The organism is Streptomyces sp. NBC_01257 (assembly GCF_035917255.1).
Lineage (GTDB): Bacteria > Actinomycetota > Actinomycetes > Streptomycetales > Streptomycetaceae > Streptomyces.
Genome location: NZ_CP108472.1, coordinates 57,457 through 170,924 on the forward strand (window position 1 = coordinate 57,457; position 113,468 = coordinate 170,924).

Sequence of the window (113,468 nt, forward strand, 5' to 3'; positions counted from 1 at the left end):
CATCTGGTGGCGCTCGGACACCGGGACATCGCCCTCGTCGCGGCCCCCGGCACCAGAGCCAATCAGTGGAAGCGCACACCGGAGGTCGTCCTCGCGGGCGGCTACCGCTCGGCCATGGAACGGCACGGACTCACCGAGCACGTGCGGGTTCACCACGCCGCGTACTCCGACGAGGGCGGGTTCAAGGCCGGCATGACCCTGCTGACCATGGAGCGGCCGCCGACCGCCATCATGACCGGCGCCGACGTCGCCGCCCTGGGCATCTACCGGGCGGCCCACGAACTCGGAATGCGCATCCCCGAGGACCTCTCGCTCGTCGGCTACAACAACACCGCTCTCGCTGCCCTGGCCACCGTCCAGCTCAGCAGCGTCGATCAGGCGGGACACACCATGGGCTCCACCGCCGCCCGCATGCTCATCGAGCGCGTGGAAGGCAGGCGGGACCGGTCCATGCAGACGACTATGACCCCACGCCTCGTGCAACGCAGCACCACCGCAGCCCCAGTGAGCCCTTGAGTGATGGCCCACCAACTGCCCACGACCATTCCTTTCGTGAACAGGACACCGGCACACGGGCTGGAGACAAGGACGGCTCGCGGCGGCAGGGCGCGTCGAAAGGTGGGCGTCAAGGACGTTGCGCGCGAGGCCGGTGTGTCGCTCGGCACCGTCTCGAACGTCCTCAACCACCCGGAGGTCGTCGCCGAGGCCACCCGCAAGCGCGTCCTCGACGTGATCGGCTCGATCGGATACGTACGCGCCCAAGGCGCACAGCAGGTGGACGGTCTGGCCTCCCGTGTCATCGCCGTCCTGGGGCTGAACGGGGCGGATCCGTATTTCACGGCGCTGGCCACCGGCGTCGAGCAGGCCGCACGCGAGGCCGGCCTCGGCGTCATGGTGTGCACCGGCACCCGCGAGGCGGCGGAGGACGGTCGGCATCTCGCCCTGATCGCCGCGCACCGGATCCGCGGAGCCGTGCTGGTTTCGGGCGAGGGAGCAGTCCGAGCCGCGGCTGCGTTGCGTCGGCATGCACTGCCTTTCGTCATGGCCGACCAGTACGTGCTCGAACCGGCTGCGTGCTCCGTGGGAATCGATGATGTCGCCGGGGGATACGCGGCAGTCCGTCACCTGCTCGCGCAAGGGCACCGGTCTGTTGTGCACGTCGGCGGTCCCTACGAGTTCGCGCCGATACGGGACCGGCGCACAGGAGCACGTCGTGCCATCAGCCGGGCCGGGCTCGCCTCGGACTCCCTGCATGAGCTCTCGTGCCCAGGCCTGACGGTGGGCGCAGGCAAGGACGCGGGTCAGCGCATCCTCGGCCTGGCGGACCGGCCGACCGCCGTGTTCTGCGCCGACGATCTGCTCGCTCTCGGAGTGATGCAGGCCCTGTACGAGGCCGGACTGAGAGTGCCCGACGACATCGCGTTGGTCGGCTACGGCGACCTCGACTTCGCAGCGTCCGCCGTCGTGCCGCTGACCACGGTGCGGCGGCCGGTCGTCGCCATGGGGCGGCAGGCCGGCCGCCTGCTCATCGAGGACACGGCGCACAACGCCGTTCACGGACATGTCCACGTCGTACTGCAGCCGGAACTGGTCGTGCGCCGGTCCACCTTGGCAGCGCCGGCGCGGTGACCCCGGTGGTCAGGGCTGTTCGTGAACATGGTGCAGCGGGGCAGCGGCCGGCGTCCGGTGGGCGAGGAGAAGTGGCGCACCCGCGAGAAGCAGGGTGGCCAGGCCGAGCGCTCCGACGGCCGAGCTCAGGTCTCCGAGAGCTTCCTTGCCTCCGAGGAGGATCAGTGGGCAGGCAAACTCACCCAGGAAGAACGCCTAGGTCCAGAACCCGGTGCCGCGTCCCCGGTCGGCGAAATCGAGTCGGGACATGGCCAGCGTCAGGAGGGACGGCAGCAGCAGGCCGGTGCCCACGCAGTTCACCACGGCACCGACGATCAGCAGGGGAAGGCTGTCGCTCATCGCCATCAGGAGGAACCCAGCGGCACACAGCAGGAAGACAATGGGCAAATGGTGCCGTGGTCGGCCGGTGAGGCGGGTGAAGAGCACCGAACCGAGGACGGTGGCCGCACTCGCGACCGCGGTGACGGCACCGATGCCGCCGGTGGAGTCGACGCCCAGGCCATCGAGGAGAAAGGACATCTCCACAGGCACGGTGTAGAAGACGACAGCACCGAACGCGGTCAGTAGGCAAAGGCCGGCCATACGGCGTATCGGAAAGGGCCGGTTGTCCGCCGTGGAGGCGTTCGGCTCGATCTCCATCGCTGATGAAGCCAGTGGTGCCGGCAGTACGCGCGCCATGGCGGGAGCGAGCAGCAGTCCGATTCCGTACATCCAGAACGGCGCCTGCCAGCCGGCCCCTCCAAGGGCCCCTCCGAGGACGAAGAAGACGGTGGCGGATGCTGAGGCGCACATGGTCTGCAGCGCGAGGTAGCGGTCGCGGACGCGCCCCGTGTAGTAGTCACCGATCAGCGTCGTGCAAGCGGTCATGATCGCCGCCTCGGCCACACCCACCAGCACGCGGCTGGCGAGAATGCCGTACAGCGAGTCCACCCACAACGGAACTGTGCCCAACAACGCGTACAGGACCGTCGCCACGATCAGCAGGCGCTTGCGGCCGAGACGGTCGACGACGACACCGGCAAAGGGAGCCAGCAGGGCCAGCGACAGCGCGGGAACGGTCAGCACCAGGGGCACCAGGGCCTCGCTGCCGGCGACGCCCTCGAAGTGCTCCTGCATGCGAGGCAGAACCGGTGCGAGCAGCACAGCGCCCAGAACAGGCAGGCAGCTGCCGGCCATGAGGAGAGCAGCGGGTAGTTTCCCCTGCGTATCCGGGACGTCGTGGGCGTCGGAGGGCGGGATGACGGGAGCGGGCATGGCGGCACTCCAGAGCGGGAGGCGGGAAGGGAGATGCGCGTGGCAAAAGATCCGTCGGTCGAAGACGTCGGCGCACGGCATGGGGATGTGCCACGACTATGCGGCCCCCCCGGGTGGCCTGCCCAGCCCTGCCGCGATCCGATTTTCGGATGCCTCGGATCCACTGGGCGGATACCGCCGGTCCAGATCGTCCGCTCCCGCCACCTGTCAGGACGGCTCCGGTGTGTCGTGCCCGTCGGCCATGCGTCGGCCGACCCGGGCCGCCGTTTCGCGTAGCCAGATGTGTGCGGCGTCGTGCGTGTGGACGGGGTGCCACCACATTGCCTCTCGCAGCGGCACCGCTTCGTAGGGTGGTTCCAGTACCCGCACGGCAGCGAGGGGCGTCATCAGGTGGGCGAGGCGGGCCTGGATCAGCGCGATGCGCCGGGTGCCGGCAACCAGCAGCGGCAGCAGTTGGAAGCTGTCGACGGAGACCTCCACGCGCGGTTCGACGCCGAGCATGCCGAGTTGCCGTACGGCCGGGGCGTCGTAGGTGCGCTGATAGGTGACCCACGGCAGCCGGGCCAGGTCCTGGCGGGTGAGCCGGTCCTCCACACTCGGGTGATCGTTGGCGACGAGGAAGACCCACCTGTCCTGGTAGAGGTCGGTGGCGGGGAAGTCGCTGACCACTCCGTGCGGCATGAGCAGTCCGTCGGTAGTGCTCAGTAGCGTGGCCGTGTCATCGACGATGGTGGTCGGGGGCTGGGTGAAGCGCAGGCGGATGCCGGGAGCCTCCTCATGCACGACCCGGGCAAGCTCGGTACCGAACACGGCGACGGCGTAGTCGGAGGCGATCAGCTTGAATTCGCGGCTCTCACTCACTGGGTCGAAGTCGGCCTGACTGGCGAACAGGCGCTCCAGTACGTCATAGGCGGTCGCGGTGCGGTCGAGGAGAACCTGCCCGAGCGCTGTGAGTTCGTAGTGGCCGCCGACCCGGGCGAGCAAGTCGTCGTCGAAGTGGCGGCGCAGTCGGGCCAGGGCGGCACTCATGGCCGGTTGGCTGAGCCCGACGCGCTGTCCGGCGCGCGTGACATTGCGCTCCTCCAGCAGAGAACGCAGCGCGACGACGAGGTTGAGGTCCAGACGGGACAGGTTCACAGGCGTTCCCTTTGCGATAAGGCGCCGACCAGCGCGAATAAACACAATGGATGACTGTGATCCATAGAATCGATTTCCATGATTGCCGGTGGCAGGTTCAGATTAGTCACATCGCAATCAGGAGGACATGTCTGTGAAACCTGCACCCGCGTCCGCGCTCTTCGCCGGACCGTTCGCCCTCGCCACGCTCTCGGCCCCGAACGGACCCGCGTTCCCCGCACTCGTCACACCCGACGCCCAGGTGATCGAACTGCGAGCCGCATTCGACGACGATCGGTTGTCCATCCGGAGCCTTCTTGAGAACTGGGAGGCCGCCCTCCCCCGGCTGGAAGCCCTGGCCGAGGACGGCGGACAACAGCGAAAGCCGCTGGCGGACTACCAGGTGCACGCCCCCGTCGAGCCCCGCCAGATCTTCCAGTCGGGTGCGAACTACCGACAGCACGTCATCGACCTCCACGTCGCGCACCGCGCCCCGAACGACGCCCGTTCCGAGGAGGAGCGGCGCGCGGAGGCGGCGGAGATCATGGACCGCCGGGCGGCCGAGGACCTGCCGTACGTGTTCATCGGGCTGCCGAGCGCGATCACCGGTCCGTATGACGACGTCGTGCTCCCCTCGTGGGCCGAGAAGCCGGACTGGGAGCTGGAGTTGGCCGCCGTCATCGGCCGGCCCGCCTACCAGGTGTCCGCCGAGGAGGCACTGGACCACGTCGCCGGCTACACCATCGCCAACGACCTCACCGATCGCACCACGGTCTTCCGCCGGGACATGCCGCAGATCGGCACGGACTGGCTGCGCAGCAAGAACGCCCCCGGTTTCACCCCGCTCGGCCCCTGGATCGTGCCTGCCGCGTCGGTCGCCGACCCGGACGACCTGCAGGTAACGCTGAAGCTGAACGGCGAGACCATGCAGGACGAGTCCACCAAGGACATGATCTTCAACGTCGCGCGGGTGGTGGCCTACGTCTCGCAGACTGCACAACTCCTTCCCGGTGACGTGGTGCTGACGGGCAGTCCGGCCGGAAACGGCATGCACTGGGGTCGGCTGCTGCGTGACGGTGACGTCATGGAGGGCACGGTCACCGGGCTCGGCGTCCAGCGCACCCGCTGCGTCGCGGAGGGGACGTCATGAGCCTCGACCGCACTGACCCCGAGGGTTCGATCGCCGTGGCCGCCAAGGCGTACAGCAACTGGGGCCGCTGGGGCGAGGACGACGTGCTCGGCACCCTGAACTTCCTCGACGAGGCCAAGCGCCGCGAGGGGGCCGCCCTGATCCGGCGAGGTGTCAGCTTCTCCCTCTCCCAGCGCTTCGACATGGACGGCCCGCAGAAGGGCTGGCGCCGCCGCACCAACCCCGTGCACACGATGCTCGACACCGGAACCGACGCCGTCCTCACCGGGCAGGGCTTCCCGCACGGCATCGGTGGCGCCGACGACGTCATCGCGATGCCGTTGCAGTGCTCCACCCAGTGGGACGGGCTCGGCCACATCTTCGATCACGGCAAGGCGTGGAACGGGCGCCCGGCGGAGAAGGTCGTCACCTCCGAAGGCGACCTGGTCACCGGCATCGAGCACATGGCACCGCACGTGGCGGGACGCGGGGTGCTCCTGGACGTCGGCCGGGTTATCGGTGAGAACGGCGAACTGCCCGACGGGTTCGCGATCACCGCAGAGCACCTGACGGCCACGGCGGACGCCCAGGGCGTGAGCGTAAGCCGCGGCGACATCGTCCTGGTGCGTACCGGACAGCTGGCCCGGGTCCGCCGCGACGGCTGGGGCGAGTACGCCGGCGGACCGGCTCCCGGCCTCTCCTTCACCGCGGCCGGCTGGCTGCACAACACGGAGATCGCCGCGATCGCCACCGACACCTGGGGCTTCGAGGTCCGGCCCAACGAGTTCGAGAACGCCTTCCAGCCGCTGCACCAGGTCGCCATCCCCAACATGGGCCTGCTCATCGGGGAGATGTGGGACCCGGACGCGCTCGCCGAGGACTGCGCCGCGGACGGGGTGTACGACTTCTGGCTCACCGCCGCCCCCCTGCCGATCACCGGCGCGGTCGGCAGCCCGGTCAACCCGATCGCCGTCAAGTAATCATCGGAACAAGGGAGTTCCCCATGAGAAACGACCGTACGGTCCTGGTGATCGGCGGCGGTGCGGCCGGCAACGCCCTCACCATCCTGCTGCGCCGCGCCGGCCTCGACGTGGAGCTGATCGAAGCGAAGGACGATTGGAACGCCACCGCGGGTTCCGGCATCACCCTCCAGGGCAACGCCCTGCGCGTACTGCGCGAACTGGGCGTGTGGGAGCAGGTGCAGGCATCGGGCTACGGTTTCGGCTCGGTGGGCATCACCGCCCCCGACGGCACCGTCCTGCACGCCCAGGACGACATCCGCAGCGGAGGCGACGACCTGCCGGCCACCGTCGGCATGCAGCGCCCCCAGCTGCAGCAGATCCTTATCGACGCGGTGCGCGCGAGCGGAGCCCACGTGCGCCTGGGCGCCGAGGCCACCGCCTTCGACCAGGACGACGACGGCGTCACCGTGCGCTTCAGCGACGGCTCCGAGGGCCGCTACGGCCTGGTGGTCGCCGCCGACGGCCTCGGCTCCGCCACTCGCGCCGCGATCGGCATCACGGCGAAGCCGGAGCCGACCGGCATGGCCATCTGGCGCATCGCCGCCCCCCGCCCAGCTGGTCTCACCCGCACCGACCTCGCCTACGGCGGCCCGGCCTACATCGCCGGCTACTGCCCCACCAGCGACACCACGCTCTACGCATACGTCGTCGAGGCCAACCGCGACAGGGCATCCATCCCGCCGGAGACCTACGCCGACGAGATGCGCCGACTGACCTCCGCGTACGGCGGATTCTGGCCGGCGATCACCGCGACCATCACGGATCCCGGGCAGGTCAACTACACCTGGTTCGACCGGATGCTCGTCGAGGGGTCCTGGCACCGCGGCCGCATCGTGCTCATCGGCGACGCCGCTCACTGCTGCCCGCCCACCCTCGCTCAGGGCGCCGCCCTGTCCCTGGAGGACGCCTGGGTCCTCGCCCAGATGCTGACCGAGGCCGGCACCTGGGGCGACGCACTGTTCCAGGCGTACTACGAGCGCCGCATCACCCGCGTCCGGCCGGTCGTGGAGGCGTCCGTCCAGATCGGACAGTGGCAGCTCGACGGAGTCCGCGACGCCGACGTGCCCGGCCTGATGGGCCGCACCATGACGATGCTCCGGGAGCTGCCGTGACATCCCCGACCGTGGACGTCCACGCCCACGTCCTGCTCCCCGAGATCGAGGCGCTCGTCGCCGGTATGCCCGCGCACGCCGAGGCCAAGGAGCTGGACGCCCGACGCAACGGCCCCGACGCCCTTGCCGTCAGCGGCCCCATGGTCCGTGCGCGCATCCCGAAGATGACCGATGTCACCGCACGCCTCACGGCGATGGACGCCCAGGGTGTCGACGTCCAACTGGTGAGCCCTTCCCCCTCTCACTACCACTACTGGGCGGACCGCGACACGGCCGAGAAGGTCTACCGGCTCGCCAACGAGGCCACCACCGCACACTGCGCCCAAGCTCCGGACCGGCTGCGCGGGCTGGGACTCGTACCTCTCCAGCACCCTGATCTCATGGTGCGCGCCCTCGATCACGCCCTCGGCCAGGGGCTGGCCGGTGTGGAGATCTCCAGCCACGCACCGGGGCGCGAGCTGTCCGACCCGGCGTACGAGCCGTTCTGGTCACGGGCCCAGGAGACGGGTGCGATTCTCTTCCTGCATCCCTTCGGGTGCACGCTCGACGAGCGTCTGGACCGGTGGTACCTGTCCAACACCGTCGGCCAGCCCGCCGAGAACGCCGTGGCCCTCTCGCACCTGATCTTCTCCGGGGTCCTGGACAGGCACCCCAGCCTGAAACTGATCGCCGCCCACGGCGGTGGTTACCTGCCCACCCACATCGGCCGGTCCGACCACGCCTGGTCGGCACGCTCCGACGCCGGCGCGGGGTGCGCGCACCTGCCCAGCAGCTACCTCAGGCGGATCTACTTCGACTCCCTCGTCCACGACCCGCGGGTGCTGTGCTCACTGATCGAGGTCGCGGGTGCGGACCGGGTCCTGCTCGGCTCGGACTTCCCCTTCGACATGGGATCCGAGGATCCGGTCGGCGCGCTGCGCGCCGCACGACTGCCCGAGACCGATTTCGACGCGGTACGCGGCGGCAACGCCGCCGCCCTGCTGCGACTCGCCTGACCTCAACGAGGAGGAACACCATGAACGCACGCCTGCTCACCCACCTGCGGCACGTCGACCTCGCCGTACCCGACTACGACAAGCAGCTCGACTTCTACGCCGGAGTGTGGGGCCTGACCAAGGTCGCCGAGGACTCCGGGATCTCGTTCCTCGCCGCCGAGGGCTCACCCGAGCGTTACGTCGTACGGCTGCGCAGGGCCGAGGAGAAGCGCCTCGACCTCGTCTCCTACGGTGCCGCGAACCCGGCCGACGTGGACACCCTCGCCGAGCGGCTGCTGGCCGGGGGCGTGGAACTCATCACCCGTCCCGGGAAGGTGGACACCCCGGGCGGCGGGTACGGCTTCCGCTTCTTCGACGTGGACGGACGCACCATCGAGGTCTCCGCCGACGTCGAGGTCCGGCAGCACAGGAAGATCGAGGAGAAGGAGGCGATCCCCGTCAAGCTGTCCCACGTCGTCCTCAACTCCCCCGACCTGAACCGCACGCGCGAGTGGTACGAGCGCCACCTCGGCTTCGCCCTCTCCGACACCCTCAGCTCACCGCACATGGGCGAGGTCATGCACTTCATGCGGATCAGCAACCAGCACCACTCGATGGCCATCGCCCAGGGCCCGCACACCGCCCTGCACCACGTCTCCTTCGAGATGCGCGGCATCGACGAGTACATGCGCGGCTCCGGCCGGGTCATGCGAGCCGGCTTCAAGAAGATCTGGGGCCCCGGCCGCCACATGGCGGGCGACAACACCTTCACGTACTTCCTCGACCCGCACGGCAACACCGTCGAATACACCACCGAGCTGGAGAACCTCGACGAGGACACCTGGCACCCGCACGTCTACGACTTCTCCCGGCCCGAGGTCACCGACCAGTGGGGCACCGCCAACGCGATGAACGAGATCGTCGCCAAGGAGTCGTTCAACGACCCCGACCGCGGCGTGTTCGTCGCCCCGCCCGTCTGATCGGACGAAACCCGGGGCGCGGCGGCACAGCCCCTGCCCGACGCACCCCGCCGTGCCCCGGGAACACCCCTCCCCCCGCCCCCTCTCCCCTGACCCCACTTCGCTGGAGCCGCACCATGCGCTTCGCCGCTTACGACAGTCCGCACGGCCACCGGGTGGCCGTCGTGGAAGAGGACGGCACACTCTTCCCCCTGCCCGGCGTCACGTCTCTGACCGCGCTGCTCGCGGAGACCGACGGGCTGCCCGGCCTGCTCGCCGCAGGCGCGGCGGCACTCGATGTGCCTGCCGGGCCCCATGTGTCCCAGGTGCGGCTGCTGTCCCCTCTCCAGCCCTCCTCGGTACGCGACTTCGTCACCTTCGAGGAGCACGTCGAAGGCGTGCGCCGATCGATCGACGGCGTCACCGGGGTGCCCGACGAGTGGTATGCGGCACCGACCTTCTACTTCACCAATCCGCACGCGGTCTACGGACCCCGGGACGGGATCCCGGTGCCGCCCGGCTCCGCGGTGCTCGACTTCGAACTCGAAGTGGGCGCCGTCATCGGCCGCGAAGGCCGTGACCTCACACCGGAACGGGCCCGCGACCACATCGTGGGCTACACCGTCTTCAACGACTGGTCCGCACGCGATCTCCAGTCCGCCGAGATGAAGGTCGGCCTCGGCCCGTGCAAGGGCAAGGACACCGCCACCACCCTCGGCCCCTACCTCGTGACGGCCGACGAGCTGGAGCCCCACCGCGACGCCGAAGGCTTCCTGCGGCTCGCCCTCACCGCCAGGGTCAACGGGGAGACCGTCGGCGAGGACCTGCTCTCCAACATGAGCTGGACCTTCGAGGAGATGACCGCCTACGCCTCACGCGGCACCCGCGTCGTACCGGGCGACGTCCTCGGCTCGGGCACCTGCGGCAACGGCGGCTGCCTCGCCGAACTCTGGGGCCTGCGCGGCAAGCAGACCCCACCCCCGTTGCGGCCCGGTGACACCGTCAGTCTGACCGTCGAAGGTATCGGCACGCTCACCAACACCGTGGTCCCCGGTGTTGAGCCCCTCCCCCTGCCTGCCGGCCGGCTCCGCAACCGGGAACGTCCGTGACCGACCAGCCCTCCATGAGACTGCTCGGCAAGGTGATCGTCGTCACCGGCGCGGCCCGTGGTCAGGGCGCCGCCGAGGCAGCCGCCCTCGCCCGCGAGGGCGCCCACGTCATCGCCACAGATATTGAACCCGTGCACGGATGCCGTGGTCTCGACGTTGCCAGCGAGAAGGACTGGGCCGGCCTCGCCGCCGAACTGCGGGAGACCCACGGGCAGGTGCACGGCCTGGTCAACAACGCCGGCATCACGTGGCGCGCACGCGTCGGCGATGTACGCCCCGACGACGTGGCACGCGTCCACGCGGTCAACGTCACCGGCCCTCTCCTGGGCATCCAGCACCTCACGCCCCTGATGCCCCCGGGCTCCTCCATCGTGAACGTCGGCTCGTCCGCGGCCCTCACCGCCCACTACCCGGTCGCGTACACGACCAGCAAGTGGGCCCTGCGGGGCCTCTCCAAGGCCGCAGCGCTGGAGCTCGGCCCCCGCGGCATCCGGGTCAACATGATCCATCCCGGTTACATCGAGACCGAGATGACCGCCTCCACCGCCCCAGCATTCCGCGAGGCCAACATCCGCGAGACCCCGCTGGGACGCACCGGAAGCGTCGACGAGGTGGCTCCCCTGGTGGTCTTCCTGATGTCCGACCAGTCGTCGTTCATCAGCGGAGCCGAGATACCCGTCGACGGCGGCCTCACGGCACACGGCGGCGTCAAGTCCATATCTGACGCCCTTCGCCCCGAAGCCGTGGTACGAAGCGGCTCGAAAGCAAGGTGACTCCGATTTCCGGCACCGCGCGAACCGCAGGGCCGGTCAGCGGCCCTGCGGTTCGTCGCTGAAGGCGTGGAGGCCGTCGAAGGCGACCCGATCCACGAGTAGGCCGTCGTGGGCCCAGCAGCTCGTCGCCCCGACGGGCGGCACTGCTCTCGCCCCAGCCCTTTGGACTTTACCGACGAGACTCAGCCCGCGCCTGGACCGAAGAGACCGCGGACGCGTTCGGCGAGATCGACATCGTCTACACCAACGCCGGCGCCGTCCGCGCCATTCTCGTCGTCGACGGCCGCCGGTCCACCGTCCTGCCCGGCGCCATCACAGACAAGGAATCACACACGTGAACAAAGCCAGCGGCAGCGCCGCCGAGGCGGTCACAGACATCCCGTCAGGTGCCTCACTGGCCGTCGGCGGTTTCGGGCTTTCCGGCATTCCCGATGTGCTCATCGACGCCCTGCACAAGCAAGGGGCCAGCGGCCTGAATGTCGTTTCCAATAATTGTGGAGTGGACGGCCGCGGCCTCGGCATCCTGCTTGCCGCAGGACGCATCTCCCGTGTAACCGGCTCCTACGTGGGCGAGAACAAGGAGTTCGCCCGGCAGTACCTCAGCGGAGAGCTGGAGGTGGAGCTGACCCCGCAGGGCACGCTCGCCGAACGCCTGCGGGCCGGTGGCGCCGGGATACCCGCCTTTTACACGCCTGCCGGCGTCGGTACCCAGGTGGCGGAGGGCGGCCTGCCCTGGCGCTACGCGCACGACGGCACGGTTGCCGTCGCCTCGCCGCCCAAGGAAACCCGGGACTTCTCCGGGCGCACGTACCTTCTGGAGCACGGCATCGCCACCGACTTCGCCCTCGTCCGAGCATGGCGGGGCGACCGCCACGGCAACCTCGTATTCCGCCGGGCTGCGGCCAACTTCAACCCCCTCGCGGCCATGGCCGGCCGCGTCACCATTGCTGAGGTCGAGGAACTCGTCGAACCCGGCGAGCTGGCCCCCGACGAGGTCCACCTGCCTGGCATCTACGTGCAGAGGGTTGTGGAGCTCACCCCCGAGCAGGCCGCCGACAAGCACATCGAGAAGAGGACGGTGGGCAACTGATGCCCTGGACCCGCGAACAGATGGCCTCCCGCGCAGCCGGGGAACTCGCTGACGGCTCCTACGTCAACCTGGGCATCGGCCTCCCCACTCTCATCCCCGGCTGTCTCCCGCCCGGGGTGCACGTCGTGCTCCACTCCGAGAACGGCATCCTCGGCACCGGTCCTTATCCCACCGAGGACCAGGTGGACGCGGACCTCATCAACGCCGGGAAGGAAACTGTCACCGTCCTGCCCGGTGCCTCCTTCTTCGACTCCGCGCTCTCCTTCGGCATGATCCGCGGGGGTCACATCGACACCGCCGTTCTCGGCGCCATGCAGGTGTCGGCCCGAGGCGACCTCGCCAACTGGATGATCCCCGGCAAGATGGTCAAAGGCATGGGCGGCGCCATGGACCTCGTCCACGGCGCCCGGCGCGTCATCGTCCTCATGGAGCACACTGCCAAGGACGGCAGCCCAAAAATCATGGAGGAGTGCGCCTTGCCCCTCACCGGTCGGCAGTGTGTGCACCGCATCATCACCGACCTCGGCGTCCTGGACGTCACCGACCGCGGCTTCGCCCTCGTCGAAACAGCCCCGGGCGTAACGTTCGCGGACATCACCACGCGCACCGACGCTCCCGTTTACGCGGACAGTCACACAGCCGCATGCTGATCGGACGGACCTGACGTCCCGTCTTCCCCGCCGGCCTTTCCCCCTGAACCGTTGACACCGGGGTAACACCCTCACAATATAGCCAGTACACCAATGATTGATGTACTGATCATTTGCGCGCGCCTCGCGCTTCCCCTCGGTGTCCTCCACTTCCCTGACCAAGGAGGCCATATGTCCGTGACCCCTGTTGCACTCCGCATCGCCGTGGTCGGCGGTGGTATCGGCGGCCTGGCCGCCGCACTGTCGGTCGCCCGCGCCGGTCACCACGTGACTCTCCTCGAACGAGCTGCCCAGTTCGGGGAGATCGGAGCCGGTCTGCAGCTCGCACCGAACGCCTCACAGGCACTCGAAGAACTGGGGGTGCTCAACGCAGTCCAGCGCACTGCGGTCGCACCGCCCCGGCTCGTGATGATGGACGCCCTGAGCGGCGAGCAGGTCACCTCTCTCGATCTGCGCAGCTCTGCGTACACCGAACGCTTCACACATCCCTACCTCGTCACCCACCGCACGGACCTGCACGCAGCCCTCCTTGCCGCCTGCCGGGAACACCCAGCCGTCACGCTGCGCACCGGACACACCGTCACGCACGCCGAACAGGATGAATCCGCCGTGCACCTCCATTTCGCCGGGACGGCGCCGAGGCTCACGGCCGACGCCGTCATGGCGGCGGACGGTCTGCACTCGCGGCTGCGTCAGGCCCTGGTCGGCGACGAAGAGCCGGTCTGCTCCCGCTACGTGGCCTTCCGCGGGGCCCTTCCCGCCGACAGGATGACCGGCCGGATGTCGCAGCACGCCGCCTCTGATGCCGTCATGGTCTGGGCAGGGCCTCGCATGCACCTGGTGCAGTACCCGGTACGGCGTGGCGAGCTCTACAACCAGGTCGCCGTGTTCGAGAGCGACCACTACACACCGGACTCGGACGACTGGGGCACTGAGGCCGAGCTCGAAGAACGCTTCGCCGGAACATGCCAGACCGTCCGCGACGCCCTGCCTCTGATAGCACGCGACCGGCGCTGGCCCCTGTACGACCGCCCGCCCATCGACAACTGGGTCCACGGCAGGATCGCCCTGCTCGGTGACGCCGCACACCCGATGCTGCAGTACCTGGCCCAGGGAGCCTGCCAGGCGCTGGAAGACGCCGTCGCACTCGGGCAGTCCTTCGGCCGGTTCACAGACCCTGCGGACGCCTTCGCCGCGTACGCCGACCAGCGCCGGGAGCGCGCCGCACGGATCCAGACCAACGCCCGCCGCTTCGGCGAGATCTGCCACCTGGAGGGCATGGGCGCCACCCTGCGCAATCAGCTCTTCGCGTCACGAGCGTCCGACGACTTCAACGACGTCTCCTGGGTGTGGACACCTGCCCCTTCCGCCGTCCCCACCCCGTGATCCCGCACTCGCAGGAGGACACCTTGACGACCGATGAACTTGCTTACAAGGCACTGGAGGGACTCGGAGCGGCTCCGCTCTGGCGCTTCTACGGCAACCTGTTCCCCGCAGCGCCGAAGAGCCGCGCCGTGCCCTACCGATGGAGCTGGCAGGAGCTGCGGCCTCACCTGCTGCACTTCTCCAGGACCCTGTCCCTGGAGGAGGCCGAACGCCGGGTCCTCATGCTCGTCAACCCCGGCCTGAGCGACCCCCCGGCCACGGTCAACACGCTCTATGCGGGCCTGCAGATCATCCTGCCGGGCGAGACTGCCCAGGCCCACAGGCACACCTCCAACGCCTTCCGCTTCATCCTCGAAGGAAGTGGCGCGTGGACGACGGTCAACGGCGAGCGTGTCTTCATGGCCCCGGGTGATCTGCTGCTGACTCCGGGATGGCACTGGCACGATCACACCCATGAGGGTGACGCGCCGATGATCTGGCTCGACGCTCTCGACTACCCGCTGGTCAACGCTCTGGAGGCCGGCTTCTACGAGAAGTTCCACCAGCGACTCCAACCGGTCACCCGAGCCGATGACGCCGGCAGCAGGCAGTTCCTCCACGGCCGGCTCAACCCCGTCTGGCTCTCCCAGGACGGGCCCAACTCCCCCGTGACCCGCTACACCTGGCAGGAGACCGAGCGGTCGCTGGAAGGCATCGCTGACACCGCCGAAGGGAGCGGCGTCGACGGCATCGTCCTGGAGTACACCAACCCGTGGACGGGCGGCCCGGTCATGCCCACCATCGGCTGCCGCATCCAACGCCTGCGCCCCGGCTTCCAGGGAGCCGGCCGCCGGCACACCGCGTCCACCATCTTCAACGTCGTACGCGGCGAGGGCGCCACGATCGTGGACGGCGTGCGTCTGGACTGGTCCGAGCACGACACCTTCGCGGTTCCCGGCTGGGCCTCCTACCGCCACCTGAACGCCTCCACCTCGGACGATGCCGTCCTGTTCTCGTACAGCGACGAGCCCGTCATGCGCTCGCTCGGCCTCTACCGCACCGAGAGCGCCGATCCCGGCGCCTGATCCACCACACCCGACACTTCACAAGGAGGCCACGATGCGCCTGGCCCTGTTCAACCAAGGACGCCTCGGAATCGTCGACGGCGACCACCTCGTCGACGTGACCGAACAACTCGCCCAAGGCAGCACCCCCGGTGCGGCCGGACCACTGCTCCAGCACATCGAAGCCCTCGCCCGCGGCGGCGCGGTGGATGTCGACGTATCCAACTGTGCACGCGTCCCGCTCAGCGATGCGGTCCTGGAATCCCCGCTGCCCCGCCCCGGAAAGGTCGTCGGCGCTCCGGTCAACTACCTCGACCACAAGGCGGAGATGGAGTACACCACCTCGGTCGCCGACCTCGGTGTCTTCCTGAAAGCCAACTCCTCGGTCATCGGACCGGGCCAGGACATCGTCCTGCCCTACACGGACAAGCGCACCGACCAGGAGGGCGAACTGGGCGTCGTCATCGGGCGCACCGCCACTCACGTCGACGCAGCCGACGCACTCGACTACGTCTTCGGGTACACCTGCGTACTGGACATCACCGTCCGCTCCGGCGAAGACCGCTCCACACGCAAGTCGTTCGACACGTTCACACCGATCGGACCCTGGATCGTCACCGCCGACGAGATACCCGACCCCGACTCCCTCGATCTACGCTGCGATGTCGGCGGCACCACCCGGCAGCGCACCAACACAGCCGACCTGATCTTCGGGGTGGCAGACCTGATCGCCTACACCTCGTCCGTGATGACGCTCCACCCCGGCGACATCATCGCGACCGGCACACCGGCAGGCGTGGGACCACTCAGCCACGGGGACCGTGTCGTGCTGGAGATCGAGCAGGTCGGCCGCCTGGAAGTGGGGGTCGACGGCTCACGGGCCACCCCCTACGACCAGCGCCCCGGGCGTCGGCCCCGCTGACGGACAAGTCGCACCCAAGGTGGTGTCGCGCACTCTCTAGACTCCATCAGACCGGCTGCCTCCCTGCCGGCACCACCTCGACGACGGACGGAGCGCCGTGGCACGCGCACTGGAGCTGCCCAACTACATCGGCCATCTGATCCGGCGTGCCGAACAGGTGCACACAGCCCTCTGGGCCCAGCACGTGTCCAGGGAGATCACTTCCCAGAAGTTCGCCATCCTCAACGCCCTCAGCCGGGACCCGGGCATCGACCAGCGGACTCTCGCACACCTCACCTCACTGGACCGTTCTACCGTCAACCATATGATCCGCCGCCTGACCGACCAGCACTACGTGGGCCAGGTGCGCGACGAGGGAGACCTCAGGCGAACCCTGCTGAGCCTCACCGACGAGGGTGCCGAACTGCTCGACTCCCTGATCGCTCCAGCAGAACGGATCAACGAACTGCTCCTCGGATCACTCCCCGCGGGTGAACGGGCACTGGCCGTCGACATCCTCAGCAGACTCGCCTCGCTGGACGAGGAGTCGCTCCGCGACAAAGCATGAGACCTGGATACCTGGCTGGCCCACAGATCGTCGCCGGAAAGGTACTGCGCCGAGCTGTAGGCGGCGGAACCGGCCGGAGTCACCTTGGACTTGTAGATCCTTCCACTGTCCAGGCTGCACCCGGTCACGGCGTCAGTGCCGTCGATGGAAACGGTCACCACACCCGTGGTTCCCGCAGTGCCATGCTCTGAGCTCGGCAGGCCCTACGCTCGTCGCGAGGGCCTGAAACTTCGAGGGATCCTGACAGGGCCTACCGGCTGCCGTCCGAGCACCAGTAGATATTTGACATAGCTATATCTGAGTACCTATTACGAGGCCGTGCCCGATCACCATGCGTCCGAGCAGGACATCGACCTCGTAGCCTCCGGGCTCGTGTCATGCCTGCCCGCGCTGGCCAGGGCCATCGAGCGGCAGGTCGGCGTACGGTATCCGCACCCGAAGCCGCCCGAGGCGCAGCTTGCGCTGCTGCGTCATGCAGAAGCCAACGACGGGGTCACCGTCCGTCGGGCCGCGGACGCTCTGCTGATGAAGCCCAACAACGTGAGCGCTCTGGTCACCACAATGACCGAGCAAGGCATGTTGGAGCGACGGCAGGATCCGGCGGACAAGCGCATCGCCCACCTGCACGTCACCGGGTCCTCCCGGCATCAGCTGAACGAGGTCCAGCACCTCATGTGCGATCTGGTCGCCCAGGCGCTGCGCACGATGACCGACGGGGAACTCGACGCCCTCGGCTCGGCGCTGACCGCGCTGGACGAGCGTCTTCGTCCCGCCGCTGACTGATGGCGTGTGCCGCCTCGGCCGGCACACGGCGACGACAGACATTCCCCCTCTGATCTCGGGCTCTTTCATATCCGGTCGCTGTGCCGCTGGCTGCCTGCTGCCTTCTTCCGCTCGGGCTCGCGCTGTCGCGCGCCCGTAGCGCCATTCCAGTCCCATGCCTCACGAAGGAAAGGCACCTTCATGCCTTCCGACGTCTTGAACCCATCGCTGCCTCATGCCCGTTCGGCGCTCGAGGCACCACCCCGGGGCCGGCGCGCCAATCCGTGGCTCACACTGATCGCTGTGGCGTTCGGCCTCTTCATGGGCGGTCTGACGGCTCGGTGGTCTCGATCGCCAACCCGGAGATCGGCCGCGATCTGAACGCCTCCACCGCGGACATGCAGTGGGTCACCAACTCCTATCTGCTCGCACTGGCTGCGGCTCTGATCCCCGGCGTCATCCTGCTGGCCCTCGGCCTCCTCGCCGTCGTCTTCGGTGTCGTCAAGGCCGAGACATGGGGCTGGATTTCGGGCAGCACCCTGGGCGCCATCGGTGCGGGCGTGCTGATACTCGCGGTCCTCTGCTGGTTCGAGACCCGGACAGCGCACCCTCTGCTGCCGATGCGCCTCTTCTCCAACCGGGCGCTGACCATCGGCGCCGTCATCACCGCGCTGAACTTCTTCGTTCTGCTCGGCGTGATCTTCTTCGTGATGCTGTACCTGCAGAACGTGCGCGGCTTCACGCCGGTCGAGGCCGGAGTGCGCACCCTGCCGCTCAGCCTCGCCTCGGTCGTGGCCTTTCCGCTGGGCGCCGCGCTCACCGAGAAGTTCGGCCCACGGCTGACGATGCCCCTGGGCATGATGCTCCAGGCGGCCGCCTGCTTCGCGATGCTCGGCCGGGGCGCCGACTCCTCCTACACCGCCATGTGGCCCCCGTTCATCGCGCTCGGACTCGGCGTCGGCATGGTGATGTCCTCGTCCTCCGACGCCATCGTCGGCAACGCGCCCGTCAAGGACGGCGGTGTCGCGGGAGGCCTTCAGGCGACGGCACTCCGTGGGCGGCGCGCTCGGAACCTCCGTCCTGATCTCCCTCATCAGCAGCCGTGTCGGCTCCACCCTGGTCGGCGAACCGGCGTGCCTGCCAAGGCGGCCGAAGGCATGTCCGAAGCGAAGGACGCAGTGTCCATGGGCGTCGCCCCCGTCTCCGGCGAACTGCCCGTCCAACTCAAGTCGGCCGTCATCGAAGGCAGCCACCAGGCGTTCATGAACGGCGTGCACACGGCGGTGCTGGTCTCCGGCGTGCTCTGCGTCCTCGGCGCGCTGCTTGCGGTGACCGGCGTGCGACGGACGGCCGAGGCGGCCCGTCACTGACGGACCTGCCGGCCGTAGCAGCGGCGGGCACTCCTCGCCTTCGGGCCGCATACCAAACGGCGCTCGGGCCCGGAACCACCTCAGTGGTTCCGGGCCCGAGCGCCTTCGGTCGTCAATCCCCCGGGGCTGGGGGGATCAGAGGGCCAGGCCGTGGCCGGCGGGGAAGACCGGGTGCTCGGTGTCGTTGGGGACGTCCTCGCGGGAGGCGGAGATGGCGGCCATGGATCGGGGAAGCTCGAACGGAAGCCGGCCCTGGGGCGTGGCGTGTCCGAACGCGATGTCGAGGAGAGCCGAGTCGGAGGCACCGAAGTCGGCGAGCAGCGCTGCGGCGTGGTCAGCGATCTCGGGGAGTACGGCCGCGCGCTCCAGGTTGACGCAGACGAGCGTGGGGACGGTCTTCATCAGGTCGAGCAGCGGGGCGAGTTCGGCCGGGGAGAAGGCGAGGTCGCCGGAGTGGAAGAAGGACTCGAACTTGTTGGGGCGCTCCTCGTAGGGGGTGGCGAGACGGACGACGGCGAGGTCCGCCTCGGCAGGGTCGGTGACGATCTGCCCGTACGGTACGGCTGCTTCCTGGCGCACGCCTTGGAGGTAGAGCTTGGGAGTGCCGGTGAGCGGGAGGAGCGCGTCGTGGTTGGTCAGCACGGTGATGGCGCGGCGCTGGGCGTCTTCGCCGGCGGCGGTGAACTCGGCGTTGCCGACGACGCGTTCGGCGGCGTCGACGTCGACGTAGGGGTTGTCGAAGAGGCCGAGGACGAACTTCTCCCGCAGCAGGCGGCGTACGGAGGTGTCGATGCGTGCTTCGGTGATGCGGCCGGAGCGGACGAGTTCGACGATGAGTTCTGGGCACTGTTCGCCGCCGAACTGGTCGGCGCCCGCGTCCAGGGACTTGGCGGCCCGTTCGGCGGGGGTGAGGTGCTCGACGCCCCAGGCTCGGGCGACGTGGGTCTCGCCGAAGATCTCGGCGTCGGTGAGCAGGCCCCAGTCGGTGCAGACGATGCCGGTGAAGCCGAGTTCGTCGCGGAGCAGGCCGGTGAGGACGTCCTTGTTGAAGCCGAAGGCGACTTCTTCCCAGTCGGTGCCGATGGGCTGGCCGTAGTAGGGCATCATCTGCGAGGCGCCGGCGGCTATGGCGGCCTTGAACGGGGCGAGGTGGTAGTCGCGCATGCCGCCCGGGTAGACCTGTTCCTTGCCGTGGGGGAAGTGCGGGTCCTCGCCGTCCTTCTGCGGGCCACCGCCTGGAAAGTGCTTGACCATGGTGGCCACGGACTGGGTGCCGAGTGCGTCGCCCTGGAGCCCGCGGATGTAGGCGGCGGCGAGTTCGCCGGTGAGGCGGGCGTCATTGCCGAAGGTGCCGTTCTGCCGCGACCATCGTGGGTCGGTGGCGAGGTCGATCTGCGGGTGCAGCGCGACCCGGAAACCGACGGCCAGGTACTCACGGCGGATCGTGTCGGCGAAGCGGTGGACGAGTTCGGCGTCTCCGATCGCGCCGAGGCCGATGGGCTCGGGCCACTGGGAGAACGCGCCGGCGTTCAGCGCGGCGCCGGGGTTGTCGGTGAAGGCATTGCGGGGGTCGGTGGAGAGCGTGACGGGAATACCCAGACGGGTGGCGGCCGCCCGCTCCTGAAGAGCGTTCTGCCACAGAGCCGTCTCGCGGACGCCATAGCTGCCGAGCAGGTTGAAGTGGCTGAGGTTCTTCTCCTCGAGCAGGTCCGTGGTGCTCATGGGGACCATGGCAGGGTCCCCGGCCTCGACGGGAGTGCCATCCGCGTTCATGGTGAGCATGGTGTGGAAGAGCTGGCCCGCCTTCTCCTCCAGCGTCATCCGGGCGAGCAGGTCCTCGGTGCGCTCGTCGGGGGTGCGGGCGGGGTCCTGGTACGGGTGGCCTTCGTTGCGGGGTACGCGGGTGGTCATGGTGGTGCTCCTGTGGTGCGGAGCGGGCTTTGCGGCCCGCGGGGCGGGGGTGGGGGTAGTCAGCGGACGGTGCGCACGCACTGGATCGCGGTGGCGCCCAGAGCGGCGCAGATCCCGCCGAGGAGGAAGAGCGCGGTGTAGTTCTCGCCGCCCGCACCGATCGCGAGGACAGCCGGGGCGATGACGGGGACGAGGGACTGCGGAAGGGCGTTGGCGACGTTGAGGACGCCCATGTCCTTGGCCGAGGTCGCCGGGTCGGGCAGCACCGCGGCGGCGAGCGCCAGGTCGACGGCCATGTAGAGGCCCTGGCCGGCGCCGAAGACGAGCAGTGCGACGAGGAACAGGCTGTAGCTGTGGGCGAAGGCGAGAAGTGCCAGCCCGACGCCGACGAGGAGGGCCGCGAAGAGCACGAAGGGCTTGCGGCGGCCGATGCGGTCGGAGAGGAAGCCACCAGCCACCGACGCGGCGACGCTCATCAGGACCATGACGATGGTGCCGAGGAACATCTTCCCGGTGACGTCGTCCTCGCTGTACCCGAGGCGGTCCTCGAGGAAGTAGACCTGGTACGTGGTCACCGCCGACATGGCGATGAAGACCAGGAAGCGGCTGGCGAAGTTCCAGCCGAAGTCGGGGTGCTTGCGCGGGTTCACCCAGAAGCTCCGCCCGAATTCCCTGATCCCGTAAGCAGGGAAGCTTCCCTTCACGGCGGGCCGGTCCGGCATCACCGTACAGAGGTAGCCGACACCCGCCAGGCCGAGCACGGCGGGGACGATGAAGGCGAAGGCGAGCGTGTCCTTGAAGACGTTGGCGAGCATGGACCCGAGGATCATCGACAGGGCGCTGCTCATGCCGACGAGGCCGGAGACGCGGGCGCGCTGATCCTCAGGTATCAGGTCGGGAATGGTCGCGGTCAGTGCGGCCAGTGCGGCGTTGCACCCGAGCTGCGCCAGGGACCAGCCCAGGGTGAGGAGCAGGACGCTGTCGCCGAAGGCGATGACCGACAGGCCGGCGAGACCTACGCTCATGCCGCCCAGCAGCCACGGCTGGCGGCGGCCGAAGCGGCCGGTGGTGCGGTCGGAGAGGGCACCGAAGAGCGGGTTGGCGATCAGTGCGAGGACGGCGCCGACCGCCATGACGGTGCCGAGCTTCGCGCCCCGCTCCCCCTTGGGGACGATCTCGTCGACCCTGAGCGCAAGGGTCACGATCACCGGCGTCAGGGTCGCCAGGAAGATGCCCAGCTGTGCCAGCACAATGCCGGCGACCAGGGGTCCGGGTGCCTTCGGCGGCGCGGAGGAGGCCGGAGTCGAAGCATCCTGCCCCGCCGGGGTGGACGAGGCACCGGGCGGTACCGGGTCCCCCTCCCGGTCCGTACCTGCTGGGGCGGCCATTGCCGGGGGTCGGCTGTCGAAGGCCATGAGGGCTCCTTGCGGCTCTCGACCGGCTCCGTCGCCGGTTCGTTTCGCAAGACTAAGCGAAACCCGAGTGGGCACTAGGTTTTCATTGCGTGGCGTGGATCACACCCAAATCAGACGCGGGGCTCATAGGAAAGGGCGTTCCGCCGGCCCGTAGGCTGGGGCGCATGCCTCCCCGAAACCCCCGCGGCAGCTACGCCGTGGGCGACGAACGCCGCCAGCGCATCCTGGACGCAGCAGTCGAGCACTTCGCCCGCAACGGCTACCACGCCAGTTCACTCGCACGGATCGCCCACGACGTGGGCATCACCCAGGGCGGCCTGCTTCACCACTTCCGCAGCAAGGAAGACCTGCTGCTCTCGGTCCTGGGCGAGAGCGAAGAACGTGACCGCGTCTGGGCCTTCGGCGCGAAGGTCATGACCGCCACCCAGCACGCGACCGCCCTTCTGGAACTTGCCACCCTCAACGCCACCCGCCCGGGCCTGGTGCGCATGTTCACCGTCCTGTCCGCCGAAGCCGCGGAACCGGGGCATCCCGCCCACGCCTACTTCACCGAGCGGTACGCACGGCTGGTGGAGCACATCTCCGCCGTCTACCGGCGCGGAATCGAAACGGGCGAGATCCGGCCCGGCGTCGACCCCCTCGCCGTTGCCGAAGAAGGCCTTGCCGTCATGGACGGACTGCAGATCCAGTGGTCACTGAAACCCGCCACGTTCGACATGGTCGGCCGGCTGCGCGCCTACCACGACCGCCTCCTGCGCGACATCACCGCGGCGGGAACGGGCCTGCCCGCGGCCTGAAACGGTCCACTGCGCGGGCTCACCCGGCCCCTGTGGCAGTACACGGTCAGTGCGTGGCCAGTGTCGTCGCCAGCCGGAGGGCGCCCAGGAGTTCGGCCCGCGCGCCGAGGCCGGCCGGCAGGATGTCGAGGCCGGCGGCGATGGCAGGCTGGGCATGCCGGGTGACCGTCGTGGTGATGCCTTGGACGAGCGCCCCGGTAGAGGCACCCAGTTCACCGCCCACGATCAGCGCCTGGGGGTTGAGTAGGTTGCAGAAGGCGGCGAGAACGCGGCCGAGCGTCCGGCCGGCGTCGTCCAGGATGCGGTCGGTGACGGGGTCGTTCTCCTGGAGCGGGAATCGAAGACCGCTCTCCCCGGGGCGGGTGTGGGCGATCTGCGCCGCGATGGCCGACACGGAAACGACAGTCTCCAGGCAGCCCCGGTTGCCGCAGCGGCACATCTCGGTGTGCCCCGGCAACGGGGTGTGGCCGATCTCCCCGGCGAAGCCCCGCGAGCCCCGGTAGGGCAGGCCCCCGACGACGAGCCCCGCCCCGATGCCGTGCGAGACCTTGACGTAGAGGAAGTCCGAGTAGCGGCTACCCGCGCCGAGGTGCAGTTCGCCGTACGCGCCGAGCAGGGCGTCGTTCTCGGCGTGCACGGGGACACCGAGGCGGCGTTCGAGCTGCTTCCGCGGATCGAGCCCCACCCAGCTCGACAGGATCGTCGGGGAGCGCACGAGCCCCGAGTCGGTGTCGAGCGGCCCGGGGACACCTGCCACGACAGCGGCGACGCTGTCGATGCCCGCCGATGCGCGCAGTCCGTCCAGCAGCCCAGCAGCATGGTCCATGGCGTCGGTGGCCCGCAGATCGACGTCGAGTTCCACCCGCTCCTCGGCGATGGGGCAGCCAAGCGGGTCGCCGAGGGCGACGTTGATGTGGTTGTGGCCGAAGTCGATCGCCGCCACGGGAGCGTCCCGTGGAACCACCCGGAGTATCGCAGCGGGCCGCCCGCTGCCGGAGCCCGGGCCCCCTCCCTCGGCCTGCGTCTCGGTCACCCGTTCGTCCGCCAGGAGCCGGGACACAGCGTGGTTCACAGTGCTGCGGGACAGCCCGCTGAGTTCGACGATCCGGGCCCGGGTCGTCCGGCCGGTGGACTGAATGTGCCGGAAGACGTCCTCGCGCGTCCGGTCCCGGGGCGAAGAGTCTCCTGGCGTCTGGGGCATGCACAGATCCTAAGGGCTTACCGGCCACTGGCGTCCGGAGCACGACAGGCCCGTCACGGCGGACGCATCACCGTCCCCGGCCTGACGAAGGCAGCCCGGGGACGGTACGGGCCGAGTGACGACGAGGGAGCGCCGTCACTCCGCGGTCAGCGACCCTGGTGATGCCCGTCGTGACCATGGCCGTGACCCGAGTCATGCTGGTCCCTCGGCGCCTTCGACACCCTCCCCAGGGTTGTGGAGACCGCGGGCTCCAGGTTCTTGAACTGAGCGGTGTACGGGCCGACCTTGATGCCCTTCACTCCCTTGAGACCGGCGAGCTCCTGGAACGACGAGCTCTGCGACGCGGTGGTGAGGACGCGGATCGCGCTGCGCTGGAGATCGCCCAGTCGGAGAGGGTAGCCCTGGGTGGGGTAGTCGCCCTTCAGCGCGACGGTGTAGGCAACCACCGGGCTGCTGTCGTCGCCGGCCGTGGCGTGCTGGAGACCGGTGATGTCGATGGCGGCCTTCTGGGCCGCGCTCAGTGCCGTGCTGCTGGGGTCCAGCAGGGCGGTCACCGTGCGATAGGCGTCGTCGACCGAGGTGAACTTGGCGTTCGGCGTGAATACTTGGTTGTTGATCGCGTCCGTGACGGTCTCACCGGACTGCGGCGCCCGGGACAGGTCCGTGTTCTTGTCGACGGTCGTGCTCACGACTGTGCCACCGGCGGCCGACGGGGTGAAGCCGCCGAACTGCCAGGTGTAGCTGACCCGCCCGTTGGAGCGGGTCGCCTTGTTGTAGGCGGGCAGGCCCGAGATGTCGATGGCCGGCGCCACCTGCTTGATGGCGTTGATGATCTCGGCCGGGTTGCCGCCGGGCTCGATGAGGTCGTTGCCGGCGTACATGGAGGTGAGTGCGCCGTGACTGCCTCCCCAGTCCGACATGACTGTGCCCTTGTAGCCCCACTCGCCGCGCAGCAGATCGGTGAGCAGGTCGTAGTTGCTGGCGGCCCAGGTGCCGTTGATCTTGTTGTACGAGCTCATGACGGACATCGGCTGCGCGGCCTTGACCGCGATCTCGAATCCCTTGAGCTCGATCTCGCGCAGGGCGCGCTCGCCGACCACCGAGTTGCTGGTGTTGCGGCTGGTCTCCTGTGAGTTGGCGGCGAAGTGCTTGATAGTGACGCCGACCCCGGGGATGCTCTGGACGCCCTCGGTGGTGGCCGCGGCGGTCAGGCCGGAGACCAGCGGGTCCTCGGAGTAGTACTCGAAGTTGCGTCCGTTGAGCGGGTCGCGGTGGATGTTCATGCCCGGGGCGAGCCAGAGCTGGACGCCGTACTCCTGCATCTCCTCACCGACGGCCTCGCCGACCCGCGAGACCAGGCCACGGTCCCAGCTCTGGGCGAGCATCGTGCCGATGGGCCAGGCGGTGCCCCACTGGTACGTGGGCTCGGTCGTGCCGATCTGCTGCGTGAGACGCAGCCCGGCCGGGCCGTCCGCCAGTGCCATGCCGGGGATGCCGAGCTTCTCGTAGTTCGGTGTGGTGTAGCCGGCGGCACCCTTGGCGGTGAGCGTACTGCCCGCGGCGCTGGAGCCTTCGACGATGTCGGCAAGTTGCGAGACGTTCAGGCCTGCGACGAACTGCTCGATGGACGCCTTGCCCTTGGCGACGTCGTACAGGGTGGTCGACGAGTTCGTCGACACGTGCTTGACCTTCTCACCGGTCTTCGGACGGTAGGCCGCGCCGGTGCCCTCCCAGTCTTTCTGCTCCGGATCGAGGTACGCCGTGGTCGACGAGATCTTGTCGCCGTCGAGCGCGTAGTACGGGGAGGACGAGTCGACCGCGGTGTCCTGCTGGTACGGCGACGCCTTCTTCTCGGTACGGAAGGAGCGGGCATCGAGACCGATCCGGCGAGCCCGGGCGATCTCGGTCTGCTCGCCCGGGTAGGTGTAGAAGCCCTTCGGGGAGCTGGTGAGTTCCGAGTCGGGGGCCTGGTCGTCGAGTTCGGTGTGGTCCTGCTCGGTGACGACGGTCTTCGCGAGGTTGAGACGGGCCGCGACGTGGGTGTCACGGGACGAGTTGCCGACCCGCACGACGTAGTCGCCCGCATCCAGCACATAGGCCGCGCGGGACTCGTCGTAGGCGGCGAGCGACGTGGTGTCGAAGCTGATGGTCACCGTCTGGGACTGGCCCGGCGCGAGGTTGTCGGTCTTCGCGTAGCCGGTGAGCTGCTGGTACGCCTTGTCCAGGCCGGTCTGCGGAGCCGACACGTAGACCTGCACGACCTCCTTGCCACTGTGGCTGCGGCCGGTGTTGGTCACCTTCGCGGTCACCTTCACCGTGCGGGCGTCGGCCTTGACCTGCTGCGCCTTGATGTCGAAGGAGGTGTACGACTGGCCGTAACCGAAGGGGTAGTTCACCACACCGGCCGGGTCGGCGGGGTCGATCTTCCCGTAGAGCGAGTCGAAGTAGCGGTAGCCGACGTAGATGCCTTCGGTGTACTGCTCCAGCAGGGAGTCACCGTCGTTCTTGGCGAACGTCGAGGCGGCCGGGTAGTACGAGTAGGCGGACGCCCAAGTGTCGGTGAGCTTGCCCGAAGGGGTGACGGTCCCGTTCAGCACGTCGGCGAGCGCGCTGCCGCTCTCCTGGCCGGCCTGGCTCATCAGCAACAGCGCGTCGAGCGCCTGGCCGCCCGGGGCGTTCTTGACCTCGTCGTTGATCTGCGGAAAGAACGACGTGTCCACGACACTGCCCGTGTTCAGGACCACGACGACACGCTTGTACGTCTGGCCGAGCAGCTTCAGGTTGGCGCGCTCGGTCGGGGTGAGCTGGTAGTCGCCCGGGCCGGAGGAACGGTCCGCGCCCTCACCGGAGTTCCTGGCCAGGACGAAGACCGCGGTGTCCGTGGGGGCCGCGGGCGCGGCGCTGGCGGCTGTCAGCGGCTGCTCGACGGAGGCGTAGTCGACGCTCGGGCCGAAGATGCCGCCGGTGGTGTTCGGGTACTTGGTGTCGTAAGCCTGCGTCATCGCGGACCAGTAGGCGTCGCTCGTAGTGACTCTGTACCCGGCGTCGGTGAGCCCCTGGCGGGCCGAGATCGTGTACCGGTTGTTGACCGCACCCGAACCCGTGCCTCCCTTGACGGTCTTGTAGGCACCGACACCGAAGAGCGCCACGTTGCCCTTGCGGGAGATCGGCAGCGCTTGATCGTGATTCTCGAGAAGCACCATCCCCTGGGTTGCCGCTTCACGCGAGAGTGCCGCGTTCTTCAGCTCCAGTGCGGCTGGGTTGGGGTCGGAGGTCGCCGCGGTCGCCGCAGGGGCTCCGGTGAGGACGAACGTCGCGACGACCGCGGTGGCCGCCGCGAGCGCCATCGCCCGGCCTCGACGGGTCCCTCTGACCGATCTCGTGGAGTACATATCAGTAAGTCCTCTCGCAACCACATTGTCCGCAAAGGATGTTCACGCCGAGCGGGCATACCTCCGGCCCCCGAGGTTCATGAAGGGGCTCCCGCTCGGCGGGAATGAAGCCGACCCTAAGAGCCGTCTTTTCTAGGGTCAATGGTCAAAACAAGGTGGACTTGGCGAATGTTTCCGCCCATCACTGACTAAATCAGCGATTGACTCCTCACGCGCACCAGACTGGCGACAGCCGGGACCCAATCTGATATACGGGCACACAGATGGGGCAGTTACATGTGATTCGCTGCCGGAACCGGTTCCGGAGCCCCCTTTTAGAAGGGCCCTGGCGGCACGTCGGGGGGCGCTCGCGAACCGTTGGACCGTTTAAAGGTTGGAGGTGGGGTACGTGTACGTACTCCCTCTCCCCGACCTCTGACGGCCCTCACCCAAGCCGCTCCCGGCGAACTCACTGGTCTGTCCCCCCGCCGCCCGGCCGCCGGCCCGCGCCAGGTTGCCGGCCCGGGTCCCGCCGACTTCTGAGCGGTCAGGCGCACGTGGGCGAAGAGGTGATGCGCGAACTCGCCGAAGAGGTCCTGTCTTGTTCCCGCACCGGACGCCACCTCGGCGCCCGCACCCCACTGGTCCGGTGCCCCTCCGGGCCGTCCCACCCTGGCGCCCCCATCGGGACGCGCCCCCACCCGCCATGGAAAGGGTGGCAGCCGGCCGACGCTTCCAGCATCGCCGTCTGAGATTTCCGCCGTTCTCCAGGGCAGTTGACAGCCGGACTGCATATCGGTGGACCGCCAGCGTGCTTCCGGTTCCGGCCAGGAGGAGAGCAGTGGGCGCGCCGGGGCCGGTGGCCAGACGGCACAGGTAATCCAGGCCAGGCAGGAACAGGCGCTGGGCGTCGTCGCACACCAGCACATGCGGGCTTTGCAGCACCGCGGCTAGGACCGGCCAGTGGTGCTGCGCCTGGGCGTCGTCGCACACCACCACATGCCGCCCTTGCCGCGCTGCGGCCAGGGCCTGGCCAGTGGTGCTGCGCCGGCTGGCACAGCGCACCCTTCAGCGCGAACGCGTCGGCGATCGTGCAGCACAGCCGGGCGACGGCCGCGCCCACGGGCACCGTGACCCGGCGTAACTCCGGGCCGGGGCCAGCAACCCCGTACTCGCGGCCCGGCCCGGTCTGCGGCCCGGCCCGATTGCCGCCGAACCCCGGCACCGCCCGCATCATCAGCCGGCTCGACCACCCCGATCACACCCTTGCCCCGCCGCCCGTGAACAAGGCGCCGCACCGTTCCGGGAAGCTCCCGACCGGATCGTTGCCCACCCCGCCTGAAACGCTGCCCTTCCCACCCATGCCGTGCAGACGCACCACACCCCGCCCGCATGTCCCGCTCTCCACCACCACCTCCCCCGACAGCTGTCTCGACACCCACCCCGGACAGGACCGGCTGCTGCTGCCCAACCCGCAGGACCTCGGCCACGTCGACCTGGCCGTTGGCAGCAAAGCCGCCACGAGGGCAGGCAAAACACTCGGGCCCCTCGCCACCATTCAGGGTGTCCCGCACGATGCAACATGGCAGGTCGCGCTCGATGTCCTGGCCAACCTGCACGGGGTACGGCGGCCGATGGCCGAACGCGACCACACCACCCACACCCAGCTCCTCGAACAGCATCTCGCCGACACACTCCACCTCGTCATCACCCCCGCTCCTGGCCGGACAGAGCGACGCCATACGGATACTCGGCCCGGCCCACCACACGGGCAGGCCCTGCACCCGCTCCCGCTCCGGCTGCTGGAAACCCGGCAGACCGGCGACGCGGCACTCCCGCGGTACGCACCCAAAGACATCACCACGGAGCCCCGATGACCGATCACCCCTGCCCCACCGGCTGTGACAGGCCCGGCCCCGGACCCGAGGCCACCACCACCGACCCGGCCCGGCTCACCGTCGCCTGTGAACTCGCCACCCAATGCCCACCCTCCGACACCGCGTTCAGCATCTGCGCGACCATCGTCACCGAAAACGGAACCGAGCTGGCCCGCGGCTACTCCCGTAAGAACGACCCCCACGACCACACCGAAAAAGGCGCCCTCACCAGACTCGGCCACGATGAGCGGCGCCAGAACGGGGCGAAACCCCACAACTCGCCGGAAACCTGTGCGAAACGCACCTCACAACCCGCCCGTCCGCCCAGCTCATCCAGGAAGCCGGGATCCGCCAGGCCGTCACCGCATGGCGGGAACCCAACACCTTCGTCTCCGGAGCACAGGGCACCTAACTCCTCCACAACGCCGGCGTCACCGTCATCGAACTGCCCGAATACACCGACGCAGCCAACGCACCGAACCAGCACCTGCTGCAGCCACCCGCAGCCGGAGCCACCGGCGAACCCGATGCGCCCGACGCGTGGGCATCGAACACCAAATCCAGACGCGACAACCTCACCCAGGCCCAGCTGGACCCGCTGCGGAAGCTGAGCATGTAATAGGCGGCATGAATCCCGGAGAGGAAGAACACGAGGCGCAGCTCGCGGCTCCTGAGGTCAGTATTGAGACCGACGGGCGACTGACCGTACCCGCCGACCACGTCACCGCGCTCCTGCGCTCCATCGCCCATAGCTGGGCAGCCGGCACACGCGACGGCATCCCCGTACGTGTCGCAGAAGAAGGCGCCGCCGTCAGTCTGGAGCCCGTCACCGTCCGGGCCCTCGCCGACACCCTCACCACCATCGCCGACGAACTCGACGTCCAATACATCCACATCACCACCCACAAAATCACCGGCTGAACCAGGGCCTGGTATGAAATTCCTGGCCGCGTGGGGTCTGCGTACTGCCCGGATCTCTCACCAGAGCCTGCCACTCCCCCGCACCCCATGTGCTGGACCCGCCATCGACAAGCTGCGGCCCAGTTCGCTTGTGCGAAATCCAACAGGGCGCAGACCGCACAGGCCACAGCCGCCGGGCCACCGCACGAACTCGGCCGTCAGGGCGACGCCGTACTCGACATCCCCCGCCCACCCGCCCGTGACGCCGAGCAGCAGCCCGCCCAACGATCCACCGGTCCACCGGTCCACCGACCAAAACTGCGGACATCCGATACGGAAGCAGAAGCAGGAGCGGGGCTGGGAGCAGAAGCAGGAACGGGGCCGGCGTCATGGTTGCGGCGGCTCAGCACCCATTCACCACCGGAGTTCACCCGGACAGCCTTCCAGCCGCCACCAACCATCACACCAGCCCCGGCACCAGCACCGCCCTCAGCTGCCACCAAGCTGCCACCAAAGCCCCTCCCCTACGGCCACCGCGTGAGAAAGAGGTGTCATCGCCGCAAAGAGGCTTGCCCACAGGGGCTGACCTGGGCCAACAGCCGGTTTCCGAATTACCGCGGTCCCACCTCCGCTCACGCCTCCGCTCCCCCGCCGGGCGCAACCATCCAGCCAGCCCTTCAGCCACTTCCGGTACAACCCACTCCGTAGCCGTCACAGACCCGGGCAGGCACCACCCTGGGCCAGGCAGCCCTCCACCGCCAGGCCACCCACCGATCCGCCTCCGCGACGATCCCAGAAGGTTCGGCGAGCATCACCAGACCCTCACCACGGGCACCACCGACGGCCCAGCACCCGGCGCCCCAGACACTCCCGAGCCGTAACAAAAGCCCCTGCGTGCCCCGCCACGCACCATCGCACCTCAGGCAAACGCCCCCCACCTGCTCACACGGCTTTTGCCAGGGCCACCGGCCAGCGCTCGGAGAGCCTCCAGCCAAAAGGGCAATCCGGCGCGCTTCATGTCCCGGTCGAAGCCCGCCAGACGGTCCGCGTCGACGCGCAGTTCCCCCTTCGACTGCCAGGCCGGCCCCATCCCGACAGAGGGGGCCGACCCGGCACACCGCGCAAGGGATGATGGGGATGGAACGACAAAACGCGAGGTCAGGAGAATTCCATGGCGAAGCGGGTACACCGCCCCCGTGAGGATGCCGAGTTCAATTTCATCCTCAAGATGAGCACACTTCCGGTCCTCGCATACTTCACCGGGACGTGGCCCAAGGCGATCGAACCCTGCCGCGAGATGGACCTCATCGTGGGTGGCATCGCCGACCACTACACAGACCGCCTGACGGCCGTCCGCGCCGACATCACACGTTGTCCGGCCGCAATCAAGCAATACGAAATCACCGAAGCCCCGTCCTGCATCCTGCTGAAGGAGGGAAAGACAGTCGCGCACGCCACCGGGCCCATGACCACCTCCGAGATACGGAAACTCCTCGACAGCCACCTGTGAACGGCCACTGCAACACGTAACCACAACACCCCGTCACATCCCGTCACATCTGGTTTCATCTACGGGAGCTACGCCGCCCGAGAGGCTGCTGCCCCTCCGACTCTGATAACTGCGCTTTCACGGTCAGGGGGCAGGGGGCAGGGACAGGGGTGGGCGCCGGTTTCGCGGCACGGATGAGGTACGACACCAGCTTCACCGCTTGGCTCAGTCGGCCTGTGGGTGACACGGGCAGCTGCACAGCGCCCCAGTGAATTTGTGGTTGAGCCTGCACCTGGCGTGCATGCGGTCCCGCACCCCTGGGAGGTCGTCGCGGTCGGGGTTGCGGGCGATGGCCTTCGTCAGGAGCAGCGCGGTTTCGCAGGCGGTCGACAGGTAGGTGCGGGGGCCCAGGAGGGCGAGGATGCCGTCGGGGAGCTGCTCGCTGGTTGAGCCGGGCGGGTTGGTCACTTCTTCCTCCATGCTGCTGATCGCCGCAAGGCCCGGTTGGCCCGCGGTGAGGGTGCGTAGTCGGGAACGATGTGCTCGCCGGCGGGGCGGAGTTCGCTCTCCCACGGAGTCCCTTGGTGGCCCGCCTGTTCGCCGCCCGGCTTCTGCCGGGCCCGGTCACAGGTACCGCCCGGTGGGCACGGTTCGAACGCGGCGGCGGCGGCGCTTCCTGGGGATGTCGAAGCGGGTCGGTCCGCGGGTGGCGGGTCGGCTGTAGTCGACGGGTATGCGTCGCATGCGGGGGACGGTGGTGGCATCCCGCTGGGCAGATGCTTTCGTCGCTTCCATACAATCCCGCCGATGAAGAGACAGGTGCGGTTCACAGAGCAGGTTGCCCGGTTTCGGGACCACTACATGCCGGCCACAGATCGGGAGACGTTCATGCGCCTCGTTGACAGGATTGCCGCCGATCCTGAGGGGGGCGGCAGCTATCTTGCCTTCACGACTGACACTGTGACACGCGAAGTCTGGGACAACCACATAATGATCAACTACGTGGTGACGAGCTTCTTCCTGGTCATCATCGATGCGGACATCTACGACGCGTCGCGTGGCTTCAACGAGGTGTAGCAGACCACTTGCGGGCGGGCACCTCGGAGATCAGAACCGTTGAAGTCACGCACCCCGCCGCTCCCCCACCGGGTCTGCTGCGGGGTGCGTGAACCGACTGGCCTGCCCAGCCCCCAGCCGTAGGCGATCGCAGCCCAGGCGCAGCCCCGAAGCAGTCCCCGACGAAAGCGCCTGAGTTCGCGACTTCTGAGGCGCCGGCCTCACGAACTTGGCCCCCGCCACCCGGGATCCTCGTGGGCCGGTACCTTCCCTTCATGTCACTCACTCCCGGCAGCGAGGCCAGAAGCCGCGAGGAGCTGGTCGCCTTCGTCCGAGAACTGCATCAGGACTACCTCCGCCGGGGAAACGAATGGGAGAACCAGAGCCTCGATCACTTCCTTGGAGCCCTGGCTGCGTGGATGGATGACTCGCCGGGCTGGTACCGGACTCCGGGAAAGAGCTTCCAGAACAAGGGGATTGGGCCTTCCTGGCCAGGGCTCTTCAAGCCGCCACCGTATGAGTGAATCCACCCCCGGAGCGGCCAGGCCGGGGTGAGCCAGTCTCGGTATGCGCCATCGATGTCGTCGTCGCGGTGCGCCGACGCGTACGGGGTATCTGGCTGTCGACCGCACGCTGTTCGGGGTGAGCTCATACCGGATCTCCCCGCAGACCTCCACCAGCTCACAGTCGATGCCCTGGACCAGGTGGTCGCCGGGCTGTCTGAACTCGCCCAGATGTCGGGCCAAGCCCGCAGACGGCCCAAATGGCTCCGGGACGTCACCGCCTCCGCGACGTCCTCGACCACAGCGCATTACCGAATCAGAACCCGTCCCTCGCCGCGAAGCCGATACTCCGAAGGCCCACCCTTCTACGTGCAACCCCTCCGGCACCGTCGGCCGCTGACTTCGGAGTTCTTAAGAAGATGGCACTCGATGAACGTCGTTTCAACGCCGGCTGCTGGACCGGCGGCATCCACACGGTTTCCGGGAGTACCCCGGATCTGCCCCAGGCTGTTGTCGCGGCCTGCACTTCTGACAGGAGCGGCCGCGAGTGGCCGAACTCATCGCCCAGTGGCCCCGGACCTCAGGCATCGTGGAAGGGAACGTCAACCGCATCAAAATGATCAAGCGCCAGATGTACGGACGCGCGCGCTTCAAGCTCCTGCGCAAGCGGGTTCTGCTTGCCTCCTGACCGCACTGTCGGTGGTCAATGCGACGATCCCCGGACAGCCACACGAGGAGAGACATGGGCACCTGGGACATCGGCCCCTTCGACAACGACACCGCCGCCGACTTCAGCAGTGCCCTGGACGACGCAGCATCGGAAGCACGTGAATCCATGATCCGCAGCGCAATCAAACGCGCCGCCGACTCTGCGGACCACCTGGATGCCTCCGACGGCGAGCAAGCAGTGGCCGCGGCTGCCCTGGTCGTCGCCCAGCACCCTGACGGCGAGCCGACTTGCTCGGACTACGGCCCATCAAAGCCGCTACCGGAGCTGCCCGCAGACCTTAGACCGCTCGCCGTCGACGCTCTGGACCAAGCCGTCTCCGATCTGTCGGAACTTGCCGAGCTGTGGGCACAAGCTCCAGACGGCTCGAAGTGGCGCCAGCACATCGCCCGCCTTCGGGACGTCCTTGCCCCTCCGATCCCGCCACAAGACGAAACCCTCTTCGCGATCTAACCGGTGCCCCACAGTCAAGGACCACCGAACCTGTGCCAGAACCCGAGTCGGCTCTCGTCCACTTCGTGTGATCGCGTACACAGAATGGCTGTTGATCTTCGTCCAACAGTGGTTCTACTGGTCGTAGGCGGTCAGTGCCCATGGCTGACATGGCTGACTGGCCGCGAATGAGCCCGGCCTCCCTCATCGGGCCCCTCCGAATCGATCATCTAGGCTGGCGCAGTGGCTAATGAGCAGGAGCAGGAGCAGGTGCAGCCGTCGGGAGTGTGGGCCACGGCGGTGGGGGTGGCCAGGGTGCGGGCGCTGGAGACCGGGCGGGAGAACGCACTGTTCCGCGACCCCCTGGCACAGGCCTTCGCCGCAGCCGGCGGCCTGTGGCCCTCCTCGCCGCCGCTGCCCGATGACGAGGCCGCGCGACGCCGTCGGCTGGCCGTGTCACTCTCCATCGTCATCAGGACGAAGTTCCTCGACGACCTGTTGCAGCAAGCCTCCGCTTCCGGGGTCCGGCAGGTCGTGCTGCTCGGCGCCGGCATGGACAGCCGGGCCTTCCGGATGGACTGGCCCGAGGGCACCCGGCTGTTCGAGGTCGACACCGCTGCACCACTGGACTTCAAGGCTTCGGTGCTGCGCCAGGAGCGGGCCGTCGCACGCTGCGAGCGGATCACCGTCGCGGTGGATCTGCGTGAGGACTGGCCGGCCGCACTGGCCGCCGCAGGGCACGACCCGGCCGAGCCAACAGCGTGGATCGCCGAAGGACTACTGATCTATCTGCCCGAGGACGCGGTGGAACTACTGCTGGCCCGGATCAGCACACAGTCGGCCTCAGGAAGTCGGATGGGACTGACCTTGGGCTCGCGCGGCGTGCTCGAGCGCTTCGGCACGGACGCCGCGCCGGGATCGGCAGCATCCATGTGGGTCTCGGAGATGCCCGACGACCCGGTGGCCTGGCTGGCCGGGCACGGCTGGGAGGCCGACAGCCACACCCTGCGCGAGCGCGCTGCCGCCTACAACCGTCCGATCACCACCCCACCGCAGCGCGACGAACAGCCCGGCGGCCTGATCTCCGCGGTCCGTCAGTAGCACCTCCCGGTGGCCGGGCAGCAGCTCTTCGCGCCCGGCGGCCCGCCCGGCCGGAACCGGATCGGTTCCGGTTCACCGGCTGGAAACCCGGTCTTCGCGTGCAGCATCCTGAGCCCTCTGCGAACGCGGGCATGTGTCCGTTTGTGTGGCCCAGACGGCTCCCAGGGCCGCCGGCGGTCCATGGCCAGTGGTCGCGTCAGGCGAGGCTGGGCATGGGCGGCGATCACCAGCCAAGTCCACCGATCGGCCGTCTCCGAGTTGTAGTCCGGGGCTTGGTCCAGCCCATTGTCCGCTTGAACAGGCGAGGCGTGTGCTCGAAGTCGCAGCGCCGCGAGAGGGACTGCCAGCAGCGGTCGCCCGTCCCTTCGGTGGCGCTAATGCCCGACCACCACGGCCATACCGGCTTGGCACCGGCCCCGCGGCACACACATACAGCCTTGTTGACCATCTCAGTGAGGGGGGCGAACCTGCGGGCCAGCGCTCTCATACATGGCGGGCGCCTGTACCGAGCCGCGATCAGTTGGCACCTGTTCCCCGCTGGTTGGCCCCGCCTCCGCTCATCCATGCCAAGATTCGCGGATGGAGATGACCGACATCGCGCGTGCGATCGCGGCTGCGACTTCGGTCGCTTCATCACTCGGCCTGCCGGCCGACGACGCGATCGTTCTCCACAACTCGAACAAGCTGGCACTGCGGCTGACGCCATGCGGCGTCTTTGCCCGAGTCGCCCCTGTGGGACAAGAGGTCGCACAGTTCGAAGTCGAACTCGCTCAGCGGCTCGCCGAGGTCGGATGCCCTGTATGTCCCTTGGAACCTCGGGTGGACCCGCGTGTGTACATGCGCGATGGCTTCGTAGTTACCTTGTGGACCTACTACGAGCCTGTGACGCCGCACCTCTCACCAGTCGACTACGCCATGGCTCTGGAGCAGCTGCATGCCGGCATGCGCGAGGTCGATGTGCCAAGCCTGAGGTTCACGGACCGGATCACGGAGGCGGAAGAAGTTGTCGCCGACCCGGATCGCTCGCCGGAGCTCGCCGGCCCGGACCGCGCTTTCCTCGGAGGCAAGCTGGCAAGCCTGCGACGGGCGATCGACGAGCGCGGTGCCGTGGAGCAACTCATCCACGGCGAGCCACATCCAGGCAATGTGCTCAGCACGAAGAACGGCCCGTTGTTCATCGACCTTGAGACGTGCTGCCGCGGCCCCGTCGAATTCGACCTCGCCCATGTTCCCGAGGCAGTCTGCGCGCACTACCCGAGCATCGACCAAGAGCTGCTGGACGAGTGCCGACAGCTCGTCCTCGCAATGGTCGCCGCGTGGCGTTGGGAGCTTGGCGACCAGTTTCCGAACGGGAGGCGCTTCGGAGAAGAGTTCCTGCACGCATTGCACGACGGTCCTCCTTGGCCGACGCTCGACACGATGAACAAGCGACTGGGCGAGCTGTAGGAGCCGCCGAAAGCCACGTGATAGCGGCAAGGGACCGCGGACGAGACTGCCGCCCGCCTGCTTGAGCAGCCCGATCCGGCACCCGACTTTTTACCTGCGCTTGCAGAGCTCGCGGTCAAAGCCGGGCGGGCGACCACCTGCCGTGCCTGGCGGAGCCGGTGGCCGGCCCAGTTGCGGTTTCCCGGGATCGTGTGCGGGATCTGGAGGCGGCGCAGGCAGGCCCGGATCACCCGGGAGGAGCACGCAGGGTCGGCGATCACGCGCGAGGGCCGGGTGTGCGTGCGTCCGCCGCTGGTCCGGGCGACGCGGATTCGATCCACAAGCCGGGTGAACTGCGGGGCGCCTCCGCGCTGTCCGCCGGTGACCGTGACAGCCAGGACGTGCCCGGAGCCGGCCACCGCCAAGTGGAGCTTGGTACTCAGGCCTCCGCGCGAGCGGCCCAGCGCACGATCGTACGGCTCCGCCGCCAGATAGTTCGCACACGTCCAGCCCGGATCGTGATCCCCTTTCTGCGGGCACCGGCGGCATGCTGATGCGCCCGGCAAACCGTCGGGTCGAGCAGAACCTCCCACGATCACGCCGTCTGCGTCAGCCTCGACCCGGAGTTCGCCCAGGACGCAGGCCCAGGTCCCGTTGATCTGACAGCGCCGGAAGACCGAGTAAGCGGCCTCCCACGGCTCGTACCGGGCCGGAGACATCCCGCCACGGCGAACCGGTTCTGGCCCACCACCAAATCCCGCCGAAGACCTGCCCTCGGTCCCTCGGCGGCCGACCCATCTTCGGCAACAGCGGCAACAGCAACTCCACCCGCTCCCACTGCTCGTCCGTCAGATCACCACGCGTCACACCAAGATCATTTCATCGGCTCGACCGACGCCTCGATCCCGCGTCAGGACGCCGCCTCCCCCGTCCCTGCTTCCTCATCCGAGCCGTACATCTCGACCAGCAGGCGCTCACGCGCCGCCTTCAAACGCTCGTCATAGTCCGGCATGAAGACCTCAGCGAGCGTCGTCTCCAGCGCCCCGGACATTGTGTAGATCGGAGACCAGACTGCACGGTCCGTCTTCAGCAGGTCATCCAGCACGTCGGACTGGTTCATCGCACGGTAGAGCCAGTCCGACAGCACAAGAGCCTGATCGCGCGTGAACTTGATGGTTATCGGTTCGTCTGCCACGGAGGAACCGTAACCGGCACACTCGATGAACGCCCGCGTGGGACGGGTGCAGCCGAGCCGGTTCCCAATCAGCCTCTACGAGTACAGCGCAAATACCTCCTAGGTCCTGTCTGGAATCGTGATCAATGCGGTCTGTTTCGGACCCGAGCGCCACGCCGAGCTGGTACAACCCTCCGGTGACGCGACGTGAACCGAGCGATGCCGAGTGGGAACTGATAGAGCCATTCCTGCCGATCGGACGGTACGGCCCTTGCCCGCAGCGCTTGCACGAAGAGTTCCAGGGCGCTATCTCTCGGATCCGCGCTGGTAGCCAATGGCGCGAAAAGCCTGAGGAGTTCAGGGCCCGGCAGACGATCTACAGCCACTTCGCCCAGCGGCGCGACGTCGGCATGCTCGCCGGGCCGATGGAGGGGGTGGTCGTCGAGACCGCGCGGCGCGGCCAGGCAGGCATGTCCCTGATCAGCCTGGGCTCCGCGGTGGCCCGCGCACATCGCGAAGCGGCTGGGATGGTGGTGGAACCGGAGGTCCTGGCGGTGCAGGAAGAGGCCGCGGCGCAGAAGAAGCAGAAGAAGGGGCCACGAAAACCGGGCTAATCATCCCGGAGACCGTCGACTCGCCGATCTGTGAGTAGGAGCGGGCCGAGCGCCGACGGCTGCGTCGGCGCCGCCGGGTCCGGCGCAAGGCAGCGGCGCTGGGTCTCTCACGCGGTGGTCTGACCAGCAAGGTCCACCGGACCACGACCGGTCCAGCCCGCCTCGCCCTGCGGTTCGCCCCGACGTTCTCGGAGCACTGCTCTTTTCCCTGATCGCAGGTGCCGTCATCGCTAGCCTGCGTGTATCGCTTGGGCTTGACCGGGTCGCGATCCTGCGGACAACGACATGGATCGCGCCTTCTGCTAAGGCGGTTGGCTTCTCGTGCGCGAGGCGGCCGAGGGCGGCTGTAGTGCCTGGGGCGAGCTCGTGCGACGACGAACTTGTCCGCAGCGGTCCCGGTCGCCACACTTTCTGTACTCAGGTGCGGGTGAGTAGGTCTGCAACCCGAGCGATCATTTGGCTCTCCTCACCGTTGCGGGCGGTCGTCGGGTTGCAGGAAAGCACGAAGCGCCGTTGTTGGTCACGAGTGGAGAACGCGGCGTTCTTATAGCCATACGTCTCGCCGGTTTTGCCCCAGAGAGTTACACCATTGACGGTGACCTGCTGAAGCCCGGCGCTGTAGCGAGCCGGAGAGCCGTCCAGCATGCGCACGTCGTCCGGTGGCAGGGTGAACATCAGCTGAAGTAGCTCCGGCGGGAGCAGTTCGCCGGAGAACAGGGCAACGAGCATCCGGTCGAGGTCACCCGTGGTGGAGATCATGTCGCCCTCGCCCCGAGCGGACGATTGGTCGTACGCGGTGATGTCCCGCAGGCCACCGTCGGCCATCGCCAGGTATCCACGCACGTGGCGACCCCGAATACGCAGATCGTTGCCGGGCACGACAGTGTGGGCCAGGTCCAGCGGGCGCAGGATGCGGGCCTTGACCGCCTCTCCGTACGGACGGCCGGTCACCTTGTCGATGATCAGTGCGGCCAGAGCATAGTTAATGCCGCGGTACTCCTGTCCCGTACCCGGGGCGAACTTCAGCGGCCCGTTTGTCACCGTCGCCACCCACTCCTGCGGCGACCAGTGGTCGAAACGGTGGCGGAAGACGTCCTCTGCGGATACCGGTTCGGGGATGCCGACGTGATCCGGCAATCCGCTGGTGTGGTTCAGCAGATGTGCCACGGTGACGGGCGAGAACCGGGCCGGCAGCAGCCCCGGCAGGACGCGCTGTACCGGTGCGTCCAGGCCGACCCGTCCTTCACCTACGAGTTGCAACACCACCGTGGCGACGAAGGCCTTGGTGATGCTGCCGATGCGGACCTTGTCGTACACCGTGACCGGCCGTCGCGTCTCGACGTCAGCCACACCCTCGGCACCACGCCAGTAGCCGGCCGTACCGCCGACTCGCAATTGGGCTGCGGTCGAGGGCGGACGCTCCAGGTCGTCGATCGCCGCGCGCAGCACGGCGGCATTCAGTGGTGGGAGAGGAGCGGAAGGCACTGGAGATGCGATGGCCCGGCGCGTGGGTAGAACAGTAGTGGCGGCCAGCGCCGCCGCTCCTGACAGGGCGGCGCCCGCAAAGGCCCTTCGTGACATACGCGTTGGTCTCATGCTCCTCACGCTGCCAGCGCGTCCAGGACCGAGCATCGGGGCCGTCCCCGAGTGATCCCTGACTGCCCCCTGATCCGTTCCGGACACCAGTGACTCACTGACGCATGGCACATTCGAGGCACCCAGGGCGCTTGGCCAGGTTCCCGACGAAACAGTGGACAAGGTCGTCCGGCGTGAACATCCGGCTGAACAAGCGCTCCCGGAGCTTCTCCTCCAGGCCCTGCTGCCCGTACTCGTGGCGGTACTTGCGGTAGGACTCGCGGATGCGCTGCCCTGTGGTGCTCTGCCTGCCTGGCGTCCCGCTCGCCCAGACGTCAGGCGAAGGGCCCTTCAGCGTGTCTGCGTCAGTGCCCGGCTCGACATCTCCTGGTGTGGCCCCCGCGGTGTCTCTCAGCGCGGGACGTGAGCCGACAACTGTGCACGCTTGCCGGGGCGAGCCGGGGTCGAGGTGCCGACCAAAGGGCAGCAACACAAGCAAGCTCGTTGCGAGCGGGGGCAGGCACCAGCACGATCCGGGGGCGTCCACCCGTGCGTCGGAGTTCGTGACGCGTGAGGCTTAAGGCGTACGCATCGAGCCGCACTTGGGAGAACTGATGGTCATCCTCACCTCGACATCCTCGCGCAAAAGGTCCCCGTACGGCGGCCGCCGCCGGGCGCAGATGACAGCCGTCTGCTGCTGCCTGTTGCTGAGCGCACCGGCCGTCGCCACTGCCGCCACTCCCCCCGTCGCCCATGCCCAGGAGCAGCACAAGGAGCATGGCCGAGGCACGCTGGTGTCCTTCGAAAAGCTGTACACGCTCGCGAGCCCGCAGGCCGTGGCGGGTGACCTGGGCGCGGCCGGATTTGAGAACGACACTGTCCGGTATGGCGTGGTCGCGTACCGGCTGGTCTACCGGACCATTGATGTGTACGGACGGCCGACCACAGCCAGCGGGCTGTTCGCGATACCGCTCAACAGCGAGAGACGGCTGCAGGCGGTCTCCTTCGCACACGGCACCGGAAGCCACAAGGACGATTCGCCGTCCATGCAGCGTGCGAAGTTCGTGTCCGCTCCAGTGATCGCGCATGCGGCTGCCGGCGCCGCAGGTGTCGCGCCCGATTACCTGGGGATGGGCAAGGGGCCCGGCTTGCACCCCTGGATGGATGTCGGCTCCGAGACCACGGCCTCCCTGGACATGCTTAGGGCGGCCCGCGCCTTCGCGCCCCGGACCGGGCACACGCTGGAGCGCGACGTCATGGTCACCGGCTTCTCGCAGGGCGCCTCGGCAGCTCTGGGACTCGGCCGGGCTCTGGAGCGCGGCGCGGACCGCTGGTTCAGGCTGGGCGCGCTGGCACCGGTCAGCGGCGCCTACGACTTCGGTGGCACGGAATTGCCCGCGATGCTCGAGGGGAAGCTGGAACCCAAGTCCAGCGTGCTGTACGCGGCATACACACTGGTCGCGTTCAACCGACTCCACCACCTCTACGACAGCCCTGGCGAGGTCTTTCGAGCCCCTTATGACAGCACTGTCGAGGCCCTCTTCGACGGCGCCCACACGGGAGAGCAACTGATGCGCGGCACCCCCGGCGCCGTGGATGACCTGCTGACCGAGCACGGCCGCCACCTGCTCGCACAGCGGACAGGGCCGCTGGCAGAGGCACTACGCACAACGGACGCCGTATGCACCGACTGGACACCTCACGCCCCGGTGCGTCTCTACATGGCGACCGGGGACGAGCAGGCCGCGACCGGGAACACCGACGCCTGCAAGGCCGCGCTGCTCAAGAGAGGCGTAGACGCACCGGTCATCGATTTGGGAGCCGTCGATCACCAAGGATCCCGTCACCTGGGGTCCAACGTGGCAGCCACATCGTCGATCGTGCGTTGGTTCGGCGAGTTGCGACAGCGGTGACTGGAACGCCCCGGCTCCATGCCTCTCCTTCACGGGGGCCGGGGTGTTCGAGCACAGGAGCAGCTGACAACAAGGTCGGCCTGAACGCCCGCGAGGCTGAGCAACCAGGCCGTGTCTGATGGATCAGATGGTCGCCTTTGCGTGGCGTGGGTGTTCGTGGGCGCCTGAGTGATGGCCAGTGGAGACTGATCGAGCCACTACTACCGGACCGGACACCTCGTCGGGGCCGGCGGTAGACGGATCACCGCGGGTGATCGACGCGGTGGCGTTCAAATACCGCAACAACCTCGCCTGGCGTGACTTGCCTGACGAATGTTTCCTGGCAGACGGTGTTGACCGGTTCACCCATTGGGCCCGCGATGGCACCTGATACCGCGCCTTCGTCGCTTTGCAGGCCCGCGCGGACGCGGATGGCGATCTGGACTGGCTTGCGGGCGTCGATTCCACGGTCGTCCGCACCCACCAGGTCCGCGTCCACCAGTACGCCGCCGATGCCGCGAAGAAGGGGGCTCCGGCCGGGGAGCCGGACGACCACGCTCCCGGCCGATCTCGCGGCGGACTGAGCACGAATCTCCACCTGGTCACCGACGCCCGATGCCGCCCAATCACCTTTGTAGTCGCCGCTGGACAAGCAGGTGACGCACCGCAGTTCGAGCGTGTCATGGCCGCTATCTGTGTCCCGCGCCCGGTCGGTCGGCCTCGTGTCCGTCCCGACACCGTGCTCGCCGACCGCGCCTACTCAGCTCGAGCGATCCGCGCCACCTGCGCAGGCGCGGAATCCGCCCGGTCATTCCCGAACCTGGTGACCAGCAAGCCAACCGGAAGCGCCGCGGCCGGCGCAGCGGCCGCCCGGTCGCCCTCGACCGTAGTGCTTACCGCCTCCGCAACTCTGGCGAACGCTGCATCAACCGGCTCAAACATTGGCGCGGCATTGCCATGCGCACCGACAAACTCGCCACGAACTATCAGGCCGCACTCCACGTCGCAGCCATCTTCCTCCGGCTCGAAACATGATGCGTCAGTCACCAGCACCGAGGCCGCCGACGATGACCAGTTCACGACTGGTGAACTCGCCGGTGAGCATGGGCATGGCAGCAGCGATCGCTTGCTTGGCCTCGGGCAACCGCAGGGATGCGTCGTGGTGGTCCTTCGAATCCCAGACCTCCGTGACCACGATCGTGTCCAGGTCATCGTCGGCCAGACCCACCACGTAGCTTCTGCAGCCAAGCTCGCGGAGACTATCGGCTCCCGAGAGCAGGATCGCAACCACGTCGTCGCGCTTGCCCGGCTGAGTCTTCATCGAACCGATGTAGCCATAAGCCATGTCATGCCGCCTTCGTCGCAGTTGCTGTTACTCGGCACCATCATGACCGACCCTTCAGACGACGCGACCGACCCCCTGCCACAACCCCGGAGTGCACGAATCACTGAGCTATCAAGAGCCGGGAACGATCCATCGGACACCGCCCAGGCGTCCGACGCGAGACGTCCTGAAATGGAGGCGTTGGCGCGGACCAGGTGCTCACTCAGAGGCAGGCCCTCCAGGAACGCCACCCGGGTCACCGCGACGGGTGGTCCAGCACCAGCCGGAGCGCCACGGCAGCCCCCGCGGTCGTGACCGACGAACCCGAAGCGCTGGTGTCCAAGCGCCGCATGACTGCGGCCATGGCTTCGGCCAGGGCGCGCTTGGAGTGCGGGACATGAGCAGGGGCGGGCGCCGGACCGCGGGAGCGGCCGTAACCGCGCAGATAGGGGCAGACGATGGTGAAGCCGGGTCGCACCAGGAGGCGCTGCTGTCGCTGACCGTCCGGGCCCTGCAGCGGGCTCAGCGCACCGACCAAGGGGCTGGCCGACCCGGTCCGCGGATTGCGGCCCGGCTGCTGGGAATGCCGGTGTGCAGCACGAACAGGATCCCGCACAGAGCCCGCCGGTCGGGCACTCGCGGCCTGCCTGCCACCAGGTTCGGCACCGGGACCGGCAACAACAGCTCGATGAGCACCCACAGTTCATCCGAGACGATTCACGGCCGGGAGTTTCTTTTTGCCACGGATGACCCAACAAGCATCCAAGCCGACAGTCACATGATCAACGGCTTCTGTTAGGACCTCTTAGCGGGCTATTGGACCCGAGGCCAATGGAAACGGAACTACGTCGCTCACGCGGCTTACACCCGTGATGGCGGCCACCAGGCGATTAACGTGCAGGCCAAATCCCGACAGCGGCGGGCAGCCGAGCTTCAGCGCTTCGAGCAATGAACCGTCGTAGCTCCAAGAGTCACCCTGCGGATCACGGCCCTCCCTCATCGTGGTCCTCTGACACTCGAATACGGCGCGTTGCTCCTCTGCATCCACTTGCTCTTGAACGACCTCGCAGATCCTGAATCCAGAGAAGAACATAAATCCTCTCATTGCATCGCCCGACGTCGATTCATCCCGTTTAGCCAACGGAGATAGAGCTGCAGGAAACTCACCAATAAACACCGGCGATCTGAATCCGCTGGAAATGGGACCGCACAGCTCGCCATACGCGCGCTTGACTGCGGCTTTCTCCCGCGTGACCACGCCCGTGATCGAAGAGAAGCTCTCATGGCGCCATGGCATGGCCAGGGCCTCAACCTGACTATCCGGCACCGCTGTGAAGCCTCGAACGCTCAGTACGGCGTCCTGCACAATCTTTTCCACGATTTCGATCAGCTCATGATGAGAGAATCGGGACGTCATCCCCTCAACCATAAGAAACTCGTGAAGCTCTGCCGACTCGTTACGGAACGATGGCCCCATGCAGTACACATTTTCAAACCCGGCCACCATGAGCTGTTTCAGATGGCTCTCGAGCGAGCCACGCAGATAGAGATCAACTGAACCGAGATCGGCAGAATCCAACCTGAAGAGGTTGGCGGTGCCAGCGAATGGTGCAGTAACGATCACCGGGACATCAACCTCATCAAACCCGAAAGTCAGCAACGACTCACGGATCGACCTCATGACGCGGATCCGAACTGCAAGGCGCGCGCGCAACTCCGAATCGACGAGCAGCTCCCTAGCACGGTCCCGCCTTACAGAGCGTCCCGTCCTACGAAGCGCTCCTGCACGGAAGTCCATAGTCAGCGACTCTTGCTCGAATGGCTTGGCTAAACAGGTCAATGTGGCAACCTCAACGACCGCGTCACCGGTGCCAGACCTGCCAAGCTTCCCTTCTATTTCAACAACATCTCCAACACCTATGCCAAATCGATCATATTCTGCAGTGCCTGCGAGACATTGACGGTCCTGCAGCGCGTCACGCACGTCGAAGAACGTGCTCTGCTTCATTCGGCGAACTGCGACGACCCGCCCCATCAAGTGCGTAGTCAGGGCCGCCTGACCGACATCCGACCTGACAGGTCTTGAATCGCTCATATTCTTCCCTTCTTGTGCCAACAGTCTCGTGGTGGCGATACGATATGGACCCAGCCGATCTGAGAGACCAAGGAATCCAACATGTATAGCATTCTGTGGTTCGGTACCGGTAGGTTTGGTTCGCCGATGGTGTCCCGGTTGATGGAGAAGGGCTTCACTGTTCACCTTCCACAGTCCGGACACGGCACGGACACCGCAGCTGCGCTCGTAGAAGCCGGGGCACGTTGGTGGAGCGGCGGCAAAGTCGATCTCCACGGCTTTTGCTTGCCTCGGTCCACGGACGTGGCTCAAGCGATGGACGACTTCCCGTTGAGGACTGGGGTCGAGGTGCTGGATTTCTCTACTGGCGATCCCGAACAAGCGTCGCGACTTCTGGCCTCCGCGAAGGCGCGTGGCGCCGACTACATTGACTGCCCTGTTTCCGGGTCGACCGCCCACGGCAGGAACGGAAATCTCACGATGTGGATCGGAGGCGAAAGATCGTCTATCAGCGAGCCGTGCAAACAGGCGATCCTTTCCCTTTCCCAGAAGCAGTTCTGGATGGGTCGGGTGGGAGCCGGCTTCTCCGCCAAATTAGTGAATCAGGTAATTCATGTATTAAATGTCGCAGCCATAGGCGAGGGCCTCAAGCTGGCCCAGGCCCTCGACCTTCCCCGAGACCGCATAGTCGAAAGCCTACGCCACGCGAGTTCGGCCTCTGCGATGCTGGATCGCTTTGGCACCGCGATCGCCTCACACGACCATACGGCACACTTCCGCCTCGAACTCGCCGCAAAGGACATCGAGTACGCCTTCAATATTCTGAAGTCATCCTCCGGCATACAGGCCTCGCACCTAGACCTCTTGCACGAGGACCTCAATTCAGCATTGGCCCGCGGCCAGGGGGACGAAAACTTCACCAGATTCATCGACAACTGAGCCCATCGGGGACCGGAGATTCAGTCGAAAGCAAAACGCAGGAATCTCCGGACTCCTGCTCCGCCTCAAGGAATATCGTCTGTGCCATCATGTTTATCCTCTTGACCTGCTCACGGAAGAGTTCAATCGACTCCTCGGGGTGCACGGTGTCTATGACCGCATTCTTGCCGATTGCATTGAATTGATGTGACGTCCCTCGCGGAATTTGCATGTCTACCCAAGCGCAGGGTGGCACCACCGCATTGAATCTTACCCTCGCCCTCCCTTCCTCGTCTGTAATCTCATCGACGAAAGTGGCGAGCACAACCTTCTCTCCGGTAGCCTTCGTCAATATCTTCGGTTCGGTCAATGTAGATATGCGCACCCGCGTACACTTCCCCGTCATGATCCTTACGTAGCGCATTCCGGTGTGCAAGTGCATCCTTGAGCACAGGTCTTTCGTGCCGACGTCGTAGAAATCCATCAAATACCGGTCGGCTGCAAAACCGTCATTCGGCGGAGTCAACATGAGGACGTCACCCTCCTCAAAATGCTGAGCTCGTACTATTCCGTCTACATCCGGGGTGCTGTTGGCTGCTTTTCTGTGCCCATCCTGAACGAGATTCGACAGGGCCTCAACCACTCCCTGTGCCGTCTCCTCATCAAGACTGATCACAGGAGTAATAACGCACTGGCCGTCGTCCTCAAATGACGTCAATCCGTGGACTTCGTTCTCGGCATCCGGGCTGTTCTTCAGTCGGTCGTTCATCCTGCCCCCCGACGGATTGAATCTCGAATTCTCTGCGCCACGACTAGAGGAGTACCCTCAAGCCACCGTGCACCCCCAGGCGATTATCGCACTGGCCGAAGCGATTATGTGAGAGAACCGTGAAACCCAGGGTCTCGCAGTAAAAATCGTCAACCGTCCAGTTGTGCGCCGATGGCGAGGTTGGCGCACGCGGCCGTGGGTTCTGTGATCCTGGCTGTCCGTAGGCCAGGGGGCGTCCTCGGTGAGCACGCTGCCCGCGTGATGCAAGGGCCAAAGAACCAGGGACCCGGCCCAGCCGAACCGGCGGTACCCTCCATGCTGGCCATGCGGCGCAATACGCCGTACCCGCAGCCAGTGTGCGGAGCGCACCACGGGGATACGCTGCGCGCGATTGCACGCGTCGCCGATCCCGTCCTTCGACACGTACGGCCAGAGGAACCAGCAAGTCAGATCTCAGATTTCCGGGCGCGCCGCTTCATCCAACTGGTGACCCGACGGGTGCCTGGACGCGCCGACCACCCCCTCTCGCCGCCAGCCGTCGGACACCCCCGCGTCGGCGGGGAAGACCTCCGCAACGGCATGGTCGGCAGGGCGGCCTGACCCGCCTCTAGCACTCCAGCCGGACTTCGGTGTATGTCCTGGTCAACGGCTTGAGCGTGGGGATTTTAGCTGGATGGTGCCTGGTGAGGGGCGGGGGCGCCCGGCCCTGTCCCGCGAACGAATGACCACGCCGTGTGTAGTGACAGCGACGGGGACAGCCATCGCACGTGATCGATGACGTACCTGCCTCCGAGTGGGAACAAGACCTGGAAGAACTCTTCTTGCGGATCGGACACCGCTTCTCCCGCGTCGAGCCCAGACGCCGGATGCGGGACTACGTACGAGGACTGCTCGGGCCCGTGGGGCGCAAGAACTCCTGGCAACTGGCCGAGTTCGCTGGGCACCCCACGCCCGACGGGCTGCAGCATCTCTTTGCGAAGAGCCGCTGGGAGGCCGACGGGATACGCGACGACCTGCAGGGATACGTCGCCGATCACCTCGGCACCGACGACGGCATCCTGATCGTTGATGACATCGGCTTCGTCAAGAAGGGCCCCACCTCCGCCGGGGTGCAACGGCAGTACTCCGGAACCGCCGGCCGCACCGAGAACTGCCAGATCGGCGTATTCGCCGCCTACGCCACCACCCGCGGCCACGCTCTCGTCGATCGCGAGCTCTATCTCCCCAAGTCCTGGACCGACGACCCGGAACGCTGCCGCACGGCCCGCATCCCCGATAACCGCCCGTTCGCGACCAAGAACGAGCTAGCCCGCACCATGGTCCTGCGCGCGCAGGCCGGCCCGCTGCCCGTCGCCTGGGTAGCGGCCGATGCCGCCTACGACAGGACTCCCGCTTCCGACGCTTCCTGGAAGACGCCGGCCTCTCCTACGTCGTGGCCGTGCCCAAGTCCCAGCAGGTGCACGGCCCCCGCATCGAATACCTCATTGGCCAAGCTCCCGCCGAGGCGTGGCAGCGGCTCTCCTGCAGCGACGGCGCCAAAGGACCGCGATTCTACGACTGGGCTGCCGCCCGTCTGCCGGCGGTCTGGGAGTTCGACGGTGACGAGCCCACCCGGCAACGTTGGATGCTTGCCCGCCGCAGCATCACCAAGCCCGACGAGCTCGCCCACTTCCTCGCATCCGCACCCTTGGACGCCACCGTCGCCGATCTCGTTCAGGTTGCCGGTGCCGCTGGAAGATCGAGAAGTGCTTCCAGCGGGCGAAGAACGAATGCGGCCTGGACCAGTACGAAGTCCGCCGCTACGTCGGCCGGCCCCTCTTGGGGGGCACCGAACCGTGGGCAGGTACCGCGGCGGACGCCGGCCGTCCAGCCGGTGCTCCACCGCCGCGCCCAGGGACAGCAGGTCGGTGTCCTGGCCGTTGCCCGGTCGAGGAGGCCGGCGGAGCCGGCGTGACGCGCTGTGTGGGGACCGGTCGTTGGTCCGTCCCGCTGCTCCGGGCGCTCAGCTGCCTCGTACGATCACGGCTATGCCGCCAACCGGCCGCTCATTGCGGTACTGGGCGATCTGGAAGGGTGCGAAGGCCTCGCTGCCCACCTCGTCGGTGACGACGAGCAGCAGTTCCATGTCGCGCTGCTCCATCGGGCTCAGCGTGAGTGTGTGGGTCAGTTCGTTCTGCCCCTGAGCCTCTCCCCCGGTGGTGGTGTCCTTCAGGGACAGCCAGGCCGAGGCCTCGACCGGGCGCAGGCGCTCGTCGTTGGGGATGTTGCCCCACAGTTCCCGGGGCATCGGGCGGACCCCGATCTGGTACGTGACTTCGTCGTCCGTCGGGTTCGTCGCGAGGAACGCGAAGGGCTCCGGCGCGGCGGGGGCGGCCGGCAGGACGGCCAGGTTGTGCTGGGCCCAGTGCCTGTCGTTGACGGGGTCCGCGAGGCCTCCGGCGGCCACGTTGTCCAGTGGGTGCCAGACCTTGGCCAGGAGGCAGATGTGGTTGCCCGAGCTCGCCGGGATCCGCGCGGTGAGGGGTGTGGTCTCGGCCCGGCCGCCGTGCGGGGGCACCGCGACCGGCGAGAATCCCATGAACTTCGACGGGTCGGGGATGACGGGTCCGCTCACCGGCTTGGACCACCACAGGCCGACGTACGCCATCGAGGGACTGTTTCCGCCCTGCCAGTTGCCGATGGCCACCTGCGCGGTCAGGTCCTGTCCGGGCTGGAACGCCGTCAGCGGCTGGATTCCCGAGCAGAGATACCAGCAGACGCTGTTGGGTACGGGGCGGTCGCCGTGGTCCTCCCCCACGTCGGGCAGGTCGGGCGGCGGGTAGCTGTGGATGTAGAGGTAGGGCCGGTCGTTGCCCCCCTCGTGCGGCTGTTGCTTCCGGCCTCGATCGGTGTCCATGGCTGGGTCCTCACAGGTCCTGGTAGGCGAGGATGTCGACGCCCACCGGGTCGTCGTCGATCGAGCCGCGGGTGGACCAGCACGGGTGGGCCGTGCCCCGGTCCGCGTCGAGGTCGAGGTTCCTGTCGCCGGGTGTGCCCAGGGCGACGTCCTCCCACCTGCGTACGCAGTCGGGGCCGGTGGCCGTGAGGACGATGCCCGGGTCGGCTCCCACGGGAACGGTCTTGGTGTAGTCGACCGGGTTCTCCATCTCGGTCCGCGGATACCGGTAGAACGTGCGGACGTCGTCCGTCTCGGGTCGGTGCGGCTGCATGGTGTCGTTCGGTACGGCGAGGAACTGGCGGTGGAGCGGGAAGCCCAGCCGCCCGTCCGGGTAGATAAGGCCGCAGCCGGACAGGAAGGCGCCCGCCTTGCCCAGGGCCTCCCACAGGCGTACGTGCAGGTCGAACAACTGGGATACCAGCTGGTCGAGTTGGGGGACTCGGGCGGCCGCCGCGAAGCCGCTGCCGGTGAGGGGCTGGCTCTGCGAGGCCAGCGCGTCCTTCTCGGCCTGGCTGAGGTCGACGGTGAACGCGTTCCGCCAGTTCTCCGCCACGTGCTTGTCCCAGAACGTGCAGCTCTTCTCTTCGCCCCACTCCTCCCAGCACGGGCCTCCGAGCAGCACGGCGAAGCAGAGGAACGCCAGCACGGCCAGGCAGAAGCTGCCGCAGGCGCTCTCGCTGTCGGCGGTGCTGTCCGTCGCCGTCGGCGGCCCCACCTGCCCGCCGCCGTACCCGTGGTAGCTGGTCGGTTTCACTCCGGGCCCGTGGGCGTACGGAGGTGTGGCCGTTTCCGGGGTGACGGCCGCCTGCGGCGGGTGCGCGGGATCAGCGAAGAACTTCGTGACGAACGAGGCGGGTGGCAGGGCCGGTGCGGGCGGCTGGACGAAGGTGTCGAGGAGTTCCAGCTGCCTGATCAGGCGCCCGTAGCCCAGGGCCGGATCCGGCACCGGGCTCAGCTTCGACAAGTCGTACGTCTCCTCCAGCATCCTCGTGAGGAAGTCGGCCGTCTCGCCCGGCAGGGTCGCCTCCGGTGCGTTGTCGAAGCGCAGGGAGTCCGCGATCCCGCGGCAGCTCCGTACGTCCGGATACCGTTCGCCGCACCACGATCCGACGGCGTTACGGGCTATGCGGTCCCGGAGCCGGTGGGAGCGACGCGGTCCGCCGACGACCTGGGTGAGGTAGACCGAGCCGACGGCGTTCGCCGAGTAGCCGGACAGGATGCCGAAGGCCAGGGCGCGTGTCTCCGCCGTACCGGCTTCACCGAACGCGGTACGTACGAGCGCGTCGGTCCTGCGTGCGAGGAAGACGTCTCCCCATCCCCACTGGGACACGGGTTCGTTCTGCTGGCGCGGGTGGCGCGGGATGTGGGCCATGGTCCGCAGGCGTTTGCCGAGACCGTCCATCCGGAGGAACGTGTCCTTCGCGTCGCTCGTGGCGCGGCGGAGGCTCAGGGTGGCCTCGCAGAACCTCGACGCGGCTCCCGGGCTCGACGGGTCGGACAGGGCCGTCTCGATCTCGCCGCGGATTCTGCCGATCTCGGCGTAGAGGGCGAGGCCGTCCGTCCACATCTTCGCCGCTTCCTCAAGCAGGCCGGCCTCCGTGCCGTCGGATGCGGCGTGAGCGAGGACGTGGTCGAGCAGGGCACCGAGTCTCGCGTGTGCGGGGTGGTCGGCGCAGTCGTCCACGAGCTGGTTGCGGGCCGCGTCGAGTGCGGGGTCGACGGGGGCGGTCGCGAGGGCGTCGAGCTGCTGCGACAGGGCGACGACATGGGTTCGGGCGTCGATCATGGCGCACACCCCTTTTTGGGTGTCGGTGATGACCCACCGGAAGAGATCCGCAACGGGTGCGGTCGGGTCGCCGGCGCGGTGCGCAGTCCCTGCGACGGACCGGGCCTTCGATCGCGCATTGCGAGATTCTCGAAATGGCCTGTGCCACCAGCATCGCGCCGTTCCGTGCACCCGGCAACTCAGTCGCGGGACGGCCGCCGGCCAGGCCGACGCGGGTCCGGTCCGCGTCGGCCTGACGCACAACTTCGCTGCTGGAAAAGGCTGATCGCGGCCGCAGGACTTGAGGATGGTGGACGCCGGACACGAACGAATCCTGCGTGCACGAATGCGCCTCGCCGAACCGGACGTACTGGACCGGTCGCATCGCCCACGCCGAGCCGGACCGCCGCGTCCATGATGCAGATGGACTGCTGGTTCTCCACCGTCACCCCGGTCGGTGCGTCCCCGGTCCGGCACAGGCCGACCTCCATCGCCTCCCGTGCCTCATCGTCGGCCCGCTGCGTCTGATCGCGGTACGGCCTGCCCGGGAAGTTCGGCATGCGGTGGACCGTGCTCCGGGGTATCTCAGAGTCGTCAGCCTGTCCCACGTCTGCTCGTACGTGGCCGTCTCTCCGTTCCCGAGAATGCCTTGCTGCCCCGGAGCCGGTACGTCTGGGCGACGCGTCAACTCGGCATGCTGAAGTACATCGAGGACGCCCATGCCTGGCCGGCGTCACACGGGTCCTCCTCCTCGGAGGGGTCGACATCGGCGTAGGCAAAGGCGGACCCGTAGTAGGCCGGCCAGCTGACCACACAGATCCCGGCGTCGTTGATCGTCGCGCTCCTCGTGGAGGTGCCGGGACTACGGTCGCGATCTGGCCCTTCTTGTAGGAGTTGGTCGTATGGCCAATGCCAAAGAGGTCGACTCCTGCGCCGTTCCAGATGCATTCCTCGTGGCGAGAGGTGTTGTAGTTCCTGTCGGTTCCTGGCAGCTGGAGGTTGAAGTCCCTCACGCTGGCTTTGCTCGGCAGGTCACACGGCTCGGGGAAGTCCACGTCCGCCGCAACCTTCACCGGTGCGTCAGATGCCTTTGTGGTGTCAAGATCACCTTCGGCGTCGGCCCGAGCGAGCAGAGCGGTGAAGACCTTCTCCCAGGTCCCATCAGGGGCCCACTCTCGTAGCCGGTTATGGGCGCCCTTCCACGAGCCGAAGCGCTCGGACAGGCCCATCCACGGCGTCCCGGTGCGGTACTCGAACGCGATCGCGTCGATCACCTGCCGGTGATCCCGCCACCGTCCACCCCGCTTCGGCGTCCTGTCCGGCAGCAACGGCTCAATGCGTGCCCACTGGGCGTCAGTCAACGACACAGCTCAGCCAACGATCAGATGATCCGAAGGAACGGCCCAGCCCCACCGTCCGGTGTGCCGGCGCCTCCACCTGGGCAGTGGTCGTAGTCGGCCCGGCTCCCGCCTCGGATACCGTGTTCCACTACGGGGTGCCATAACGGAAGTGTCATCCCCCACCGGAGGTAGTCAGCGTATGAGTTCAAAGCGCAGCAAGAATCCAGCCCTGCCCGTACTTGACGACGCGTTTCGACTCGCGTCGGTCAAGGACGCCGAAGAGTCCACCCGTGACTTGGCCGCGCGGCTGGCCACCACCGAGCTGCGCCGCGTCTCCCACCCGGGCCGGGTCACCTGGGAGCCCACCGATCAGGCCGAGCCCGTACCGGTCCCGCCGACGGTGGTCGACGGTGACGGGGACCTGTGGCTGCGGGACCGGGGCACTGGCACCTGGACCATGCCCGAGTTCAACCCGAAGGAGTTCCCGGCCCGCTGTGGCGAGGTTCTCACGTGGAACCAGCTTGCCCGCGAGTTCGGCCCGCTCACCGGATTGGCCGACGACCGCCGCATCGGCGGCGGCCGGCGCTGACCGCGCAGCCTTCTGGGATGACCGCACCCCTGAAGCGCCCGCACGGGGTAGCTGGGAGCTCCAGCTACCCGCACAGCTCGACGACGGCGGCTAGCAGGTGGCAGAAGGTCAGCGAGGCAGGTGGTTACGGCTCGTCCCCGCCACTTACCAGCGCACCGAGCTGCGTATCGCCGGCGCCTCCACACCGTCACATGCCTCTGCCGGGGTGTGGGAGCCGGCGCCCTCCTGCGCAGTTACGTCACTGTCGGCGCCGCGTCGCCGCCTGACCCGAACCCAGGATTTCGGCCCCGTCTGAAAGTCGTGGGGCTGGGTAGGCGGGAGGGGTTCCAGTGCGGCGAGCGGGCCGCGATGAGTGCTGACGGGGGATTTGGTCCATGGAGCAATTGACGATGACCGGGCTGCCACAACGAGAGGCGGCTGCACCAGGCACCGTGCGGGACAGTACCGGCTACGAGATGACATCCGGCGAGATCGCCCACGCCCGTGCCTTCGTCAGAAGGTTTCTGGACGTCGCCCAGTCACAGCACGGAATGACCGTCTCTGCTCGCGCGGTGGAGATCGCGCAGCTGGTCGTGAGTGAGCTGGCCACGAACGTCTGCAGGTACGCCCCCGGCCCTTGCCTGCTCGACCTCGAATCCGACGGTGCGCTGCTGGACATCGTCATATGGGACTCCGGCCCCGTCCTGCCCGCCGCCTCTCCCGCCGACCCCACCCGGGTCGGCCAGCACGGGCTCGAACTGGTCCTCATGCTCTGCACGAGCTTCGCCATCCACCGCGAACCAGTCGGCAAACGCATCCGTGTCCAGATCCCCCTGCACGATGACTCGCTCGTTCCATCCGCCTGGTAGCAAGACCGCCCGCCCGCGAGGACGGCGCAGCGGTGATCGACCGTGCCGGCGCACAGCTGCCGCGCTGGGCACTGGCGATGGTTGGCGGAGCAGCCAGCGCGTGGTGAGTGCCCGGTGCTCAATTCGGTGCGGCGGGTAGCCTGACCTGCCGTCATGAAGGAAGGGCCCCGGCCGGCTGATATCGGCGGGCGGGCTGTCAGCGGTGGTGTTGGAGGCCAGCGGGTTCAGTGATTAGTGGTGCGGTGGTGTTCGGCGTTGATGCGCTGGGCTTCTTCGAGCTGGTCTTCCGCCCTGGTGAGGTTCGGCATGACCAAGCAGTCCGCCGTGCCGACAGGTGCGTCGCCGGCGTCGGCAGCCGGAACCGTGCGTCGACGTTGCCGCGAGATCTCCTCCCACACGGCCTGTGGGATCTCCTGGGCCAACGGGGCATCGTCCGGTTTCAGTTCCCTGTACAGGGCCAGCAGCGCAGGCAGTCCGTCTCTGCCGCCGTCCGCACAGTGATCTTCATGCGCCGAGCCTACGGCCCGGTCAGCGACCGGGGTCCCTCCGGCCCGTAACTCTCAGGTGAGCCGCGAGCCCTACGCTCGCCTCCCGCCTTCGCACATCAGTCGCTAAAGTTCCGCCCATCGGACGGGGGGTCCAGCTCCTGTTCGCGCCATCGTGTGGCATGCGTCGTACGCATCCGCGGGCCGGCCCGCACAGCACTTAAGGAACAACGATGTCCCAGTCCCACGCCAGTCGCAGGACCATCCTCGCCACCCTCGTGGCCGCAGCTGCGGGCGGCCCGCTCCTGACCGGCCTTGCCGCGACTTCGGCCGCCGCTGCCGGCGGTGACACGTACACCTCGAACTCGGACCTGTACACGAAGGCGGTCGAGGGCCAGGACTTCGCCCGCCGGTTCAAGCGGCACGAGGCCTTCGACAACGACAAGGCCACCACCCCGCTTCCCCGTCTGACCAGTGTGCTGGCCATCCACGGCGGCGGAATCGAAATGGGCACGTCCGAACTCTGCCTGGGCATAGCGGGTTACCGGCCCGACACCCTCGCCCCCGTCACGGCGGGCGCCCCGGTGCACGACTACTGGATGCTCGAGGGCATGCGCACTTCCAACAACGGCGAGCTGCACGTCACCGCGTCGCACTGTGACGACCCGGTCGCCCGGTCCATGGCCGCGGGCAGCGCCAACGTCCTCAGCCTGCACGGCTGCACGGCGACTCAGGCCGGCGCGCCCACGGGCCGGCCCGAAGCGGTCGTGGTCGGCGGTGTCAACACCCGTTTCCGCCAGTTGCTGTCCGCGAAACTGAGCGGTGCGGGCTTCCAGGTACTCAAGGGCGACCCGGACGACATCAACGGCGACCTGCCGGAGAACATCTGCAACCGCACTCTGACGGGCGAAGGCGGCGGCCAGCTGGAGATCACCACCGAACTCCGTCAAAGCCTGTTCGGGAACTTCTCCGGTGCGACCAATCGTGCGGCCACCACCAACGCGGACTTCTGGAAGTTCACCAATGCCTGCCGTGACGCGATCGCGGCGATGGAGACCGAGCAGCGGGCGCGCAAGAGCCTCTTCGCCTACTGAGAGAAAGCCATGGGGTGAACCGTCCTGATCCTTCCCGCGGCCGGGGAAGGATCAGAACCCGCAGCAACTGACCCACAACGCTGCGCCGGCCATCGCGACTGCGGAGGGCTGATGGCCCCGGCCCCGCGAGGAAGCGGCCTTCCCGCGCAGGCGTCAGCCGACTCGGCCGGTCCGCTCGGCCTCGGGGCTCATCCGAGTGTCGAACCCGGTGGCGGGGTCGATAATCCGGCCCTGCACCCACCAGCTCTCCGCAGCGGATTCCAGAACAGTCCGCCAGGCGGCAGCCGCGGGACACACGAGGGCAGCCACCTTCGCGACCAGACCCGGCAACACCCCGGACGTCACGGAGTACGCCCTCGACCTGCGGGACAGCGCGCGCCTTGGCTTCGTTGATTTCCAGGGGTTCTGGCTCACTTTCCGTGGAGGGCTGACTGAACGTAATGTCGACCTCGTATGACCAGCGGTGAGAGGCTGACGTGAGCCAGTACTACGACTTGGGCGACCGAACCCTGTGGACCCCATCCAACGGGACGTCGCGGCTGTTCATGAGCCAGGTCACCGTCTATCAAGCCGAAGTGGGGCTGTCATCCGGCATCGGCCCCATGGAAGCTGACGAGTGTCAGATTGACCCCGTCGCATTCGCAGCGTTCGTCGATGCCCTGCTCGCCTGGCATAGCAAAACCAGGCACGCCGTCATGGCCACCATGTCCGAAGGGTTCGTTGCCACGGTGCTGGCCTTGGCTGAGATAGCGAGCATCGAGGTGAGCTGGCAGGGGGCCAAGCGCGCCGAGAGCCACTATCTCAAGACGGCTTCGGACCCCCATGCAAAGCAGTGGACAGCCGAACTGCAGCAGAAGTCGCGGGAGCTTGTCCGACACATGGCGCCCTGAGCCTCGTCTGCCATCACCTCTGGCGACTCGGGACGTGGCCCTATGTGTAGAGCAGGACACGCTTGCGGAGGAGATCGAAGCCGGCCCGGCCGAACATCTGGCGCTTGAGCATCTTGATTCGGTTGACGTGTCCTTCAACAACACCGGAACTCCAGGGCAGGGTGAGGCCGGCGATGACAGCGGCGCGGTCTCGGTCGATGCCGGCGGCGAGGCTATGGAGACTGGGCAGGTCGTCCTGGCGGACGGCGTCGAGCCACTGCGGGAGCCGTTCGCCTTGGCGCTCGGTGAGCATCCGGGCGAAAAACCGCACGTGACCGACGAGTGCATTGAGCTCGGGGCACTCGGCCAATACGGCCTTGAGCTGGTTAGTTGTTCCGTCATGTCTGACTTCGGGGGTACGCCACGTCCATCCACATCGAACGAGTCTGGTCGCTGCCTTGGACCGCCGCTGATCCCAGCCGGAACATTTTCGACTGGGACGATGATGAGGCGGCACGGCTGACGGCGCTTGTCGTCCCGATGGTTCCCTCCGAAGCCGACCGGGCGGCTGATCCCGACCGAGTGGCGGGCTATCGGTTCATGGACAACGCACCGTGCTCCTGGTGTCCCGTTACGGCCGGTGGGCCTGCGGTTGGGACCGCTCGGTCCACAACGGTGGACCCGTCGAAGCCTGGTGCTGCGAGAGTCACACTCGGTCACAGACGCACATGAGACCGCCGAACGCGTCGTGGCCTGCCTCCTGGAGTGGCGTGACTGGCTGGAGGACATGGCCGAGCGGTTCGAGCAGCTTGCACCGCATCCCGACGCGGACGCCGAGGACCGAAGCTGGCATCTGGAACGCGCGGTGACCCGCCTGGTCACCGCGGTCGTCAACAGCACCCACGCCGAATCGTCCTGGTGCGGGCTCTGCGAGACGACGCTGACCTGGTTCCTCACCTCCACCGGCGTCCCCTGGTGCGTACCGCCTTTGGTCGGCCCTTTGGCATGTCCCAGAAGGTCTTGGCAGGGGTGTGGAGGGGGGCTCATCATGAAGCGCGCAATTGTCATGGACACGGCTTGCGCTTGAGCGCCCCACTTCTCTCCCCAAGGGAGCCTCTCATGGATCAGCCCAGCCCCCACGCCCCCAGACCCTCGCGCCGACGCCTGCTGCAGGGCGCCGCCGTCACCGCCGCTGCTGCCGCGCTGGGGCCCCTGGCCGTCGGACGTGCCGCCGCCGCAGCTCCGTATCCCGTGACGCACTGGATACCGGCGAGCACCTCCAACTACACGGTCTCCAGCCGCCCGAGCAGCTACCCCCTGAACTACGTGGTCATCCATGTCACCCAGGAGACCTTCCAGGACGCGATGCGGATCTTCGAGGATCCGACCCGCCAGGTGTCCGCGCACTACATGGTCGCCTCCGGGGACGGCTACATCGGGCAGTTCGTACGGGAGAAGGACATCGCCTGGCACGCCGGCAACTGGGACTACAACACGCGCTCCATCGGCATCGAGCACGAAGGCTGGGTCGACCAGCCGCAGTGGTTCACCGACGTGATGTACCGGCAGTCGGCGAAGCTGACCGCGGCCGTCTGCGACCGCTACAGCATCCCGAAGACCCGTACGCACATCATCGGCCACGTCGAGGTTCCGGGCACGGACCACACGGATCCGGGTCCGAACTGGGACTGGACGAAGTACATGAAGCTGGTCAACGCGGCCTGACCCCTCCGTGCTGCCCGGCCGAATCTCGTTGATCGGCCCGGCGGGGTTGCCCGCGTTCGGGGTGTCCTCCTGGCGGTACAGGCGGACCTGCTCAGCCTCCGCCGTCCCCAGGCGCACGGCAGTGGCGTACTGATGACAGTTCGGCGTCGTGGGTGACCGGGCGGCCCACCCATGGCGCGAGCGTCGTCGGATTCGCCTTCGCCGGCCAGGACCGGGTCGAGCGGTCGGCTACTCCCGGCACGGAGCTGGACTGGAGCAGGTGTAGCGCGAGCACCGACGTGTCGGCTTGCTGCCGTTGACCATCTTGGTCACGCCTTCACCCGCACGCCGGCGGCCGGGCTGCGCCCGCTGAGTGACCCGAGCACCGACGAGAAAGCGGCCGACGGCAGGAACAGCTGACCGCTTCCCAGCGGTCAGGTCGTTCTGGTGGCTACTCGGCCTGCAGGACGAAGAACAGGAAGCAAAGGAAGCGCGGCTCGGCCGCGATGGCCTCGGGGAACATCTCGCGGGCGGCGGGATCAGGATCCGGCTCGCTGATGACCGTTATCCGGAAACCGGCCCCGATGAAAGCCTCGATCATCGCGTGCAGCGGCCTGTTCCATCTGCTCACCAGGGCGGTCTGGCCGCCCACGGTCCACTCTACGGTCCATTTGGTGGTGTCGAAGTAGTTGCACTCGGCCTCGCGGCCGGCCTCGCGGTGTACGAGGTTGATGGCAAAGGGATGGTCGACAGACGCGATCAACCGACCGCCGGGCCTGAGTATGCGTCGCATCTCGGCCAGCGCCGGCCCCCAGTCCTCCAGGTAGTGCAGCACCAGGGACGCCGCTACATCGTCGAACGTGTCATCAGCGTAAGGAAGCGGGCTGCCCAGGTCCGCCACCTGCAGGTCCGCACCGTCGCCGAGCCGCTGCCGAGCAAGCTCCAGCATCCCGGCACTCGTGTCGAAGCCACTGACGATGGCGCCACGGTCGCGCAGCGCGGCAAACAAGGCCCCCGAGCCGCAGCCGGCGTCGAGAATCCGCCGGCCGGCCACGTCTCCAGCGAGGGTCAGCATCGCGGGCCGCTCGTAGTAGGCATTGACCAGGTTGGTTTCGTTTGCGGCCGTGTACGCCTCGGCGAAGCTGTTGTAGTCGTTGGTCTTCGACGGATCCACACTCACTGCCGACGGCGAGACAAGCCTGGTGGAAATCGCGTGCTCTTGGCGCTCGCTTGAGATCATGGTCCGGGAGACGTGCGCCTGCAGCAGTTCGGTTCCTGGCTGCGGCCAACTGCTGCGCTGCCTCAACGCCGTTGTAGAGGAACAGGATGCACTGCAGACAGAGCCGGTCCGACACCGGCCGCGGCCCCTGTGACCACTCCGGCCACGGAGGCAGCAGCGGCTCGATCAGTGCCCGCAAGTCGTCGTCCACGATCCCTGGCTGCAACAGGTGCCAGGCACTGACCAGATCCAGGGCGGGTCGGCCGGACCGAAGCCGCCGGTGTCGAGCACGCCGCTGAGTCGGTCTCCCGCGACCAGAACATTGCCGGGAATCAAGTCACCATGGCTCATCACGTCGGCAGCCGTGCGCGGTAACTCCCGAAAATGGCGCCACAACTGGCGCAGCCGGGGCCCGTCAAGCAGCCCCTTGCTCTCCTCGAAGCACTTGGCCATCCAATCGTCGTGCTGCGCGAGAACGCCGCCACGACCCTCGCCGTTGAAAAGCCGCCCCCGTGTCTCGGCGTCCCGCAGGGCTGCGATGAAGGTCGCAAGGTCCTCGGTGAAAGCGTCCGACCCGCTCGGGTCGGCGTCGAAGGCAACGGTTCCGGACAGCCATGTCTGGACCGACCACGGCATGGGGTAACCCGCTCCAAGCTTTCCCAAGGCGACGGGTTCCGGGCGGAGAACCGAGACGCCTGTGCCAGTTCCGCGCTCGCCTGGGCCTCCCCTTCCAGAACCGCCAGCGCCTCGGCAGCATCGGCCAGACGCAGTGGGAAACGTGCAGAGAGATCGTTCCCGATGCGGAAGATGGCGTGGACCGTCCCGGTCGACGACACGGGTCGGATCGCCTTGCCGCTCCCCTGAGGGAACTGTTCTCGGATCAAGGTCGCAACGATTTCGGCGGTCACGAAACGTTCGGGCCGCCGCAGGCCACAGCCGCAACTTCGGACCAGATCGCTCAAGACGGGACGCACACCGCGTAGACCCGAACAGGCGTCCGAAGCATCATCGACGTCGAGGCTGGAGCAGCTCCGGTTTCTGGAGCGGGTGCGCAAGCAGGATCTGGACCGTGCTCGTGGTTGGCGGGAGGCCGAGGAGCGGCGTCTGGCCGATGGGGCCGCACGGCTCCCTCCGCCTCCGCCGCCGGACTGGGTGGTGGAGCAGGGAATCGGTCAGGGGCGCCGCATCGTCGTCCATTCATCAGGGGTACTGCCGGCCCGCTGGTCCCCGGGTGAAGCCGGTGGGGGCAGGTGAGGTGCGGCCGCTCCTTGATGCGGATTCCGGGCCGGCGTGCAAGCTGTGCCGACCAGACACCGAGCTCGGCCTTCCGTGACCAGCCGTTGCGGGCGGTGGCGTCAGTGGTTCTCGCCTGGCCAGGACTGGATTACCTGCCCGTCCTCCGCTTCGTCGATCAGGGTGATCCGGGTCGCGGCGATGCCGCCGCGCCACCGACTGGCCGCAAGTCCTCGCGCTGTACGACGTCCTGGTGCGTCTCGCCCGCGAGCCGACGGCCGAACTGGGCCGGGCCGTCGCCGTCGCCGTCGCCGTCGCGATGGTGCACGGGCCGCGGGCCGGGCTATCCGAGGTCGACGCGCTCGCGGACCGGCTGCCGGGACACCACCGGCTGGAACGGACCGCCGGCTGCCGCATACCACGCGGCAGCCGCCGGCACCCTGAGCACCCCCCGAGGCCCGCTGCCTCCAGAGGCGTGCGGACCGTCTGGGTGGATAGGGTCTTCGTTTGCGTGCCCTGGTGCCGGTGCCCAAGGCCCGCCCACCGTGCAGGCCCAGGTCCGGATGTCACACTCGCGCCCCGGCAGCAGTCTCAGGGTGCATCCGCGACAGGAGGCACCTGATGTCCGACCCCGGCACCGAACCTGGCCCCAGCCCCGGAACGGGCTCCGGCACCGCCACCGAGGTGTTCGTCGACCACCGCGAGCTGCTGTTCTCGCTCGTCTACAACATGCTCGGCAGCGTCGCCGACACCGAGGACATCCTCCAGGAGACCTGGCTCTCCTGGACGGCCCGGAACGAGGCGCCCGGCGCGGAGCCGATCGAGAGCCCGCGCGCCTACCTCGTACGGATCGCCGTGAACAAGGCCCTCTCCCGGCAGGCGGCCATCAACCGCCGCCGTGAGACGTACGTCGGTACGTGGCTGCCCGAGCCGCTCGTCTCGACCACCGACAGCCCGCCGCCCACCGAGGACGAGACCGCCGACCGGGCGGAGCGCTCCGAGTCCGTGTCGATGGCGATGCTCGTCGTCCTGGAGACGCTGACCCCGCTGGAGCGTGCCGTCTTCGTCCTGCACGAGGTCTTCGGCTACGCACACACGGAGACGGCGGAGATCCTGGGCCGCAGCCCTGCCGCGGTGCGCCAGCTGGCCCACCGCGCCCGCGACCACGTGCAGGCCCGCCGGCCCCGCTACCGCCCCGATCCGCTGCTGCACCGGCAGGCCACCGAGCACTTCCTGGACGCCGTGTTCGGCGGGGACATGGCCGCCCTCATGCAGCTGCTCGCCCCCGACGTCACCCTCTGGGCCGACGGCGGCGGCAAGTCCGGGATCGCGGGCCCGCGCCCGGTGCACGGCCGCGACAACGTCGCCCGGCTGCTGATCTCCCGCGCGTCCCACCGCGACGGCCTGGAGATCGCCTACCGACAGGTCAACGGGGACCCCGCCGCGGTCTTGTTCAGCGGCGACGCCCCCTTCGCCGTGATGGTCCTCGACCTGACCCCGGACGGCGAACAGGTCAGCGACATCTACAACATCGCCAACCCCGACAAGCTGCCGCCCGCCGGCCTCGGCTGAGCACCCCGAGGCCCTGCCGCACCACCCGACACCGCACCGGCAACCCGAGAACGAGAACGGGAACTCATCATGCTGTTCATCTCCTACGTCGTGGTCACCGCCCTGGCCGCCGCTCTCAACACCGTGTCCGCGGTGCTCGACTTCCGCCGCTACGAACCGATCCTCGTCAACATGGAGAAGGCCGGTGTGCCCACCTCCTCGCTGTTCCGGCTCGGCGTGCTCAAGGCGGCGGGGGCCGCCGGGCTCCTCGTCGGCTTCGCCGTCCCGTTGATCGGCACAGCCGCTGCCGTAGGGCTGACGCTGTTCTTCCTCGGTGCCATAGGTGTCCATCTGCGCGCCCGTGACCACGGCTACGGCCTGGCCGGCTTCTTCCTGGCACTGGCCGTCGCCTCCCTCGTCCTGGGGGTCGCCCACCACGGAGCCTGGTGAGCGGATGTGCGGGGACTGCGGTCCACGGTCCGCCCGGGACCGGGTCGGGCCACCAGCCAGCCATGATCCGATGTGGTCCGATCATCAGGGTCAGGCGGTAGCGGTCCACGACGCCAGTCCTCGTCGGTGACGCACTGGGAAGCTACCGGCTATGAAAGGAAGGTCGAGAGCGGGTCTTCGCAGGGTGAGAGGGGCCAGTTTCGGTGACGTCCCAAGTCCTGTCAGGAGGCTGGCCTTGGGCACGGGCTTGTCCGCCTCGCGGCGCCCTAGAACCTCAGCTCTTGCGGCATCCACAGTCGTTTGCTCCCCACAGCTTCTGCGCCGTGGCCAGGACCAGGCCGACCGCTCCGGCCAAGGCGCACCCCTGAAGAAGCTTGGCAGCCTCCTCCTTCCGCCTTCTTGTCTTCGCCCTGGTTGCCGTCCTAGGGGGCGGCCGGGTGTTGGGAGCGAGGAAGCGGGCGCAGCCGCGGTCGGCGCGTGCGATCAGCGCGGGAGAAGACCGTCCGGAGGCGGCGGCTGAAGGCCAGGGGCTTGGGGTCGGGGTCCGGCGGGTGTCGAAGCTGGAGGCCGGGGCGATGGCAGGGGCCCACACCTGGATATCCGAGAGCAGTGTCCCGCACGGGTTTGCGCGGTCGCTATCGACCTGCTGCGCATGGCCGACCCCACCACTCAGTGCGGGCGCGCCGCCTCCAGCGCGGCTTCTTCTTGTCCGGAAGGGGCGGTGTCAGGGCGTGGTTCCGCCTCTATAGCACTGCGGGGCGGTTTCGGTGGCCTGACGTTCCTTCGTTGGGGTGGTCCTGCCCGGGACTGCCCATGACCGGGGCCTGTGCGCGGTGATCGTGGGTGAAGGCAGCCGCCTGGCTTCCTTCACCGTCATGGGGCGGTGATCGTCAAGAACGGTGGGAGGGGCTCAGTGGCGGTGGATGTGGTGCGCGAGTCCGCGGTGGCGGGGCGGGTGGTGCTTTGGGAGGAATCCGCCCGGGACGGCGCCCAGGCCAAGACCCTGATGTCGGCCGGGGCTCGGGTGCGGCTGGCGGTCGAGACCGGCCGGGTCTTCGGCGGGGAGGGGGTGCGGCATGTGGTGTTCGCCGCCGGGTTCCCCGCGGTGTGCGCGGAGGAGTACGAGGCCGTGCGCCGGGTCGCGGCTGAGGCGGAGGGCGCGGTGAGTGTGGCGGCGGTGTGCCGGGGGGCGGTTCGTGATGTGGAGCAGGCGATGGCGTCGGTGCGGGGCAGCCGTCACGCACGAGTGATGGTGGTGGTGCCGGCCTCGGAGGCGATGGCACGGGTGATGGTCCACCGCCCGGCTGCCGAAGCCCTTCAGGCCGGGGTTGATCTGGTCAAGCGGGCCCGCGACCTGGATGAGGAGGTGGCGGTGGATGTGTGCCTGGCCGATGCCTCCCGCGCCGACCACGCGCTGATGGGCACCTTTGCCGGGGAGCTGACCGCTGTCGGCGCCGGGCTGGTGGTCCTGGCGGACACTGTCGGCGCCCAGCTTCCCGACGCCTGCCGGCAGATGTTCACCGCGGTCGGGGCCGCGGCGGGCGGGGAGACTGTGCTTGCCTCGCACCTGCACAACGATCTCGGTCTGGGTCTTGCCAACAGTCTGCAAGCCCTGGCCGCCGGGGTTCGGGTGCTCTCCTCCTCCTGGCTGGGCATCGCGGAGCGCGCCGGACTGGTCGCCACCGAGCAGTTGCTGTTCCTCCTCGCCCGGCACGCACCCGAACTTCTCGACGGTGCACCGTGGTGGACCGATCCGGACCTGACCCGTCTGCCGGCCATCGCACGGATGGTGGCGGACGAGACCGGGGTGCCGCTGTCGGTGACCACCCCGATCGTCGGCACCGGCGTGGGCACCATCTCCACCGGTACGCCTTTCGTCCACCCGGAACTGTTCCAGCCCTACGACCCGCAGCAGCTGCTGGGCATCGAGCCGCGCGCGGTGCTGACCCAACTGGCGAGCGTGCGGGTCGTCATCGCGGTCGCCGCCCGCCTCGGCCACACGCTCGACAAGGACCAGGCGCGCGCGGCGATGGCCTGGGTCAAGAGACGGGCCTTCGCGACCGGACGGTCCGTCACCGACGACGCCGCGTTCGCCGACTACCTTGAGGGCCTCTCCTACACCACCACCGCCGGGAGCATGCCGTGACCTCCCACGCGCACACCCCATCCCGGACCCCGGCCGGCCCCGCCCACGTGCGCGACACCCTCGCCGCGGGCGAGGCGGTCGTCCTGCCCAACCCGGCGCCGCTGACCTATGTCGTCACCGCCACCCGTTCCCGGGCCGTCAATGAGGCCAAGGGCCGGGACGCCAACCAACCGGTCGCCCTGTGGGCCCACCATCCCGACACCCTGGAGACGCTCGACCGGCTGTGGGACCTCACACCGCAGGACAGGACACTGGCACGGCGGCTGCTGGGCGAAGAACACCTCACGGTCCTCCTGCCGCTGCGGCCCGGCGAGAAGCGCCCGGCCTGGCTCACTCCGGGCGAGAAGGACGGCTGGGTGCTGCTGTTCGGCGCCCGCTGGAAGCCCCTGCGGTCCCTGCTGGACGAACACCCGGTGCTGTACGTCTCCAGCGCCAACCGCACCGGGCACCCACCCGCCGCCACCGTCGAGGAAGCACTGGCCATGTTCCCCGCCACCATCCCCGTTCTGCAGATACCGGCCTCCACCGACACCGCAGCGGTGGCGGCGACGGCGCGGCAGGCGACCACCACCGTCCGCCTGCACCCCGACAGCCGGCTAGAACTCCACCGCAATGGAGCGCAGGACCAGGACTACGGCGACGCTGACACCTTCCTGGCCCACCTGCGGGCCCGGTACAAGGTCACCGCCGGGTAAGCAGTCCCCCACCCAGGGTTGGTGCGATGTGGCGTCTTCGTGACAGCGAGCGCCTTGGGTCCGCTGTCCTTGGGCAGCTGGTCACCTGCGACGCGGAAACGCTCCGCCCTGCCCCCGACGGGCCAGGGCATAGGAGCGTGCGGTGTAAACCATGCCGACAAGAAGAGTGGCCCCAGCGAAGGCCGCACAGGCCGCGTGCGATGAGACCGAGCAGAGTGTCCCGCTCTCGCGCCGCCTGTTCCTGGGTCGTGATCGGGTGGGGTGAAAGGTGCGCGGGTGCTTCCTGGGCTATGCGTCGGGGCTCGTGAGGGCGGCGACGGCGTCGCCGGGCGGCGGGTGATGCCCCCGGCGAGGCTGCGCACGCCCTCGCCCTCAGAGGGAAGGGCTGCGCCCCGGGCGATCGGGTGGCGGCGGGATGTCGCGGTACGCCATCCGTACTGCTCGTCCCAGACCAGGGCGGGGGCCGGGGCCTGGTCGCCTACTAGCACGAGCGCGGCAACTACCCCGTCATCGCCAGGGAACTGGATGTCAGGCATGGCCGGGGTGGTGGTCCAGCCAGCGCGGTGCAGAGCGGTGGTGACGTCGGCCAGGTATAGGCCGACGTGGCGGGCGGGCAGGACGGCGTCCGCCCGTGCGTTGGCGCGACGGACCTGTCCGGCCGGGTAGCCGAGCGCGGCGGCGGCCTGGGCCGGCGTCAGGGCCGGGTCGTCGCTCATGCGGTCGGGATGCGGTCGACGCGCAGCCGGGTCAGGACGTCCTGCGCCCCTATCGTCACTCGGTGCCCTGGCTGCCGCCTTCCGCTTCCTTTCGCCAGTGGACGGCGGCGCGCCTGGCCTGGCCGGTGTAGATGTAGTCGGATCCGTGCACCCGCTCCATGTCGAGCGCCAGCCGTTCGAACGCCTCGGCGGCACCGGCGCCGTCCCCCGCTCTACCGCGCAGGGTGGCCAGGTTGTACCGAGTGACGAGGCCATGAGGGTCGTCCTCGCCCAGCGCCCGCACCCGCTCGGCGAGCATCCGTTCGGAGACTTCCACGGCGCCGGCCAGGTCTCCGGTCTCGCTCAGGTAGTGGGCCTGGTGCCGGAGCGCCACGGTATCGGGGTGTTCCTCGCGCAGCGTCCGATCCCGCTTGTCCAGTTCCTTCTCCACCGCCCCGAAGGGGTTGCCCAGCACTCTCTTCGCCCGCACGGCACCTAGCGCGGCCCCCACCGCCACGACTGCACCCGTGATCATCCATCTCCACGACACGTCAGGCACGCCTCCTTCGCTCGACACCGTCCGGCCGGCGCCCATCACACGGTCTCAGCCGTGTTGGACCCGCCACCTCCACGGACGCCCCAACAGCCCGCGTCAGTTGCGCCGGGCCCACTGCGGAGGCCGGAACGCCTCGCCTGCAGCGTGGGTCACGCACTACGCCCGCGTCCCGGCTGACGTACCGCTTCGTGTCACCGTAGGGTCTCAGCCCAGCCACCGCAGCTGTCGCAGATCTTGAGTGATGGATTCCGGGGCAAAGCAGTGGCCGCCAGCTCTTCCGCGGCCTGTGCCTCGCCTCGGGAACGGCTCTCGCCGGCGCCACCAGCCTGTAGCTCCAGAACCGCCACTAGTCGTTGCGGGTCAGGACGTTGGTGACGGCGCATAGTGGTGGGCGAGGTCGGTGGCGAGGTCGCCCAGGCGAGCTCTGGCTTCGGCGGGGCCGTGCACAGTGATGGTGCTCCCGAACGGCAATAGTGCTCGCACGTCCTCCAGGTGCGGGAACCGGATCCTCACCCTGTGGCCGGTGGTGGATTCCTCATGGTCGTCTTGGACGAGTCGTTGGCCGAGGATCCGTCGCGCTCGCTCGATCTGGGTCTGGTCGATGGTGGCGCTGACCTCTATCGCATGGTTGTGTTCCCACTGGTCAACGAGCGCTGCAGCGACGGTGGCCAGGGTCTGGTTCTCGCGGATCCGTCGCGGCTGGTCGACTTCCTTCCACGTGGTGATCCGTTCAAGTCGGTACATCCGTGGCACTCGGGCACAGTCGGCGACGAGGTACCAGATGCCGGCCTTGGCGAACAGCCCGTAGGGATCCACGACCAGGTCGCGTGGGCTCGACTCGCGTGTGCTGTCGTACTCGATCCGTAGCCGACGGCCTCGCCGCACCGCTCCGATCAGCGAAGCCGGAGTCGTGCCGGAGGTTCGTGCCTGGAGCCAGGGGCGGCTGTCCACGTGCACTACGTCGGTGAGCGGCAGGCGCTCATCCACTCGACGTGACTCTGCGGCGGCGATCTTGGAGAGCGCGCGCCGGCTTTCGACCGATGCGTCGAGCTCCGCACGTTGCTTCTCGTCCAGCCCGGCGAGCGAGAGATGATCACGCTCCCCCGGCGTGAGTCGCGTGACGTCGAGCCCGGACCCGGGCAGCATGGTCACACCTCCGAGGCGGCCCCGTTGCGCGGTCACCGGCAGACCGGCGTCGCGGAGCCAGTTCAGATCCCGGGTGATGGTTCGAAGGGACACTCCGAGAGCCGAGGCAAGTTCCTGTGTGGTCACGGCATCCCTCGATGCCAGGAGCAGCACCAGGGAGAAGAAGCGGTCTGGGGTCACGCACCAATTTTCTCAGAAATTGCGACAGAGGACGGCGCATATCCCGGTGAGGCTGGTGGGTGCGTACCTACGACCTCTGAGAAGGAACAGCCATGACCACGTCCGTCGTGTCCATCGTCTATGTGAACGACGCTCCCGCCGCGGCGCGCTTCTACGGCGACCTCCTCGGCATGAGCCCTTCGTTCGAGACTCGGAGATACATCACCTTCGACCTCGGGCCAGGCGCTGACCTCGCTTTGTGGTCTGGCCGGTTCGACGATCTGTCAGCGGACGTCCCGCGCACCAGTGAGGTCTGTCTGGCCAGCAACGATGGGCCCGACGAGATCAATGCGATCTTCAAGCAGTGGCAGTCCAAAGGCGTCACGATCCTGCAGGAGCCACATGATGCGGGGTTCGGGCTGACCTTCCTCGCAGCCGATCCTGACGGGAACCGTATCCGTGTCGCACCGCGGGGGTGAAAGGCCACAATCAGGCATCCGCGAACCAGGAGCGGCCCTGGGCCCAGCGGGTCACCCAGCCCGCGAATCCGGGCGTGCCCGGCATCAGGCAGGTGCCCGGCCGGGTGCCGAAGGGTATGGCGCCGTTCTCGTCGATCAGCCAGACGTGACCGCGCTGCGGACCGGTGACGATCAGGTGCCAGTACATGCCGCAGCCATCGGTGCCCAACAGCAGTGAGCCGTGGTCGTACACGGGGTCTGTCCGGTCTTCGAGCTCCTGCTCAGACAGAGCCGCCTCGTCGCCCTCCGCCTCCCACAGCCATGCCTCCGTGAGAGGAAAAGGCTCGGCGAGCAGGCGCTCGGGGCGGCCTGAGCCCCAGTCGTTGGGCGTTTGCGCGAGGGACAGCAGACCGTAGTAGGGCGGCCCCGCGCGCAGACCGTCGCAGACCTCCGCCACGAATGTGCGGTACGGCTCCGGAAGCAGAATGCCGTGCTCCGCTTCGAAGGACCGCACCGCATCCGAGCCGATGGGCGGCAGAGCCTCCGGACGGGATGCGAAGATCTCGCGGAGGGCAGCCAACTCGGCTGGGTCACCGGTTTCCGTGTTCATGCCGGTCATCATGCAAGATCCCGAATGAGACGGCCTAGTGGCCCGTTCAGGACACTTGGCCGGGGATCCCAGTAGGCTGCCGACTTGCCGCGATCACCGTGCGACTTGCTGCTGCGGGGAGGGACTGTCGGGTGGCGGAGGGGGCCGTGCGCAACTCGGTGTCGCTGGCCGTGTTTCTGGCTGTGGCCGCTGATCCTGGGGTGCCGTTCAGGGTCGTCGAGCTGGCGGGCCGCGGCATCACCGCGGATGCGGCCGCAAGTCGTTGGCTGCTTGAGGTCGGGAAGTCTTCCCTGGACGGCTTCGCACTCGCCGACAAGCTGATCGACCTCGGCGAGCGGGAGGATCAGCTCGTCGGGCTGTGGCAGGAATACGGAGCCGGCGAGGTCGGTGTGGTGGCCTTCGAGTCCCGGCTGGCGGAGATCGTGACGGTCATGGAGACGTGGATGCCGGTTCAGATGAACGCCGCCCAGACCGGGTAGGACTGGAGCTGCTTGGCGTTCGCGAGCCTTCTGCGGCCTGACCTCAGATGACAGGCGGGCGGCCCGGCCGGGTCATCCGCCACACCGTGGCCGGGGCGATGTGTGGGCGGGGCCGCCCACGCGGAAGGGGCACGGGGCCGGTCGTACGGGAGCTCCATGCGGATGGGCCGCTCGGCCCGCCGCCACGTCCCCGTCAGGCTGTCCGTCATCACCACCCAGTGGTGGTGATGACGGACAGCCCCCGAGTACTGATTCCTCGACTGACGCGCTGCGGGCGGGTGGGCGGGCAGAAGCCCTCTTGACTTTTGGAGGCTGTGGTGGCGTGTGATCGGCTTGGACTGGCTGAAGTGCTGGCTGCGGCAGAGGATGCCGCACCGGTGGACTCGCTTGATGTCGTGGCCCGCAATCTGCGTGCCCGGTTCGGCGCGCGGTACGTATCGTTCCTGTTCGTCGACGTGGTCGGCAGACGTCTGTTGCGGGTGAACGACACGGCAGGCGCCTCACAGGGGCACCGAGCTGAGAGAGTCCCCCTCGCCGGCAGTGGCATATACGACGTGCCAGCAGTTGGATTCGCTCGGACGCAAGCGCCTCGGCCCCACCCTGCTGCCGGTCGATGATGCAAAGCGCCCGACGGGTCTCACTCACCGACGTGGGGCGTGATGTTTGGATGCGGCCAGGCGGGTCAGGCGGTGGGTGTACCTGAAGTCGACCAGCAAGGTGTGAGTGACATGGCTGCCAGCGAGAAGACCCAGGCCAAGACCGAGCAGACCAAGGGCAAGGTCAAGGAAGCCGCCGGACGCACCGTGGGCAACGAACGCCTCACTGCCGAGGGCCACGTCGACCAGGCCAAGGGCAACGCCCGCGAGGCCAAGGAAAAGATCAAGGACGCCCACAAGCGCTGACACTCCCCCACCGCGCACCCAGCCCCTGACCGCGCGGCGTGTATGGCCCGGCACACGTGCCGGGCCATACGCATGTCAAGGGACACAACAGAGTCCGCGACAGTCGCCTGATCGGACATGTGACGTCCTCCTCGAATTGGGAAGGGCTGGGGGCGGATGCGGGCGTGGGCGCCTCGGCGTGTCGAAGGCGAGTCGACCTGAAGTCACGGGCAGTTACCCTGGCTCACCGAACAAGGGTGCGTATCGAGTCGTGATCAGTGAGTGGGCATTCCCCTCGTCGATCTTCGTTCTGGTAGACCGTCCGGTGTGGCCGGTGTCTGTGCGTGCACCCGCCGGAATACGCACTCACGGTCGCCGGTTGCAGCGGAACGTGCATCATCCTCAGGAGCCGCCCAGCGGCATACACCCACTGCTTGCCGGACGCTTCAGCCCCTACCGGTTCGATCCGTCGGCGGTGGTCGACAACCTTGCCCTCGGACTCCTGCTGGAGGCCGCGCGGTGGGCACCGTCGGCGGGAAACTCCCAGCCGTGGGGTTTCTTCATCGGCAGGCCCGGTGAGCCGGAGCATGACCGGGTGCTCCCTCACCTTGCGCCGAGCTCGGCCCGCTGGGCGACGGACGCGAGCCTGCTCGTCGTCACGCTGACGCGCCGACACGTTGATGACACACAGTTGCTTTACTCCGAATTCGCAGATTACGACCTCGGCCAAGCCGTCGCCCACATGACTGTTCAGGCCCAGGCCATGGGCCTCGCAGCGCACCAATTCCGGGCCTTCGACCTGGAAGGGCTCACCAAGGAGCTGGACCCGAACCCGGGCTGGGTGATCGTCTCCATGGTCGCGGTGGGCAAGGCGGCTGACAGACCTTCAGAGGTCCGTGACCGACGTAGCGTCGGGCACTTGCGCTCCGCACCCTGGTCGCCAGGGAAGTAGGTGGCGGGGCGGGTCCCGGTCGCGACGTCAGTGGGCTGGGTTAGGTTCGCTCGTCATGGACTCGGAATCTCTGCTGCAGCACCTGAGCAACGAACTCGACGCTTTCCGCGCATGCCTCGATGGTGATCTGTCTGTACCCATCGAACACTGCGGCGAGTGGACACTCCACGACCTGGCCGAGCACCTGGGCAGCTCAAATCTGTGGGCGGCAGCCGCAGTCACCGAGCAGCACGGCGAGCACGAGGCCACCTCGGCTCCGCGTGATCCGGACGAGTTCCTGCGGTGGTTCGAGGAGAGTTCAGAGACTCTGCTCAAGACCCTCGACACCGATCCGAGTGCGAGCGCCTGGACTTTCCATCCGCCGCACACGGTGGGTTTCTGGCAGCGGCGCCGTGCGCTGGAGGCGCTCATTCACCGCTGGGATGCGGAGAACGCACTGGGCAGTAGTCGACCGCTCGACCCGGTCCTGGCCGGCGAAGGCGTGACCGAGGTCCTCGACACGATGGCACCCAGGCAGATAGCCCGAGGACGGGCTCAACCCCCGCAGCACGCCCTGCGACTGCACGCGACGGACACCGGAACATCCTGGGTGTACGGCCCTGGCCCTGCCGTGGCCACGCTCACGGCGACGGCGGAACAGCTGGTGCTGCTCCTGTGGGGACGTATGCGCAGCGCGGATGCCGCCTATGGCTGGACCGGCGATCAGGAAGCGGGGCTGCGCATCCTGGCTGGCGCCTTGACGCCCTGACACAGTGCTCAGGAGCCTGGGGCGGATTACGGCGATCCAGGACCTGGCAGGCTGACGGCCCCGGCCAGCCGCTGCCGCGTCGTGCGGTCACAGGGGGTAAACCGAGATCGGCGCCTCCCTCAAGGGGTGAGACCTGCACCGCCATTGGACTCCCCCGCCGCGACTGCCCCGGGATCGCGGCAGGCCCGGCCTGGATACCTTCGACTACGGTGTCAGCACGATCCTCCCGAAGACCTCGCCCGCGTACATCTTCTGGTGCGCCAGCACGGCTGCGTCCAGTGGCAGCACCTCGTGCACCACTGTGGTGATCTCGCCGCGGCCCGCTGCGGCGAACTGCTGGCTCCGCACGGCACTCCGTTCGGCTCCGGTGACGGTGGCCGCGCTGAAAGCGGCGAAGGACATCGACTTCTGGAACGACGCCATGATCTTCGTACCGAAGTCGGTCGGCGGCTGGCCTGCGACAGCGCCCACGGCCACCATGCGGCCGTTCGGGTTGAGCCGGTCGAAGAACGACGGCATGTCCTGGCCGGCCACCACGTCGATGATGACGTCATAGCCTGAAGGGGCGTGTTCCCCTCCTTCGCCGGAGCGGTCCAGCACGTGGGTCGCGCCGAGACGTCGTAGCCGCTCACCTCGCTCGGCCGAGGAAGTGGTGACCGCGACCGCGGCGGCTCCGCCGCGAGCGGCGAGTTGCACTGCCATGATCCCGATGCTGCCGGCCGCGCCACGGACAAGGACCGTCTCCCCGGGAATGAAGTGGGCGTGGCGGAGCCCGAAGTGGGCCACCACGCCGGAACTGCCGAGTGTCACCGCATCGACTGCGGACAGGTCCACGGGCAGGGGAACGACCTCCTCGACCGGCGCGAGGGCCTGTTCGACATAGCCTCCGCCGGTGCCGGTGAAGGCCCACACCCGCCTGCCGATCCATGAGACGTCGACGCCGTCACCCACCGCGGTCACCGCTCCCGCCACCTCACTTCCCGGGATGTGCCCCTCCTTGAAGCCATAGGCGGCCAGGGCCCCGCTTCGGATCACGGTGTCGACTCCACCGACGCCCGCGGCCTCGGTGGCGATTACCACCTGACCGGCAGCGGGTGCGGGAGCCGGCAGGTCGACAACGGCCAGGCCTTCGGGACCTCCGTACGTCTGGATCGCGATTGCCTTCAATGTCGTCTCCCATGTTCTTGGACCGATCACGTGCGGTCGCTGCTCGGAACCATCCGCCGATCGCCACCGACGGCGGGAGGGGGTTCACGGCGCGGCAGGGGTTCAGCCCCGATGCTGTGCGCACGTGCGCCCTGATGATCTCGGTGAGCTGCTACGTCCTGAACGCTAACGGACGCCCCCGTCCGTTTAGGTAAAGTGAGAGCATGAGCGACCGTTTGCCTCACACCCTGCGCTCCGACGCGCTGGGCAACCGCGAGCGCATCCTCGACGCGGCCCGGGCACTGTTCTCCGCCGACGGCCTGGACGTGCCGATGCGGGAGATCGCGCGGTCCGCGGGGGTCGGACCTGCCACCTTGTACCGTCACTTCCCGACCAAGCAGGTGCTGGCCACCGAAGCCTTCACGGCCCAGTTGCAGGCATGTCGCACCATCGTCGACGACGGGTGCGCCGATCCCGATCCGTGGCGTGGCCTGTGCCTGGTGATCGAGAAGATCTGTGAACTCCATGCGCGGGATCGCGGTTTCAGCGAAGCCTTCATGTCCGCCTTCCCGGGGGCGCCGGATGTCGCGGGCCGTGAGTACACGGTGAAAGCGGTCGCCGGACTGGCCCAGCGGGCCAAAGACGCAGGGCGCCTGCGGTCCGACTTCGTCCTGGACGACCTCATTCTCATCCTCATGGCCAACAAAGGGATCCACACCAGATCGGCCGACACCCAGGTCATGGCCTCCCGACGCTTCGCCGGGCTGGCGATCCAGGCGTTCGAAGCCCGCCCTCAGCGCGCACCACTACCACCATCGGCACGACTGGTATCCGCGGCACCGGACAGCGTCTGACCACCATGCCCCCACCGGCTCACAAGTCATCGACGGCCGCCACGACCTCACCCCGCCCCCACTCGGTGACACGTGAGCCACACGACGCACACCGCCGGCAAACACGGCGAGCCTCACCCAAGGGCTGTTGCAGAAGCACTGGACAGGGCGGCAGGCCGACGGCCTGCCGCCCGCTGCAGCCGTGGAACTTTGGATCAGGCGTCGAGGCGCCGCTTGGCGAGCCAGGTGACGATCTCGGGGTCGTGGTGGTCGAAGAACAGGGAGTTGCCGGTGTCGAGGGTGGCGATATCGGCCATCTGCTCGTCGGTCAGGTCGGAGTCGAAGACGTCGAAGTTCTCCGCCATGCGCTCGGCCCGTACGGACTTGGGGATGGTGATGACGTCGCGCTGGGTGAGCCAGCGCAGGACGACCTGCGCGACGGACTTGCCGTGTTCCTTGCCGATGCCCGCGAGGAGAGGGTTGGTGAACAGGTCGTTCTTTCCCTCGGCGAAGCCGCCCCAGGACTGGTGCTGCACGCCGTGCTCGCGCATGAGGGCGTGGTAGTCGGCGCGCTGGAAGAAGGGGTGGGTCTCGATCTGGTTGACCTGCGGCGTGATCTCGTTGTTGACGATCAGGTCGATCAGGCGGTCGGGGTAGAAGTTGGCGACACCGATCGCACGGGTCAGCCCGTCGCGGTTGAGGGCTTCCATGGCGCGCCACTGGCCGTAGACGTCGCCGAAGGGCTGGTGCATCAGGTACAGGTCGAGGTGGTCCAGCCCCAGCTTGGTCAGCGAGGTCTCGAAGGCGCGGCGGGTGTTGTCCTGGGCGGGGGCGTCCTGGACCCACAGCTTGGTGGTCACGAACAGGTCCTCGCGCGGGATGCCGCTGGAGGCGATGGCGCGGCCTACGGCCTCTTCGTTGCCGTAGGCCGCGGCGGTGTCCAGCAGCCGGTAGCCGGCGGCGAGCGCGTCGGACACGGTGCGTTCGGTGTCCTCGGCGGGGATCTGGTAGACGCCGAAGCCAAGCAGCGGCATGACAACGCCGTTGTTGAGGGTGACGGTCTTCATCAGGGAGTGTCCTTTGCTGTGCGGGTGGGCGGTCCTGGTCAGGGGCGGATGAGAGCCTTGAGGACCTGGCGTTCGGCCATGGCCTGGTAGGCATCCGGGGTCCGGTCGAGGGTGAAGGTCTGGTCGAAGACGCGGCCGGGGGCGATGGTGCCGTCCAGGACATCGGGCAACAGCCGGTCGATGTAGGCGCGGGCGGGGCTGGCGCCGCCGGTCAGGGTGACGTTCCGCATGAACTCGGCCGGGCCGATCGGGCCCTGCTCGTACTGGGGCACGCCGAGGCGGCTGACGGTGCCGCCGTCCAGGACGGCTCCGAGCGCGGTGTCGAGAGTCTGGCGGGTGCCGACGGCCTCGATGACCTTGTCAACCCCGCCGCCGGTCAGCTCGCGGATGCGGGCGATGCCCTCCTCGCCGCGCTCGGCGACCACGTCGGTGGCACCGAACTCACGCCCGAGATCCGTGCGCGCCTGGTGGCGGCCGGCGAGGACGATCCGCTCGGCCCCGAGGCGCTCGGCGGCGATGACCGCGCACAGACCGACCGCGCCGTCGCCGACGACGAGGACGGTGTCGCCGCGCCCGACGCCTGCGGTGACGGCGCCGTGGTGCCCGGTGGTCATCACGTCGGACAGGGCCAGCAGGGACGGCAGCAGCGCGGAGTCCGCGCCCACCGGCAGCTTGACCAGGGTGCCGGCGGCCTGCGGGACGCGGACGGCTTCACCCTGGCCGCCGTCCACGCCGTCGAAGCCGTACCGGCCGCCGTGACGACATGAGATGTGCAGACCCTTGGCGCAGTAGTCGCAGGTGTTGTCGCTGTAGGTGAACGGGGCGACGACCAGGTCGCCTGCCATCAGCCCGGTCACTTCTGCGCCGGTGTCCTCGACGATGCCGAGGAACTCGTGCCCCATCGGGCGGCCGGTGCCGGTGGCGGGCATGGAGGCGTAGGGCCACAGATCGCTGCCGCATACGCAGGAGGCGAGGACGCGTACGACCGCGTCGGTGGGCTGGACGATCTTCGGGTCGGACCGGTCTTCGACGCGGACGTCTCCGGCGCCGTACATCACGGCTGCACGCATGCCAGTAGTACTCCAAGCGGGGATGCTGCGGGGGTGCGGAGCGCGGCGCCCCGCGGGTGTGGGGTCAGCGCTCCAGCATCCGGGCCTGGGCCTCGGTGTGGGTCGCGCCGGAGGCCGGCGGGAGGGCGGTAAGCGTATGGATCTGCTGCGGGGTGAGGGTGACGGCGTCGGCGGCGGCGTTCTCCTCCACCCGGGACACCCGCTTGGTGCCGGGGATCGGGGCGATGTCGTCGCCCTGGACGAGCAGCCAGGCCAAGGCCACCTGTCCCGGCGTCGCGCCGACCTCGTCGGCCAGGGCCTTGACCTGATCGGCCAGGGCCAGGTTGCGCTGGAAGTTCTCGCCGGTGAAGCGCGGGTTGCCGCGGCGGAAGTCGTTCTCGTCGAACTGGTCGGTGGAGCGCACCGTGCCGGTCAGCATCCCGCGGCCGAGCGGGGAGAACGGCACCAGGCCGATGTTCAGCTCCCGCAGCAGCGGCAGCACCCGCTCCTCGATCCGGCGCGTGAACAGCGAGTACTCCGACTGTACTGCGGTGACCGGCTGGACGGCGTGGGCACGGCGGATCGTGTCCGGTCCGGCCTCCGAGAGCCCGAAGGCGCGAACCTTGCCCTCGGCGATCAGTTCGCCCACGGCGCCGGCGGTCTCCTCGATCGGCGTGTTCGGGTCCACCCGGTGCTGGTAGTACAGGTCGATGTGATCGGTGCCCAGGCGCTTGAGGGAGCCTTCGACGGCGGTGCGGATGTTCGCCGGGGAGGAGTCCAGGTTCCACGGGCCGTCGCCGCCGTGCGAGACAAGGCCGAACTTCGTCGCGAGGACCACCTTGTCCCGGCGCCCCTTCAGCGCGCGGCCGAGCAGGTCTTCGTTGGTGTAGGGGCCGTAGATCTCGGCGGTGTCGATCAGGGTGACGCCCAGCTCCAGCGCCCGGTGCACGGTCCGGGTCGACTCCGCGTCGTCTGTGCCGGAGCCGGTGTAGCCGTGGGACATGCCCATGGCGCCCAGCCCGATCCGGGAAACCTCCAGGTCACGCAGTTTGATGTACCGCATCTCGCCCTCTTCCGCATCGCAGATGTCCAGCCCCTTTCACCTTCGCCCGGCCGGACAGGTCGCGCCTGCCCGGCCGGGGCCGGGGCCGGGGTGTCTTGCTCCTTCACCTTCGCCCGGATTGCTCGCGTGTGGCAGGGCGGGCGCTTCGGGGGTAATGACAGGGCCCCCCTCGGCGCTGCGCGGCGGGGGCAGGGCGGGTGAGACTGGGTTCATGGCATCGACGAGCGCACTTAGCGAGGGCGCCGAGCTGGGCCGCTACCTGCGCGCCCGCCGCACCCAGACCAGCCCCGGACACGTCGGCCTCAGGCCCGGCGCCGGCACCCGGCGCACCCCGGGACTGCGCCGCGAGGAGGTGGCCACCCTGGCCGGCATCAGCATCGACTACTACGTTCGTCTGGAACGCGGCAAGGAGACCCGCCCCAGCCCCGCCGTCCTCGACGCGCTCGCCCGCGCCCTGCACATGGACGAGCAAGAGCACCAGCACCTGCGCGAGCTGGCCGCCCGCGCCGCCCGATACGTCGCCGAACCGCCACCCGCGCCCAGCCGAACCGTGCGACCCCACCTCAGGCTGCTGCTGGAGTCCCTGCGCCCGAATCCCGCGTACGTGATCAGCCGCAGCATGGACATGCTCGCGTGGAACCCCGGCGGCCTCGCCCTGTACGCGGGACTCGAAGACTGGCCCGCCAAGCACCGCAACCTCGCCCGCTACCTGTTCCTCCACCCCGCCGCCCGTGATCTCTTCCCCGACTGGGACCGCCAGATCACCGCCTGCGTGGCCCGCCTGCGCGCCACGGCCGGCACCGCACCCGATGCGCCCGATCTGACCAACCTGGTCGGCGAACTCCTGCTGAAGAGCGCGGACTTCGCGGGTCTGTGGGAGCGCTACGAGGTGGCAGGACGCAAACCCGCTCACAAGACGTTCCAGCATCCGCTGGTCGGAGCCCTCACCCTGACCTCGCAGTCCCTCAACGTCGAGGGCACCCCGGGGCAGCGCATCGGCGTCTACACCGCCGAACCCGGCAGTCCCGACCACGACGCCCTGCTGCTGCTCGACATGACGACTCCCCGCCCAGTGCACAACCCGGCTCCCGGATCGAGGACACCGGGAGCTTCCTCCTCGTAGGACAGCTTCGCCATGCCGCGCGCCCGACTACGAGGCGGTCGAGGATCGGGCGTGGTCGGCGGCCCATGACGCGAGGATGCGCAGACCGTCGTGGGTGGGCGATCCGACTTCTGCGGTCCATACGACCAGTTGCTGGTCGGGGTCGGTGCTGGCGGTGAGGGTGTCCCAATCCAGCGACAGCTCTCCGGCGACAGGGTGGAGAAGGGTCTTGGATCCGACGCTGAGGGTGGCAACTTGGTGCGCCGCCCACCACGTGCGGAAGTCTGTGTCCTGGACGCACAGTTCACCGACCAGAGCGGTCAGCCGTGGATCGTCGGGATATTTGGCTGCCTCCATGCGCAGTTGCGCGACCGCCATCCGGGCGACGCTTTTCCAATCGGCATAGAGATTCCGCATGGCAGGGTCGGTGAAAAGAATGCGGACGTAGTTGCGGTGCTTGTCCGGCACGGCTGCGAAATCGGTGACCATAGCGGCGGCGAGCGGGTTCCAGGCGAGGATGTCCATACGGCGGCCCATGACGATGGCCGGCGTGGCCGTGAGATCGTCCAGGACCCGGCGCAGCTGCGGCTGGACCTTCTGCTGGGCCCGGCGGCGCGGCCTGGCCGTTTCCTTGCCGGCGGGGCCGAACACGTACCTGCCCTGGTCTTCATCCAGGTCGAGGGCTCCCGCGACGGCTTCCAGCACGGGGGCGGAGGCCGGCAGGCGGCCCTGTTCGAGACGGGTGTAGTAGTCCGTGGAGATCGCCGCCGGCTGCGCCACCTCTTCGCGTCGCAGGCCCGCCACGCGACGCTGTCCGGCGCTGTCGGGCAGACCCACGGCACGGGGCGTGAGTTCGGCACGGCGCGCCTTGAGGAATTCTCCCAGCTCGTTCAGATGCGGTGATGGACTCATTCTTCCAGTGTTGCAGCGAATACACGGATCGAGAGGGGGAGAAATCCTTCCCAGGATGTTCCCTTCCCAGGATGTATTTCTCCTCTGCACGGATGCCCGCGCCCGTGGCAGCGTGGAACACACAACGGCGAAACGTCACGGAAGAAGGAAGCGAAGAGCATGGCAGAGAAGCGGTCGAGGAGCTGAGCGAGGCCATCACCCACCTGGCCTTCTACCCCCCCGGATGGCCCAACGCGATGGGCGCCGCCGCCCAGCTCAAGGCCGTCCTCGCCGACGCGTAGCCGCGCCCGGCAGCGGCTACGCACCACTGACACCCGTATTGATCAGGAAGAGATACTCCATGGCCGATCACGACTTCGAGCAGCCCTTCGCGCTCGGTGAGACCAACGACGCCTACGCCGAGAACTTCATCGGGCAGAGCTACCTGGCCCCCCTGACCGGGGGAAGCGTCCCGGTCAGCAACGTGACCTTCGAACCGGGCTGCCGCAACAACTGGCACATCCACCACGGCACCGCAGGCGGCGGGGACCAGATCCTGCTGTGCACGGCCGGCAGCGGCTGGTACCAGGCCGAGGGCCAGGACCCGGTCGGCATGGCCCCCGGGACCGTCATCCGTGTCCCGGCGGGCACCAAGCACTGGCACGGCGCGAAGGCCGACTCCTGGTTCTCCCACATCGCCTTCATCACCCCCGGCGATGGGGTCAGCAACGAGTGGCTCGAGCCGGTCACCGACGAGGCGTACGGCCGGCTCCCGAAGAACGGAGACAGCGCATGACCATCCTGAGCGAGACATACACCCTGGCAGGCGGCGTCGAGATCCCCAAGCTCGGCCTGGGCACCTGGTTCATCGACGACGACAAGGCGGCAGACGCCGTCCGCACGGCCGTCGAGACCGGCTACCGCAATATCGACACGGCCCAGGCGTACGGCAACGAGCGGGGAGTCGGAGAGGGCATCCGCGCCTCCGGCGTGGCGCGCGAGGACCTGTTCGTGTCGACGAAGCTGGCCGCGGAGATCAAGGACTACGACGCGGCGACCGCAGCGATCGGAAACTCTCTGGCGAAGCTGGACATCGGCTACATCGACCTGATGCTGATCCACGCCCCCCAACCCTGGGACGACTTCCGCGGCGGTGACTACGACGAAGGCAACCGCCATGCCTGGCACGCACTGGAGGACGCCCACACGGCAGGAAAGATCCGTGCCATCGGGGTTTCGAACTTTCTGCAGTCCGACCTGGAGAACATCCTCACCCACGGGACCGTGGCACCACAGGTGAACCAGGTGCTCCTGCACGCCGGGAACACCCCGGACGAGCTGCTGGCCTTCTGCCAGGACCGCAACATCCTCGTACAGGCATACTCGCCGATCGCCCACGGCACGCTCCTCGACAGCCGCCACATCAAGACGATCGCCGAGAAGTACCAGGTGAGCGTCCCGCAGCTGTGCATCCGCTACACCCTGCAACTGGGCACCCAGCCGCTGCCGAAGACCGCGAACCCCGAGCACATGCGCTCCAACGCCGACGTCGACTTCGAGATCTCCGAGGCGGACATGGCCACCCTGCGCACCCTCGACGAGCGCGACTACGGCGAGCACGCCGCCTTCCCCGTCTACAGCGGGAAGTAGGAACGCACGCGGGCCCGCCGTGCCGCGCCGTGGTCGGCCCGCGTCGTCCACTGGACGCCGTCGTCACAGCGGCCTGATCGCCCACGGCCGATCTGCTCTCCGCCGAACAGCGAAAACCCGGTTCTCTGCTCGTGGCGCGAGCGGAGGGTGGATACGGAGTTCAGTGCCCGGGACGGCTGAGTGAAGACAGGCCCCGCAACTCGGCGATGCAGCCGTCGTGTACCCGGAAGATCTCCATCACCGAGAGGAGTGCCCGTTCCTCGACTCCCGCCGGGACGCCGTGCAGGGTCGTACGGACTGCGGCATTGTCTGCGTCCACGAGCATGTCCTCGACGACGACCTGGATGTCCGGGAACGGCGGATCCTGACCCGGGCGTTCAAGACGCCGCGTGCCCTGGGAGTTCGCTGACTGACCACCAGCTGCGGCGGCCCGCCACGGTTAGCAAGGTGGGTCGAGTCCCTGGACCTCGACTGGTACGAACCGGTGGCCCAGGTGCTCGAAGTCGGTGATGGAGAAGGTTGGCCGCATGGCGACGGCTCGGTGCCGGGCGGACCGGGCACCCTGACGTTGGCCACCCGCCTGCGTCGGCCAGGCGGCCCCGTACGGCGGACGGGGCGGCATCACGCAGGGACGCTGAGCGGCGGGTGCTCAAGCACGCGGGGCTTGTACTCGACCAGCTGGATGCGGCCGTCGAAGGTGCGGTGCTCGATCATGTCGAGGGCAACGTCCGGATAGCCGTCGTAGATGCGCTCCTCCCCCGTGGCTCCGGTGATCACCGGGAACATCACGACGCGGAAGCGGTCGACGAGACCGGCACGCAGCAGGGACCGGCACAGACTGAGGCTGCCGATCGTGCTGAGGAGCCCCGAGCCACTCGACTTCATGGCGCGGACCGTCTCCACGGCGTCGTCGCGGACGAGCGTGGAGTTGGCCCACGTCAGGGGCTCCTTCAGAGAGGAGGAGAACACCACCTTGGACGCTCGCGCGAGCTCGTCGACGGACGCCTCCTCTTCGGGCCTGAACTCGTCCTGGCCATTCGGTACCTCGCCTGCGGCGAAGCCCGACATCAGACGGTAGGTGTTCGCTCCCATCAGGTAGGTGACCTCGGGCTGCTCGCCGAGCCATGCGAGGTACTCCGGGCCCTCAAGGCCCCAGAACCCGGGCCACCCCTCTCCTGACGCGTAGCCGTCGAGGGAGGTGATGAAGTCGACGAGGAGTTCCGACATGGCGGCGTCCTTTCCCAAGGTCTGGTCTCACAACGTTGGACCGGCCGGAGTCCCCAAACTCATCGGCCGCTCTGTGGAGTACGAGAAAACGGTCCGGCCGAGCGCCACCTTCAGCCGGACCAGGTAAAGCGCTCCGGGGCCCACTACCGCGCTCGTCGCCTTGTCGGCTGTTGATTCCGGCGCTTCGTACGATCGGGAGACTCAGGGGCCTGGGTGTGGTTGGCCTGGGTGTGGCTTGGCCTGGGTATGACTTTGCGGCGCTCAGTCACAGTCAGGATGCGGTGCGCCTCTTCGCTGCCGTCTTCCTGGCCGGGCTCTTCTTCGTGGCGGTCTTCTTCGCCGCCTTCTTGCGGGTGGGCATCTCGTGCACCGTGGCGTGCCCGCCGTCGTCTCCGCGGCCTTCCTTCGCCGCCTTCACCGAAGCGTTCAGGGCGGCCATGAGGTCCATGACCTTCCCGGACTCCTGCTGCTGACCGGCTTCGGCCGGCTCCGGGAGCACCTTGTCGCCGGCCTTCGCTTCGATGAGCTCTTCGAGTGCGTCGCGGTAGCGGTCGCGGAACTGGGTGATGTCGTCGGTGGTCATGGTTTCGGTGAGCTGGACTGCCCGTTCGATCTCGTTGTCGTCGAGGTCGACCGGCTTCGGTGCCAGGGATTCCGGGCTGCGGATCTCGTCCGGCCAGTGCATCGAGTGCAGCACGATGGCTCCCTCACGGACCCGCAGCAGGCCGAGACGTTCGCGGCCGTGCCAGGCGAATTTGGCGACGGCGACCTTGTCGGACCGTTCCAGGGCTTTGCGGAGCAGGGTGTAGGGCTTCTTGGCGACGTCGCCGTCGGCTCCGAGGTAGTAGCTGTCGCCGATGCGAATGGGGTCGATGCTGTCGGCGTCGATGAACGCGACGATCTCGATCGCCTTCGCGGTGGGAAGCGGCATGGAGTCGAGTTCTTGGTCGGTGATGGGGACGATGTCGTCCTTGGAGACTTCGTAGCCCTTGCCGATCTCGTCCTGTGTCACGGTCTCGCCGTCGATCGAGCACTCCTTGCGGGTGCGGACTCTGCCCATGTCGGCGAGGTGGACCTGGCGGAAGTGGATCGAATGGTCCTCGGTCGCGCTGACGATCTTGGTGGGGATCGTGACGAGTCCGAAGCTGATGGCTCCGCTCCACAGGGCGTGCGGCATTGCGTCCTCCAGGCCCCCCTGGCGGGTGCAGGCCGGGAAGCGCTGGTCGCCCGTGATGAGTGGACCTGGCCGCCGCCCGTACTTCGATCCTCGTTCCGGCCGGTCGTGATCGCATCGCGAGGTCGCATGTTCGATTTACGTTCGAGTGCCACGGAGACCCACACGGCCGGCTTGGAACGGTTCTAGGGTTATATGACTGTTCGGGTGACGCTGCTCGCGCAGGACGGTGCGGGATGGGGCGTCTGTGCCGACTGGTCTCCACCGCACACGCCCCCGCAACGCCGGTTCGCCGGTCGTGTCGTGGCCGGTGCTGCGCTAGTGCACCGGCCACCGGCCGGGCAGCCGGGGCCCTGGCCCGTGGAGCCCCGAGGCGTCAGCGGCTCACCCTCCGAGGCGCCCTCGGCGCTGCCAGTTCCGCGCTGAGCAGGCGGCTGTCGATGTCGTCGAGGGCGAGGCGGAGCCCTCCCAGGGCCACGCTCTCGTCGCCGAGTGTGGAGGTGCGCAGTTCCGGAAGGCGCAGGCAGTGCTTGGCGAGTTCGCGGTGCAGGGGGGCGAGGATGATGTCGGCGGAGCGTGAGAAGCCGCCGCCGAAGACCACGATCTCGGGGTCGAGGGCCAGGACGAGTGCGGCGACACCCACGGCGAGATCGCGCGCGTAACGCCGTACCGCGGCCTTGGCGTCGCGATTGTCCTCGCGGGCCGCCTGGAACACCCACGCGGCCGCCTCTCCCGGACGGGCGCTCGCAGGGACGCCCGGGCAGGCGGCGAGGTGGCCGGGCGCGTCGAGCCAGCGGACGGCCTTGAGGGCGCCGATCTCACCGGCCGCGCCGCCGTGGCCGCGGCGCAGGGTGCCGTCGAGGATGAGGCCCGCGCCGGTTCGGATGCCCGCGAGCAGGTACACGATGTCGTCCGCGTCCTGCGCCACGCCTTTCCAGCGTTCGGCCACGGCGGCGAGTTTGCAGTCGTTCTCCACCTGGATGGGGCAGTGGAAACGGGCGGCGAGGTGGCCCGCCGGGTCGGCGGTGCCCCAGCCCGGCAGCGGCGTGAACAGGGAGGTACGGCCGGTCGCGTCGACCGGGCCGGTCACGCCGATCGTCATGCCCCAGATGTCGGCCGGCGTCATGCCGGCCCCGGTCAGCAGTTCGTCGATGGCCTCGTCGACCGCCGCGAGGCGCGCGTCGGGTCCCGCGTCCGGGTCGGCGGGCTTGCGCAGGGTCCTGACGTGGTTGCCTTCCAGGTCGCTCAGTACGACGAGGATCTTGTGGACACCGATGTCGACGCCCAGCGCGTGGCCCGCGTCGGCGCGGAAGCGGTAGCGGCGGGCCGGGCGTCCCACGACACTGCGGGCGCCCGGCTCCTCGACCTCGGCCCAGCCGTCCGTGACCAGCGCTTGCACCAGGACGTCGACGGCGGGGCGGGACAGGCCCGTCCGGCCGGCGAGTTCGGTGACGGTGGAGGGCGGGTTGCCACGCAGCGCCCACACGATGGACAGCTGGTTCATCTCGCGCATCCGGGACAGGTCGGTGCCCGTGGTCGCCATGCTTGTGTACTCCCTGGTGGGGGGCCGCGGTACCGCGCTGGATATCGCTGGACAGTTTACTAATTCCCGGGGCCGGCCCGGAACCGTTTGCGGCGTTCCGTCAGGAGATCGGGTACCTCTGCTGTCCCTCGGGCCGTACGGCCGCGGTGAAGTCGACCTCGCGGCCGTCGAGCGCGAACCGGTAGCGGCCGAGCCTGCGGACCGCGGGCCGGGCCTGCAGATAGTCGGTGAGCGCCTGGAGCTCGTCGGGGTGCAGCCAGCCCGGCGGGTCCGAGACCGCCCGGAAGCCGCAGATGTCGGAGAGATCGCGCAGCCAGCTCTGCTGATGCTCCGTCAGGAGGTTGAGCCGGCTGCGGAAGTACACGACGTCCGGGTCGACCTCGAGCAGTGGTGACTGCCACAGCCGGTGCAGGGTGTTGACCACGGCGTTGCGGGCCAGAGCGTCGGAGGGGTCCTGGGTCGCGTAGTGCTCCCACTGCGGCGCCACGTCGGGGCCGCTGCGGATGCCGTCGAGCAGTCCGAGCGAGGGCAGCAACGGGGCCCCACTGCCGAGGAGATAGGTGTCGGGGCCCGCCGCCTCGCGGATGATCTCCAGGCCGATGCGGTACGCCTCCTCGCGGCCGATACCCGGAGCGCGGACGCCGGGGGCCGCAGCGGCGCCGATGAAGTCGGCCTTGAGGTAGCCGAAGCCCCAGTCCTGGGTGACCCGCCGGATCATCGTGCGCACGTGCTCCTGAGCGGCCGGTACCGTGAGGTCGAGCGCGTAGTAGCCGGTGCCCCAGTTGTGCCCGGTGACCACCGGTTCGCCGTCCTCGCCACGCAGCAGCAACTCCGGTTTCTCACGGGCTGTTTCGGAGTCCGGGAGGGCGATGAACGGCGCGATCCACAGGCCGGCCCGCAGCCCCGCCTCCTTGATCCGGTCGGCCAACGCCCGCATGCCGCCCGGGAACTTGTCGTTGGCCTCCCAGTCCCCGACCATCCGCTCCCAGCCGTCGTCGACCTGCACGACGTCGAACGGCAGGCCGCGCAGGGCGGTGATGTCCTTGGTGAGCTGTTCCTCGGTGATGTTCTCGTAGTACGCGTACCAGCTGCACCACACGTTGCCGGCCCGCTTGGTGCTGCGGCCGAGCCGTTCGCCGAGCTGCGCCGCGTAGGAGGCGAAGACCTCCTCCTCGGTGCCGTACGCGAGGAACCAGGGCGCGCCCTCGGACTCGTACCAGCCCACGAGCGTGTCCCGGTCGGCGGCAAGACGCGGGATGTCGAGGCCCAGAGCGCCCAGCAGCAGGACCCGGCCGTCGGGGCCCTGGAGCGCGGCGAGCGCGGACGAGTGGTGGCGGGCGGGGTCGTCCCAGACCGTGTCGTCGGCAGTCAGCCGGCGCTCGGCGCTCACGATGCGCAGCGGCGCCTGGGACAGCCTGCGCCAGCCGCAGGGGCTCCAGGAGTTGTGTCCGTGCCGGTAGAAGTGCGCGTCGCCGAGGCCGTGCAGCACGGCGACGCGTCCGGGCGGCAGCAGCAGACCGCCGTCGACGGGCCGGGGAGCGCCGTCGTCTTCGAGTTCGACGGCGAAGGTGTGTGCGCCGACGTCGAGGAGCTGGGCCATGGATCTCCTTGCAGGTGTACGAGGGGTGGGCGGCAGGTCCGTGCCGCCGCCCCCGCGGAAGGAAGTGGGGGCGACAGGTCCGTGCTGCCGCCCCCACGGAGGGAAGTGGGCGGGCGGGCTACTTGAAGAGTCCGTTGACCTTGTCGTTGACGCCCTTCAGAGCCGGGCCGGGCTGCGTCTGACCGAGGATCACCGACTGGACGGCGTCCTGCACGAGCGGGTTGATCTCGGTGCCGTGCTCGGTGACGGGGAGCAGGAAGGTGCCGTTCTTGTCGGTGGTCACGTCGGTGAAGACGTGGACGTCACGCCCCGCCGCCTTGTGCGCGGCGAGCGCCGCCTCCGTCCCCGACTTCTGGGCGGGCAGGACGACGCCCCGCTTGCCGACCTTGTTCTGGCATTCCGGCGAGCCCAGGTACTTGACCCACTTCCAGGCCTCCTCCCGGTGCTCGGTGCCGGCCCAGATCGCGTCCGAGAGACCGTTGAGTGAGCTCTTGCGGCCTTCGGGGCCGGTCGGCAGCGGTGCGAAGGCGAACTTCTGGCCCGCCTTGGGGTCGGTGAACGTGGAGATGGTCCAGGAGCCCGCGATCATCATCGCGCCCTTGCCGGCGCTGAGAAGTTCGGTGTTGCCGACGCTCGACTGCTTGTCGAAGCGGGGTGCGTAGCCCTTGTCGATGAGGCGCCTGAACCAGGCGATGGTCTCGGCGAGCCTGGGGTCGTCGAAGTTGTAGTGGGTACCCCAGGGGTTCTTGTCGAGATAGGTGAAGCCGTTCGATGCGGCGAGCGGGCCCCAGCCGTTCTGCCCGGTGGCGCCGTCGGCCCACTCCGGCAGGAAGCCGTAGGTCTTCACGTGCTTTCTGTCGAAGTCGGGGTCCAGTCCGTTGCGGCCCTCGGTGTCGACGGTCGCCTTGGCGATCACCTGCTCCAGTGTCCCGCCGTCGTCGGGGTTCCACTTGAGGTCGGCGAGTTCGTCGGCGGGGACGCCCTGCTTCGCGAACTGCGTCGTGTTGTAGACGAGCGCCATGCTGTCCCAGTCCTTCGGCAGCCCGTAGCGCTTGCCGTCCTTGACCCAGACATCGGCCAGGCCCGCCTGGTAGCCGGACAGGTCGAACTTGTCCCGGTCGATCATCGGCTGGATGTCGAGCAGCTGGTTGTTGGTGGCGAACTGCGGATAATACGTCGCCTGGTCGGTCCACACGTCCGGGGCGTCACCGGAGGTCAGCTGGGTGGTGAGGTTCTGCCAGTACTGGTTCCAGGCCGTCTGCGTGATCTTCACGGTGATGTCGGGGTTGGCCTTCTCGAAGGCGTCCACGCACTCCTGGTAGCCGGGGAGCTGCTTGTCGTCCCAGAGCCAGTAGTCGAGCGTGGTCCCGGACGAGGCGGAGTCGGATCCCCCGCAGGACACGAGCCCGGCGGTGGCGGCCAGGCACAGCAGGGCCGCGCCCGCGCGCCGGTGTGTCGATCGCATGATGGCGTACCTCTCTTGACGGATTGAGCGGGATGGGAGTCGTGCCGTTGCGGAGCGGGGCTACTTGATGCCGGTGAAGTTGAGCGACTCCACCAGGCGGCGGCCCAGCAGGAGGAGCAGGACGAGCACGGGCAGCACCGAGAGCGCGGAGCCGGCCATGATGCCGGTCCAGTCGGGCTGGGTGTTGGGTGACTGCTGCTGGAAGATGCCGAGCGCGACGGTGAGCACGCGGGTCTCCTCGTCACGGCCGGTCAGCAGCGGCCAGAGGTAGTCCTTCCAGGCCCACACGGTGGTGGTGAGCCCGATGGTGATCAGCGGTCCGCGGCTCATCGGCAGCACCACCCGCCAGAAGATCCCCCAGGCGCCGACCCCGTCGAGGACCGCGGCCTCCTCCACCTCTCGCGGGATGGAGAGGAAGAACTGCCGCAGGAAGAAGACCGCGAACGGGGTCATCAGGACGCTGGGCGCGACCATGCCGGCGAAGGTGTTCAGCCAGCCGAGGTTCTTCACCAGGACGAAGTTGGGCAGCAGGGTGAAGATCGGCGGCACCATCAGCGCGGCGATCAGCACCCCGAACACCGCGTCGCGGCCGGGAAACCTGAGCCGGGCGAAGGCGTAGCCGGCCATCGCGCAGAACAGCGTCTGGAGGGAGGCGATCAGGCCGCTGTACACCACGGAGTTGAGCAGGTAGCGCAGGAAGTCCACCTGGGCACCGGAGCCGCCCGCGTCCACCGCCTCCTCCCGGCTGGTCAGACCCAGCACCCGCAGGAAGTTGATCATCGTGGGGTGGTCGGGGACGAGCCCGGTGGAGTCCGAGTAGAGGTCGGCCGCCGGGGTCAGGGCGGTGCGGATCATCCAGTAGAAGGGGAAGAGGGTGGCCACCAGGGCGGAGGCGAGCACCGCCCACGCGATGATCCGGCCGGGCGAGAGTTTCCGGCGGCCGCCGGCACGGGTGGTGATACGAGGCCGTGTGCGGCTGCCGGCCTTCAGCGAAGCGGACTCGGTGAGCGGGGAGTCCTCACCGTGCGAGGTGCGGGCACCGGCGGCTGTACGGGCCCGGGTCGGTATGCGGGTCATGGTCGACTCTCCTCAGGCCAGATCCGAGCGGGAGGCGCGCAGCAGACGCATCTGCACCGCGGTCAGCACACCGAGCAGCAGCGCGAGGATCACCGCGACGGCCGAGGCGTACCCCATGTGGAACTGTGCGAAGGCCTGTTCGTAGATGTAGTAGTAGATGACCCGGGTGGCACCGACCGGGCCGCCCTTCGTGGTCACCGCGATGGTGTCGAAGATCTGGAACGAGCCGATCAGCGAGACCACCAGGACCAGGGCGAGTACGGGGCGCAGCAGCGGCAGCGTGATCCGGTGGAACATCCGCCACTCGCCCGCGCCGTCCAGCGACGCGCTCTCGTAGAGGTGCTGGGGGATCTGGAGCATTCCGGCGTACAGGAGCAGCGCCGTGTAACCGGTGTACGCCCAGGCGTTGACCGCGGCGATGGTCGGCATGGCCAGGTCGGGCGAGGTGAAGAAGCCGGTGGTGCCGAGGCCGAGGGCGTCCAGGATGTGGTTGACGAGGCCCAGGTTGGCGTCGAGGAGCCACATCCACAGCAGTCCCACGGTCACGTTCGGCACGAGCCACGGCACCAACAGCATCGCCCGCAGCGCCACCGACCGGGTCAGCCGGTGCATGAGTGCGGCGAGCAGCAGCGCGAGCGCGGTCTGTGAACCGATGTTGAGGACCACGTAGGAGGCGGTGACCTTGAGCGCGTTCCAGAACTGTTCGTCTCCGATGAGGTCCGCGTAGTTCTCGCCGCCGACGAAGTTCGGCGGGGCCAGCATGTTGTAGTCGGTGAGCGAGTAGTAGACGCCGCGGAGCGTCGGATACGCGTAGAAGAGCGCGAAGCCGGCCAGGGCGGGTGCCAGGAAGAGCCAGGCCGCCTTGCGGTCGTCACGTCGTCCACGTGCCCTTTTCGGCTCGTCCGCCCGGTCGCCCGGTAGGCCGGTGCTCTTGTGCGGCGGCGCAACTGCCTTGTTGGCGCCCATGGTTACGCCTCCGAAGAGATCTCGCGCCGCACCTCTTGTCAGCGTGGCGCCGTGCACACATATTGATGAGCAACAGCGAAACTTTGTCAATGCTGTCGCATAAAACCGGTGACGACCGGACTCCCGGAACCGACCTGCAACTCCCCCCGTCCCCTGGAGGTTGATCCATGCGTACGTCATTGCGCAGACGCGGCAGAGGGCTCTCGGCAGCCCTGTGCGCCGCGGCCGCGGCCCTCGCCCTGGTGGCGCTGCCGTCCGGCGCCCAGGCCGCGGATCCCGACGCCCGGGCCCGCGTGAAGGCCCCCGCTCCGGTGGCGGCGGGAGTCCCCGCCCGCCCGGCGCCCGGCCCGTCGCCGGACCCCGCACTGCCGGTCCACGCACTCGCCGCGGGCGACTCCCCCGTGGACAACCCGCTCAAGGGCTTCGCCCGCTTCTACCAGCCGGGCGGCGACCAGAACGCGGGCTACCCGCACTCGCTGACCTGGGCGTACTTCGGCCTGTCCGAGGTCATGAACGACGCCTCGGACTGCCGGAGCTACAACTGGTCCGTCCTGGACAGCGCGCTGCAGGAGATCGGCGAGGAAGGCCACCAGGCGGCGATCCGCTTCTACATCGAGTATCCGGGCGGCACCGGCACCCACCCCGCCAACGCCATCCCGCCCTGCTTCGCCGGAAAGGTGGCGAACCGCGACAACGCGTACTGGGGCACGACCAGCCCGGACTACGACAACCCGGACCTCCTCGGCGGGCTCAAGGACTTCATCGCCGCCTTCGGTGCGCGCTACGACGGCGACCCGCGCCTGGGCTACATCCACCTGGGCCTGGTCGGCCTGTGGGGCGAATGGCACACCTGGCCGTACGACACCGACACGTCGGGCGACTCGTACCCGGACTACATGCCGACCGACGCGCACGGCGCCGAGCTGATCAACGCGTACAACAACGCCTTCAAGAAGACCCGCCTCGAGGTCCGCTACCCGGAGTCCGCGGGCGGCGCCGCCGACGGTCTGCCGGCCATCGGCTACCACGACGACTCCTTCTGCTACCGCGAGGGCAGTCCCGCGGCCGGTGTGACGCTTCCGACGTCCATGGGCGGAGCGCCCTGGGCCCAGCTGCAGAAGGCCGTCGAACAGGGCGTGGAGAACAAGTGGATCACCGCCTCCATGGGTGGCGAGGTCCGTCCCGAGATCCAGAGCACGGCCTTCGCGGACTGGCCCGGCGGGTCGGGCTCCGTGGACAACATGAAGGCGTGCATCGAGCTGGAGCACACCACCTGGAAGATCAACGAGCGCAGTGGCGAGTACGCCGCCGGCGACCCCAAGGTGGCCGCCGCGGTCCGGCTCATGGGCTACGACCTGAGCGTCAAGAACGCCTACTTCCACAGCACCGCGCAGGGCAGCACCAAGGTCGGCGTGCAGATCAGCAACAACGGTGTGGCACCGTTCTACTACCCGTGGCAGGTCAGCCTCGGGCTCAAGGACTCCGCCGGGAACGTGGTCAAGTCCTGGAACACCTCATGGGACCTGCGCAAGGTCATGCCGCTGAAGATCCGCGCCTTCCCGGACTGGAACGTGGGCTCCGACCCCACGTATCTCGACTACGGCCGCCCGCAGTACTTCGACACGGACGTGGACCTGTCGTCGGTGGCCGCCGGTGACTACCAGCTCGTGATGAAGGTCAAGAACCCCCTGGAGGACGTGAGTTCCGCGGCCAAGAAGCTGCGCTTCGCCAACGCCGGACAGCACGCGGACGGCTGGCTCGACCTCGGCGGCATGACCGTCGGCGCGGGCCAGGGCTCCGGCCCGAAGAGCTACGAGGCCGAGGCCGCCGGCAACACCCTCACGGGCGGCGCCGTCTCCGCCGCCTGCGTGGGCTGCTCCGGCGGCGCCAAGGTCGGCTATCTCGGCAACGGCGCCACGCTCACCGTCAACGGGATCGACGGCGGCAGCGGCGGAACCCGCACGGTGACCCTGCACTACGCCACCGCCGTGGCCCGCAGCGCCACCGTACGGGCCAACAGTGGCACCGCGCAGACCGTCCAGTTCGGCCCGACGGCCGACTGGTCGACCACGTCGACGGCCACGGTGCAGCTCACCCTCCAGGCGGGTACGGGCAACACCGTCACCCTCGCCAATCCGTCCGGCTGGGCACCCGACATCGACCGGATCACCATCAGCTGAGCGGCTCCGCCCCCGCGCGCCGGCCGTCCCCTTCCGGGCGGCCGGTGTGCGGGCCACGGAGTCGCTGCGGGACGGGGCACTCCGCGTACGGTCCCGGACCTGGACGCCGGCCTCGTCGCGTACTTCGAGCAGGACGGTCAAGGCAGCGGAGGCCCGTCCCGGTCCGGTCCACGTGCGGGGACCGGACCGGGTGCTTCGGGTCAGTCGCCGAGCAGCGCCCGCAGCCCCGGCTGCAGGCGCTCTCCGTGCGCCCGCACCATGGCGTCGCACAGCTGCCAGATCCGCTCCACGGGCAGCGCGGCCGCCGTCGCGGGGTCGGTCATGGCGGCGTGCCGGATGTGCCGCGGCTCGTCCTCGAGCGCGGCCCGCACCACCAGGTCGTTGGCGCTGAGGTACGTGCGGTTGAGCGCCGCCAGCTGGGGCGGCAGCTCTCCGATCCTCGTGGGCTGGACTCCGGAGGCGTCGACCAGGCACGGCACTTCGACGACGCCGTGTGCGGGCAGGTTGTCGATCAGGCCGCGGTTGGGGACGTTGCCGTACACGGTGCGCGGGGTGCCGGTGACGACGCTGTGGATGATCTGCGGGGCGTACTCCAGGGTTCCCTCCACCGCCAGTGGCTCCCCGGCAGCGAGCGCGTCCTTCGTACGGAGGTACTGGGCCACGTTGTCGTCGACGATCCCCAGATAGGCGCCGACCGGCAGCCGCAGCCGCTCGACCTCCCCGTCATGGTGGAGGTACCAGGGCACGTACTCGCTGGAGTGCTCGCTGGTCTCGGTCGGGTAGTGGCCGAGCCGCCGGTACATGTCGACGCGCACCCGCCGCCTCAACTGCTCGTCGGAGGCGATCAGTTCGTCGAGCACCGGATAGAGATCGCGGCCCTCGTGCTCGAACCGCAGCACCCAGGCCTGGTGGTTGACGCCGGCGGCCCGGTAGGTGATCTCCTCGTAGGGGACGTTCACCAGCTTCGCCAGGTCCTGCATCGTCCAGTACACCGAGTGGCACAGACCGACGACCTTGGTGAGTCCGGTGGCGGCGCCGAGGTACTGAACGTTCATGGCCATGGGGTTGGTGTAGTTGAGCAACCAAGCGTCCGGACACACCTGAGCCATGTCCGCGCCGAGCTCCTTGAGGAAGGGGAAGGTGCGCAGGGCCCGGAAGATCCCGCCGATGCCGAGGGTGTCGCCGATGGTCTGGCGCAGCCCGAAGCGGGCCGGGACCTCGAAGTCGGTGCGGGTGGCTTCCCCCATGCCGATCTGCACGATGTTGATGACGAAGTCGGCGTCGGCCAGGGCCGCGCGGCGGTCGGCGTGCGCGGTGACGGTGGCGTGCGCGCCCTGGTGCCGCGCGATGTACGCGGCGGCAGCCTGCGCGGTGGCCAGGCGCTCCGGGTCGATGTCGTGCAGCGCGATCCGAACGTCCCCGAGCTCCGGGAACGCGAACAGGTCGGCAAGCAGCCCTTGGGTGAAGACGACGCTGCCGGCGCCGACGAAGGCGATCTTCAGCCGGTTCTTGCGGTGCGGATGGCTCGTGCGGCTCATACGAGAGGTGCTCCGGTTCGGGTGAGAGGGTGTCCGGTACGGGTGAGGTGGGCGAGGGCCTCGTCCCAGGTGGCTTGGGCCGTGGTGCCGCCGGCTGCCCTGGTGGACAGGGCGCCGCAGACGACGGCGAACCGGAGGGCCTCGTAGGGAGGCCGGCCGTCGAGGGTCGCGGCGACGAAGCCGGCATCGAAACTGTCGCCCGCGCCGACCGTGTCCACGACCTCGACCGGCAGGCCGGGCGCGGTGAGCAGGGCGAGCCCGTCGTGGCACAGCGCACCGTCCGCACCGTTCTTGACAACGGTCAACGGGCCTCGTGCGGCCAGGAGTTCGGCCGCCTCGCGGACGCCGGGTACACCTGGGCCGGCGAGGCGCAGGGCTTCCTGTGCGTTGGGCAGCAGGATGTCGGTCTCGGCGAGCACGGCGTCGAGCCCCTGCCACCGGTCGGACGGATCGTCCTGGGTGTCCAGGGAGGTCGTCGCACCGCGCGCGCGGGCGGTGCGCAGCACGGCGGGCAGGTCGGCGGCGAGCCGCGGCTGCAGGAAGTACGAGGCGGTGTGGACATGCCGGGACGCGGCTAGGAGCTCTTCCGGTACGTCCGCGCCGCGGACGGCGGTGAGGGTACCGGGCGAGGTGAGGACGGCCCGGTCGTCGCCGCGGGTGAGGACGACGGTCAGCGGGGTGGGCCGGCCCGGGTCCATGTGCAGGCCCCCGGTGGCGATGCCGCGTGCGGCGAGGGTGTCGCGCAGATAGCGGCCGGCTTCGTCGTCCCCGACCCGGCCCGCGAAGGCGACGCGCAGACCGAGGCGCGCGGCACCACAGGCCATGATCGCGGCGGAGCCCCCGATGGTGAACGAGCCCGATTCCACCAGTTGTTCGCGCTGGCCGAAGGCGAGCGGCCCGTCGAGCGGGCCGAGGATCACGTCGGGGTTGGCGTCCCCGACGACGAGAAGGTCGTACTGGTGCGGCATGGATGCGTCCTCGATGTCGTACGAGAAGAGATGTCAGCCCTTGAGGCCGCTGGAGGCGAGGGACCGGATGAAGGTCTTCTGCGCGGCGAGGAAGGCCAGCAGCACCGGCAGGACAGTGATCACGTTCCCCGCCATCACCGCGGACCAGCGGGTGTGGTGCTGTCCCTGGAAGGTGGTCAGGCCCAGCTGCAGCGTGTACTGGGTGTCGTGATTGATCGCGATCAGCGGCCAGGACAGGTCGTTCCAGGTGGTCAGAAAGGTCAGCACGGCGACGGTGGCGAGCGCCGGGCGGGCCAGCGGCAGCACGATCGACCAGAGCACCCGCAGCCGTGAGCAGCCGTCCATCCACGCGGCCTCCTCCAGCTCGCGCGGCAGCGAGAGAAAGAACTGACGCAGGAGGAACACCGCGAACGGGGTCACGAGCGAGGGCACGATCAACGCGCCCAGGGTGTCGATGAGTCCGAGCTCCTTCATCACCAGGAAGGTGGGGATCATGGTCAGCTGGAACGGCACCGCCATGGTCGCCAGCATCAGCACGAGCAGCAGCCGCGAGCCGCGAAAGCGCATCCGGGCGAAGGCGTACCCGCCGAGCGCGCCGAAGACGAGGTTCGAGGCGACGGCGACACCCGAGACGATCACCGAGTTGAGCAGCCAGCGCGGAAACATCGCGTTGCCGAGGACATAGCGGTAGCCGCCGAGGTCGAGGTCCGAAGGCCACAGGGCGGGCGGGAAGCGGTTGATCTCGGCGTCGCTCATCACCGAGGTGATCAGCAGCCACAGGAGGGGCAGCGCGAACAGTGCGGCGAGCGGTGCGAGCAGTAGGTGCCAGGCGCTGAAGGGGAGCCGGCGGCGACGGGTGCTCGTGATCTCGGCGGCCGGGCTCCGGGTGGCCTCGGGCAGGGCGGTGATCGTCATGAGGTGACCGCCGCCGTACGGGCGCGACCGCGGATGATCCGCAGCAGCGCGGCCATCAGGAACAGCGCCAGGGCCAGGACATACGCGGCGGCGGCCCCGTATCCGGCGGTGAAGTTCTTGAACGCCTGTTCCCAGATGAAGTAGACGATCACCGTGGTGGAGCCGAGCGGACCGCCCTTGGTGGTCACGTACACCAGGTCGAATACCTGGAGGGCCTGGATGGTCTGCCACAGGAGCAGGAAGACGCTGACGGGAGCCAGCGCGGGCAGGGTGACATGGCGCAGGACGTGCCGGCCGCGGGCTCCGTCCAGGCGGGCCGCCTCGATCAGCTCCGGCGGCACGTCCTGGAGCGCGGCCAGATAGACGACGGTGCACAGACCCGTGCCGCTCCACAGTGTGATGACGACCAGGACGTACAGGGCCTGGGAGGGGTCGGTGAGGAAGCCCTGGGCGGAGACGCCGAGATGGTGCAGGACCGAGTTGGCGGCGCCGAACTCGGGGTCGAGGACGAAGGAGAACAGCACGCCCTGGGCGGTGGCGGAGACCACGAACGGGACGAAGAACAGCGTGCGGTACAGGCCGACGAAGCGGATCCGCCGGTTGAGGACCAGGGCGAGCGAGAGACCGGCCACGATGCTCAGGGGCACGTACAGGAGGGTGTAGACGAGCGTGTTCTGTACGGCTTCATGGAAGTGCGGGTCCTGTGCCAGGGCGCGGTAGTTGTCGAGCCCCACCCAGCGGCTGGGGGTGACCAGGTCGCTGGCGCGGAAGGACAGCAGCAGCGACCAGATCACGGGCACGACGCTCAGGCCGACGATCACGAGCACGGCCGGTGAGACGAAGGCCCAGGCGGTGGCGGCCTCGGTGCGGCGGCGCCGGCGAAGGCTGCTCTTTCGGCGGGGTGCCGCGATGTCGGGCGGCAGGGTCAACGGGGCGGGAAGTCGTGGCATGTCGAGTCCTCAACGCGGTATCAGGAGAGCGGCGTTGGCGTTCTCGGCGCAGGTGCGGATCGCCGCCGCTGGTGTGGCGCGGCCCAGCAGTACGGAGACGATGGCCTCGCCGAGGGCCTGGGAGATTCGGGGATACGCGGGGTGTGCGGGCCGGACCCGGGCCGAGGTCAGGGCCCTGGTGAACACGGGCATGCCGGGTGTGCCGGTGGCGTGCTCCCGCCAGGCGGGGCTCGCCTCGCTCCCCCGGCTCAACGGCAGGCTGCCGGCCTCCACGTCCCAGCGGCTGTCCTGGGCGGGCCGGGTGAGCCAGGTGACGAAGGTGCGGGCGGCCTCGGCGCGGGCCTCGCCGTTGTCGAAGACCGTCCAGGTGTCCGGCCCCGAGATGGTGACCGGGTCGCCGCCGAAGGTGGGCAGCGGCGCCACGTGGTAGTCGAGCTTCGCCTGGGTGATGTCCGGCAGTTGCCAGGGCCCGGTGGGCACCATCGCCATCCGCCCGGCCAGGAACACTTTGTACATCTGCTCGCTGCCGGGCTTCGGGTCCACGTAGACGCTCCTGTCGCCCACCAGGTCCCGTACGACCTCAAGAGCCCGTACGCCTTCCTCGGCGAAGCCGATGTGCTTGCCGTCCCCGGCGATCACCTCGCCGCCCGCGCCCCAGATCAGGGGCCACAGGCGCCACACGGTGTCCTCGTCGCCGGTGCCGGGCCAGCCGGTGCCGAAGCGGCCCTCGTCCGCGTCGGTGAAGCGGCGTGCCAGGTCGGTGAACTCGGCCCAGGTCCAGCCGGGTTCGGGCAGGTCGAGGCCGGCTTCGGCGAACATCCGCTTGTTGCAGACCATGGCCAGGCAGTCGACCATCGCGGGCACCGCGCGGACACGGCCGTTGATGGTGACGGCCTCGCGGGCCGGGGACCAGTAGCTGTTCCAGGGCGTGGGACCGCTCCGTACGTGCTCGGTGAGGTCGACGACCTGCGGGCTGCGCGCGACGCTGGACAGATCGGAGCCGAAGATGAACGCCACGTCCGGATACGCGCCCGAGGCGAGTGCCGCGGTGACTTTCTGCAGCATGGCGTCGGCCAGGACCCCGCCGCCCAGGTCGACATGGATGCCGGGGTGGCCGCGGTGGAAGTCGGCTACCAGGCTCTTGAGCACCTTCAGGGCGGTGTCCGTCTGGCCGTGCCAGAGCTGGATGGTGACGCTGCCGTCGGCGCCGACCCCGTCGGACGCGCCGCCGGCGCACCCGGCGAGCCCGCCGGTGAGTCCGCCGGTCAGTGCCGCGGCCGACCCGGCGCGCAGCACGCTGCGGCGGGCCGGTGCCCGGGGTCCGCGGGGTGGCGCGGTCATGGCTGCCTCCAGGGAGTTCGCAGTGTGTGGTTCGCCGGGGGCGCGGGCAGCCCGGCCCGCGGGGTGGTCGCGCGGGCCGGGCTGGACCGTCGGGGTTTCCGACGGGCCCGCCTGAATAGGCCTGATCACGTCAGATTCCGAAGGGAACCGACTGAGACCGGCTGAGTGTCAGCAAGTCCGGCGCAGATAGCCGCTGCTGCCCGCGGGCGAGACGTCCACATCGCGGCGGACGATGCTCAGCTCGCCGCCCCAGCCGGCGCATGCTTTGCTCAGTCCGCTCGCGGTGTACTCGACCACGACCACGTGGCTGCCGTACTCGGCGGTGAAGTCGTCGCACTCGCCGTACGCGCCGCACTCCTCGACCACCGCGAAGTCGAGGCCACTCTCCTTGCCCGCGCCCGCGAGTTCGGCGGTGTTCTTCTGGGCGATGGCCAGGCCGCGCGCGTGGGCACGGTCGGCGAGGAGAGCGATGAAGGCCTTGGCCTGGTTCGCGGTGAGGTAGTCGGGGAAGCGCGTGAACGTGTCGTAGTTGTCCGGCTCCACCGCCTGGAACCCCTTTGCTGCACAGCCGTCGATCCAGCCGCCCACCTTGGCGGCGATGCGTTGGCGCTTGTCCGCGGTGCGGATGTCGAGGACCGCCTCGCCCCAGTCGCCGTCGTAGACGATCTCGCCGCTCGCGTCCCGGAGGAGCAGGTCGTCGTCCCACTGGCCCTCTGCATCGGGCTGCGCCTGGAAGGCGTTCACGTAACAGATGTTGTACAGGCCGGCTGCCGGGGTCGCTTCGTGGTCCCGGCTGACCACCTGCACACCGGTCGGCGGGGTGTAGGCGCCGCCGATCTGGTAGTCGAAACCGGCGTGCGGCGGGGGCAGGGACACCGCGCTCGCACCGGCCGACGCCGTGGACGGGAGGAGGAGACAGGCCGCTGCCGCCGCCGCGAGGGCCGCGGTCGCCGTCATGGACTTGCCTTTGCTCTTGCTCAGCACACGCTTGAGGCTCATCGCGGAGCTCCACAGAGGGAGGGCACGTCCCCGCCTCGGACCCGGAAGGTCCTGGCGACTCAGTCCGGGCTCGTGGCGGTGGCCACACACCGGCTAGGCGTACCTCTGCGCCGAGGTTCGACATCGGCGTGCCAGGGAGTTAATCGAGTCCTGTCGAGCCTGTCAAGAGTGGGAACTTGAGCGGAACACCGGCATTTTGTGCAGAAGTGCGCACCGCCCTTGCTCGTACGGTCAGGGAAGCGGGCCCGGCATCGGGGCCGTGCGCGGGCGACATCCGCGGGCGGCATGCGCGAGTATCCGCGTGTGGCGGTCGCTTCTCAGCCTGCCCCGAACCTGGGAACAGCGGCTCATCGAGCGCACCCATGGCGGCGCGGGTCCACGGCGGCCTGAGCCCAGACCGCTCAGCTGCCGCAGATCGCGGAGCACGGTGGCCCGCGGGACGCCGACCAGCGGTGGGAGCCGGCCGACGTCCGCGCTCCGGTCGCAAGGGAAGCGAGTCCGGTGCGGTGCGCCATGACGGCGGCTTGGACGCGGTCGCGCGGGCCGAGCCTGGGCAGGATGCGTGAGGTGTGGGTCTTGACGGTCTCTGGTGAACGCGACCGGTGGCGCCCCCGTGCACCGAAACCGCCGCCCACGCGCGAGTGGTTGCCGCCTTCGGGCGACGGTCCGAGGCATGCTGTTCGCGGTGGCCGTGGTACCGGACGCCATGATTCCGGACGCCGTGGCACCCCGGCCGTGGTGCCACGACCGAGGGGCGCCGCCCGCGTCCAGTGACAGGTGAAGGGGAGCAGGTGGCGTACGACCGTCGAGCGGATCTGCCGCCCGGTGCGGAGGCCGGTGTACTGGCGGACCGCCTGAAAGAGCGCATCTACGCGACCATCACGATGATCGCCGTGGTGGTTGGCCTGTCCTTCGGCGAAGTGGATTCCCTCGGCGCCTTCGCCACGGTCCTGACAACAGCTCTGGGCCTGTGGCTTGCGACGTTCGTTGCCGACCAGCAGGCGCACCGTACCGTGCACGGCCACGTCGCCACCGGCCACGAGCTGCGGCGCATGCTGTACGTCAGCAGCCCGCTGTTGTCCTGCGCCGTGGGTCCGGCCGTGCTGATCGGCCTGGCCGCGCTGGACGTGCTGTCCCTGGATTCCGCGTTGCTGGCCGCGGCGGGCGTGGCCGTCGTCTCCCTCTTCCTGTGGGGCTGCCTGGGCGGGCTGCGCATGGGAGGCGGCGTCCTGGCGGGGGTGGTTGCAGGCCTCGCGGACGCGGTGATCGGTGTGGCCGTGGCTCTGGTGAAGGCGGCTGCCGGGCACTGACACGGCGCCGTTGCCCAAGCCCTCCGTGTCGCTCGTGATGGCCGGGCAGGTGACCGCGTACCACCGGATCGCGTGCCGCCATACGCCCCGCACGCTCCGCCGAACGGTTGATGTCGCGTCAATTCTCTTGGTAGGGGCATCACTCCGATGGGTTAATTCAGGTGTCTGCATCGATGGGCGCTGATCCATCGAGCCGCCGCGGGCGAGCCTCCCTCCCGGGACCGAACTCATCCCGTCCGGACGGGCCTCCGTACATCCTCATCTGCCGGCGGCCGGACGTATTGGCCTGGGTCTGTTCGGAACGTCCGTGGATCGGACACCCAGTCGCTGCTCGGAGAAGACTTCCGAGTGAGGAGGAACCCCTCATGCCCATCAGTCCCAACCAAGGCTCCACCAGCGGCGGAACAACCGTCACCATCACCGGCGTGAACCTGTCCGGTGCCACCGCCGTCCACTTCGGGTCCCGGACGGCCACGATCACCGCGAACACCCCGACCTCGATCACCGTCATCGATCCCGCGGGCTGCGGTGTCGTCGACGTCAACGTGACGACCGCGGGAGGGACGAGCAACTCGCTCTCCTTCTTCTACATCAGCCCGCCCATCGCGGTGTCACTCGGCTCGGACTCGGGTCCGACCGCGGGCGGCAACACGGTCACCGTCAACGGTTACGGTCTCTCCACAGCCACCACCGTGTCCTTCGGTTCCAACAGTGCGACCCCGACGGTCGTCTCGGACAGCCAGCTGTCGGTGGTAGTTCCGGCCGGCAGCTCCAGCGGCTCCGTCGACGTCACCGTCACCACCACCGGAGGCACGACCGCTCCGCTCACCTACTCCTACGTCGACGCGCCGACACTGGCCTCGCTCACACCCAGCTCGGGCCCGTCGTCCGGCGGCACCTCGGTGACCATCAGCGGCACCGGCCTGGCATCCACCACGGCCGTCACCTTCGGTGGCGCCGCAGCCTCCTTCGCGGTGCTGAACAGCACCACGCTGGTGGCCATCACACCGCCCGGCACCACAGGTCCCGTCGATGTCGTCGTGACCACCGAGGGCGGCAGCGCCACCGCCAGTGACGGCTTCACCTATCTGTCCGGTCCCGGCATCTGACGCCGTCTCCGATACATGGCCGTGCACGGCTCCGGTGGGCTCCGGTCCACCGGCCCGTGCCCAGCGGAAGCGGTGCGGGCGCGTATACGCCCGCCCGCACCGGTTTCGTGACCCGCAGCTCGCGGCCCTGCCAGGCCGACCACACCCTTGGAGTCACCGTGGCCCCTCCCGTCCTCACCTCGGTCGTACCCAACACGGGCCCGGCGGCGGGCACCAATCCCGTGACCCTGAACGGAAGCCAGTTCACCGGGGCCACCGCCGTCACGTTCGGATCCGCGGCCGCCCTGTCGTACACGGTCAACACCCCGTCCACGATCACGGCGACCGTCCCGCCCGGAACCGGCACGGTCAACGTCACGGTGCGCACACCCGCAGGGCTCAGCAATACGGTCGTCTACGCCTACGCGCCCACACCGGCACTCAGCGCGATCGCGCCGAACCAGGGCCCGACGTCCGGTGGGACAAGTGTGGTGCTCACCGGCACCGGCCTCACCGGGGCCACCGCCGTGACCTTCGGCAGCACCCCCGCGACCTCCTACACCGTCAACTCCGCCACCCAGATCACCGCGGTCGCACCGGCCGGCACCGGCGCGGTCGCGGTCACCGCGACCACCGTCGGTGGCACCTCGGGGCCGGTGTTCTTCTACTACCTCAACGCGCCTTCGCTGCTGTCCGTCTCACCCGCCGATGGACCGGCGACCGGCGGAACCAGCGTGGTACTCACCGGCACCGGCCTCACCGGGACCACCGCCGTGACCTTCGGCAGCACCCCCGCGACCTCCTACACCGTCAACTCCGCCACCCAGATCACCGCGGTCGCACCGCCCGGCACCGGCTCCGTCGCGGTCACCGTCACGGGTCCCGGCGGCACCAGCAACTCCGTCATCTACACCTACCTGGCGGCGCCGGCGCTCACCGCACTCTCGCCCGCGCAGGGGCCCACGGGGGCGGGCACCGCCGTGACTCTGACCGGCACCGGGCTGACCACGACGTTCGCAGTCCACTTCGGCGCCGCACCGGCGGCCTTCACCGTGGTGTCGGACACGACCGCGATCGCGACCGCCCCGGCGGGCCCGGCAGGTTCGGTGCCGGTGAACGTCACGACGTCGGGCGGCACCAGCAACTCGCTCACCTATCAGCGCGTCGCACCTCCGGCGATCTAGTGCCGGACCAGGCAACGTTCGCCCTGCGGCCCAGTCGCATTGTCGCCTTGTTGCCCTGTCGCCTTGTTGCCATGACACGGCAATCGCTGCACCCTGGACCGGCTAAGGGCGCCCGGGACTACGGCACGTTCCACCCGAGCACGCCCGCCCGGGAGATCGTGTTCGTGGCCCGCCCAGTGGGTAGTTCGTGCCCGGATGCGGGTGCCCGAGCCGGCGCGCGGCGAGGACGCGTGACAGGTGGCCGTGCGCAACGACGGCCACGTCGCCCTGGCCCAGCGGCGGCCGGATCTACCGAGGAAGGCAGCGCCCCGTACCGTCACATGCGCGAGGGCCTCATCGGCGTCGACACCGTCGCGCCACAGTTCCAGCCGGGCCTGAGCTACTGGATCTGCTCAGCGGTCGGCCACTTGTAACGGCCGCAGTCCCACTCGATCAGGTCGGCGTCGGGCTCCGCGCCGCTTAGCCCGCCAGGCAGCGGTCCGTACGGAGCGCTGCCTGGCGGGCTGCCGTAGACGGCGGCGAACTCCCCCTCAGCCAGCCGAGGCGCGAGCGCGCCGCCTCTTCTCCCACCTCGGACAAGGGAAGGTCGATGCGGCCGGCGTGCCGGCCGGTCCGCTCTCACATCGGACTCAGTGCGAACGTTTCCGATACGGCACTGGCCAGTGCCACGGTGTCGGCACTCCCGGCCTGTTCCAGTCCATTCGAGCGAGCCGATGACTCAGGTGGGTCCGTCGGGACCCGCGCCTCCCGCAGATGGCGTCAAGAGCGGCCTAGGGTCACGGTCCGAACCGTCACGGCGGATCCCCGCCTGACAATCAGTCCGAGGAGGCCCTTCAGTGAAAGTGCGTCGTGCAAGCAAAGCCGGACTCCTGGTCGCCGTAGCGGCGGCAGCCACAGTGATGTCCCTCGCTCCGACGGCCGCCGCCGCCGATCCGTCCTCGACCACGGTCCAGGCCACGCCCTCCTCGGCGACGGTCGGGCAACTGGTGACCCTCGACGCGACGGTGACCTGCAGCTCGGACCCGAGCGGCGGCCTCGGCGTGTCCTTCTTCGACGGCCCGGATCTCCTCGCGACCGCACCCGTCTCCGCCGACGGACACTCCTCACTGACCACCGGTTTCACGGCCACCGGAACCCACACGATCACCGCCGCCTTCAACGGCGACGACGGTTGCAGCGCTTCGAACGACACCACCACTGTCACCGTGTCCCAAGCCCCGGCCCCTCCGGCCGACAATCCGGGCTGCCTGCTCTGCGGGCTGATCGGCTTCCACGTCGGGGACATCAAGAACGAGGTCAACGTCAACAGCCACAATGTGACGAGCATCGACAGGTAGGGTCGGCCCACCGACTGCTGAACACGTGCGAGGGGTGCCACGGGTCCGTGGCACCCCTCGCACGTGTCCGTCGAGAGGTCCTGGGGTCAGCCTTCGAGCAGAGCCTGCCCGCATCAGGAAGAGCACCCGCCAACGCCCCATCCCTGCGCTCAGCGAGCAGCGGAGGTGCAGAGCCAGAGCGGGGTTCTGGAGCTGGCCGTTGGCTGTTGCACGTACCAAGCGGTAGGTCATCGCCTCATCGACGCCCGACAGCCGGTCAAGCAGCCATTCGCCGCACTGCCCTGATGCCACGGCGCCGATTTGTGTCTGCTAGTGAAGATCAAGGGCTTGCGTGACCAGAGAAACACGCGGCCGCGGTGTGGGAAGGACGCCGCTCAAGCGATGTGCCCACTTGTACTGGCAGCTCGATTTCATGCTGCTGTATGGCCAGTTCGAGGTGAGGTAGCGGCACAGGCGCTGAGGTTGAGTAACACTCATTGGAGCCGCCGGACGGGCGGGCGATTCATGAGCGAACACCTGTGAAGCAGCGGAGCGGGCAGGCGGGCGGCGCTCCGCCGCCGCGGAGGCCGTCACGCCGCAGCCGGCGGAGTCGGGCTCAGGCGGCGAGGCGCCGCACCAGGTTGACAAGGGCCTCGCGCTGGGCGCCCTCCCCCGCTTTCGCGGCGGGGACCAGCATGCGGGCGAGTTGGGGCATGGTGAACCAGGATGCGACCAGCGAGATGACTGCATGCACCAGCTGGCCCGGGGGGATGTCCTGGGCCAGGACGCCGGCCTCCTGAGCCCTTGCCAGGGCGGCCACCTTCTCGACGTAGTGCTCGGTGCGCTCCGCCTCGGCCACGACGGGGCCCCGGCTCTGCAGGCCCTCCCAGGCCAGCAGGCGTACGAAGTGCGGGTGCCGACGGTGGTAGTCGAAGAGCCGGCCCGCGTAGTCGCCGAGGTCGGCGCCCTGGTCAGCGGTCAGCGGTACGGCTGCGGCGATCTTTCGCAGCTCGGATTCCAGTACCGCACCGAACAGTTTCTCCTTGTTGCCGAAGTACTGGTAGATCCGCTCCTTGTTGACGCCCGCCCGGGTGGCAACCCGGGCGACACGTGCCCCTTCGAGGCCGTGCTCGGCAAATTCGGCGACTGCGGCGTCGAGCAGGAGCTGCTTGGTGCGCGCTGTGTCCCAGACCATGCCCCGACGCTACCTCATTTCCAACCATTCGGTTGGACACCGATGCATCCGCATGCCAGACTCCAACCAACCGGTTGGAGATTACGGATCCAGCCGCGAACAGGAGGCATACATGTCCGCGAGCACTGCTCCCGCTGCCCCGTCCGTCCACCGCCGCGCGCTCATCACGTGGCTGGCCGTCTACCCGACCATCACCCTCGCCCTCAGCCTGCTCGGTTCGGTCCTCGGCGGCCTGGCACTACCGCTGGAGACGCTGTTCCTGACCGCGATCGTCGTCCCCCTGGCCGTCTACGTCATCGTCCCGGCGCTGATGAAAGCCAACGCCCACCTCACCCGCCGCTGACCTGCGACCTACCGCCGCACCGTGCCGACACCCGCGCCGGCCACTCCCGGGATGCACGCCACCGGCATCTACGGAAGGCTCACCGCCACCGTCACCACCTGTTTCGATGCGTGCCTGGTTGTTGCGGTACTTGCGGACGGTTGAGCAGCAGCAAACGGCGGCCGAAGAACGCTTTGTTTCAGGTCAGCCGCCGGGCCTGATGGCCACACGTCGGGCAGCGGCACCCGGGACTCCGGCTTCCTTCGGGAGCTCGGACAGGTGGATCGGTGCGGGCCGACTGTCTGACTGTCGGAGTACGCCTCAGAGCGCTCGGCCACGTTTGCAGGCGAACGTGCCCGGCCGAGTACCACGGCACCGCACGGAGCAGGTGGCCCGGCAGCGTCACACTGGGCGCCATGACAGTAGATCGGCGGCGCCGGAAACTTGTGTGACAAAGCCGCGAGCCTTTGACACGATCGTTCGGCTGTCCTTCCCTGACGAGTTCTGGAGGAACGTCACGGCCGTCAATTACGAGCTTGCTCCGGCCTGGTTGCCGTGGTCTGCCGTCGATCCCGACCTCATTGCTTTCGACTGGGACGACGAGGAGGGCTCTCAGGTCGCCACAGTGATCGCCTCGATGGTCCCTCCTGCCGGTGCCGGGTGGCAGGAGGAACATCGCTTTACCACCGAGGTCACGGCGCTTCTGGCAGTCCGATACGGCCGATGGGCCTGCGGATGGCATTGGGCGGTCGGCGAGGGCGGTGGTGGTGGCGTCGTCACCAGTTGGTGCTGCACCTCCCATTCCGTGGGTGAGTCCGCAGCGACGGCCGCCAAGGTGGTCGCTTCACTGCTGGAGTGGCGCGACTGGTTGGAGGAGTTGGCCGAGCGGTTCGCGCAGTTGGCGCCGCCCGCCGGGTCGGATGACGAGGACCGCAGCTGGCACTTGGAACGGGCAGCAACCCGACTGGTAACGGTGGTCGTGGACCGCACAGGTGCCGAATGCGGCTGGTACGGGCTCTGCCACACGGTGCTGACGTGGTTCCTCTCTTCCACAGGCATGGGGCCGGAGAGAGCAAAGGAAGCGGTCGACGCCGCGATTGGTGGACGGTTCAAAAGCTGGACGGCACCGTCGCGGACCTTGGTCGACGCGGTGGGAGAGGATCTTGCCGTAGGCCTGACCGGTGAGCAGCCTTATCGTGACCGCTGACGCATTGGCTGCCTGGTGCCATATCAGGAACCAGACCGACTGGGCTTCCGCGGTCGGTGAGACGCCGGCACCGGTCGAGGCGGCCGTGGACGGCCTCGGCGTCTGGTGCGGTGCGGGGGGCCGTTCCTCGAATCCGGCTCGAGGCGACCGATTGCTCGCGGCGCTGGCTCAGTCGCGCTCGGACGCTGCTCGTAAGTGCCCCTTGACCTGCGTGCTTCTGACTGAATGGCAGCGGCTCGTCCTTGGCATGCCTGAGGTTCAGTTCCGACGAGGCGATGCTTTCGCCAAGGGTGGTCGAGAACGCTACGCACTTACGCCGCACACCCAGCGGGACTTTGAGCACTGTCTGCGCGAGAGCGCTGACCCGAGAGTCCCCCTGGCCTCCCGTGCGGCCCGCGCCTACCTTGACGTGGCCTTCTTTCACCCCTTCCCGGACGGCAACGCTCGCCTTGCCATGCTCACTCTCGCCTATGTCCTGGAACTGGAAGGAGTTCGGCTAGACCAGGCCGGCCCCTTGCAGACCACGCGTTACGCGGACGACGCCGCCGGCGCGGCAGACCTGGCTGCCCTGGTCTCCGTCCTCATCCGCTCGACCCATCACCGGGCAACCAGAGCCCGTCACTGAGAGAGCAACCTCCCATCAGGGTGCTCTTGAACAGTCCGGCCGGAAGCTGAGCGCGTGCATTCGCCCCCGACTGAATACGTTGATGCATACGCCAGCAGCGGCCCGCCCTTCGGTCCGGTACGAGCCCCGCGAGGTTGTCCGGCACGTCGGTGAGTTCACCTCGATCGAGGAAGATCCTGACGACGACGCTTCATTCGCCGCCCCGGACTTGCTCGCCGGGATACGGGATTGGCGGCGGTGGTCATGTCGTAGCGCTGTTCCTCTCCGGCTCATCGTCGGCTGCGAACGGACTGACGGTCGTGATGGGCGACGGCCTCAGCGCGGAACGAGCTGACTTCGACCCTGGAGTGGGCTTGGCACCACAACGGGCGGGCGCGGTCCGGCAGGTCCTGAAGATCACCGCCGCTCGTCGCTTCGTCGTCGGGCTGGATCATCCCTGCCCTGACAGTGGACACCACCTGCCTCAGCCCCTCTGACCGGTGGTGGCAACGATGACGTCGCCGAAGGACGCGGTGAGCGCCCGCGCGATCAGTTCGGGCAGTTTCGTCTTCCCGTCGTCCTCGGCCCAGCGCGTCAGCGCTGTATGCATCGCGGCCAGGCAGGCGCTGGTCGCCGCCTGGGTACGGAACACGGCGTCGGGGTCGGTCGTGTCGTCCCCGAGGGCGTCGACGATGGCCTGTTGCAGCGCGTACTGGCTGTCCAGATGCCGGGCTCGCAGCGCGGGCGTCGAGACCATGAGCCGCAGGCAATCCAGCAGAAATCGCTCGTTCGCCGCGAACCCGTCCCCGTCACCACCGGTCAACACCGTGGCCGCGTCGACGAGAGCGCCGCCGACGCGGCGTACCAGCGGGTGCGTCACCGACGACGCGGCGACCCGTTCGGCGATGAGCTGGGCAGGGTACTCAAGGAGGACGAGGTCCTCCTTGGTGGGGAAGTGCCGGTACACGGTCATCGCCGAGACGCCGGCCGCCTCGGCAACCTCGGCCACCCTCACCGCGTCGTAGCCCTGTTCGGTGAACAGCCGCACCGCCTGTGCCTGGATCCTGCGCCGCGTCTCGGATCGCTGTCGCTCCCGCAGGGTCGGTTTCAGCTCAGTCATGTGATAGACACTACCTCAATGTTAGCGACTAACACTTTGATGAGGTGGGCGGCGTGAGCAGTCAGGCCGGCAGAACGGCCCTGGTGACGGGTGCGTCGCGGGGCATCGGGCAGGCGACAGCGACCCGGCTCGCGGCCGAAGGAGCGATGGTCATCGTGCACTTCGGCACGGACGACAGCGGAGCGGCGGCGACGGTCGAGGCGATAGAACGCGCCGGTGGGACCGCCCAAGCCGTCCAGGCGGAACTGGGCGTGGACGGCGATGTCGAGACGCTCTTCACGGGAGTCGAGCGCGCCTTGGCCGGTCGGCCGCTCGACATCCTCGTCAACAACGCCGCAGCCGCACCCGCCGGCCCGCTCGGCGCAACGACCCGGGCGGAGTTCGACCACCTGTTCGCAGTGAACGTACGAGCGCCGTACTTCATCATCGAACATGCACTGCCCCTACTGCGCGACGGCGGCCGGATCATCACGATCTCATCGGTGGCGACCCGGATGGCCAACGCCGCCCAGACGTCTTTCGCCATGACGAAAGCCGCAGTCGAGACGATGAGCAGAACCCTCGCCAACCAACTCGGAGGCCGAGGTATCACCGTGAACGCGGTCGCCCCCGGAGCCACCAGAACGGCGACCAACGGAGCCGTATTCGAAGTGCCAAGCCTCGCCGACCAGATCGCCGGCCTGACGGCGCTCGGCCGGCTGGGCGGGCCCGGCGACGTCGCCGACGTGGTCGCCTTCCTCGCCTCCGACGCCGCACGCTGGGTCACTGGCCAGGTCATCGACGCAAGTGGTGGCCTCTTCCTCGGTCCACGCGTCTGATCGACAAGGGCAACGCGACGACAAGCGAGCATCGGACAGGACGTTCCCGACTCGGCCCCGACCCGGCGAGGCCCGCTGAAGCAAGTCCAGCAGCATGCGGCTGCGCTGCGTCGGTTCATGCCGCAACTGCTCACCGCTGAGCGTTCACAGCCCATTGCCCACTGGCGCCAGAGCTGAGCCTCGGACCCGGAGAACCTATGCGGTCGCAGCACTTGGGCTGCACATGAGTGTCCGCCTCGCCCTGCCTTCCGGCAGTGGTTCCCGACGGCCCACTCTGCGTCAGTGTTCGGCGTTCAGGATCTCCCGGATGCGTGTTGCGTAGGCCCGGGGGTGGGTGGTGTTTCCGTTGTGACCGCCGGGAAATTCCTGCACTTCGCGACCGAGGAGCACGGCCAGCGCCGTCGCGGCCCGGCAGTCGAAGACGTTCCGCGCAGTGATGCGCCCGGCAGCGGGCACGATGCGAGTGCCGACGTCCTTCAGTGCCGCGATGTCGAGGGTGTCGTGGATGACCGCGGTGAAGTCGTGCCGGAAGAAGTAGTCGAAGTTCGCGGTGCGAGTGGCGTTGATCGGCTGAGGCGTCAGGTCGGGTTCCACGTCCTTGGCGGTGAGGTCAATGCCCAGGGTCCTGGCGATCTCCGGGAGTGCCGCGGCCAGGCCCTCGCGGAGGTAGAAGTCCTGAAGCGCGACGAGTTCGCGCTCGTGACAGACGCGTTCGCCCTCCGGAAGCAGGCGTGGGGCGACGGGCTCGTGGGCGATGAGGGTACGGATCTGCCCTGGATACCGGACGGCCGCATGCATGCCGATGACGGCTCCGAGACTGCAGCCGAGCATGAGGGCGGAGTCGTCGGTGAGAGAGGCCAGCAGGCGATGGACGTCGTCGGCGTGCTCGGTCAACGTCGCGCCTTGCCCCGGGGTGTCGAGCCGGCTGCGTGACAGGCCGCGGCGGTCGTAGGTGACCACGGTGTAGGAATCGGCGAGTTGGGCGACCAGGTCGATGGTGCGGTCGGCGTCACCCTCTCCGCTCTGCGAGATGAGCAGCAGCGGGCCGGTTCCGCGGACCTGGTAGTGCAGAACTGCGCCAGGGACGGTGAGCGTGCCGGTGGTGTCGGGCATGACGGTTCCCCCTCTATGGGCGGCAGACTCTCCGCCGCGTCTGCCGACCAACATAATTCATCGAACTAGATACATCAATACGGATGAATCTGTTTCGATGTATGTTGAGCGTGTGGACGGAGTCGAACTGTTCCTACTGGGACGCACCCTGATGAAGATCGGCGAGGAGGCCCTGCCCGAGCCTCCTGGCGGCGCTCGGCGTTATGCGGGCAGCGCCCGGCTGGTGCTGATCGTGGCCAGCGACATCGCCGCTCATCCCGATACCGCCGTCGGTGAGATCGCCGCCCGCACCGGCCTGCCGCAGAGCCAGGTGTCCACCGCCATCGCCAGGCTCAAGGAGGCCGGTTCGGTGCAGACGGCTCCGGATCCCGTCGACCGCCGCCGGGTGCTGGTGCGTCAGGCCGCCGAGGTGTCCGAGCGGGTGGCGCAGGTCCGCGCCGCCGGTATCGAGGAAGCCCTCACCAGCGCGCTGGGATCTGATGAACCGCGGCGGCTGACAGAGGTCTCGGAGGCGCTGGATGTACTCGCCCGGAACCTCTTGCCGTCGTCAGCGGGTCCGGAGTCCCGCCGTGCAGACACCGCCGAACCACCGGAGTAGGGCCCCGGCTTTGACCAGGTGGCGGATAGCTCGCACCTCCTGACCAATCTGGCCCAAGCAGTCGAACGCGTCATCGGGCGGAATCGCGCCGACCTGAGACGCCCCCTCAGCGACCACGACGCTCGGCCCGACGAAGGCTCTCCCGGTGACGGTTCAGACCGCGGGGAGCTGGCTATTTGATCACTTGGCGGTGGTCCCGCCACCTGCCGCACCGGCTGTCCTCGTGGGCAGCAGCGGCTCCAGAACCGCCCACTCATTGTCCGTAAGGCTGCCCCTGCTGAGCATGACCAGAACAACGAGCCGCCCGATCGAAGAGGTACGTCCTTCAGCGAGCGAAAGCCCCCGGTCGGCGGCCCGGAAATGAGTTGTCCAGGCTGAGGAGCACTTGTTAGCGTCACGCCTGCGCGAGAGACGTGTGTTCAGCGGGACAGGGAGGTTGATGAATATGGCTGCCGTCGGCCGTCTTCAGCATGCCCTCGTCCGGCCCGCGCGATAGCAGAGCGCGGCTCGGGTCGTTCCAACGACCAGGAGAGACACGTGTCTTCCTCTTCTTCACCCGCTCACACCAATGTGATCACCAAGCGCCTGTTCCTGCGGCCCTGGACCACGAGCGAGGCCACTGCGGTCCTCGACGACACCAGGTCAACGCACTGGGCGGGCGACTTTCCCGCTGAAGGCGAACGTGTGGTCGCGGGCCTCTTCGATCAGTACCCCGCCTGGTTCGACGCATACGGCCACCGTCTGATCATCGAGCGCGAGAGCAGCTTGGTGGTGGGCTCGATCGGCCTGTTCTGGCCGCCCAGCGAGGGCGTTCTGGAAATCGGATACGGCATCGTGGCCTCCCGTCGAGGCCGGGGCTATGCCCCCGAGGCCGCCCGGGCCCTGGCCGAGTTCGCCCTCACCGCACCAGAGGTTCACACCGTGTTCGCCGATGTGGAACTGTCCAACCCGTCCTCGGTTCGCGTGCTGGAGAAGGCCGGCTTCCACCAGTGGGCCACCGAAGAGAACGCGGAGAACACGGCCCGGTTCAGGATCACGAGGCCAGACCGCTCACAGAGATGATCCCCAGGGCCCTGGAGGCGCTGCCTCCAGGGCCCCATCGTGGTCGCGAAGCCACGAGACAACCAGCGTTGATCGGAGAGACAGGACCTAGGCCGTTTCGTTTGGATTACCGCACTGACCAGAGGAAGATGCCCGCAATGTGGAGTCCGGCCAGGTAGATGGTCGCTGTCTTCTCGTAGCGGGTGGCGATGCCTCGCCACTGTTTCAAGCGGTTGATGCAGCGTTCGACGGTGTTGCGCTGCTTGTATTGCCTCGCGGTCGAATGCGGGTGGCCTGCCGCCCCGGCTGCTGCGCCGCAGCCGGTGGCCCCGCTGATCGGCCGGAACGGGGATGACCGCCCGGATACCGCGCTTGCGGAGGTGCTCGCGGATCGCGCGGGAGGAGTATGACGCTTATCCGCGTGGGATGTCTTGTCGGCCAGCACCACATCCGGCCTGGTGCGGGGCCGTCCTCGCCGTCGAGGAACGCGAAGGCGAGCCATGACGTGTGCGCAGGCGGGTGCGTCACCAGCCTGTCCGGCGGTGAGCACGATGGCCAGCGGCCGGCAGTGGGCATCAGCGGCCAGGTGGATCTTTGTGGTCAGTCCGCCCCGGGACCGGCCGATGGCGTGGTCTGCTGGTTCGCCTGCTGGAGCCCCTTTTTGCGAGCCCCCGCCGCATGCTGATGTGCGCGCACGATGGTGGAGTCCACCGAGACAGCCCAGTTGAGGTCGTCGTCGGCGTCGGCCTGCGCGACCAGCGCGACCAGCGCGGTGAACACCCGCTCCCACGTGCCGTCACCGGCCC

General features: G+C 68.4%; 107 protein-coding genes and 7 pseudogenes (2 of these 114 only partly in view). 65 read left to right on the top strand and 49 right to left on the bottom strand.

What is annotated here, in order from left to right:
* Both OG408_RS00255 and OG408_RS00260 read left to right on the top strand, forming a co-directional pair.
* On the top strand, positions 1-516 hold the end of the coding sequence (locus OG408_RS00255; protein ID WP_326667268.1) for a LacI family DNA-binding transcriptional regulator. 531 nt of this gene lie to the left of the window's left edge; the window shows 516 of its 1,047 coding nt (coding positions 532-1,047); the start codon falls outside the window, past its left edge; the stop codon is at positions 514-516.
* Positions 517-552: 36 nt separating this feature from the next.
* Entirely contained in the window at positions 553-1,629 is a 1,077-nt protein-coding gene (locus OG408_RS00260) for a LacI family DNA-binding transcriptional regulator (RefSeq protein ID WP_326667270.1), read from the top strand.
* Positions 1,630-1,824: 195 nt separating this feature from the next.
* Here the strand turns inward: OG408_RS00260 and OG408_RS00265 are convergent, their stop codons facing one another.
* Together OG408_RS00265 and OG408_RS00270 are read right to left on the bottom strand one after the other, a co-directional pair.
* Entirely contained in the window at positions 1,825-2,883 is a 1,059-nt protein-coding gene (locus tag OG408_RS00265; RefSeq protein ID WP_442805986.1) for an MFS transporter, read from the bottom strand.
* Between the two features lie 207 nt (positions 2,884-3,090).
* Positions 3,091-4,020 carry a LysR family transcriptional regulator gene (locus tag OG408_RS00270; protein WP_285574450.1) on the bottom strand — a complete coding sequence of 310 codons (930 nt, stop codon included), beginning with the start codon at positions 4,018-4,020 and terminating at the stop codon, positions 3,091-3,093.
* A 127-nt stretch (positions 4,021-4,147) separates the two neighbouring features.
* Here OG408_RS00270 and OG408_RS00275 point away from each other — a divergent pair, with 127 nt between their 5' ends.
* From OG408_RS00275 to OG408_RS00345, 15 genes and pseudogenes are all read left to right on the top strand, one after another.
* Positions 4,148-5,149, top strand: a complete 1,002-nt coding sequence (locus OG408_RS00275) for a fumarylacetoacetate hydrolase family protein (RefSeq protein WP_326667273.1) — start codon at positions 4,148-4,150, stop codon at positions 5,147-5,149.
* Positions 5,146-6,108: a cyclase family protein gene (locus tag OG408_RS00280; protein ID WP_326667275.1), complete on the top strand. Its 963-nt coding sequence runs from the start codon at positions 5,146-5,148 to the stop codon at positions 6,106-6,108. Before OG408_RS00275 ends, OG408_RS00280 begins: the two co-directional genes overlap by 4 nt.
* 23 nt (positions 6,109-6,131) lie before the next feature.
* A complete protein-coding gene (locus OG408_RS00285; RefSeq protein ID WP_285574440.1) occupies positions 6,132-7,262 on the top strand; it encodes an FAD-dependent oxidoreductase in 1,131 nt (376 codons plus the stop codon).
* Complete coding sequence (locus OG408_RS00290) at positions 7,259-8,257, top strand: amidohydrolase family protein (RefSeq protein ID WP_285574438.1); 999 nt, start codon at positions 7,259-7,261, stop codon at positions 8,255-8,257. Before OG408_RS00285 ends, OG408_RS00290 begins: the two co-directional genes overlap by 4 nt.
* Before the next feature lie 20 nt (positions 8,258-8,277).
* Entirely contained in the window at positions 8,278-9,216 is a 939-nt protein-coding gene (locus tag OG408_RS00295; protein ID WP_326667278.1) for a VOC family protein, read from the top strand.
* 116 nt (positions 9,217-9,332) lie between these two features.
* Positions 9,333-10,304 (top strand): fumarylacetoacetate hydrolase family protein, encoded by a 972-nt coding sequence (locus tag OG408_RS00300; protein WP_326667280.1) that lies wholly within the window; start codon positions 9,333-9,335, stop codon positions 10,302-10,304.
* A 14-nt stretch (positions 10,305-10,318) separates the two neighbouring features.
* Complete coding sequence (locus OG408_RS00305) at positions 10,319-11,077, top strand: SDR family NAD(P)-dependent oxidoreductase (RefSeq protein ID WP_326674433.1); 759 nt, start codon at positions 10,319-10,321, stop codon at positions 11,075-11,077.
* A gap of 334 nt (positions 11,078-11,411) precedes the next feature.
* Complete coding sequence (locus OG408_RS00310; RefSeq protein WP_285571964.1) at positions 11,412-12,167, top strand: CoA transferase subunit A; 756 nt, start codon at positions 11,412-11,414, stop codon at positions 12,165-12,167.
* Complete coding sequence (locus OG408_RS00315; protein WP_326667284.1) at positions 12,167-12,817, top strand: CoA transferase subunit B; 651 nt, start codon at positions 12,167-12,169, stop codon at positions 12,815-12,817. The genes OG408_RS00310 and OG408_RS00315 overlap by 1 nt, the downstream gene beginning before the upstream one ends.
* 177 nt (positions 12,818-12,994) lie before the next feature.
* Positions 12,995-14,203, top strand: coding sequence for an FAD-dependent monooxygenase (locus OG408_RS00320; protein ID WP_326667286.1), 1,209 nt, complete (start codon positions 12,995-12,997; stop codon positions 14,201-14,203).
* A gap of 23 nt (positions 14,204-14,226) precedes the next feature.
* Positions 14,227-15,267 carry a cupin domain-containing protein gene (locus tag OG408_RS00325; protein ID WP_326667288.1) on the top strand — a complete coding sequence of 347 codons (1,041 nt, stop codon included), beginning with the start codon at positions 14,227-14,229 and terminating at the stop codon, positions 15,265-15,267.
* A 34-nt stretch (positions 15,268-15,301) separates the two neighbouring features.
* Positions 15,302-16,168, top strand: a complete 867-nt coding sequence (locus tag OG408_RS00330) for a fumarylacetoacetate hydrolase family protein (protein WP_326667290.1) — start codon at positions 15,302-15,304, stop codon at positions 16,166-16,168.
* Between the two features lie 97 nt (positions 16,169-16,265).
* Positions 16,266-16,715, top strand: a complete 450-nt coding sequence (locus OG408_RS00335; protein ID WP_326667292.1) for a MarR family winged helix-turn-helix transcriptional regulator — start codon at positions 16,266-16,268, stop codon at positions 16,713-16,715.
* 318 nt (positions 16,716-17,033) lie between these two features.
* Positions 17,034-17,498, top strand: coding sequence for a MarR family winged helix-turn-helix transcriptional regulator (locus OG408_RS00340; RefSeq protein ID WP_326667294.1), 465 nt, complete (start codon positions 17,034-17,036; stop codon positions 17,496-17,498).
* A 180-nt stretch (positions 17,499-17,678) separates the two neighbouring features.
* Positions 17,679-18,847, top strand: a pseudogene (locus OG408_RS00345) (MFS transporter).
* A 135-nt stretch (positions 18,848-18,982) separates the two neighbouring features.
* On the opposite strand, the gene OG408_RS00350 reads toward OG408_RS00345, so the two are convergent.
* Together OG408_RS00350 and OG408_RS00355 are read right to left on the bottom strand one after the other, a co-directional pair.
* Positions 18,983-20,758 (bottom strand): glycoside hydrolase family 3 protein, encoded by a 1,776-nt coding sequence (locus OG408_RS00350; RefSeq protein ID WP_326667296.1) that lies wholly within the window; start codon positions 20,756-20,758, stop codon positions 18,983-18,985.
* 59 nt (positions 20,759-20,817) lie between these two features.
* A complete protein-coding gene (locus OG408_RS00355) occupies positions 20,818-22,173 on the bottom strand; it encodes an MFS transporter (protein ID WP_326667297.1) in 1,356 nt (451 codons plus the stop codon).
* Positions 22,174-22,337: 164 nt separating this feature from the next.
* On the opposite strand from OG408_RS00355, the gene OG408_RS00360 reads away from it, so the two are divergent.
* Entirely contained in the window at positions 22,338-22,970 is a 633-nt protein-coding gene (locus OG408_RS00360; RefSeq protein WP_326667299.1) for a TetR/AcrR family transcriptional regulator, read from the top strand.
* 46 nt (positions 22,971-23,016) lie between these two features.
* Here OG408_RS00360 and OG408_RS00365 read toward each other — a convergent pair whose 3' ends face one another.
* Together OG408_RS00365 and OG408_RS00370 are read right to left on the bottom strand one after the other, a co-directional pair.
* The gene (locus tag OG408_RS00365) at positions 23,017-24,171 is read right to left on the bottom strand and encodes an ROK family transcriptional regulator (protein ID WP_285571934.1); all 1,155 of its coding nucleotides are present in this window, start codon (positions 24,169-24,171) and stop codon (positions 23,017-23,019) included.
* Positions 24,172-24,317: 146 nt separating this feature from the next.
* Positions 24,318-27,563: a beta-glucosidase gene (locus tag OG408_RS00370; protein WP_326667300.1), complete on the bottom strand. Its 3,246-nt coding sequence runs from the start codon at positions 27,561-27,563 to the stop codon at positions 24,318-24,320.
* 1,340 nt (positions 27,564-28,903) lie between these two features.
* On the opposite strand from OG408_RS00370, the gene OG408_RS00375 reads away from it, so the two are divergent.
* The 3 genes from OG408_RS00375 (at position 28,904) to OG408_RS00385 (ending at position 31,829) form a co-directional block, all read left to right on the top strand.
* Entirely contained in the window at positions 28,904-29,419 is a 516-nt protein-coding gene (locus OG408_RS00375; RefSeq protein ID WP_326667302.1) for a hypothetical protein, read from the top strand.
* Positions 29,420-30,046: 627 nt separating this feature from the next.
* On the top strand, positions 30,047-30,340 hold the full coding sequence (locus OG408_RS00380; protein ID WP_285571857.1) for a hypothetical protein: 294 nt from the start codon (positions 30,047-30,049) through the stop codon (positions 30,338-30,340).
* 1,150 nt (positions 30,341-31,490) lie between these two features.
* Positions 31,491-31,829 (top strand): thioredoxin family protein, encoded by a 339-nt coding sequence (locus OG408_RS00385; protein WP_285571854.1) that lies wholly within the window; start codon positions 31,491-31,493, stop codon positions 31,827-31,829.
* A 204-nt stretch (positions 31,830-32,033) separates the two neighbouring features.
* Here OG408_RS00385 and OG408_RS00390 read toward each other — a convergent pair whose 3' ends face one another.
* A complete protein-coding gene (locus OG408_RS00390; RefSeq protein WP_326667304.1) occupies positions 32,034-32,288 on the bottom strand; it encodes a hypothetical protein in 255 nt (84 codons plus the stop codon).
* Between the two features lie 327 nt (positions 32,289-32,615).
* Between OG408_RS00390 and OG408_RS00395 the strand changes: the two genes are divergently transcribed.
* From OG408_RS00395 to OG408_RS00420, 6 genes are all read left to right on the top strand, one after another.
* A complete protein-coding gene (locus OG408_RS00395) occupies positions 32,616-32,885 on the top strand; it encodes a hypothetical protein (RefSeq protein ID WP_285571848.1) in 270 nt (89 codons plus the stop codon).
* A gap of 254 nt (positions 32,886-33,139) precedes the next feature.
* Positions 33,140-33,388: a DUF7660 family protein gene (locus OG408_RS00400; RefSeq protein ID WP_285571845.1), complete on the top strand. Its 249-nt coding sequence runs from the start codon at positions 33,140-33,142 to the stop codon at positions 33,386-33,388.
* 526 nt (positions 33,389-33,914) lie between these two features.
* Positions 33,915-34,055 carry a hypothetical protein gene (locus tag OG408_RS00405; RefSeq protein ID WP_285571981.1) on the top strand — a complete coding sequence of 47 codons (141 nt, stop codon included), beginning with the start codon at positions 33,915-33,917 and terminating at the stop codon, positions 34,053-34,055.
* 54 nt (positions 34,056-34,109) lie between these two features.
* The gene (locus tag OG408_RS00410; protein ID WP_285571842.1) at positions 34,110-34,547 is read left to right on the top strand and encodes a DUF4259 domain-containing protein; all 438 of its coding nucleotides are present in this window, start codon (positions 34,110-34,112) and stop codon (positions 34,545-34,547) included.
* A gap of 264 nt (positions 34,548-34,811) precedes the next feature.
* The gene (locus OG408_RS00415) at positions 34,812-35,627 is read left to right on the top strand and encodes a class I SAM-dependent methyltransferase (protein ID WP_285571970.1); all 816 of its coding nucleotides are present in this window, start codon (positions 34,812-34,814) and stop codon (positions 35,625-35,627) included.
* Between the two features lie 579 nt (positions 35,628-36,206).
* On the top strand, positions 36,207-37,073 hold the full coding sequence (locus OG408_RS00420; RefSeq protein WP_285571840.1) for a phosphotransferase enzyme family protein: 867 nt from the start codon (positions 36,207-36,209) through the stop codon (positions 37,071-37,073).
* Between the two features lie 588 nt (positions 37,074-37,661).
* On the opposite strand, the gene OG408_RS40085 is transcribed toward OG408_RS00420, so the two are convergent.
* Together OG408_RS40085 and OG408_RS00430 are read right to left on the bottom strand one after the other, a co-directional pair.
* Entirely contained in the window at positions 37,662-37,919 is a 258-nt protein-coding gene (locus tag OG408_RS40085) for a transposase (RefSeq protein WP_442805987.1), read from the bottom strand.
* A gap of 43 nt (positions 37,920-37,962) precedes the next feature.
* The gene (locus tag OG408_RS00430) at positions 37,963-38,247 is read right to left on the bottom strand and encodes a hypothetical protein (protein WP_326667307.1); all 285 of its coding nucleotides are present in this window, start codon (positions 38,245-38,247) and stop codon (positions 37,963-37,965) included.
* A 176-nt stretch (positions 38,248-38,423) separates the two neighbouring features.
* Here OG408_RS00430 and OG408_RS00435 point away from each other — a divergent pair, with 176 nt between their 5' ends.
* Positions 38,424-38,840 carry a transposase gene (locus OG408_RS00435; protein ID WP_326667309.1) on the top strand — a complete coding sequence of 139 codons (417 nt, stop codon included), beginning with the start codon at positions 38,424-38,426 and terminating at the stop codon, positions 38,838-38,840.
* 417 nt (positions 38,841-39,257) lie between these two features.
* Here OG408_RS00435 and OG408_RS00440 read toward each other — a convergent pair whose 3' ends face one another.
* Positions 39,258-40,436, bottom strand: coding sequence for a serine hydrolase domain-containing protein (locus tag OG408_RS00440; protein ID WP_326667311.1), 1,179 nt, complete (start codon positions 40,434-40,436; stop codon positions 39,258-39,260).
* 593 nt (positions 40,437-41,029) lie between these two features.
* Here OG408_RS00440 and OG408_RS00445 point away from each other — a divergent pair.
* Complete coding sequence (locus OG408_RS00445) at positions 41,030-42,328, top strand: lipase (RefSeq protein ID WP_326667313.1); 1,299 nt, start codon at positions 41,030-41,032, stop codon at positions 42,326-42,328.
* Between the two features lie 146 nt (positions 42,329-42,474).
* A pseudogene (locus tag OG408_RS00450) lies at positions 42,475-43,342 on the top strand (IS5 family transposase).
* Positions 43,343-43,346: 4 nt separating this feature from the next.
* On the opposite strand, the gene OG408_RS00455 reads toward OG408_RS00450, so the two are convergent.
* From OG408_RS00455 to OG408_RS00470, 4 genes and pseudogenes are all read right to left on the bottom strand, one after another.
* Entirely contained in the window at positions 43,347-43,652 is a 306-nt protein-coding gene (locus tag OG408_RS00455; RefSeq protein ID WP_285571825.1) for a putative quinol monooxygenase, read from the bottom strand.
* Positions 43,653-43,887: 235 nt separating this feature from the next.
* Positions 43,888-44,109 carry an alpha/beta fold hydrolase gene (locus OG408_RS00460; protein WP_326667316.1) on the bottom strand — a complete coding sequence of 74 codons (222 nt, stop codon included), beginning with the start codon at positions 44,107-44,109 and terminating at the stop codon, positions 43,888-43,890.
* A 101-nt stretch (positions 44,110-44,210) separates the two neighbouring features.
* A pseudogene (locus tag OG408_RS00465) lies at positions 44,211-44,348 on the bottom strand (transposase); the annotation flags it as partial.
* Positions 44,349-44,436: 88 nt separating this feature from the next.
* A complete protein-coding gene (locus OG408_RS00470) occupies positions 44,437-45,639 on the bottom strand; it encodes an amino acid--tRNA ligase-related protein (protein WP_285571818.1) in 1,203 nt (400 codons plus the stop codon).
* 168 nt (positions 45,640-45,807) lie between these two features.
* On the opposite strand from OG408_RS00470, the gene OG408_RS00475 reads away from it, so the two are divergent.
* Complete coding sequence (locus tag OG408_RS00475; protein WP_285571815.1) at positions 45,808-46,644, top strand: NAD(P)-dependent oxidoreductase; 837 nt, start codon at positions 45,808-45,810, stop codon at positions 46,642-46,644.
* Here OG408_RS00475 and OG408_RS00480 read toward each other — a convergent pair.
* Complete coding sequence (locus OG408_RS00480; RefSeq protein ID WP_285571812.1) at positions 46,631-47,392, bottom strand: hypothetical protein; 762 nt, start codon at positions 47,390-47,392, stop codon at positions 46,631-46,633. The two genes, OG408_RS00475 and OG408_RS00480, sit on opposite strands and share 14 nt — an antisense overlap.
* A gap of 767 nt (positions 47,393-48,159) precedes the next feature.
* Between OG408_RS00480 and OG408_RS40090 the strand changes: the two are divergent.
* Positions 48,160-49,201 (top strand): annotated as a pseudogene (locus OG408_RS40090) (IS701 family transposase); the annotation flags it as partial.
* Between the two features lie 193 nt (positions 49,202-49,394).
* Here the strand turns inward: OG408_RS40090 and OG408_RS00490 are convergent.
* The 3 genes from OG408_RS00490 to OG408_RS40095 all read right to left on the bottom strand — a co-directional run bounded on the left by OG408_RS00490 (position 49,395) and on the right by OG408_RS40095 (position 53,462).
* Complete coding sequence (locus tag OG408_RS00490; protein WP_285574606.1) at positions 49,395-50,288, bottom strand: hypothetical protein; 894 nt, start codon at positions 50,286-50,288, stop codon at positions 49,395-49,397.
* 10 nt (positions 50,289-50,298) lie between these two features.
* On the bottom strand, positions 50,299-52,116 hold the full coding sequence (locus OG408_RS00495) for a hypothetical protein (protein WP_285574608.1): 1,818 nt from the start codon (positions 52,114-52,116) through the stop codon (positions 50,299-50,301).
* Positions 52,117-52,295: 179 nt separating this feature from the next.
* Complete coding sequence (locus OG408_RS40095; protein WP_353051499.1) at positions 52,296-53,462, bottom strand: transposase; 1,167 nt, start codon at positions 53,460-53,462, stop codon at positions 52,296-52,298.
* Positions 53,463-53,634: 172 nt separating this feature from the next.
* On the opposite strand from OG408_RS40095, the gene OG408_RS00500 reads away from it, so the two are divergent.
* Positions 53,635-54,024, top strand: a complete 390-nt coding sequence (locus tag OG408_RS00500) for a hypothetical protein (protein WP_285574611.1) — start codon at positions 53,635-53,637, stop codon at positions 54,022-54,024.
* Between the two features lie 374 nt (positions 54,025-54,398).
* The gene (locus tag OG408_RS00505; protein ID WP_285574613.1) at positions 54,399-54,872 is read left to right on the top strand and encodes an ATP-binding protein; all 474 of its coding nucleotides are present in this window, start codon (positions 54,399-54,401) and stop codon (positions 54,870-54,872) included.
* 224 nt (positions 54,873-55,096) lie between these two features.
* Here the strand turns inward: OG408_RS00505 and OG408_RS00510 are convergent, their stop codons facing one another.
* Positions 55,097-55,294: a hypothetical protein gene (locus OG408_RS00510; RefSeq protein WP_285574616.1), complete on the bottom strand. Its 198-nt coding sequence runs from the start codon at positions 55,292-55,294 to the stop codon at positions 55,097-55,099.
* A gap of 296 nt (positions 55,295-55,590) precedes the next feature.
* Here OG408_RS00510 and OG408_RS00515 point away from each other — a divergent pair, with 296 nt between their 5' ends.
* Together OG408_RS00515 and OG408_RS00520 are read left to right on the top strand one after the other, a co-directional pair.
* Positions 55,591-56,451: a poly-gamma-glutamate hydrolase family protein gene (locus OG408_RS00515; protein WP_285574619.1), complete on the top strand. Its 861-nt coding sequence runs from the start codon at positions 55,591-55,593 to the stop codon at positions 56,449-56,451.
* Between the two features lie 476 nt (positions 56,452-56,927).
* Positions 56,928-57,341: a DUF6086 family protein gene (locus tag OG408_RS00520; RefSeq protein ID WP_326667323.1), complete on the top strand. Its 414-nt coding sequence runs from the start codon at positions 56,928-56,930 to the stop codon at positions 57,339-57,341.
* A 40-nt stretch (positions 57,342-57,381) separates the two neighbouring features.
* On the opposite strand, the pseudogene OG408_RS00525 reads toward OG408_RS00520, so the two are convergent.
* Positions 57,382-57,753: pseudogene (locus OG408_RS00525) on the bottom strand (ISL3 family transposase); the annotation flags it as partial.
* 354 nt (positions 57,754-58,107) lie between these two features.
* Here OG408_RS00525 and OG408_RS00530 point away from each other — a divergent pair.
* Both OG408_RS00530 and OG408_RS00535 read left to right on the top strand, forming a co-directional pair.
* Positions 58,108-58,407, top strand: a complete 300-nt coding sequence (locus OG408_RS00530; protein ID WP_285573129.1) for a hypothetical protein — start codon at positions 58,108-58,110, stop codon at positions 58,405-58,407.
* A 32-nt stretch (positions 58,408-58,439) separates the two neighbouring features.
* Positions 58,440-59,045 (top strand): N-acetylmuramoyl-L-alanine amidase, encoded by a 606-nt coding sequence (locus OG408_RS00535; protein WP_285573132.1) that lies wholly within the window; start codon positions 58,440-58,442, stop codon positions 59,043-59,045.
* A gap of 430 nt (positions 59,046-59,475) precedes the next feature.
* Here OG408_RS00535 and OG408_RS00540 read toward each other — a convergent pair whose 3' ends face one another.
* Both OG408_RS00540 and OG408_RS00545 read right to left on the bottom strand, forming a co-directional pair.
* On the bottom strand, positions 59,476-60,264 hold the full coding sequence (locus OG408_RS00540) for a class I SAM-dependent methyltransferase (protein ID WP_326674434.1): 789 nt from the start codon (positions 60,262-60,264) through the stop codon (positions 59,476-59,478).
* Positions 60,265-60,457: 193 nt separating this feature from the next.
* Positions 60,458-61,172, bottom strand: a pseudogene (locus OG408_RS00545) (phosphotransferase); the annotation flags it as partial.
* Positions 61,173-61,354: 182 nt separating this feature from the next.
* Here OG408_RS00545 and OG408_RS40100 point away from each other — a divergent pair.
* The 5 genes from OG408_RS40100 (at position 61,355) to OG408_RS00570 (ending at position 66,318) form a co-directional block, all read left to right on the top strand.
* A complete protein-coding gene (locus OG408_RS40100; RefSeq protein ID WP_442805988.1) occupies positions 61,355-61,576 on the top strand; it encodes a DUF6233 domain-containing protein in 222 nt (73 codons plus the stop codon).
* A gap of 521 nt (positions 61,577-62,097) precedes the next feature.
* Positions 62,098-63,048, top strand: coding sequence for an RNA polymerase sigma factor SigJ (gene sigJ / locus OG408_RS00555; protein ID WP_326667327.1), 951 nt, complete (start codon positions 62,098-62,100; stop codon positions 63,046-63,048).
* A gap of 69 nt (positions 63,049-63,117) precedes the next feature.
* Positions 63,118-63,477, top strand: a complete 360-nt coding sequence (locus OG408_RS00560; protein ID WP_326667329.1) for a DoxX family protein — start codon at positions 63,118-63,120, stop codon at positions 63,475-63,477.
* Positions 63,478-64,390: 913 nt separating this feature from the next.
* On the top strand, positions 64,391-65,623 hold the full coding sequence (locus tag OG408_RS00565) for a 2-isopropylmalate synthase (protein WP_326667331.1): 1,233 nt from the start codon (positions 64,391-64,393) through the stop codon (positions 65,621-65,623).
* Positions 65,620-66,318 (top strand): Sua5/YciO/YrdC/YwlC family protein, encoded by a 699-nt coding sequence (locus OG408_RS00570; protein WP_326667333.1) that lies wholly within the window; start codon positions 65,620-65,622, stop codon positions 66,316-66,318. The genes OG408_RS00565 and OG408_RS00570 overlap by 4 nt, the downstream gene beginning before the upstream one ends.
* A gap of 771 nt (positions 66,319-67,089) precedes the next feature.
* Here OG408_RS00570 and OG408_RS00575 read toward each other — a convergent pair.
* Positions 67,090-67,548: a hypothetical protein gene (locus OG408_RS00575; protein ID WP_326667335.1), complete on the bottom strand. Its 459-nt coding sequence runs from the start codon at positions 67,546-67,548 to the stop codon at positions 67,090-67,092.
* A 381-nt stretch (positions 67,549-67,929) separates the two neighbouring features.
* Positions 67,930-68,895 carry a helix-turn-helix transcriptional regulator gene (locus OG408_RS00580; RefSeq protein ID WP_326667337.1) on the bottom strand — a complete coding sequence of 322 codons (966 nt, stop codon included), beginning with the start codon at positions 68,893-68,895 and terminating at the stop codon, positions 67,930-67,932.
* A 92-nt stretch (positions 68,896-68,987) separates the two neighbouring features.
* On the opposite strand from OG408_RS00580, the gene OG408_RS00585 reads away from it, so the two are divergent.
* A complete protein-coding gene (locus OG408_RS00585) occupies positions 68,988-69,353 on the top strand; it encodes a VOC family protein (protein ID WP_018535840.1) in 366 nt (121 codons plus the stop codon).
* Between the two features lie 10 nt (positions 69,354-69,363).
* On the opposite strand, the gene OG408_RS00590 is transcribed toward OG408_RS00585, so the two are convergent.
* Positions 69,364-69,954, bottom strand: a complete 591-nt coding sequence (locus OG408_RS00590; RefSeq protein WP_326667341.1) for an SMI1/KNR4 family protein — start codon at positions 69,952-69,954, stop codon at positions 69,364-69,366.
* Between the two features lie 134 nt (positions 69,955-70,088).
* Here OG408_RS00590 and OG408_RS00595 point away from each other — a divergent pair, with 134 nt between their 5' ends.
* The 5 genes and pseudogenes from OG408_RS00595 to OG408_RS00615 all read left to right on the top strand — a co-directional run bounded on the left by OG408_RS00595 (position 70,089) and on the right by OG408_RS00615 (position 73,002).
* Positions 70,089-70,421, top strand: a complete 333-nt coding sequence (locus OG408_RS00595) for a hypothetical protein (protein ID WP_326667343.1) — start codon at positions 70,089-70,091, stop codon at positions 70,419-70,421.
* Between the two features lie 317 nt (positions 70,422-70,738).
* Positions 70,739-70,975 (top strand): annotated as a pseudogene (locus OG408_RS00600) (serine/threonine-protein phosphatase); the annotation flags it as partial.
* Between the two features lie 174 nt (positions 70,976-71,149).
* Positions 71,150-71,323: a CsbD family protein gene (locus OG408_RS00605; RefSeq protein WP_326667345.1), complete on the top strand. Its 174-nt coding sequence runs from the start codon at positions 71,150-71,152 to the stop codon at positions 71,321-71,323.
* Positions 71,324-71,693: 370 nt separating this feature from the next.
* Positions 71,694-72,254, top strand: a complete 561-nt coding sequence (locus OG408_RS00610) for a nitroreductase family protein (RefSeq protein WP_326674435.1) — start codon at positions 71,694-71,696, stop codon at positions 72,252-72,254.
* Between the two features lie 55 nt (positions 72,255-72,309).
* On the top strand, positions 72,310-73,002 hold the full coding sequence (locus OG408_RS00615) for a maleylpyruvate isomerase family mycothiol-dependent enzyme (protein WP_326667347.1): 693 nt from the start codon (positions 72,310-72,312) through the stop codon (positions 73,000-73,002).
* A gap of 204 nt (positions 73,003-73,206) precedes the next feature.
* Here OG408_RS00615 and OG408_RS00620 read toward each other — a convergent pair whose 3' ends face one another.
* Positions 73,207-74,169 carry a zinc-binding dehydrogenase gene (locus tag OG408_RS00620; protein ID WP_326667349.1) on the bottom strand — a complete coding sequence of 321 codons (963 nt, stop codon included), beginning with the start codon at positions 74,167-74,169 and terminating at the stop codon, positions 73,207-73,209.
* 203 nt (positions 74,170-74,372) lie between these two features.
* On the opposite strand from OG408_RS00620, the gene OG408_RS00625 reads away from it, so the two are divergent.
* Positions 74,373-75,002: a TetR/AcrR family transcriptional regulator gene (locus tag OG408_RS00625; RefSeq protein ID WP_326667350.1), complete on the top strand. Its 630-nt coding sequence runs from the start codon at positions 74,373-74,375 to the stop codon at positions 75,000-75,002.
* A gap of 194 nt (positions 75,003-75,196) precedes the next feature.
* Here the strand turns inward: OG408_RS00625 and OG408_RS00630 are convergent, their stop codons facing one another.
* The 3 genes from OG408_RS00630 to OG408_RS00640 form a co-directional block, all read right to left on the bottom strand.
* Positions 75,197-76,048, bottom strand: a complete 852-nt coding sequence (locus tag OG408_RS00630; RefSeq protein ID WP_326667351.1) for an aldo/keto reductase — start codon at positions 76,046-76,048, stop codon at positions 75,197-75,199.
* Positions 76,049-76,086: 38 nt separating this feature from the next.
* On the bottom strand, positions 76,087-77,118 hold the full coding sequence (locus OG408_RS00635) for a zinc-binding dehydrogenase (RefSeq protein WP_285573186.1): 1,032 nt from the start codon (positions 77,116-77,118) through the stop codon (positions 76,087-76,089).
* Positions 77,119-77,182: 64 nt separating this feature from the next.
* Positions 77,183-78,160: an aldo/keto reductase gene (locus OG408_RS00640; protein ID WP_326667353.1), complete on the bottom strand. Its 978-nt coding sequence runs from the start codon at positions 78,158-78,160 to the stop codon at positions 77,183-77,185.
* Positions 78,161-78,371: 211 nt separating this feature from the next.
* Here OG408_RS00640 and OG408_RS00645 point away from each other — a divergent pair, with 211 nt between their 5' ends.
* Positions 78,372-79,283 (top strand): helix-turn-helix transcriptional regulator, encoded by a 912-nt coding sequence (locus OG408_RS00645; RefSeq protein ID WP_326667355.1) that lies wholly within the window; start codon positions 78,372-78,374, stop codon positions 79,281-79,283.
* A 27-nt stretch (positions 79,284-79,310) separates the two neighbouring features.
* On the opposite strand, the gene OG408_RS00650 is transcribed toward OG408_RS00645, so the two are convergent.
* Positions 79,311-80,174, bottom strand: coding sequence for a helix-turn-helix domain-containing protein (locus OG408_RS00650; protein WP_326667357.1), 864 nt, complete (start codon positions 80,172-80,174; stop codon positions 79,311-79,313).
* A gap of 71 nt (positions 80,175-80,245) precedes the next feature.
* On the opposite strand from OG408_RS00650, the gene OG408_RS00655 reads away from it, so the two are divergent.
* The 3 genes from OG408_RS00655 to OG408_RS00665 are packed head-to-tail and all read left to right on the top strand — an operon-like array spanning position 80,246 to position 81,803.
* The gene (locus OG408_RS00655; RefSeq protein ID WP_326674683.1) at positions 80,246-80,455 is read left to right on the top strand and encodes a hypothetical protein; all 210 of its coding nucleotides are present in this window, start codon (positions 80,246-80,248) and stop codon (positions 80,453-80,455) included.
* Positions 80,456-80,514: 59 nt separating this feature from the next.
* Positions 80,515-80,949: a cupin domain-containing protein gene (locus OG408_RS00660; RefSeq protein WP_285573204.1), complete on the top strand. Its 435-nt coding sequence runs from the start codon at positions 80,515-80,517 to the stop codon at positions 80,947-80,949.
* Positions 80,946-81,803 carry an aldo/keto reductase gene (locus OG408_RS00665; RefSeq protein WP_326667359.1) on the top strand — a complete coding sequence of 286 codons (858 nt, stop codon included), beginning with the start codon at positions 80,946-80,948 and terminating at the stop codon, positions 81,801-81,803. Before OG408_RS00660 ends, OG408_RS00665 begins: the two co-directional genes overlap by 4 nt.
* 160 nt (positions 81,804-81,963) lie before the next feature.
* Here the strand turns inward: OG408_RS00665 and OG408_RS00670 are convergent, their stop codons facing one another.
* From OG408_RS00670 to OG408_RS00705, 8 genes are all read right to left on the bottom strand, one after another.
* Positions 81,964-82,149, bottom strand: a complete 186-nt coding sequence (locus tag OG408_RS00670; RefSeq protein ID WP_326674437.1) for a nuclear transport factor 2 family protein — start codon at positions 82,147-82,149, stop codon at positions 81,964-81,966.
* Positions 82,150-82,424: 275 nt separating this feature from the next.
* Entirely contained in the window at positions 82,425-83,030 is a 606-nt protein-coding gene (locus tag OG408_RS00675) for a dihydrofolate reductase family protein (RefSeq protein WP_326667361.1), read from the bottom strand.
* A gap of 271 nt (positions 83,031-83,301) precedes the next feature.
* Positions 83,302-84,207, bottom strand: coding sequence for a non-homologous end joining protein Ku (gene ku / locus OG408_RS00680; protein ID WP_326667363.1), 906 nt, complete (start codon positions 84,205-84,207; stop codon positions 83,302-83,304).
* A 373-nt stretch (positions 84,208-84,580) separates the two neighbouring features.
* Positions 84,581-85,747: an ROK family transcriptional regulator gene (locus OG408_RS00685; RefSeq protein WP_326667365.1), complete on the bottom strand. Its 1,167-nt coding sequence runs from the start codon at positions 85,745-85,747 to the stop codon at positions 84,581-84,583.
* A gap of 100 nt (positions 85,748-85,847) precedes the next feature.
* Positions 85,848-87,347, bottom strand: coding sequence for a glycoside hydrolase family 36 protein (locus tag OG408_RS00690; RefSeq protein WP_326667367.1), 1,500 nt, complete (start codon positions 87,345-87,347; stop codon positions 85,848-85,850).
* A gap of 118 nt (positions 87,348-87,465) precedes the next feature.
* Positions 87,466-88,812 carry an ABC transporter substrate-binding protein gene (locus OG408_RS00695; RefSeq protein ID WP_326667369.1) on the bottom strand — a complete coding sequence of 449 codons (1,347 nt, stop codon included), beginning with the start codon at positions 88,810-88,812 and terminating at the stop codon, positions 87,466-87,468.
* Positions 88,813-88,872: 60 nt separating this feature from the next.
* Positions 88,873-89,889 (bottom strand): carbohydrate ABC transporter permease, encoded by a 1,017-nt coding sequence (locus OG408_RS00700; protein WP_326667372.1) that lies wholly within the window; start codon positions 89,887-89,889, stop codon positions 88,873-88,875.
* Positions 89,890-89,901: 12 nt separating this feature from the next.
* Entirely contained in the window at positions 89,902-90,855 is a 954-nt protein-coding gene (locus tag OG408_RS00705) for a carbohydrate ABC transporter permease (protein WP_326667374.1), read from the bottom strand.
* A 167-nt stretch (positions 90,856-91,022) separates the two neighbouring features.
* Here OG408_RS00705 and OG408_RS00710 point away from each other — a divergent pair, with 167 nt between their 5' ends.
* Complete coding sequence (locus OG408_RS00710) at positions 91,023-93,035, top strand: DUF4832 domain-containing protein (protein WP_326667377.1); 2,013 nt, start codon at positions 91,023-91,025, stop codon at positions 93,033-93,035.
* A 200-nt stretch (positions 93,036-93,235) separates the two neighbouring features.
* Here OG408_RS00710 and OG408_RS00715 read toward each other — a convergent pair whose 3' ends face one another.
* The 6 genes from OG408_RS00715 to OG408_RS00740 all read right to left on the bottom strand — a co-directional run bounded on the left by OG408_RS00715 (position 93,236) and on the right by OG408_RS00740 (position 99,746).
* Complete coding sequence (locus tag OG408_RS00715; protein ID WP_326667379.1) at positions 93,236-94,573, bottom strand: alpha-glucosidase/alpha-galactosidase; 1,338 nt, start codon at positions 94,571-94,573, stop codon at positions 93,236-93,238.
* Positions 94,570-95,541, bottom strand: a complete 972-nt coding sequence (locus OG408_RS00720; protein WP_326667381.1) for a carbohydrate kinase family protein — start codon at positions 95,539-95,541, stop codon at positions 94,570-94,572. Before OG408_RS00720 ends, OG408_RS00715 begins: the two co-directional genes overlap by 4 nt.
* A gap of 33 nt (positions 95,542-95,574) precedes the next feature.
* Positions 95,575-96,456, bottom strand: a complete 882-nt coding sequence (locus OG408_RS00725) for a carbohydrate ABC transporter permease (RefSeq protein WP_285567819.1) — start codon at positions 96,454-96,456, stop codon at positions 95,575-95,577.
* Positions 96,453-97,406: a carbohydrate ABC transporter permease gene (locus tag OG408_RS00730; protein ID WP_326667385.1), complete on the bottom strand. Its 954-nt coding sequence runs from the start codon at positions 97,404-97,406 to the stop codon at positions 96,453-96,455. The genes OG408_RS00725 and OG408_RS00730 overlap by 4 nt, the downstream gene beginning before the upstream one ends.
* A gap of 9 nt (positions 97,407-97,415) precedes the next feature.
* Positions 97,416-98,747, bottom strand: a complete 1,332-nt coding sequence (locus OG408_RS00735; RefSeq protein ID WP_326667387.1) for an ABC transporter substrate-binding protein — start codon at positions 98,745-98,747, stop codon at positions 97,416-97,418.
* Between the two features lie 168 nt (positions 98,748-98,915).
* Complete coding sequence (locus OG408_RS00740) at positions 98,916-99,746, bottom strand: endo alpha-1,4 polygalactosaminidase (RefSeq protein WP_326667388.1); 831 nt, start codon at positions 99,744-99,746, stop codon at positions 98,916-98,918.
* 791 nt (positions 99,747-100,537) lie between these two features.
* Here OG408_RS00740 and OG408_RS00750 point away from each other — a divergent pair.
* The 4 genes from OG408_RS00750 (at position 100,538) to OG408_RS00765 (ending at position 104,665) form a co-directional block, all read left to right on the top strand.
* Positions 100,538-101,056, top strand: coding sequence for a hypothetical protein (locus tag OG408_RS00750; protein WP_442805989.1), 519 nt, complete (start codon positions 100,538-100,540; stop codon positions 101,054-101,056).
* A 365-nt stretch (positions 101,057-101,421) separates the two neighbouring features.
* The gene (locus OG408_RS00755; RefSeq protein ID WP_326667390.1) at positions 101,422-102,165 is read left to right on the top strand and encodes an IPT/TIG domain-containing protein; all 744 of its coding nucleotides are present in this window, start codon (positions 101,422-101,424) and stop codon (positions 102,163-102,165) included.
* Between the two features lie 158 nt (positions 102,166-102,323).
* A complete protein-coding gene (locus OG408_RS00760; RefSeq protein WP_326667392.1) occupies positions 102,324-103,328 on the top strand; it encodes an IPT/TIG domain-containing protein in 1,005 nt (334 codons plus the stop codon).
* Between the two features lie 842 nt (positions 103,329-104,170).
* Positions 104,171-104,665, top strand: a complete 495-nt coding sequence (locus tag OG408_RS00765; protein WP_285567813.1) for an Ig-like domain-containing protein — start codon at positions 104,171-104,173, stop codon at positions 104,663-104,665.
* A gap of 595 nt (positions 104,666-105,260) precedes the next feature.
* Here the strand turns inward: OG408_RS00765 and OG408_RS00770 are convergent.
* Positions 105,261-105,839 carry a TetR family transcriptional regulator gene (locus OG408_RS00770; protein ID WP_326667395.1) on the bottom strand — a complete coding sequence of 193 codons (579 nt, stop codon included), beginning with the start codon at positions 105,837-105,839 and terminating at the stop codon, positions 105,261-105,263.
* 112 nt (positions 105,840-105,951) lie between these two features.
* Here OG408_RS00770 and OG408_RS00775 point away from each other — a divergent pair, with 112 nt between their 5' ends.
* From OG408_RS00775 to OG408_RS00785, 3 genes are all read left to right on the top strand, one after another.
* On the top strand, positions 105,952-106,182 hold the full coding sequence (locus tag OG408_RS00775) for a hypothetical protein (protein ID WP_326667396.1): 231 nt from the start codon (positions 105,952-105,954) through the stop codon (positions 106,180-106,182).
* Between the two features lie 427 nt (positions 106,183-106,609).
* A complete protein-coding gene (locus OG408_RS00780; RefSeq protein WP_326667398.1) occupies positions 106,610-107,368 on the top strand; it encodes a hypothetical protein in 759 nt (252 codons plus the stop codon).
* On the top strand, positions 107,358-107,993 hold the full coding sequence (locus tag OG408_RS00785; protein ID WP_326667399.1) for a Fic family protein: 636 nt from the start codon (positions 107,358-107,360) through the stop codon (positions 107,991-107,993). Before OG408_RS00780 ends, OG408_RS00785 begins: the two co-directional genes overlap by 11 nt.
* A gap of 463 nt (positions 107,994-108,456) precedes the next feature.
* Here OG408_RS00785 and OG408_RS00790 read toward each other — a convergent pair whose 3' ends face one another.
* On the bottom strand, positions 108,457-109,092 hold the full coding sequence (locus OG408_RS00790) for a TetR/AcrR family transcriptional regulator (protein WP_326667401.1): 636 nt from the start codon (positions 109,090-109,092) through the stop codon (positions 108,457-108,459).
* Between the two features lie 53 nt (positions 109,093-109,145).
* On the opposite strand from OG408_RS00790, the gene OG408_RS00795 reads away from it, so the two are divergent.
* A complete protein-coding gene (locus tag OG408_RS00795; RefSeq protein ID WP_326667403.1) occupies positions 109,146-109,910 on the top strand; it encodes an SDR family oxidoreductase in 765 nt (254 codons plus the stop codon).
* Between the two features lie 279 nt (positions 109,911-110,189).
* Here OG408_RS00795 and OG408_RS00800 read toward each other — a convergent pair whose 3' ends face one another.
* Positions 110,190-111,023: an alpha/beta fold hydrolase gene (locus OG408_RS00800; protein ID WP_326667405.1), complete on the bottom strand. Its 834-nt coding sequence runs from the start codon at positions 111,021-111,023 to the stop codon at positions 110,190-110,192.
* Between the two features lie 112 nt (positions 111,024-111,135).
* Here OG408_RS00800 and OG408_RS00805 point away from each other — a divergent pair, with 112 nt between their 5' ends.
* Positions 111,136-111,621, top strand: a complete 486-nt coding sequence (locus OG408_RS00805) for a MarR family winged helix-turn-helix transcriptional regulator (protein WP_285567805.1) — start codon at positions 111,136-111,138, stop codon at positions 111,619-111,621.
* Positions 111,622-112,158: 537 nt separating this feature from the next.
* On the top strand, positions 112,159-112,683 hold the full coding sequence (locus OG408_RS00810; RefSeq protein WP_326667408.1) for a GNAT family N-acetyltransferase: 525 nt from the start codon (positions 112,159-112,161) through the stop codon (positions 112,681-112,683).
* Positions 112,684-112,789: 106 nt separating this feature from the next.
* Here OG408_RS00810 and OG408_RS40105 read toward each other — a convergent pair whose 3' ends face one another.
* The gene (locus OG408_RS40105) at positions 112,790-113,287 is read right to left on the bottom strand and encodes an IS5 family transposase (RefSeq protein ID WP_442806116.1); all 498 of its coding nucleotides are present in this window, start codon (positions 113,285-113,287) and stop codon (positions 112,790-112,792) included.
* On the bottom strand, positions 113,263-113,468 hold the 3' portion of the coding sequence (locus OG408_RS40110) for an IS5 family transposase (protein ID WP_442805990.1). 196 nt of this gene lie beyond the right edge of the window; 206 of the gene's 402 nt are visible here — the last part of the coding sequence; its start codon lies beyond the right edge, outside the window; it ends in the stop codon at positions 113,263-113,265. The genes OG408_RS40105 and OG408_RS40110 overlap by 25 nt, the downstream gene beginning before the upstream one ends.

Coding starts and splice junctions, on each gene's coding strand:
- OG408_RS00640 (WP_326667353.1), bottom strand. CDS start 78,160: ATGCGGTACATCAAACTGCGTGACCTGGAGGTTTCCCGGATCGGGCTG.
- OG408_RS00635 (WP_285573186.1), bottom strand. CDS start 77,118: ATGCGTGCAGCCGTGATGTACGGCGCCGGAGACGTCCGCGTCGAAGAC.
- OG408_RS00560 (WP_326667329.1), top strand. CDS start 63,118: ATGCTGTTCATCTCCTACGTCGTGGTCACCGCCCTGGCCGCCGCTCTC.
- OG408_RS00400 (WP_285571845.1), top strand. CDS start 33,140: ATGTCACTCACTCCCGGCAGCGAGGCCAGAAGCCGCGAGGAGCTGGTC.
- OG408_RS00720 (WP_326667381.1), bottom strand. CDS start 95,541: ATGCCGCACCAGTACGACCTTCTCGTCGTCGGGGACGCCAACCCCGAC.
- OG408_RS00470 (WP_285571818.1), bottom strand. CDS start 45,639: ATGAAGCAGAGCACGTTCTTCGACGTGCGTGACGCGCTGCAGGACCGT.
- OG408_RS00675 (WP_326667361.1), bottom strand. CDS start 83,030: ATGTCGGAACTCCTCGTCGACTTCATCACCTCCCTCGACGGCTACGCG.
- OG408_RS00755 (WP_326667390.1), top strand. CDS start 101,422: ATGCCCATCAGTCCCAACCAAGGCTCCACCAGCGGCGGAACAACCGTC.
- OG408_RS00365 (WP_285571934.1), bottom strand. CDS start 24,171: ATGCCCCAGACGCCAGGAGACTCTTCGCCCCGGGACCGGACGCGCGAG.
- OG408_RS00500 (WP_285574611.1), top strand. CDS start 53,635: ATGAGTTCAAAGCGCAGCAAGAATCCAGCCCTGCCCGTACTTGACGAC.
- OG408_RS00660 (WP_285573204.1), top strand. CDS start 80,515: ATGGCCGATCACGACTTCGAGCAGCCCTTCGCGCTCGGTGAGACCAAC.
- OG408_RS00725 (WP_285567819.1), bottom strand. CDS start 96,456: ATGACGATCACCGCCCTGCCCGAGGCCACCCGGAGCCCGGCCGCCGAG.
- OG408_RS00370 (WP_326667300.1), bottom strand. CDS start 27,563: ATGTACTCCACGAGATCGGTCAGAGGGACCCGTCGAGGCCGGGCGATG.
- OG408_RS00575 (WP_326667335.1), bottom strand. CDS start 67,548: ATGATCACGGGTGCAGTCGTGGCGGTGGGGGCCGCGCTAGGTGCCGTG.
- OG408_RS00800 (WP_326667405.1), bottom strand. CDS start 111,023: ATGCCCGACACCACCGGCACGCTCACCGTCCCTGGCGCAGTTCTGCAC.
- OG408_RS00410 (WP_285571842.1), top strand. CDS start 34,110: ATGGGCACCTGGGACATCGGCCCCTTCGACAACGACACCGCCGCCGAC.
- OG408_RS00330 (WP_326667290.1), top strand. CDS start 15,302: ATGCGCCTGGCCCTGTTCAACCAAGGACGCCTCGGAATCGTCGACGGC.
- OG408_RS00735 (WP_326667387.1), bottom strand. CDS start 98,747: ATGACCGCGCCACCCCGCGGACCCCGGGCACCGGCCCGCCGCAGCGTG.
- OG408_RS00355 (WP_326667297.1), bottom strand. CDS start 22,173: ATGGCCTTCGACAGCCGACCCCCGGCAATGGCCGCCCCAGCAGGTACG.
- OG408_RS00705 (WP_326667374.1), bottom strand. CDS start 90,855: ATGGGCGCCAACAAGGCAGTTGCGCCGCCGCACAAGAGCACCGGCCTA.
- OG408_RS00535 (WP_285573132.1), top strand. CDS start 58,440: ATGGATCAGCCCAGCCCCCACGCCCCCAGACCCTCGCGCCGACGCCTG.
- OG408_RS00540 (WP_326674434.1), bottom strand. CDS start 60,264: ATGATCTCAAGCGAGCGCCAAGAGCACGCGATTTCCACCAGGCTTGTC.
- OG408_RS00295 (WP_326667278.1), top strand. CDS start 8,278: ATGAACGCACGCCTGCTCACCCACCTGCGGCACGTCGACCTCGCCGTA.
- OG408_RS00385 (WP_285571854.1), top strand. CDS start 31,491: ATGGCGAAGCGGGTACACCGCCCCCGTGAGGATGCCGAGTTCAATTTC.
- OG408_RS00775 (WP_326667396.1), top strand. CDS start 105,952: ATGTCCGCGAGCACTGCTCCCGCTGCCCCGTCCGTCCACCGCCGCGCG.
- OG408_RS00375 (WP_326667302.1), top strand. CDS start 28,904: ATGCCGTGCAGACGCACCACACCCCGCCCGCATGTCCCGCTCTCCACC.
- OG408_RS00445 (WP_326667313.1), top strand. CDS start 41,030: ATGGTCATCCTCACCTCGACATCCTCGCGCAAAAGGTCCCCGTACGGC.
- OG408_RS00695 (WP_326667369.1), bottom strand. CDS start 88,812: ATGCGATCGACACACCGGCGCGCGGGCGCGGCCCTGCTGTGCCTGGCC.
- OG408_RS00440 (WP_326667311.1), bottom strand. CDS start 40,436: ATGAGACCAACGCGTATGTCACGAAGGGCCTTTGCGGGCGCCGCCCTG.
- OG408_RS00360 (WP_326667299.1), top strand. CDS start 22,338: ATGCCTCCCCGAAACCCCCGCGGCAGCTACGCCGTGGGCGACGAACGC.
- OG408_RS00740 (WP_326667388.1), bottom strand. CDS start 99,746: ATGAGCCTCAAGCGTGTGCTGAGCAAGAGCAAAGGCAAGTCCATGACG.
- OG408_RS00585 (WP_018535840.1), top strand. CDS start 68,988: ATGACCACGTCCGTCGTGTCCATCGTCTATGTGAACGACGCTCCCGCC.
- OG408_RS00505 (WP_285574613.1), top strand. CDS start 54,399: ATGGAGCAATTGACGATGACCGGGCTGCCACAACGAGAGGCGGCTGCA.
- OG408_RS00615 (WP_326667347.1), top strand. CDS start 72,310: ATGGACTCGGAATCTCTGCTGCAGCACCTGAGCAACGAACTCGACGCT.
- OG408_RS00350 (WP_326667296.1), bottom strand. CDS start 20,758: ATGACCACCCGCGTACCCCGCAACGAAGGCCACCCGTACCAGGACCCC.
- OG408_RS00790 (WP_326667401.1), bottom strand. CDS start 109,092: ATGACTGAGCTGAAACCGACCCTGCGGGAGCGACAGCGATCCGAGACG.
- OG408_RS00495 (WP_285574608.1), bottom strand. CDS start 52,116: ATGATCGACGCCCGAACCCATGTCGTCGCCCTGTCGCAGCAGCTCGAC.
- OG408_RS00630 (WP_326667351.1), bottom strand. CDS start 76,048: ATGAAGACCGTCACCCTCAACAACGGCGTTGTCATGCCGCTGCTTGGC.
- OG408_RS00315 (WP_326667284.1), top strand. CDS start 12,167: ATGCCCTGGACCCGCGAACAGATGGCCTCCCGCGCAGCCGGGGAACTC.
- OG408_RS00650 (WP_326667357.1), bottom strand. CDS start 80,174: ATGAGTCCATCACCGCATCTGAACGAGCTGGGAGAATTCCTCAAGGCG.
- OG408_RS00605 (WP_326667345.1), top strand. CDS start 71,150: ATGGCTGCCAGCGAGAAGACCCAGGCCAAGACCGAGCAGACCAAGGGC.
- OG408_RS00590 (WP_326667341.1), bottom strand. CDS start 69,954: ATGATGACCGGCATGAACACGGAAACCGGTGACCCAGCCGAGTTGGCT.
- OG408_RS00300 (WP_326667280.1), top strand. CDS start 9,333: ATGCGCTTCGCCGCTTACGACAGTCCGCACGGCCACCGGGTGGCCGTC.
- OG408_RS40100 (WP_442805988.1), top strand. CDS start 61,355: ATGGGGCCGCACGGCTCCCTCCGCCTCCGCCGCCGGACTGGGTGGTGG.
- OG408_RS00280 (WP_326667275.1), top strand. CDS start 5,146: ATGAGCCTCGACCGCACTGACCCCGAGGGTTCGATCGCCGTGGCCGCC.
- OG408_RS00305 (WP_326674433.1), top strand. CDS start 10,319: ATGAGACTGCTCGGCAAGGTGATCGTCGTCACCGGCGCGGCCCGTGGT.
- OG408_RS00285 (WP_285574440.1), top strand. CDS start 6,132: ATGAGAAACGACCGTACGGTCCTGGTGATCGGCGGCGGTGCGGCCGGC.
- OG408_RS00265 (WP_442805986.1), bottom strand. CDS start 2,883: ATGCCCGCTCCCGTCATCCCGCCCTCCGACGCCCACGACGTCCCGGAT.
- OG408_RS00480 (WP_285571812.1), bottom strand. CDS start 47,392: ATGAACGACCGACTGAAGAACAGCCCGGATGCCGAGAACGAAGTCCAC.
- OG408_RS00730 (WP_326667385.1), bottom strand. CDS start 97,406: ATGCCACGACTTCCCGCCCCGTTGACCCTGCCGCCCGACATCGCGGCA.
- OG408_RS00390 (WP_326667304.1), bottom strand. CDS start 32,288: ATGGAGGAAGAAGTGACCAACCCGCCCGGCTCAACCAGCGAGCAGCTC.
- OG408_RS00770 (WP_326667395.1), bottom strand. CDS start 105,839: ATGGTCTGGGACACAGCGCGCACCAAGCAGCTCCTGCTCGACGCCGCA.
- OG408_RS00455 (WP_285571825.1), bottom strand. CDS start 43,652: ATGGCTTATGGCTACATCGGTTCGATGAAGACTCAGCCGGGCAAGCGC.
- OG408_RS00420 (WP_285571840.1), top strand. CDS start 36,207: ATGGAGATGACCGACATCGCGCGTGCGATCGCGGCTGCGACTTCGGTC.
- OG408_RS00475 (WP_285571815.1), top strand. CDS start 45,808: ATGTATAGCATTCTGTGGTTCGGTACCGGTAGGTTTGGTTCGCCGATG.
- OG408_RS00700 (WP_326667372.1), bottom strand. CDS start 89,889: ATGACCCGCATACCGACCCGGGCCCGTACAGCCGCCGGTGCCCGCACC.
- OG408_RS00710 (WP_326667377.1), top strand. CDS start 91,023: ATGCGTACGTCATTGCGCAGACGCGGCAGAGGGCTCTCGGCAGCCCTG.
- sigJ (WP_326667327.1), top strand. CDS start 62,098: ATGTCCGACCCCGGCACCGAACCTGGCCCCAGCCCCGGAACGGGCTCC.
- OG408_RS00490 (WP_285574606.1), bottom strand. CDS start 50,288: ATGGACACCGATCGAGGCCGGAAGCAACAGCCGCACGAGGGGGGCAAC.
- OG408_RS00530 (WP_285573129.1), top strand. CDS start 58,108: ATGGCCGAGCGGTTCGAGCAGCTTGCACCGCATCCCGACGCGGACGCC.
- OG408_RS00380 (WP_285571857.1), top strand. CDS start 30,047: ATGAATCCCGGAGAGGAAGAACACGAGGCGCAGCTCGCGGCTCCTGAG.
- OG408_RS00625 (WP_326667350.1), top strand. CDS start 74,373: ATGAGCGACCGTTTGCCTCACACCCTGCGCTCCGACGCGCTGGGCAAC.
- OG408_RS00665 (WP_326667359.1), top strand. CDS start 80,946: ATGACCATCCTGAGCGAGACATACACCCTGGCAGGCGGCGTCGAGATC.
- OG408_RS00645 (WP_326667355.1), top strand. CDS start 78,372: ATGGCATCGACGAGCGCACTTAGCGAGGGCGCCGAGCTGGGCCGCTAC.
- OG408_RS00655 (WP_326674683.1), top strand. CDS start 80,246: ATGTATTTCTCCTCTGCACGGATGCCCGCGCCCGTGGCAGCGTGGAAC.
- ku (WP_326667363.1), bottom strand. CDS start 84,207: ATGCCGCACGCCCTGTGGAGCGGAGCCATCAGCTTCGGACTCGTCACG.
- OG408_RS00275 (WP_326667273.1), top strand. CDS start 4,148: ATGTCTGTGAAACCTGCACCCGCGTCCGCGCTCTTCGCCGGACCGTTC.
- OG408_RS00515 (WP_285574619.1), top strand. CDS start 55,591: ATGTCCCAGTCCCACGCCAGTCGCAGGACCATCCTCGCCACCCTCGTG.
- OG408_RS00395 (WP_285571848.1), top strand. CDS start 32,616: ATGAAGAGACAGGTGCGGTTCACAGAGCAGGTTGCCCGGTTTCGGGAC.
- OG408_RS00690 (WP_326667367.1), bottom strand. CDS start 87,347: ATGGCCCAGCTCCTCGACGTCGGCGCACACACCTTCGCCGTCGAACTC.
- OG408_RS00715 (WP_326667379.1), bottom strand. CDS start 94,573: ATGAGCCGCACGAGCCATCCGCACCGCAAGAACCGGCTGAAGATCGCC.
- OG408_RS00685 (WP_326667365.1), bottom strand. CDS start 85,747: ATGGCGACCACGGGCACCGACCTGTCCCGGATGCGCGAGATGAACCAG.